General features: G+C 36.0%; 98 protein-coding genes, 2 pseudogenes, 1 CRISPR repeat array and 1 riboswitch. Of the genes and pseudogenes, 20 read left to right on the forward strand and 80 right to left on the reverse strand.

Annotated features, from left to right (window positions below; translation table 11 throughout):
• Window positions 1-72: 72 nt before the first annotated feature.
• From DOK81_RS05995 to DOK81_RS06020, 6 genes and pseudogenes are all read right to left on the reverse strand, one after another.
• Window positions 73-732, reverse strand: coding sequence for a Crp/Fnr family transcriptional regulator (locus DOK81_RS05995; protein WP_206909310.1), 660 nt, complete (start codon window positions 730-732; stop codon window positions 73-75).
• A 12-nt stretch (window positions 733-744) separates the two neighbouring features.
• Window positions 745-1,275, reverse strand: coding sequence for a ferritin-like domain-containing protein (locus tag DOK81_RS06000; protein ID WP_206909311.1), 531 nt, complete (start codon window positions 1,273-1,275; stop codon window positions 745-747).
• A gap of 1 nt (window position 1,276) precedes the next feature.
• Window positions 1,277-1,507, reverse strand: coding sequence for a heavy metal-associated domain-containing protein (locus tag DOK81_RS06005; RefSeq protein ID WP_206909312.1), 231 nt, complete (start codon window positions 1,505-1,507; stop codon window positions 1,277-1,279).
• A gap of 67 nt (window positions 1,508-1,574) precedes the next feature.
• Window positions 1,575-3,443 (reverse strand): heavy metal translocating P-type ATPase, encoded by a 1,869-nt coding sequence (locus DOK81_RS06010; RefSeq protein WP_206909313.1) that lies wholly within the window; start codon window positions 3,441-3,443, stop codon window positions 1,575-1,577.
• A 106-nt stretch (window positions 3,444-3,549) separates the two neighbouring features.
• Window positions 3,550-3,820 (reverse strand): annotated as a pseudogene (locus tag DOK81_RS06015) (PAS domain-containing protein); the annotation flags it as partial.
• A gap of 304 nt (window positions 3,821-4,124) precedes the next feature.
• Window positions 4,125-4,781 (reverse strand): HI_0552 family protein, encoded by a 657-nt coding sequence (locus DOK81_RS06020; RefSeq protein WP_206909314.1) that lies wholly within the window; start codon window positions 4,779-4,781, stop codon window positions 4,125-4,127.
• A gap of 144 nt (window positions 4,782-4,925) precedes the next feature.
• Here DOK81_RS06020 and DOK81_RS06025 point away from each other — a divergent pair, with 144 nt between their 5' ends.
• Together DOK81_RS06025 and DOK81_RS12290 are read left to right on the forward strand one after the other, a co-directional pair.
• A complete protein-coding gene (locus tag DOK81_RS06025; protein ID WP_206909316.1) occupies window positions 4,926-5,246 on the forward strand; it encodes a putative heavy metal-binding protein in 321 nt (106 codons plus the stop codon).
• 175 nt (window positions 5,247-5,421) lie between these two features.
• The gene (locus tag DOK81_RS12290) at window positions 5,422-5,733 is read left to right on the forward strand and encodes a hypothetical protein (protein WP_242589926.1); all 312 of its coding nucleotides are present in this window, start codon (window positions 5,422-5,424) and stop codon (window positions 5,731-5,733) included.
• 59 nt (window positions 5,734-5,792) lie between these two features.
• Here the strand turns inward: DOK81_RS12290 and DOK81_RS06035 are convergent, their stop codons facing one another.
• From DOK81_RS06035 to DOK81_RS06050, 4 genes are all read right to left on the reverse strand, one after another.
• Window positions 5,793-6,638 (reverse strand): LPXTG cell wall anchor domain-containing protein, encoded by an 846-nt coding sequence (locus DOK81_RS06035; protein WP_206909318.1) that lies wholly within the window; start codon window positions 6,636-6,638, stop codon window positions 5,793-5,795.
• A gap of 170 nt (window positions 6,639-6,808) precedes the next feature.
• Window positions 6,809-7,105, reverse strand: coding sequence for a rhodanese-like domain-containing protein (locus DOK81_RS06040; protein ID WP_206909320.1), 297 nt, complete (start codon window positions 7,103-7,105; stop codon window positions 6,809-6,811).
• Window positions 7,098-8,747: an FAD-dependent oxidoreductase gene (locus tag DOK81_RS06045; protein ID WP_206909322.1), complete on the reverse strand. Its 1,650-nt coding sequence runs from the start codon at window positions 8,745-8,747 to the stop codon at window positions 7,098-7,100. Before DOK81_RS06045 ends, DOK81_RS06040 begins: the two co-directional genes overlap by 8 nt.
• Before the next feature lies 1 nt (window position 8,748).
• Entirely contained in the window at window positions 8,749-9,063 is a 315-nt protein-coding gene (locus tag DOK81_RS06050; RefSeq protein WP_206909324.1) for a rhodanese-like domain-containing protein, read from the reverse strand.
• A gap of 204 nt (window positions 9,064-9,267) precedes the next feature.
• Between DOK81_RS06050 and DOK81_RS06055 the strand changes: the two genes are divergently transcribed.
• Window positions 9,268-9,504 carry a metal-sensitive transcriptional regulator gene (locus DOK81_RS06055; RefSeq protein WP_206909448.1) on the forward strand — a complete coding sequence of 79 codons (237 nt, stop codon included), beginning with the start codon at window positions 9,268-9,270 and terminating at the stop codon, window positions 9,502-9,504.
• Window positions 9,505-9,700: 196 nt separating this feature from the next.
• Here DOK81_RS06055 and DOK81_RS06060 read toward each other — a convergent pair whose 3' ends face one another.
• From DOK81_RS06060 to DOK81_RS06130, 15 genes are all read right to left on the reverse strand, one after another.
• Complete coding sequence (locus DOK81_RS06060; RefSeq protein WP_206909326.1) at window positions 9,701-10,264, reverse strand: CDP-alcohol phosphatidyltransferase family protein; 564 nt, start codon at window positions 10,262-10,264, stop codon at window positions 9,701-9,703.
• Between the two features lie 85 nt (window positions 10,265-10,349).
• Window positions 10,350-12,275: an endonuclease MutS2 gene (locus tag DOK81_RS06065; RefSeq protein ID WP_206909328.1), complete on the reverse strand. Its 1,926-nt coding sequence runs from the start codon at window positions 12,273-12,275 to the stop codon at window positions 10,350-10,352.
• 391 nt (window positions 12,276-12,666) lie between these two features.
• Complete coding sequence (locus tag DOK81_RS06070) at window positions 12,667-13,536, reverse strand: VOC family protein (protein WP_206909330.1); 870 nt, start codon at window positions 13,534-13,536, stop codon at window positions 12,667-12,669.
• Between the two features lie 148 nt (window positions 13,537-13,684).
• Entirely contained in the window at window positions 13,685-14,401 is a 717-nt protein-coding gene (locus DOK81_RS06075) for an MIP/aquaporin family protein (protein WP_206909332.1), read from the reverse strand.
• A complete protein-coding gene (gene glpO / locus DOK81_RS06080) occupies window positions 14,398-16,230 on the reverse strand; it encodes a type 1 glycerol-3-phosphate oxidase (RefSeq protein WP_206909333.1) in 1,833 nt (610 codons plus the stop codon). Before glpO ends, DOK81_RS06075 begins: the two co-directional genes overlap by 4 nt.
• Window positions 16,231-16,243: 13 nt before the next feature.
• A complete protein-coding gene (glpK, locus tag DOK81_RS06085) occupies window positions 16,244-17,740 on the reverse strand; it encodes a glycerol kinase GlpK (protein WP_206909334.1) in 1,497 nt (498 codons plus the stop codon).
• A gap of 148 nt (window positions 17,741-17,888) precedes the next feature.
• On the reverse strand, window positions 17,889-19,349 hold the full coding sequence (locus DOK81_RS06090) for a helix-turn-helix domain-containing protein (protein WP_206909335.1): 1,461 nt from the start codon (window positions 19,347-19,349) through the stop codon (window positions 17,889-17,891).
• Entirely contained in the window at window positions 19,339-20,637 is a 1,299-nt protein-coding gene (locus DOK81_RS06095) for an FAD-dependent oxidoreductase (RefSeq protein WP_206909336.1), read from the reverse strand. Before DOK81_RS06095 ends, DOK81_RS06090 begins: the two co-directional genes overlap by 11 nt.
• 508 nt (window positions 20,638-21,145) lie before the next feature.
• Complete coding sequence (locus tag DOK81_RS06100) at window positions 21,146-22,759, reverse strand: alpha-glucosidase (RefSeq protein ID WP_206909337.1); 1,614 nt, start codon at window positions 22,757-22,759, stop codon at window positions 21,146-21,148.
• Window positions 22,760-23,110: 351 nt separating this feature from the next.
• Window positions 23,111-23,671 (reverse strand): polymer-forming cytoskeletal protein, encoded by a 561-nt coding sequence (locus tag DOK81_RS06105; protein WP_206909338.1) that lies wholly within the window; start codon window positions 23,669-23,671, stop codon window positions 23,111-23,113.
• A 155-nt stretch (window positions 23,672-23,826) separates the two neighbouring features.
• Window positions 23,827-25,140 (reverse strand): NCS2 family permease, encoded by a 1,314-nt coding sequence (locus DOK81_RS06110; protein ID WP_067483128.1) that lies wholly within the window; start codon window positions 25,138-25,140, stop codon window positions 23,827-23,829.
• Between the two features lie 192 nt (window positions 25,141-25,332).
• A complete protein-coding gene (locus DOK81_RS06115; protein ID WP_206909340.1) occupies window positions 25,333-26,043 on the reverse strand; it encodes a phenylalanine--tRNA ligase beta subunit-related protein in 711 nt (236 codons plus the stop codon).
• 1 nt (window position 26,044) lies between these two features.
• Complete coding sequence (locus DOK81_RS06120; protein ID WP_206909341.1) at window positions 26,045-26,581, reverse strand: GNAT family N-acetyltransferase; 537 nt, start codon at window positions 26,579-26,581, stop codon at window positions 26,045-26,047.
• 18 nt (window positions 26,582-26,599) lie between these two features.
• The gene (locus tag DOK81_RS06125; protein WP_206909343.1) at window positions 26,600-27,052 is read right to left on the reverse strand and encodes a MarR family transcriptional regulator; all 453 of its coding nucleotides are present in this window, start codon (window positions 27,050-27,052) and stop codon (window positions 26,600-26,602) included.
• Window positions 27,053-27,188: 136 nt separating this feature from the next.
• Window positions 27,189-27,770, reverse strand: coding sequence for an NUDIX hydrolase N-terminal domain-containing protein (locus DOK81_RS06130; protein WP_206909450.1), 582 nt, complete (start codon window positions 27,768-27,770; stop codon window positions 27,189-27,191).
• 206 nt (window positions 27,771-27,976) lie between these two features.
• Between DOK81_RS06130 and DOK81_RS06135 the strand changes: the two genes are divergently transcribed.
• Both DOK81_RS06135 and DOK81_RS06140 read left to right on the forward strand, forming a co-directional pair.
• The gene (locus tag DOK81_RS06135) at window positions 27,977-28,684 is read left to right on the forward strand and encodes an AzlC family ABC transporter permease (RefSeq protein WP_206909345.1); all 708 of its coding nucleotides are present in this window, start codon (window positions 27,977-27,979) and stop codon (window positions 28,682-28,684) included.
• Window positions 28,671-29,000 (forward strand): AzlD domain-containing protein, encoded by a 330-nt coding sequence (locus tag DOK81_RS06140; protein ID WP_206909348.1) that lies wholly within the window; start codon window positions 28,671-28,673, stop codon window positions 28,998-29,000. Before DOK81_RS06135 ends, DOK81_RS06140 begins: the two co-directional genes overlap by 14 nt.
• A gap of 385 nt (window positions 29,001-29,385) precedes the next feature.
• Window positions 29,386-29,621: direct repeats of the CRISPR family, unit length 38 nt; unit sequence AAGTTTTGGAAGCATTCAAAACAGCATAGCTCTAAAAC.
• A 118-nt stretch (window positions 29,622-29,739) separates the two neighbouring features.
• On the opposite strand, the gene csn2 is transcribed toward DOK81_RS06140, so the two are convergent.
• The 6 genes from csn2 to DOK81_RS06170 form a co-directional block, all read right to left on the reverse strand.
• A complete protein-coding gene (csn2, locus tag DOK81_RS06145) occupies window positions 29,740-30,393 on the reverse strand; it encodes a type II-A CRISPR-associated protein Csn2 (RefSeq protein WP_206909350.1) in 654 nt (217 codons plus the stop codon).
• Window positions 30,377-30,724 (reverse strand): CRISPR-associated endonuclease Cas2, encoded by a 348-nt coding sequence (gene cas2, locus DOK81_RS06150; RefSeq protein ID WP_206909353.1) that lies wholly within the window; start codon window positions 30,722-30,724, stop codon window positions 30,377-30,379. The genes csn2 and cas2 overlap by 17 nt, the downstream gene beginning before the upstream one ends.
• Window positions 30,721-31,587: a type II CRISPR-associated endonuclease Cas1 gene (gene cas1 / locus DOK81_RS06155; protein ID WP_206909355.1), complete on the reverse strand. Its 867-nt coding sequence runs from the start codon at window positions 31,585-31,587 to the stop codon at window positions 30,721-30,723. The genes cas2 and cas1 overlap by 4 nt, the downstream gene beginning before the upstream one ends.
• Before the next feature lie 4 nt (window positions 31,588-31,591).
• Window positions 31,592-35,575, reverse strand: a complete 3,984-nt coding sequence (gene cas9 / locus DOK81_RS06160) for a type II CRISPR RNA-guided endonuclease Cas9 (RefSeq protein ID WP_206909357.1) — start codon at window positions 35,573-35,575, stop codon at window positions 31,592-31,594.
• Between the two features lie 555 nt (window positions 35,576-36,130).
• Window positions 36,131-36,502 carry a DUF1622 domain-containing protein gene (locus tag DOK81_RS06165; protein ID WP_206909360.1) on the reverse strand — a complete coding sequence of 124 codons (372 nt, stop codon included), beginning with the start codon at window positions 36,500-36,502 and terminating at the stop codon, window positions 36,131-36,133.
• Window positions 36,499-36,864, reverse strand: a complete 366-nt coding sequence (locus DOK81_RS06170) for a DUF1622 domain-containing protein (RefSeq protein WP_206909362.1) — start codon at window positions 36,862-36,864, stop codon at window positions 36,499-36,501. The genes DOK81_RS06165 and DOK81_RS06170 overlap by 4 nt, the downstream gene beginning before the upstream one ends.
• Window positions 36,865-37,097: 233 nt before the next feature.
• Here DOK81_RS06170 and DOK81_RS06175 point away from each other — a divergent pair, with 233 nt between their 5' ends.
• On the forward strand, window positions 37,098-37,226 hold the full coding sequence (locus DOK81_RS06175) for a methanol dehydrogenase (protein WP_206899385.1): 129 nt from the start codon (window positions 37,098-37,100) through the stop codon (window positions 37,224-37,226).
• Between the two features lie 50 nt (window positions 37,227-37,276).
• The gene (locus tag DOK81_RS06180; protein WP_206909364.1) at window positions 37,277-38,971 is read left to right on the forward strand and encodes an oleate hydratase; all 1,695 of its coding nucleotides are present in this window, start codon (window positions 37,277-37,279) and stop codon (window positions 38,969-38,971) included.
• 132 nt (window positions 38,972-39,103) lie between these two features.
• Here the strand turns inward: DOK81_RS06180 and DOK81_RS06185 are convergent, their stop codons facing one another.
• Window positions 39,104-39,403 (reverse strand): hypothetical protein, encoded by a 300-nt coding sequence (locus tag DOK81_RS06185; protein WP_206909366.1) that lies wholly within the window; start codon window positions 39,401-39,403, stop codon window positions 39,104-39,106.
• A gap of 305 nt (window positions 39,404-39,708) precedes the next feature.
• Between DOK81_RS06185 and DOK81_RS06190 the strand changes: the two genes are divergently transcribed.
• A complete protein-coding gene (locus DOK81_RS06190; protein WP_206909367.1) occupies window positions 39,709-40,311 on the forward strand; it encodes a sugar O-acetyltransferase in 603 nt (200 codons plus the stop codon).
• A gap of 65 nt (window positions 40,312-40,376) precedes the next feature.
• On the opposite strand, the gene DOK81_RS06195 is transcribed toward DOK81_RS06190, so the two are convergent.
• From DOK81_RS06195 to DOK81_RS06245, 11 genes are all read right to left on the reverse strand, one after another.
• Window positions 40,377-41,615, reverse strand: a complete 1,239-nt coding sequence (locus tag DOK81_RS06195; protein ID WP_206909369.1) for a class C sortase — start codon at window positions 41,613-41,615, stop codon at window positions 40,377-40,379.
• Window positions 41,616-41,700: 85 nt separating this feature from the next.
• Window positions 41,701-43,359, reverse strand: a complete 1,659-nt coding sequence (locus DOK81_RS06200) for a SpaH/EbpB family LPXTG-anchored major pilin (RefSeq protein ID WP_242589927.1) — start codon at window positions 43,357-43,359, stop codon at window positions 41,701-41,703.
• A 9-nt stretch (window positions 43,360-43,368) separates the two neighbouring features.
• Window positions 43,369-44,661 (reverse strand): pilin N-terminal domain-containing protein, encoded by a 1,293-nt coding sequence (locus tag DOK81_RS06205; protein WP_206909372.1) that lies wholly within the window; start codon window positions 44,659-44,661, stop codon window positions 43,369-43,371.
• Window positions 44,658-49,271: a SpaA isopeptide-forming pilin-related protein gene (locus tag DOK81_RS06210; RefSeq protein ID WP_206909453.1), complete on the reverse strand. Its 4,614-nt coding sequence runs from the start codon at window positions 49,269-49,271 to the stop codon at window positions 44,658-44,660. Before DOK81_RS06210 ends, DOK81_RS06205 begins: the two co-directional genes overlap by 4 nt.
• 410 nt (window positions 49,272-49,681) lie before the next feature.
• Entirely contained in the window at window positions 49,682-50,929 is a 1,248-nt protein-coding gene (locus DOK81_RS06215) for a PTS sugar transporter subunit IIC (protein ID WP_206909373.1), read from the reverse strand.
• 27 nt (window positions 50,930-50,956) lie between these two features.
• Window positions 50,957-51,274, reverse strand: coding sequence for a PTS lactose/cellobiose transporter subunit IIA (locus tag DOK81_RS06220; RefSeq protein ID WP_206899393.1), 318 nt, complete (start codon window positions 51,272-51,274; stop codon window positions 50,957-50,959).
• 32 nt (window positions 51,275-51,306) lie between these two features.
• The gene (locus DOK81_RS06225) at window positions 51,307-51,627 is read right to left on the reverse strand and encodes a PTS sugar transporter subunit IIB (protein ID WP_206899394.1); all 321 of its coding nucleotides are present in this window, start codon (window positions 51,625-51,627) and stop codon (window positions 51,307-51,309) included.
• Window positions 51,628-51,901: 274 nt separating this feature from the next.
• A complete protein-coding gene (locus DOK81_RS06230; RefSeq protein WP_206909375.1) occupies window positions 51,902-52,537 on the reverse strand; it encodes a DUF421 domain-containing protein in 636 nt (211 codons plus the stop codon).
• 11 nt (window positions 52,538-52,548) lie between these two features.
• Entirely contained in the window at window positions 52,549-52,995 is a 447-nt protein-coding gene (locus DOK81_RS06235) for a DUF3290 domain-containing protein (protein ID WP_206909377.1), read from the reverse strand.
• Between the two features lie 152 nt (window positions 52,996-53,147).
• Window positions 53,148-54,533: an FGGY family carbohydrate kinase gene (locus tag DOK81_RS06240; protein ID WP_242589928.1), complete on the reverse strand. Its 1,386-nt coding sequence runs from the start codon at window positions 54,531-54,533 to the stop codon at window positions 53,148-53,150.
• Between the two features lie 3 nt (window positions 54,534-54,536).
• Window positions 54,537-55,283 carry a hypothetical protein gene (locus tag DOK81_RS06245; RefSeq protein ID WP_206909379.1) on the reverse strand — a complete coding sequence of 249 codons (747 nt, stop codon included), beginning with the start codon at window positions 55,281-55,283 and terminating at the stop codon, window positions 54,537-54,539.
• Between the two features lie 104 nt (window positions 55,284-55,387).
• Here DOK81_RS06245 and DOK81_RS06250 point away from each other — a divergent pair, with 104 nt between their 5' ends.
• A complete protein-coding gene (locus tag DOK81_RS06250; protein WP_206909381.1) occupies window positions 55,388-55,744 on the forward strand; it encodes a hypothetical protein in 357 nt (118 codons plus the stop codon).
• Window positions 55,745-55,771: 27 nt separating this feature from the next.
• Here DOK81_RS06250 and DOK81_RS06255 read toward each other — a convergent pair whose 3' ends face one another.
• The 6 genes and pseudogenes from DOK81_RS06255 to DOK81_RS06280 form a co-directional block, all read right to left on the reverse strand.
• Window positions 55,772-56,551, reverse strand: coding sequence for a ChbG/HpnK family deacetylase (locus DOK81_RS06255; protein WP_206909382.1), 780 nt, complete (start codon window positions 56,549-56,551; stop codon window positions 55,772-55,774).
• A 21-nt stretch (window positions 56,552-56,572) separates the two neighbouring features.
• Entirely contained in the window at window positions 56,573-58,408 is a 1,836-nt protein-coding gene (locus DOK81_RS06260) for a glucose PTS transporter subunit IIA (protein ID WP_206909383.1), read from the reverse strand.
• A 112-nt stretch (window positions 58,409-58,520) separates the two neighbouring features.
• Entirely contained in the window at window positions 58,521-59,339 is an 819-nt protein-coding gene (locus tag DOK81_RS06265) for a PRD domain-containing protein (RefSeq protein ID WP_206909387.1), read from the reverse strand.
• 323 nt (window positions 59,340-59,662) lie between these two features.
• A complete protein-coding gene (gene ribH, locus DOK81_RS06270) occupies window positions 59,663-60,097 on the reverse strand; it encodes a 6,7-dimethyl-8-ribityllumazine synthase (RefSeq protein ID WP_206909458.1) in 435 nt (144 codons plus the stop codon).
• A 34-nt stretch (window positions 60,098-60,131) separates the two neighbouring features.
• A pseudogene (locus tag DOK81_RS06275) lies at window positions 60,132-60,299 on the reverse strand (riboflavin biosynthesis protein RibD); the annotation flags it as partial.
• A 119-nt stretch (window positions 60,300-60,418) separates the two neighbouring features.
• Window positions 60,419-60,554, reverse strand: a riboswitch (FMN riboswitch).
• A gap of 61 nt (window positions 60,555-60,615) precedes the next feature.
• Complete coding sequence (locus tag DOK81_RS06280) at window positions 60,616-61,635, reverse strand: PocR ligand-binding domain-containing protein (RefSeq protein ID WP_206909389.1); 1,020 nt, start codon at window positions 61,633-61,635, stop codon at window positions 60,616-60,618.
• A 171-nt stretch (window positions 61,636-61,806) separates the two neighbouring features.
• On the opposite strand from DOK81_RS06280, the gene DOK81_RS06285 reads away from it, so the two are divergent.
• The 4 genes from DOK81_RS06285 to dhaL are packed head-to-tail and all read left to right on the forward strand — an operon-like array spanning window position 61,807 to window position 64,985.
• Window positions 61,807-62,943: a glycerol dehydrogenase gene (locus DOK81_RS06285; protein ID WP_206909390.1), complete on the forward strand. Its 1,137-nt coding sequence runs from the start codon at window positions 61,807-61,809 to the stop codon at window positions 62,941-62,943.
• 16 nt (window positions 62,944-62,959) lie between these two features.
• Entirely contained in the window at window positions 62,960-63,358 is a 399-nt protein-coding gene (gene dhaM, locus DOK81_RS06290; protein WP_206909392.1) for a dihydroxyacetone kinase phosphoryl donor subunit DhaM, read from the forward strand.
• A gap of 1 nt (window position 63,359) precedes the next feature.
• Window positions 63,360-64,349, forward strand: coding sequence for a dihydroxyacetone kinase subunit DhaK (gene dhaK / locus DOK81_RS06295; protein ID WP_206909393.1), 990 nt, complete (start codon window positions 63,360-63,362; stop codon window positions 64,347-64,349).
• A 33-nt stretch (window positions 64,350-64,382) separates the two neighbouring features.
• Entirely contained in the window at window positions 64,383-64,985 is a 603-nt protein-coding gene (dhaL, locus tag DOK81_RS06300; RefSeq protein WP_206909394.1) for a dihydroxyacetone kinase subunit DhaL, read from the forward strand.
• Window positions 64,986-65,258: 273 nt separating this feature from the next.
• Here the strand turns inward: dhaL and nagE are convergent, their stop codons facing one another.
• The 5 genes from nagE to DOK81_RS06325 all read right to left on the reverse strand — a co-directional run bounded on the left by nagE (window position 65,259) and on the right by DOK81_RS06325 (window position 72,110).
• Window positions 65,259-67,226 (reverse strand): N-acetylglucosamine-specific PTS transporter subunit IIBC, encoded by a 1,968-nt coding sequence (gene nagE / locus DOK81_RS06305; protein ID WP_206909395.1) that lies wholly within the window; start codon window positions 67,224-67,226, stop codon window positions 65,259-65,261.
• A 19-nt stretch (window positions 67,227-67,245) separates the two neighbouring features.
• On the reverse strand, window positions 67,246-68,085 hold the full coding sequence (locus tag DOK81_RS06310; RefSeq protein ID WP_206909397.1) for a PRD domain-containing protein: 840 nt from the start codon (window positions 68,083-68,085) through the stop codon (window positions 67,246-67,248).
• A gap of 256 nt (window positions 68,086-68,341) precedes the next feature.
• A complete protein-coding gene (locus DOK81_RS06315) occupies window positions 68,342-69,667 on the reverse strand; it encodes a 6-phospho-alpha-glucosidase (RefSeq protein WP_206909400.1) in 1,326 nt (441 codons plus the stop codon).
• A gap of 21 nt (window positions 69,668-69,688) precedes the next feature.
• Complete coding sequence (locus DOK81_RS06320) at window positions 69,689-71,254, reverse strand: PTS transporter subunit EIIC (protein ID WP_206909402.1); 1,566 nt, start codon at window positions 71,252-71,254, stop codon at window positions 69,689-69,691.
• Window positions 71,255-71,300: 46 nt separating this feature from the next.
• Window positions 71,301-72,110, reverse strand: coding sequence for a carbohydrate deacetylase (locus DOK81_RS06325; protein WP_206909407.1), 810 nt, complete (start codon window positions 72,108-72,110; stop codon window positions 71,301-71,303).
• A 158-nt stretch (window positions 72,111-72,268) separates the two neighbouring features.
• Between DOK81_RS06325 and DOK81_RS06330 the strand changes: the two genes are divergently transcribed.
• Window positions 72,269-72,985, forward strand: a complete 717-nt coding sequence (locus tag DOK81_RS06330) for an SIS domain-containing protein (protein ID WP_206909409.1) — start codon at window positions 72,269-72,271, stop codon at window positions 72,983-72,985.
• A 225-nt stretch (window positions 72,986-73,210) separates the two neighbouring features.
• Here the strand turns inward: DOK81_RS06330 and DOK81_RS06335 are convergent, their stop codons facing one another.
• The 19 genes from DOK81_RS06335 to DOK81_RS06425 form a co-directional block, all read right to left on the reverse strand.
• Window positions 73,211-74,602: a glycoside hydrolase family 16 protein gene (locus DOK81_RS06335; protein ID WP_206909410.1), complete on the reverse strand. Its 1,392-nt coding sequence runs from the start codon at window positions 74,600-74,602 to the stop codon at window positions 73,211-73,213.
• A gap of 230 nt (window positions 74,603-74,832) precedes the next feature.
• Entirely contained in the window at window positions 74,833-75,507 is a 675-nt protein-coding gene (locus DOK81_RS06340) for a hypothetical protein (protein WP_206909411.1), read from the reverse strand.
• A gap of 19 nt (window positions 75,508-75,526) precedes the next feature.
• Window positions 75,527-76,195 carry a YidC/Oxa1 family membrane protein insertase gene (locus DOK81_RS06345; RefSeq protein WP_206909412.1) on the reverse strand — a complete coding sequence of 223 codons (669 nt, stop codon included), beginning with the start codon at window positions 76,193-76,195 and terminating at the stop codon, window positions 75,527-75,529.
• A gap of 1 nt (window position 76,196) precedes the next feature.
• Window positions 76,197-77,078 (reverse strand): ABC transporter ATP-binding protein, encoded by an 882-nt coding sequence (locus tag DOK81_RS06350; RefSeq protein WP_206909413.1) that lies wholly within the window; start codon window positions 77,076-77,078, stop codon window positions 76,197-76,199.
• Between the two features lie 2 nt (window positions 77,079-77,080).
• Window positions 77,081-77,752, reverse strand: a complete 672-nt coding sequence (locus DOK81_RS06355; protein ID WP_206909414.1) for a hypothetical protein — start codon at window positions 77,750-77,752, stop codon at window positions 77,081-77,083.
• 62 nt (window positions 77,753-77,814) lie between these two features.
• Window positions 77,815-78,021, reverse strand: a complete 207-nt coding sequence (locus DOK81_RS06360; RefSeq protein ID WP_206909415.1) for a hypothetical protein — start codon at window positions 78,019-78,021, stop codon at window positions 77,815-77,817.
• 38 nt (window positions 78,022-78,059) lie between these two features.
• Window positions 78,060-78,266 carry a hypothetical protein gene (locus DOK81_RS06365; RefSeq protein WP_206909416.1) on the reverse strand — a complete coding sequence of 69 codons (207 nt, stop codon included), beginning with the start codon at window positions 78,264-78,266 and terminating at the stop codon, window positions 78,060-78,062.
• Window positions 78,267-78,304: 38 nt separating this feature from the next.
• The gene (locus tag DOK81_RS06370) at window positions 78,305-78,511 is read right to left on the reverse strand and encodes a hypothetical protein (protein WP_206909417.1); all 207 of its coding nucleotides are present in this window, start codon (window positions 78,509-78,511) and stop codon (window positions 78,305-78,307) included.
• A 139-nt stretch (window positions 78,512-78,650) separates the two neighbouring features.
• The gene (locus DOK81_RS06375) at window positions 78,651-79,562 is read right to left on the reverse strand and encodes an Rgg/GadR/MutR family transcriptional regulator (RefSeq protein ID WP_206909418.1); all 912 of its coding nucleotides are present in this window, start codon (window positions 79,560-79,562) and stop codon (window positions 78,651-78,653) included.
• Between the two features lie 536 nt (window positions 79,563-80,098).
• Window positions 80,099-80,839 (reverse strand): tRNA pseudouridine(38-40) synthase TruA, encoded by a 741-nt coding sequence (gene truA / locus DOK81_RS06380; protein ID WP_206909419.1) that lies wholly within the window; start codon window positions 80,837-80,839, stop codon window positions 80,099-80,101.
• 753 nt (window positions 80,840-81,592) lie between these two features.
• Window positions 81,593-84,205, reverse strand: coding sequence for an alpha-mannosidase (locus DOK81_RS06385; RefSeq protein WP_206909421.1), 2,613 nt, complete (start codon window positions 84,203-84,205; stop codon window positions 81,593-81,595).
• Window positions 84,206-84,225: 20 nt separating this feature from the next.
• Entirely contained in the window at window positions 84,226-85,275 is a 1,050-nt protein-coding gene (locus DOK81_RS06390; protein ID WP_206909422.1) for a PTS fructose transporter subunit IIC, read from the reverse strand.
• Between the two features lie 22 nt (window positions 85,276-85,297).
• Window positions 85,298-85,612, reverse strand: coding sequence for a PTS fructose transporter subunit IIB (locus DOK81_RS06395; RefSeq protein WP_206909424.1), 315 nt, complete (start codon window positions 85,610-85,612; stop codon window positions 85,298-85,300).
• Between the two features lie 19 nt (window positions 85,613-85,631).
• Window positions 85,632-86,078 (reverse strand): fructose PTS transporter subunit IIA, encoded by a 447-nt coding sequence (locus DOK81_RS06400; protein ID WP_206909426.1) that lies wholly within the window; start codon window positions 86,076-86,078, stop codon window positions 85,632-85,634.
• Window positions 86,079-88,001: a BglG family transcription antiterminator gene (locus DOK81_RS06405; RefSeq protein WP_206909428.1), complete on the reverse strand. Its 1,923-nt coding sequence runs from the start codon at window positions 87,999-88,001 to the stop codon at window positions 86,079-86,081.
• A gap of 289 nt (window positions 88,002-88,290) precedes the next feature.
• The gene (gene msrA / locus DOK81_RS06410) at window positions 88,291-89,082 is read right to left on the reverse strand and encodes a peptide-methionine (S)-S-oxide reductase MsrA (RefSeq protein ID WP_206909430.1); all 792 of its coding nucleotides are present in this window, start codon (window positions 89,080-89,082) and stop codon (window positions 88,291-88,293) included.
• A gap of 106 nt (window positions 89,083-89,188) precedes the next feature.
• Window positions 89,189-89,824: a DUF998 domain-containing protein gene (locus tag DOK81_RS06415; RefSeq protein WP_206909431.1), complete on the reverse strand. Its 636-nt coding sequence runs from the start codon at window positions 89,822-89,824 to the stop codon at window positions 89,189-89,191.
• A 256-nt stretch (window positions 89,825-90,080) separates the two neighbouring features.
• Window positions 90,081-91,133, reverse strand: coding sequence for a PTS sugar transporter subunit IIC (locus DOK81_RS06420; protein ID WP_206909432.1), 1,053 nt, complete (start codon window positions 91,131-91,133; stop codon window positions 90,081-90,083).
• Between the two features lie 12 nt (window positions 91,134-91,145).
• Window positions 91,146-92,084: a 2-dehydropantoate 2-reductase gene (locus tag DOK81_RS06425; protein ID WP_206909433.1), complete on the reverse strand. Its 939-nt coding sequence runs from the start codon at window positions 92,082-92,084 to the stop codon at window positions 91,146-91,148.
• Between the two features lie 291 nt (window positions 92,085-92,375).
• Between DOK81_RS06425 and DOK81_RS06430 the strand changes: the two genes are divergently transcribed.
• Complete coding sequence (locus DOK81_RS06430) at window positions 92,376-95,369, forward strand: alkaline phosphatase family protein (protein WP_206909434.1); 2,994 nt, start codon at window positions 92,376-92,378, stop codon at window positions 95,367-95,369.
• Between the two features lie 482 nt (window positions 95,370-95,851).
• On the opposite strand, the gene DOK81_RS06435 is transcribed toward DOK81_RS06430, so the two are convergent.
• From DOK81_RS06435 to rlmH, 3 genes are all read right to left on the reverse strand, one after another.
• Window positions 95,852-96,478 (reverse strand): hypothetical protein, encoded by a 627-nt coding sequence (locus tag DOK81_RS06435; RefSeq protein ID WP_206909435.1) that lies wholly within the window; start codon window positions 96,476-96,478, stop codon window positions 95,852-95,854.
• A gap of 84 nt (window positions 96,479-96,562) precedes the next feature.
• Entirely contained in the window at window positions 96,563-97,069 is a 507-nt protein-coding gene (locus DOK81_RS06440; RefSeq protein WP_206909436.1) for a DUF1456 family protein, read from the reverse strand.
• An 85-nt stretch (window positions 97,070-97,154) separates the two neighbouring features.
• Window positions 97,155-97,634 carry a 23S rRNA (pseudouridine(1915)-N(3))-methyltransferase RlmH gene (rlmH, locus tag DOK81_RS06445; protein ID WP_206909437.1) on the reverse strand — a complete coding sequence of 160 codons (480 nt, stop codon included), beginning with the start codon at window positions 97,632-97,634 and terminating at the stop codon, window positions 97,155-97,157.
• 431 nt (window positions 97,635-98,065) lie between these two features.
• On the opposite strand from rlmH, the gene DOK81_RS06450 reads away from it, so the two are divergent.
• A complete protein-coding gene (locus DOK81_RS06450) occupies window positions 98,066-99,346 on the forward strand; it encodes a trypsin-like peptidase domain-containing protein (protein WP_206909439.1) in 1,281 nt (426 codons plus the stop codon).
• Window positions 99,347-99,417: 71 nt separating this feature from the next.
• Here the strand turns inward: DOK81_RS06450 and ytpR are convergent, their stop codons facing one another.
• The 4 genes from ytpR to pepA all read right to left on the reverse strand — a co-directional run bounded on the left by ytpR (window position 99,418) and on the right by pepA (window position 102,248).
• Complete coding sequence (gene ytpR / locus DOK81_RS06455) at window positions 99,418-100,023, reverse strand: YtpR family tRNA-binding protein (RefSeq protein ID WP_206909441.1); 606 nt, start codon at window positions 100,021-100,023, stop codon at window positions 99,418-99,420.
• A 193-nt stretch (window positions 100,024-100,216) separates the two neighbouring features.
• Window positions 100,217-100,678 (reverse strand): universal stress protein, encoded by a 462-nt coding sequence (locus DOK81_RS06460; RefSeq protein WP_206909442.1) that lies wholly within the window; start codon window positions 100,676-100,678, stop codon window positions 100,217-100,219.
• Window positions 100,679-100,699: 21 nt separating this feature from the next.
• A complete protein-coding gene (locus tag DOK81_RS06465; RefSeq protein ID WP_206909443.1) occupies window positions 100,700-101,020 on the reverse strand; it encodes a thioredoxin family protein in 321 nt (106 codons plus the stop codon).
• A gap of 148 nt (window positions 101,021-101,168) precedes the next feature.
• Window positions 101,169-102,248: a glutamyl aminopeptidase gene (pepA, locus tag DOK81_RS06470; RefSeq protein ID WP_206899439.1), complete on the reverse strand. Its 1,080-nt coding sequence runs from the start codon at window positions 102,246-102,248 to the stop codon at window positions 101,169-101,171.
• A gap of 195 nt (window positions 102,249-102,443) precedes the next feature.
• Between pepA and DOK81_RS06475 the strand changes: the two genes are divergently transcribed.
• The 4 genes from DOK81_RS06475 to DOK81_RS06490 all read left to right on the forward strand — a co-directional run bounded on the left by DOK81_RS06475 (window position 102,444) and on the right by DOK81_RS06490 (window position 106,882).
• On the forward strand, window positions 102,444-102,797 hold the full coding sequence (locus DOK81_RS06475) for a PepSY domain-containing protein (protein WP_206909444.1): 354 nt from the start codon (window positions 102,444-102,446) through the stop codon (window positions 102,795-102,797).
• 172 nt (window positions 102,798-102,969) lie between these two features.
• Window positions 102,970-103,917: a glycosyltransferase family 2 protein gene (locus DOK81_RS06480; protein WP_206909445.1), complete on the forward strand. Its 948-nt coding sequence runs from the start codon at window positions 102,970-102,972 to the stop codon at window positions 103,915-103,917.
• A 15-nt stretch (window positions 103,918-103,932) separates the two neighbouring features.
• Complete coding sequence (locus tag DOK81_RS06485) at window positions 103,933-105,708, forward strand: DUF6020 family protein (RefSeq protein WP_206909446.1); 1,776 nt, start codon at window positions 103,933-103,935, stop codon at window positions 105,706-105,708.
• On the forward strand, window positions 105,695-106,882 hold the full coding sequence (locus tag DOK81_RS06490) for a hypothetical protein (RefSeq protein WP_206909447.1): 1,188 nt from the start codon (window positions 105,695-105,697) through the stop codon (window positions 106,880-106,882). Before DOK81_RS06485 ends, DOK81_RS06490 begins: the two co-directional genes overlap by 14 nt.
• Window positions 106,883-107,081 lie beyond the last annotated feature (199 nt).

Consider the following 107,081-nt stretch of genomic DNA (forward strand, 5'->3'; position numbering starts at 1 on the left):
TTTGAAATAAATATAAGCTATCTTTTCGGCGCTGATTGCTTTGCGCCACAACCTCTTTTTTCAGCACCTATCTTATAGATCTTCTAATCCCTCTATATCCATCAATTCAACGTTTCGTCCCTTTCGTTGAATGAGTTGTTGTTTCTCCAACAACTTGAATTTCCTAGATAACGTTTCAGGCGTAGTTCCCAAAAAGGCAGCCAATTCTTTCATTTTCATTGGCAGTGTCAATTGCGGATTTTCTTCTACCTGAAACAGATCAAGCAAATACGTAGCTAAACGTTCTTCCACTTTTTCCATCATCAAAAATTGTGTTTGTTGCTCAATCTTCGCCATTTTGTCTGCATTAATTTCTAACAATTTCAAACTTAATGCTGGATAATGAAGTAATAGATTTGAAAAATCTCGTTGTCTTAACAAGCAAATTTCTGTGGGCTCCAATGCTTCAGCAAATAAGGAATCATTGGGAACACCAAACAATTGGCTCTCTCCCTCATAACTTCCTGGCAAAGCAACACGCAATAACTGCTCCTTGCCACTAGAAGAAAGCTGATACACTTTCAACTTTCCATGAGCAACAATCACTAATTGAGCATCATCAGCTGGCGAAAAGATTTGTTCACCTTTCTTAAACTTTCGATGGCTCACTAATTCATGGATTTTTTGCTGTTCTGCTTCTGCCAGATGATTGAACAATGGCACGACTGAGACACACAAATGTTGATGATCCACGTAACCCCCTCCTTATTCTTCCTCCATTAATCCTTCTTGAATATCTTTTCCTAAATAACTTTGCCAAGTATACAATTGGTGATTAAGCCAAGCATATAATTCTTTGAGATATTTTGCTAATCCATATTTACCTTCTTTTTCCGCCAAAACAATTCCACGAGTAACAAATAAATTTTGAGTAGCAAAATCAGTGACCATCTCAGTCAACATTTTTTCAGGAGAATCATATTTCAACTGCCCACTCTCCTTAATCATGGCATAATCGACAAATTCAGCAGTCGTTGTTGGAATGAGTTCTCCTTCATCTAATACCAACTGACTTAATTCGTCAAACAACTCATCTTCTTTGAAAATGATTGTCGGTAACTTGGTTTCTAAATAACCACGTTGATTTCCTTTAAGGTATGCTCTTGTTTGTTTAAGTTTTATACGATGAATAACTAAGTTAGATAAAATATGACTAATCATCGCTGCAGCGGTAGGCGTATGATGATCTTGTTCACTTTGGATTTTTTCTTGTTCATATTTTTGGATTGAGTTCATCTTATGCTAGCTCCTTTACTTTCATTCCTTCGACGTTATAACCTAATGCTTCGATCTTTTTGCTTAGGTCTTCTGGTTGAATATCCTTTTCATTTATTTCAACTTTTACTTTGCTGGCATTAAACAAAACTGTTACTTTTTCAACACCGGTTTGTTGACTAAGTCCTTGTTCGATTTTTTGCATGCAAGACGGACAAGTTAATGTCCCTAATTGGATAATTACTTTTTTCATGATAGATTCCTCCCTTTCACTACACTTTTAGTTTAATTCCTTTGTTTCTTTAAATAATTGATTTCTATCAAGTTTTTTCTTTTTTTTGACGATAAGATAATAAACGCATTCCATTGAAAACAACTAGTAAAATACTTAACTCATGAAATAACATCCCACTTGCCATATAGACATAGCCAAAAATCAGTCCAATCAGTAAAAGTAAAACTGTGCCTAACGCAATTCCAATATTTTCTTTCATATTCAAAACTGATTTTTTGGTTAAATCATACGCATAAATCAATTTTTTAAAATCAGATTGCATCAAAACGATATCAGACGTTTCCACCGCAACATCTGTCCCATTTCCCATTGCAATTCCAATGTCTGCAATTGCCAAAGAAGGACTGTCATTGATTCCATCGCCAACAAAAGCAACGACTTGACCCTTTTCTTGTAATTTTTTGATGTAGGTTGCTTTGTCTTCTGGTAATAAATTTCCATGTATTTCCGAGAGACCAATTTCTTTCCCTACACTTTCAGCAGTCAGTTGATTATCACCAGATAACATCACTAGTCGTTTGATTCCTTTTTCTTGCAGACTCTGTAAAGTTTCTTTGACTCCCTCACGAAGTTGATCTTTGATTCCAATCAGTAAGACGACTTTATTTTCTGTTGCTACAAATACTAAAGAATCCCCTTCTTCTTGTAGTCGTTGCTCATCCGATTCAGCTTCTGTCAAAGAGATGTCTTGATCGCTTAACAATTGGCGATTACCTATAAATAGCTTTTCTCCTGCTACTGTTGCAATAATTCCTTTTCCTTTGATCACAGTGGTATCTGTTACTTGGTATTGCTCCATATTTTCTACTTGTTTTTCCACATACTTTACAATTGCCTGCCCCAAAGGATGATCCGACTCTTGTTCGATTCTAGCTACGAGTGGTAGAATATTTGTCGCTGATTGACCATAAGACTTGATACTTGAAACACTTGGTTTTCCATTAGTTAACGTTCCTGTTTTATCGAAAACCATGGTATCTACTCGATTAAATGCCTGCATTACTTCGCTACCTTTGACCAGCACACCGTTTTTTGCACCGTTACCAATCCCAGCAACATTGGACACTGGAACACCAATGATTAACGCTCCTGGACATCCTAAAACTAAAATTGTGATTGCTAAACGAATATCCTTAGAAAACACCCCAATTAAAAGTGCAAGAATGAACACAAATGGTGTGTAATAAGTCGCAAACCGATCAATAAAGCGTTCAGTTGTCGATTTAGCGTCTTGCGCTTCTTCAACTAATTCAATGATTTTCCCAAAGGTTGTTTCTTCACCGACTCGCGTTGCCTGTACTTTCAATGTCCCATTTTCTAAAATCGTTCCAGCAAATACTTGATCCTTGGCTTTTTTCACTACTCGCTTTGCTTCACCGGTAACGCTCGATTCGTCAATTGAACCTTCGCCTTCTATGACTACGCCATCTACTGGAATTTGGGCGCCAGTTTTAACTAATAACAAGTCATCTTCCTCGACCTCATCAATCGGGATCTTTTTCAACGCGTCTCCAAAGAATTTCCAAGCTGTCGTTGGGGCTAATTGAACAAGACTTTGAATAGCCGATCGCGTTCTCTCTAATGTTTTTTGTTCAAGAAAATGACCGAATAAAAATAAGAAAGCAACAATTGCAGCCTCGTTGTACTCACCAATCGCAAACGCACCAAAAATCGCAATCGTCACTAACAGGTCAATACTGATAACTTTCACTTTAAGTGCTTGATATGCTTGAAGCCCAATTGGCAGAAGCCCAAAAACAGCAGAAATCGCCATACTTAAACGATACGCTTCTTGATACAAAAAAAACTTAGCAGCAAGCGCTAAAATAATAAAGCTACCACTCACTATCATCAATTGCTTCTTATGACTTAAAATCATTTTTTGACTCTTCATCCTAATTCCTCCTTTACTTTCCAATAACAGAATAATCAAAAAAGAGACAGGAAACATTGATAGCTATCAAGAAAGCAGAAAAGGTTGCAATGAGCATTTTCACTCATTACAACCCTATGTCATTGATGTTTAAGTCTAATAATCTAAGTGATTGAACTTCTGTCACATCTTGAGTAACTTCTAAACCACCGAGATAGTTATTTACTTCATTTTTTAACACAAAGTAGCGAATATAGATTTTTTTCGCGCATACCAATCTAAAATTCGACTTCGGAACAGATACCTGAACGAAAATCATCTAAGATTTGCTGAACAATGTGCAAGCTCTTTGGCGGATGACAATTTACCACTTCTCGTCCAATCACGGATGTCGTTCGCGAACCTGTTCTTTTCCTTCAGAGAAAAGCGTACGCGAGCGTCTCAGTCACTGGCTTTGAGTTGTCTTGTTTTTCTAGAAATACTGGTACATTATCCTTCTCATTCAGCAAACTTTCTGCAAATTACGTCTGTGGTTTCTTTTGTTTGTTGGATCGCTAGTTGACGAGCTAGTTCTCGCACTCACTTCCTTTTCCTAACACTTTTTGATTTGGTTTCCAAAGAAGTAGTTCTGGGATAAAGGCAAAACCGATAAGCTATCTGCTGTGGATTTTCCCAAGCTTTGCTAGAAAAGTAGAAACAAGTTTATTGTTTTAATGCAAAATACAGAGGAGCTAACTCGTTTAATGCTTTGGTTGTTTCCGCTACAAGATCTTCTACTGGACCATCTGTTTCAAAAAACAAGCGACCAATTTGAAACGAACGATCCCCCATTGCTTTTCTCAATGTTTCTTGACCTTTCGTATCCGCTAAATAAGTAGCCAAAGGTAAGTGATCAATCAACTCGTGTTCTACTTGAGGCCAAATGTAATACCTTTCGATCGCAACTTGCTTGCTCCATTCTGATAATGTAGCTAACAATTCATTGTATTCTTCTACCCCACCACTTCGCTCGTCACTTTTGTAATGTTGAAACATCAAATAAACTTGAAATTGTTTTTTATTTAATAACACAGCCAAACACGCATTTTCTTGCTGACGATCTTCACTGCGGTAAGCACTCCAAAAATGACTTCGTAAATTCCAACCATTCGTCCAACTCTCAACTTTTGGTTTTTTCATTCCATACTCTGCCGGCAATTCTTTTGCAACTTCCAACTGTAACGTTTTCCATTTTTGCCACTGTTTCTTATACTTCGCTTTGATTTCTTCGATTTCTTGTGCTGAATACTGTTCTTTTAACTGTTTGAATGTGTATATTTCTCGATCAAATAATTGAAAATCGGTTTGATTCAATTTCATGTGCGCACCTCTTTCTATCACCAGTTTCATTGTAAACAGCGCGAGTCAAAGTTGCAATTTTTACTTAGTTTATCCTCACCTTAGTTGAAAAAGAGCGCTTTATTAAAAAATTTGTTATACTTTTGCTATGAAAGGAGTGATCATATGATTACAACAACTACAAATAGTGTTGAAGGAACAACGGTCGAGGCTTATAAAGGGATCGTTTTTGGTGAAGTGATTACTGGTATCAATGTTTTTAAAGATATCGGTGCAGGATTACGGAACGTATTTGGTGGACGCTCAAAGAGTTACGAAGATGAGCTATTACAAGCTCGAGAAGAAGCTCTAGCTGAAATGGCACGTCGTGCAGAATCCCTTGGTGCTAACGCCATCATTGGTGTAAAAATGGACTATGAGGTTCTTGGTAGTGACAATGGTATGTTAATGGTTACTTGTAGCGGAACCGCTGTAATCACACGATAAACAGCTTTTCCACAGATTAGCAAAAAACAAAAGCATAGCTCCTCAAATAGATTACTATTTTTGAGAAAGCTATGCTTTTATTCCGTTTCTAAAAATGAATGAATGCGCTATAAAAAAACATCCATGATGATTTTAAAGTCAAGTTTTTTTACTAATGCACATGGTATACCAACAAATGACAGTAGAGTTTATGATGGTGGTTATCCAATTAAAAGTGAGGGGATGCGTATGTGCGTACTTCCAACATTCAGAGAGAAGAGAAGCCTTTTCGCCTGTTGGATCAGCTTTGGAGCGAATGATTGTTTTCGGCTCGTTAATCGCAACGATTATTTTTGGCATCCTAGCAGTAGTCAACCAAGACAAAAAAAATAACCGTCTACTTCCTCTAACTAGGACGATTATTTTTTCGTTAAATAAATCTGGCCACCGTCTTAAACGGTGCTGTTGGGGAGTTACTGATGCAACTCCTTTTTCTAAATTACTTTAGCCTATTTTCGTTTGAAACACTAGAATCAATTTCTTCCTGCTTAGTCTAACTAAACCTGTTTAGGCTCTTTTTTTCATTAAAAAAGCTGTGAGACTAATCAAACTGAATCCTAAGACAGCTAACCCAACTGATTGTTCGTCGTTTGTTTTTGGTAGTTCTTTTACCGTAGAGCTAGCTGCCAAAGGCTCCACACTTTGCTTCGTATCAGTGGCATAAACGTCTTGGTTCTCTATGTTAGAACCAGCTGAATGTAAAATCGACTTGATTCGCCCGATACTTGACTCAAGATCTGTTTTCTTTGCCTTTGCATCTTCAATTGCCGCTTGTGCATCTTGAATTTTTGCATCAATTTCAGCACTCGCTGCTTCAATATCTGATTGTGTATTAGTTAAAGTCGTGGATGCGTCTGTCCCCAATGAATGGATTTGTTCTTGAATCTCTTTTGCTTTTTGAATTTTTCCATCAATATCTTTTTGTGTCGCATCAGCAATTTCTTGTGCATGAGCTAAATTTTGTTCCAATTGTTCATGATTTTTTTGGGCGTTCTCTTTTAATTCAGTCAAATCTTGATGGATCGTTTCTTGATTTTCTTTCAGTTTGTTCTTGGCATCCTCTAAAGACTGTTCGATTTCTTTTCGTCGTTCTTCCAATTTTTGAAACCAATCAGGGTCGAACCGCTGTGTTGAAGATGTCGTCGTTTCGTTTGCATCAGAAGTAATCGTTGATTCTGTTGACTCAATTGGTTGTGGTACTGATTGTGACTCACTCGTTGCCACTGTTTCCTCGATACTTGTCGAGCTAGTTGTTTGTGTTATTCCCGTTGTTTCTGCCAAGACTGGTTGTGCTAAAAAAAACAATCCCGAAGCAGTAACGGTCACTGCTAGACTTGTAACAAATTTCTTCATGTCTGGATCCCGTCCTTATTCTTCAATATTCGTTTTAGTATAAAACAAATCAAGAAAAAGAAACATAAACACTCTATGGAATTTGTCTAATAAAACCAAGTCCCCAAAGCTACAAGCAGATTATTTCTTTAAATCATTTATTAAAATCACTCACAGTCACTCAGTTCCATCTAAACTAAACGGTCTGGCCAAGCGGAAGTTCCACCCATCACATTAATGACATCAAATCCTTCTGAAGCTAACCAATTACAAGCAGTTGCTGAACGTCCACCTGATTGACAGATAACATAATACGTCTTCTCTTTGGTCAATTGTGAGCTGATCGATTCTAGCTCACTTAGTGGAAACGATTCTGCATTTGGCACATGCCCCATTTGGTACTCTACCGATTCACGGACATCAATAATAGGTACACTTTTCTTTTTTGTTTCTTGATAAAATTCTGCAGGACCAATACTTCTATACATAACTAATCTCCTCTGGCAACACCATTTTATACAGTGCAAATGCACCATCTAAATTTTTCACACGAAACCCTGCTTGCTTCAAAATACGCTCTGCAAGATAACTACGCAACCCACTATGGCAACTCACAATGTATTCTTTGCTTTGATCCAACTCATCTAAACGCTCGCGCAAATCATTGAGCGGAATATTGATTGCTTCTTTAAATTTTCCGTTAGCTAGTTCATTCTCGTTGCGCACATCTAAAAGAATCTTTCCGTTTTCTAATGCCGTAGCAAGTTCATGCCACTGTATAGTCTCACTGACTCCTTCCACGATATTCATCGCCGCATATCCCAATAAATTCACTGGATCTTTTGCCGAACCAAACGGTGGCGCGTACGTCAATTCTAATTCAGGCAAATCAAAAACCGTCAGCTGTCCTTTGATTGCTGTTGCTAAAATATCTAGACGCTTATCAACTCCTGTAGCTCCCACACCCTGTGCGCCATAAATTTCACCAGTCATTGGATTAAAAATTAATTTTAACAATAACTCAGTTGCTCCCGGATAGTAAGAAGCGTGACTTTTTCCAAGCACATGTGTCACTTGCACTGGCAACCCAGCTGCTTTCGCACTTTTTTCACTTAAACCAGTTGAACCTGCAGCTAAATCAAACGTTCGAACAATTGCTGTTCCGATACTTCCTTGATTTGTTCTCGGTAACCCAGCAATAACATCAGCAACTTGTCTCCCTTGACGATTGGCTGGAGAAGCCAATGAAATCAATGCATCTTCACCAGTGATTTGTTGTTTGACTACAATTGCATCTCCCACAGCATAAATTGAAGAGTTACTTGTTTGATAGTTTTCATTCACAATGATCCCACCACGTAAGCCCAATTTTAATCCAGCTTTTTCAGCTAACGTACTTTCTGGTTGAACACCAACTGATAAAATCGTCAAATCAGAAGTCAACGTTTCACCATTTGCTAAACGAAGTTTTTTCCCTTTTTCTTCAAATCCCACGACTGATTGACTCGTCAAGACCGCTACACCTTGTTTGACTAGTTCTTGTTGAACATAGACTGCCATCTCTTCGTCAAGGGTCGGTAAGACGTGGGGGGCTTGCTCCACAATCGTGACTTGCAACCCGATCTTTTGTAAATTTTCTGCCATCTCTAATCCGATGAAGCCTGCGCCAACAACAACCGCATTTTTAGGTTTTGCTTCCAACGCGTGCATGATTCGGTCAATATCAGGTACATTTCTGATTGAAAAAACATTTTCTGCTGTCGAAATCCCCGAAATATTAGGAACAAATGGTTTTGCCCCTGGTGATAAAATCAGTACATCATATGCAACTATTTCTTTTCGCCCATTTGCTACCACTTCGATCTGTTTCTCTTCGGGAGAAATATTCACTACTTCATGGTTTGGTCGGACATCTAAGCGAAAACGAGCGGCCAAAGCTTCCGGTGTTTGAACTAATAATTTTTCTCGCTCATCAATTTCTCCTGAAACAAAATAGGGTAATCCACAGTTTGCAAATGAAACAAACGGGCCCTTTTCAAACACGATAATCTCCGCCTCTTCCATCAAGCGTCGTAATCTCGTAGCAGCAGACATCCCGCCAGCTACACCACCAATAATAATAATTTTCATTTTATTTCCCTCTCACTTTCGTTCCACGCCATTGATTCATGCCACCACGAACATTCACTGCAGGATAGCCTGCTTTTCTTAACTTCTTAACAGCTTGTTTACTCCGCATACCAGATTGACAAATCACATAAATGGTTTCTTCTTGATTCCCACGATAATGATTAATCCGGGCCAAAGGAAGATTCTTAGCTTGTCGAATATGCCCCCCTTGGTATTCAGAATTTGTTCGAACATCAACAATCTTAGGATTAGTTAGTAGTTTTTCAGCTAATTCTTGTGTAGTGATTGTCGGAATGACCTTAAAAAATGAAAACATTGCCTTCCCTCTTTTCTTTTTTATAAATATACCTCACGGGGTATATTTAACAGGAGGATTTCGAAACTGTCAAGAGAAATAGTTTTTTCACTTTGAAAAAAAGATTTTTATTTGCAAAAAATACCTACCTAAGGTATATTTCATTTATTATCATCAAAGGAGGACGTCATATTGGAAAAAGAAGCCAAAGAAACAAAAAAAATCATGAATCGTCTGAAACGGACTGAAGGACAAATCCGCGGTATTCAAAAAATGATTGAAAATGAACAAGAGTGCATTGACGTCATCACTCAGCTAACCGCAGTCCGTTCAAGTATCGATCGAGTAATGGGAATGATTGTTGCTGACAATCTTAAAAATTGTTTTGAAAAACCTGAAACCAATCCTGAAGAACAAGCAAAAAAATTAGAACAAGCAATCAATATGATTATCAAAAAATAAAGATTATTGAATCTTTTCCACAAAAAAAGGCTGTGACAATATATTGTCACAGCCTTTTTCCCCGAATAAACAGTGTTTCCAAAGCAACTTCTCCAAAATAAATTTTCTTTTCTTAAAAATATGAAAACTATTTTCGGAAAAGCACCTTGATTGTTTGAAACTTAACGCTTTGTGCCACAACTTTTTTTATAAACAGCTAATTAAGTTTAGTCGAACGCAACATTTTTCGATACTCTAATGCATATAGAATAAATGATAACATCAAACATAAGGCAATCACGCTGAAAATGACTCTTACCCAAGTTTCAGCCAATCGAGGAAAGACTAATAAAATCACCATACCTAAGTAAATCACTGCTGTTGCCAATTTTCCATACCATTTGGCTCCACTTAATTTCACCTTATGTTTCAGCCCAATTATCCCTGCAACTAGCATAAAGCCCTCTTTTATTACAAATAATCCTAACAATAGCCAGATCCATGGTCGATACCATGCCATTGATAAAATCAACACAAATTGTGTAAGTTTGTCAGATAAAGGATCTAGCAATTTTCCTAATTCGGTAACTTGGTTAAAACGACGCGCGATGTAGCCATCTAAAAAATCAGTTAATCCTGAGACAGCAATCACTATTCCCGCCAAATAAAAGGCACGTTGCCAAACAAAATAAAGATATATTGGCAACAAAACGATCCGAAAAAGCGAAAGCCCATTGGGAATTGTTTTGATTTCTTCTCGCCAATTTTGCGTAATTTTCATCTGTTAACAACTCCTTTCTCAAAACTCGTTCCATTTTATTTTAACTTAAGCCCCACGAAAACACTATCATAGCGGGTTATCTCCTTTAGTGAATATCGGGTTCTTTTTTCTTTTGATGTTGTCGTGTACGCATTTCTTTCAACAGCTCTTTATGCGCCTTTTTCGATCCTCTTTCTAAATCACGTTGTTTTTTTCTTGTTTTAAAGTCTACAAATAGACTATCTAGATCGTATCCTTCAGGGTACAATTCACTTGCACTTCGTCTGAACTGCACGCGTTGACGAAGGACTGCTATTTTTTCGTCGTTTAAGTAAATCACTACTCTTTCTGAACCATCATCTTCAAATACTAGTCCCTCTTTTTGATATTCTGTTAACCATACACGATCTCCTTTATCAAAACATCGTTTGACAAACTCAGTCGCGTTAGTTCCTACTTTTGAGCCTAGTTCTGCAAAATCTTTTTTCTCTGTTTGATACGTTTTTTGTTGGATATATTTTTGCGCTTGGTCAATCAGCGCGGAAGACATTTTCATTTTTTTCGCAATCCACAACGCTTGACTATCACCTGTTTCACCTACTTGTAACAAGTATTTTGGTTGTAAAGCGTCTCTATCAAACGCCATTGCTGCAGGGATAAAATCTTCATGTTCCTTAGCAAACTTCTTGATTTCACCATAATGAGTCGTTGCAACAAGCAAGGCGCCTTTCTCATACATCGTTTCCATGATTGCAACAGCCAACGCTGCGCCTTCATTAGGCTCTGTTCCACTGCCGATTTCATCAAGTAAAACTAACGTATTTCTGTTCACCTTTTTTAAAATTTCTGCAATATTTTGCATATGACCAGAGAACGTACTCAAAGCATTTTCTAAGTTTTGTTGATCGCCAATGTCTACAAATAATTCGTCAAAAATAGCGAGTTCTGTCCCTTCTTGTGCTGGGACTTGTAAACCGAACATCGCCATGAGTGTAAATAATCCTACTGTTTTCAATACAACTGTTTTCCCACCAGCGTTCGCACCTGTAATCACCAAGCCACGATAATCAATCCCTAAGTCAAAGTCTAACGGCACTGCATGTTCAGCTAAGAAAGGATGTTTCCCTTGCTTGATTGAAATTCTTTCTGATTTATTGATTCGTGGTGTGACACCTTGTAATTCACGGCTATACTTCGCACGAGCAAAAATGATATCTAACGCTGTAATCGTTTCAATAATCAAACTGATTGCTTGTTCTTCTTCTGCTAGCAATCCAGTTAATTCAGCTAACACTTGGTATTCTTCCGCAATTTCTTCTGCTTTTAGCAACTGGTATTGCTCATTTGACTTAGCAATAACTGCTGGTTCCATAAAAACGGTCGTCCCTTTATTTGATTGTTCAATAATCGTTCCTGAAAATTTATTTTTATAACTTGCCTTGATCGGAATCGTGTAATGCTCACCCTTTCGAACAATCATTGCCTCTTGGATCATTTCTTTATGATTTGGATGACGTAAAATTTTTAGTAAACGTTCTTGAATTTCTTTTTCTAAATTCTGTAGGTGTTTTCGTACTTTTCGTAAATTTCGTGAAGCGTCATCACTCACTTGTTGGTTCGTGATTTTTTGATAAATCATTTCTTCCACTGCCAACAAGTCTGGCAAATGATTGGTATACGCATGTAAAGTGGGTGTTTGATATTGATTTTTCTCAAAAAACTTCGTAATCATTCGACTACTTCTCAAAAAATCAGCATACTCAATCAAGTCTGCAGGGGTTAAAATCAATCCTTTTTTCACTTGCTCTGTTAAATGACCAATTCGACTAAGGCCCATAAATGGTACGTGTTGGTTACTTTCTAAAATTGTCCGTGCTTCTTTCGTCTCCACTTGCCAAACTTGAACAGTTTGCAAATTTGTTTGAACAGTTGTTTGTTCAATTCGCTCCTTGGTGTATTGTCCGATCGCACGTTTTTTTACTTCTTCTTTGATTTCATTAAATTGTAATTTTTCAATCATTTGATTATTCATATTCTCTCCTTTTCTACGAAGAGATACCCGTCCTAAAATAAATAAATCCCTAGAAAACTTTTATTGTAAAAAACAAACACTTACCTTAAGCCTTTTTCAAAGTACGATGAAATAACACAAACCACTATCGCTTGTTACGTCTTTTTCCGTACAAAAAAAGGACGCAACACAGCTTAAAAGTTGTGTCCCATCCTTAAAAAGTCAAAAAGTATGTTCTTCTGACAGGTATCACTCATAAGCACACCAAATAAACCTCTATTGGTTCATCGGTTATTCAACTTACTAATTAGATACCTACTACACTCACAAAAATTCCCCATTCATCTAGGTTTATTTATTTTCCACTTAACTATAGCAAGGAGACGATACTTTGTCAATTTTATCCCTCAATTTATGATTTTCTACCAGTGATTCTGACTTGGATTCCATTTGGATCAAAGAGAATCAATTGTCCTTCTTCATTTTTCTCATAGTCGATTGCTTTTGTTTTCCAATATTCTTCTAGACGAGTTAATTCAGCTAGCGGTACTTCAAACGTATAGTAATTCAAGCCCAGATCATTAGGCGCCATTGCTGGAATATTTGTGCCTAACCAAATATTGCTGCCAATATGGTGATGATAAGAACCAGCCGCAAAAAATTTTGCTTGGTTACCAAAATCATTTTTTAAACTCAAGCCTAGCACTTCTGTAAAAAATGTTTGTGTTTGATCTAAATCTCTGACTTTTAAATGAATATGACCTACAATCGATCCCTTAGGAAATCCATGCCAATGGCGACTAGCTGATTCTAGTACACCATCGCCATCTAATGCTTCGGTTACTCCGACGATTTCGCCATCTTCTTTGATTTGCCATTCGCGCATCGGCTTATCTCGATAAACTTCGATGCCATTTCCTTCTGGATCGGTTAAATACAAGGCTTCACTATACCCATGATCGCTAGCACCAGCAATCGGCGCTTTGACTTGTAAATAATGAAGCAAGGCATCTCCCAATGCTTCTCGCGTCGGTAATAAAAAGGCGACATGATATAGCCCAGTTTTTCTAGTAACTGGTAATGGATTTTCGATTTTGGTTAAAATCAGCAACACTTGATCTTCCACGCCTAAAAAACTTTGATTTTCTGTTGATTCCAGTAACGTCAACCCAATGACACGTTCATAAAAATCAGTCATTTTCACTAAGTTTGAAACAGTTAATGCGACTACTCCGATGTGTGCTGTAGCTGCTAATTGAAAATCTGGTATTAAAATCGCCATCGCTTTATCCTCATTTTCTATTTATTTGATTACATCCAGTATACAGCTTACTTTTTGTAAGTTGAAATAAAATGCTTGTTCACCAAAAAAAGTGCGAGATGAACTTTCACCCCACACTTAGAGATTCACGATTTAATTTATCTGATTATCAAACCATCAATGAAAAAACGCCAACCGCTACGATTGCACCTGCAACAGGTCCAAGAACCGGTACCCAAGAATATGCCCAATCCGAAGTTCCTTTGTTCCCAATTGGCAGCACCGCATGAGCAATACGCGGACCTAAGTCACGTGCTGGGTTAATGGCATATCCCGTTGGACCACCAAGTGATAGACCGATTGCTAAAATCAAGCCCCCAACAGCAAATACATTTGTTCCATCAGCAAATGCATTTTCGCCAAACGCTAATAGACCTAAAACTAAAACAAACGTACCAATCAATTCAGTGATAAAGTTTGCAGGATAATTTCTAATTGCTGGTCCAGTGGCGAACGTTCCTAAGATAGCTCCTTGATCTTTCGTTGCTTCCCAATGTGGTAAGTAAGATAGCCATACTAATACTGCACCAAGAAATGCACCTAGCATTTGGGCAATAATAAATGGGAAAACAAGGTTCCACCCAATTGCACCAGTCATCGCCATTGCAATACTAACTGCGGGGTTCAAGTGAGCAGGTCCCATAAATCCCGAAATGTAAACAGCCATCGTTACTGCCATCCCCCAACCTAAAGCAATGACGATCCAACCAGATGCTTGTGCTTTACTCTTATTCAAGTTAACCGCTGCACAGACACCATCACCAAGCAATACTAAAATCAACGTGCCAATAAACTCTCCCATGATTTGGGTCATTTCTGCGCTCATTTATTCTCCTCCTTTAATTCACGTAAATCTGACTCATCGACTAATTGATTGAAGTGACTTGTTTCTTGTTCCTTTTCTTCTTCAGACCAACCGAAATAAGCAGCCATTGCGTCAATCACAGGTTGTTTTAATTCATCTAGTTGATCTCGTTCAAATAACATATGGTTTGTTCGACGGATGAAGTAATCACCTGGTGTTAAGACCATTTCATTTTCTAGACCATAACGTAACCGAGCAGATTCTGCCAAACTCAAACCAGAATATGGTGCCATTTCTTTAGCTAATTCAAAGATTCGCTTAGCATTCGTCCCATAAAAATCAGCGATATAATGTGCATCTTCTTCAGACAAGCCAGCTTCCACACCGATTTTTGCTAATTCTTCGACCGTTTCTTCTAGTTTTGTTGGATCAAAATCGCCACCAGAAATAGCATACGTTTTTGAATCGATTTCTTTGAAGGTTAAGTCATATTTTTCTTGTAATAGTTGGCGAATCAAAGCCAATGCCCCTTCAGACATTTTGCGGTAATCGGTAATTTTCCCACCAGATAAAGTTACTAATCCATCTGGTTCGATTTCAAGAGAACTTCCTCGAGAAATGGCAGATGGTGCTAAATCTTTTTCACCACGACTATTTTCTAAATGATTCAAAACATCTTCTACTTCAATTCGAGAAACTTGATTTTCTTTAAATTGAGTTACTGCATCAATCACTTGATTAAAACTTTTATCTGAGATCGAACCATTGTCACCACCATTGTAATCTGAACCAGAATTTCCAATTAACAATGGACGTAACCCTGCCCAGCTTGACTCAATATCATCTAACGTAATATTTGCTTCTGGATAACGATGGTTGATAACATCTAAAAGATAGTCAACGTCTTCTTGCGTTACTTTTGGATCTGTGTATTCTCCTTGATAATCCGTATCTGTTGTTCCAAAATACGTCTTGTTTTCACGAGGAATAGCAAAAACCATACGTCCATCTTGCTTACCTGTGTCAAAATAGGTTGGTTGTGGAACTGGTAATTTCTTGCTATCGACTACTAGATGAATCCCTTTTGTCGGACGCATTTTCGGCACAACTGCCCGAGCGAAATTCATATTACGAACTTTGTCGACCCAAGGTCCACTTGTATTGATTACAACTTTTGCTTTGATTTCAACTACTTCGTCAGTTAATAAATCTCTTGCTTTAACGCCAACGATTTGATTTCCTTCATACAAGAAGCCAACCGCTTTCATTTTACTTACCAAGTAAGCACCATCTTCAGCTGCTTTTTTGATATTATCAATCACCAAACGTGAATCATTGTTACGAAAATCAAGGTAAACACCTGCACCTAGTAGTCCTTCTTTTTTTAAAAATGGTTCACGCTCTAAAACTTCATCTGGCGTCAATGTATAATTTTCATACTTTGTCCCAATCACGTTAGCCAAACGATCATATAAATCCATAGCAATTTTGACAGAAAACATATTGAAAGTCGTTGCACCTTCATCTTCATAAATAGGTAGTAGCATTGGATCTGGTTTAGGAATGTGTGGTGCAACCTGTTGAACCACTGCACGCTCAGTCACTGTGTCTGCTACAACTTCAACATCAAAATTTTTCAAATAACGAATGCCACCATGGACTAGCTTAGTTGAACGTGAAGAAGTGCCTTCAGCAAAATCTTGCATTTCAATCAAGCCAGTCTTCATACCAGCCGCAGCAGCTTGCACTGCTACCCCAGCACCAGTAATCCCACCACCAATGATGAGTAAATCTAATTCTTCTTTTTGCATTGCTTGAATACTTGCTTGTCGTGTTTTCTTTGAGAACATGGTTTTTCCTCCCTTATTCAAATACGCGTGTTGCTTCTACAGCTTTTTTCCAACCACTGTAAAGTTTCTCACGTCTTTGTTCTTCCATTTGAACCTCAAACATTTTCCCAGCTTCGTAAAATTCACGAATTTCATCCATATCTTTCCAATAACCTACTGCTAAACCTGCCAAGAAAGCTGCTCCTAAAGCAGTTGTTTCCAAGTTTTCAGCTCGTTGGATTGGTGTGTTCAAAATATCTGTTTGGAATTGCATTAAATACTCATTGTTGGCTGCTCCGCCATCTACTTTTAATACAGGAATTTGAATACCCGTATCTGCCTGCATGGTTTCAATGATGTCACGAACTTGGTAAGCAATTCCTTGTAACGTTGCTTTAATGATATCTTCTTTCGTCGTTCCCCGAGTAATCCCAAACATCGCTCCGCGTGCTGCTTGATCCCAATAAGGTGCGCCTAACCCTACAAACGCTGGAACAACATAAACTTCATCATCACTTGTTGAACGTTTTGCTGCTTCTTCTGAGTCACTTGCTTTTTGCATCATCTGTAACCCATCACGTAACCACTGAATCGAAGAACCTGCCACGAAAATACTTCCTTCCAAGGCATAGTACACTTTGCCGTTGATTCCATAACCGATCGTAGTTAATAAATTATTTTTTGATAATTGCGGTGTCTCACCTGTATTCATGACAATAAATGAACCTGTACCATACGTGTTTTTTACCATGCCGGGTTCAAATGCCATCTGACCAAATAATGCTGCTTGCTGGTCGCCTGCCATTCCTGAAATTGGTGCTTCACTACCATAAAAATGATAACCTTGTGTATAGCCATAAACTTCTGAATTAGACGTTGCTTTTGGCAACATTGCACGAGGAATGTTCAGCAAATCAAGAATTTCTTGATCCCATTCTAAATTATGAATATTGAACAACATCGTTCTACTAGCATTGGAATAATCTGTTACATGTGCTTGTCCATCTGTCAACTTCCAAACCAACCATGAATCAATTGTTCCAAAAAGTAATTCGCCTTTTTCTGCACGCTCTTGTGCGCCCTCCACATGATCTAAAATCCAGCGAATTTTAGTAGCTGAGAAATACGCGTCAATCACTAATCCTGTTTTTTCATGGAAGAATTTTTGATAGCCTTCTTCTTTCAATTGATTCGCAATATCCGCTGATTGACGAGATTGCCAAACGATTGCGTGGTAGATTGGTCGTCCCGTATCTTTTTCCCAAATAACTGTCGTTTCGCGTTGATTCGTAATACCAATCCCAGCGATTTGATTGGGTTTGATCCCCGATTCAATAAATGCTCCTGCAATAACTGATTGAACTGAGTTCCAAATTTCATTTGCATCGTGTTCGACCCAACCATCTTGAGGAAAATGTTGAGTGAACTCTTTTTGCGAACTGCCGATGTGTCTTCCCTTTTTGTCAAAGATGATCGCTCGTGAGCTCGTTGTCCCTTGATCAATGGCCATAATGTAAGTTGATTCTGTCATTGTTATCCCTCCATTTTTTGCAAACGCTTTCTTTAACTGAACTAATCATACAATGTAATTAAAAAAAGAAACTGCCAAAAATTGATTTTTTTGAATTATTTTTGACAGTTTTCTTTCAATTCCTTGATACGAATGACTTTCAAAGATGTTAATTTTTTTCTTTTTTGTAACGTTCAATCTGATTTTTCAATCGTGCAATATCATAACTAGAAGCAAATTCTGAAAGATAATAGCGATTTTCTTCTTTGTTAATTTGATTAAACGTTATGATAAGATCATATTTTTTTCCTTCTTGGTATGATTCTACTTGCACACCACTAATTCCCTTAAGTTCGCTCAATAAAAATTGCTGGAAAGCAATGCGATAAATCGGTAAAGTTGTTAAATCAATCCCGATAATCACTAATTTCGCAATATAAAAATCAATCATCATCAGAACACTAGCATATAAAATCATTAAGTTATCCAATGTTTGAACATCAAATTCTTTCGTAGGTAGCTGCTTGATAGCTGTTTCTTTTAGTTGTTCCAATAACTTGCTCAAAGAATGCCCAAGCATCTTTTTCTGTTGTTCAAGCAAGTGTTTACGATCGTAAATCGTTAATTTACCATAAAAGAAATATAATTCATTATTGATTTGTGAGAGTTGATACCCAACAGCTTTTTCTTCACTGATTTTTAGTCGCCTTGGACGATAATGCCATAACATCGTTTCTCGAATATATGTATCCAAAACTGCAGTTGGTAATTTTTTGCTTCGAGTCAACTCATACTGATAAAAAACTTCCTCTTCTAAAATTGAAAAAGAAACAAAAAAACTATAAAACATCAGCGTTTCGTACGCACTTAGATCCGCTGCTAAACGACTCAGATATAAAATCAAGATTGCATCGATTGTTTGATACAGCCGATCTTCTTGATATAGCTGTTTCTTTTCCCGCAAAGTTGAAAAAGTCGTTTTTTCGCTCACTAATCGCTTCTTCGTAATTCCCACCCAACAAGCTAATTGAGCAGTCGAAAATGTAGAAAAAGTTGTTTCTAACACATGCTCCAACCCTAAGATAATCGTCTTTTTATCTGGTGTATTTTGGAGGTAAAGTGGACGTTGTTCTTCAGGAATAAATCGAAATAATTCGTAATAAAAGTACCTTACTTGCAGTTCTTCTCCGTAAAGTTGACCATTTTTTATCTGGATTCCAAACTCTTTCAGTAATCGATTCAATTCTTTAATCTTCCGAAAAACAGACGATTCACTGATAGAAAAAGCCGTTGCTAATTGGACAATTGAAGCTTGTTGATGTTCCAATAGATATGTCAGTAATTTGTATTTCAAGCTATCTTGTAAAAGGTGCAATATGATTTGTTCCAAACTTACTGTTTCATCCAAAGACAAGATGACTTGATAATCAGTTCGAAAAACTTCTACTTTTTTTTGCATACTCAAGCCAATCAGTTCAATCTCTTCCAAGTAGGAATCAAAGGATGATTTAGACAACTCCACCTCATGACGCAATTCATTCAAGGAAGATTGTCCACCTCGTAAGACTAATTGACGTAAAATTGTTACTTGTAGTTGTTCTTTCTTTTCTAGTAATTCTTCAACTCTCATAAGAAGACTCACTCATCTCTAAAATCGTTTCTGGAGTTCGGTATTCTGGTTGGAAAAATAACTCATGCGCCCCCAATTGTTGTAACGTCCACTGCTGTTCGATCGCAATCGTCAATAGATCCAATAATCGAAAAACAGATGACTTACTTTGAAGTTGTGCACCAATCAATTGATCTGTTTCCTGATCAACCAATAACTGGAGGTAAATCTTTTCATTATTCGTAAGCGAAACACGATGTTCTTGATTGATTTTCCGAACTCTTCCTGCATAAAAAAAGCGTTCACTTTCGGTCAAACCTACGCTACCAATAAAATGTCCAAACCATTTATTACCAACTGGACGATAGGTACCACTATCTTTCGTCGGTTTCCCACTGATTGTTTGACTAACTACTTGTGCTGTTCGAATAGCATTATTCACTAGTGAAACATACATTTTTTCTTGTGTTGGACGAAAGGTTACTTGAATAGCATCTCCAATGGCATACACATTTTTTCGTGAGGTTTGCAGATAGTCGTCCACCCAAATCGTTCCATCATCATTCAGACTGATAGTCTCTGCCCATAAACTGTTATCTGGTCGTGTATGATTAGCTAATAAAACTAGATCATAATGAGCTTTGCGTTTTTCAGACTCTAAAATAGCACCATTTTTATCGGCTAAAACTTGGACTTGTTCATTCAAAAAAAGCTGTATGCCGCTTTTGGTCATTTCATTCACGATTGACTCTGTCATTTGTTCATCAAGATAACGAAACAAAATTTGATTGCGGCTTTCATAAAGATCAACTTTTTTTCCTAAAGCTGTTAAGTCTTCTGCTAGCTCCACACCTACTTGCCCTGCCCCTACAACTGCTACTTTATCCGCTTGTGCAAGTATTGCTTCCAACTCAGTAAAATCGTTTCCCCTCTTAACGGAATAAATGTACTGTGCTTTTGGCTCCTCCAATCGTCTAAAACTTTGCGCGGAACCCGTCGCAATAATCAATTGGTCAAAAGGTAATTTTTCCCCGTTGTCTAATATCACTTCGTTTCTCACTAACCCAATCGCTGCCTTTTGTGTCATTACATTGATTCGACTATTTTTTTCAAGTCTTTCTTTTGTTATCCAATGGCTTTGTTTTTTGTCAATGATTTGTTGCGTCAAGAGTAAATGAAAGCTGCTTGGGATAAAACCGATTTCATTTTGTTTTTCGATCAAATAAATTTCTGCTTGTGGACAAGCTTCGTTAAGTAATTGAGCTGCGTGGATTCCTGCGAATGAACCGCCAATGATCACAATTTTCATCTATGTTCTCCTTTTCTGATCTTCTTATTTGCAGAATAGCATTTCAGTCAAAATGTTTCAAAAATATCACTCTTCTTAACGATTTTTTCCTTAAAAAAAACAAAAAAACTCAGTAAAAGAGATTCTTCCTCCTCTCGGATGAAATTGTTCTCTTTCGCTAAGTTTTCTCGTGTGTGTTGGAATTGTGAATGAATTGGATTGAATTTATGTAAAGTTTCTGATCAAGAATGATTACTTAAGCAAAAACTTCCAATGATTTGAACAACGTCAGTTGCAATTGTTAACTAATTTTCTTTTCACGAAAAACTGATACAAGCATACTAATTTTCGTTATTTAAAGTTACAAAACAGTTGAATCCTTTTGCTGTAAAAATCATGTGTGCATATCATATGATTTTTTGGATTATTTGTCAAAAATCTATACCTATTTTATCGTGCTGACTTGATAATAAAGTCAGGTAGCTTGTTTAGTGCATTTGCCTGACTTTTCTCAATTAGCTACTTCTTGTCAAACCTTCAACACAAATGCTTCATACGGACGCATCGTCACTTCTCCAACAGGTACCTCTGTCAATTCATAGTTTGTTAAAATAATTTCTGTACTCTGTGGAACTGAAACTGTCTGATTCTGTTCCGATAAATTACATGCGACCAACCATTTTTCGTCACCTAAACTACGCAAGTAAGCAAAAACTTCTGTTGGTGTGTGCACTAATTCATATTCCCCCCAAACAATAACATCATGTTCTTTTCGTAAAGCAATCAATTGCTGATAGGTATAAAAAATCGAATTCGCGTCTGCTAATGTTTGTTCTACGTTGATTGTTTGATAATTTGGATTCACGTGTAGCCACGGAGTTCCAGTCGTAAAACCGCCATTTGTACTTTCATCCCACTGCATCGGTGTTCGAGCATTATCTCGCCCCTTAGCATTGATTGATTCAATCAAGTCCTCTTTAGAAAAACCTAACGATAATCTTTCTTGGTACATATTGATAGTTTCAATATCCGTTGCTTGCTTGATATCAGTAATGGGATAGTTGGTCATTCCAATTTCTTCTCCCTGATAAATATAGGGCGTCCCCTTCATCAAGTGTAATAAAATTGCAAAAGCTTTGGCACTCTCTACTCGATACTGTTGATCATTTCCCCATCTTGAAACAATTCGTGGCAAATCATGGTTATTCCAAAATAAACTATTCCACCCTTCATTTCCTAAAGAAGTTTGCCATTTTGACAATACTTCCTTCAATTTGGTTAAATCTAATGGTGCTAAATCCCATTTTTCTTTTCCTTCTTGCTGATCTAAACCAACGTGCTCAAATTGGAAAACCATGGACAATTCATTTCGTTGTGGATTAGAATACAATTTCGCAATTTCTGGCGTTGCCCCCCAGGTTTCTCCAACTGTTAAAAGATCTTTGCCACCAAATGTTTCAGCATTCATCTCTTGTAAGTATTCATGGAGTTTTGGTCCGTTTCCTGTAATTTCTTGATCTGGAAGTTTGCCAATCAAGTCAATCACGTCCATCCGAAACCCGCCGACACCTTTCTCAATCCAAAAATTCATCATGTCATAGACTTCTTGACGAACTTTTTCATTTTCCCAATTTAAATCAGGTTGTTTTTTGCTAAATAAATGTAAGAAATATTGTCCTGAGTCTTCATCAAATTCCCAAGCAGAACCACTGAATGTGGAGCGTAAGTTATTAGGCACCTGACCAGCAACAGGATCACGCCAAATATAGTAATCACGATAAGGATTTTCTGGACTCTTTCGTGCTTCAACAAACCAAGCATGTTCATCTGAAGTGTGATTGACTACTAGATCCATAATGATTCGGATGTCTCTTTTCTTTCCTTCTGCAATCAACTCTTCCATATCTGTCATCGTACCAAACTCACTCATGATTTCTTCGTAATTGCTGATATCGTACCCATTATCATCATTAGGTGACTGATAGACTGGCGACAGCCAAATAGCGTCTATTCCTAAAAGTTCAAGATAATCTAAACGTGAAATAACTCCTTGTAAATCTCCAATTCCGTCCCCATTCGTATCTTGAAAACTTCTTGGATAAATTTGATAAACGACCGCACGTTGCCACCATTGTTCCTTCATATTCATTCCTCCTATACATTTGCTCAAGCAAAAAAGAAATCGCTTACGTTTTTATTCAACGAAATTAGCTTTTTCACTTTAGATCTGGTTGCTTGAATTGTAGCGTGACTAAATCAAATAGTAAATAGACCTTTTCTTGTCATTTTTCATAAAAAAAACAAAAAGCCTTTCATCACAATCACTAGAAAGAATATTCGTGATGAATGTTAACGATAACAATTTTTGAGGCAATTAAAATTTCTTTATAAGAAGACAAAAAAATCCAGAGGACTTCTCCTCTGGATTACACCTCATGCTTTTCTCTATCAAAACCACTTGATGAAGAACCTGATATTATTTAGAAATACTGCTTTATTCAGCGACTGTTACGTCACCAGTTACTGATGCGCCATCTTTATCTAAAACAGCAGAATCTTTATATTCTTGTTTTTCAAATGTGATGTTTCCGTCAACTTTCGCACCGTTTAAAACAAAACCATTTGCTTTTACTTCGATATTTCCTTTAACTGTTCCGTGAACGATGTTGAAGTTTTCTGATTCAACGATCAATGTTGGAACTGTTACTGTGTATTCATCTGTTACATTACGTTTATCATCTTGTGCGTACAAAGCAAATTTACGATAGATATCGTTACCTGCTTCACCTTTGTCATGGAATTCACCAGCAACTGTTACATCGTTATCAAATGTAACGTCTGCAGTTGTTGCAACGATCCAGTTACCATCAGCACCTAACGCTTTTTCTAAGTCGCTTGCTTTATCACTTACTGATGCACCTGAAACTACTTCTGTTGTTGAAGCAGTGCTTGAAGATGCTGCTGTTCCTTTATCTGAATCTGAGCCACAAGCTGTTAAAAACATTCCTGCTGCTGCCAAAGTTACGACTGTTGTTGCTAATTTTGTGTGTTTCATGATGTTACCTCCAATTATTGTGAGTTAGTTTTCCTCATCACAATTTTACTAATAAAACGCCTACAAATCAATAAATTGTCTCTTTTCTTCTGTTTTAATTAAAAAAAAACCTATCTGTAAGTTAGTTCACTTACAAATAGGTAACGGTTTATTTGTTAATTCACATTTAAAATCCACATAAAGCCAATAAAAACAAAGAATAATAAATACATGATAGGCGAAACTTCTTTTCCACGTTTAGCAGCAATCATTGTGATTGGATAGAAAATAAATCCTAACGCAATCCCATCAGAAATACTGTAAGTTAACGGCATGCCAATCAAAATCAAGAAAGAAGGAATCGCAATTTCCATTTTTCCCCATTCAATTTGGCGAAGTGACTGAGCCATCAATACACCAACAATAATCAATGCAGGTGCTGTCACTTGTGGCGTCACGATTGCTAATAAAGGCGAGAAGAACAAGCCTAATAAGAAAAATCCACCCGTTGTAATAGCTGTCAAACCAGAGCGGCCACCAACCGCGATCCCTGCAGAAGATTCTACATAAGCGCCAACTGGCGAAGTTCCTAACAATGAACCAGCCAACATCGCTGTTGAATCAGCTGCTAATGCTTTACCAACTCGAGGCATTTTATTTTCTCGCATGAATCCTGCTTGATTGGCTAAACCAACTAAAGTTCCAGCCGTATCAAAGAACGTAACTAATAAGAAAGTTAAAACAACGACCCACATTTGTAAAGAATTAATATCCCCAATGTGTTTCAAAGCAACCAAAAATGTTGGTTTCAAACTTGGTGCAGCTGAAATAATTTGTGTTGGCATTTGGATCAAGCCAGTAACTAAACCAAGTAATGTAGTCCCAATCATCCCAATAAAAATTCCACCTGGCACACGACGAACCAATAGAATAGCTGTCACGACCAAACCAAAAATAGTTAACCAAGTAGATCCAACGTTCAAGGGGCCTAAACCAACCAATGTCGATTCATTTGCTACAATAATTCCGCCTTCACTCAAACCTAAGAAAGCAATAAATAGACCAATACCACCAGAAATTGCATACTTTAAATCTGCTGGAATCGCATCAATAATCATCTCACGCAATTTAAAAATCGTAATGATAATAAAAATCAATGAAGCGACAAATACTCCTGCTAGTGCTGTTTCCCAAGGAATACCCATTCCCAAACAAACGGAATACGCAAAAAATGCGTTAATTCCTAACGCTGGCGCAGTTGCTATTGGATAACGTGCTAAAACTCCCATCAAAATACAACCTAATGCACTCGCTAAGGCTGTTGCTGTAAAGACCGCTCCTTCATCCATACCAGAAGCACCCAATACAGTTGGATTAACAAATAAAATATACGCCATTGAAATAAACGTAGTAAAACCAGCTAATACCTCACGTTTGACCGTAGTATTTAGCTTTTCTAGCTCGAAGTAGGAAAGTATTTTTTCCTTCATCTGACATCCTCCTAAAAATCCGAACATTAAAAAATAAGTCCGTAAAAAAATGATTAAACACTAAAACAACGTGTTTAATCATATAATAATTAGCAACATAAGTAAACTAAAATTTAGAATAATCAGTAAAACACGAACATTTTCCAAACTCATATTCCATTTAACACTAGCACGCTAACATTAGTATTTTTATCAAATAATTGTTTCAGGGGTTTTGGCTGTTAACGTACTTCTTTTTCCACTTACATCGAATGTCTTCTCCGTTAATTCTTTCAAAGCTTCCATTGCCTGCGCACCCCGGGCTGCCTGTTCTTCATTGATTGATTCGATCACCAAGATCGCCTTGGTTGTTTCTTCCGTCAACATCGTCCGCTGTGCTTCACGCCAATTCAAGCAACGACAAATTGCTCCTTCTTCATCAAAATAAATTAGTTCTTCTGGTAAAGCCGGCGCATCTTCTTGCGCACCTAAAGGTAAAAATTTTTCGCCACCAATTGCTTTTCCCAACTGTAAATCACCTTTTATTTTTTCTAGATCTTCCCCCCCACACGGCACGCCATATTCCAAAGAAATACTGTTGTAACAGTCCACCAATGGATTGATCGGTGAGAATTCACGCCCTTGACTGACTCGCTTTAATAAAGCTTCAATGGATGAACGCGCACCTTTTTTCGTTTTGAATTTCGTAAAAGCTTGTCGCCACTGTACAATCACTTCATTTTGACTAAATGGCTCCTCCGTTAGATAAACTTGTGCTTTTTTAGCCGCTTGACCCAGTAACTGAGTAGCTTTCGCCTCATTGGACGGATCAACCTGATTATTGATTCCTTCGATAACTAATAATTCAATTGTTGCATTCGGAAAAATTTCCCAAAAGCTTTGATCAACTATCACCTTTTTCATTTCACTTTCCATCCTCTCTAATAAGTTCTTTGACAAAAATATAATCTGTTTGCGCATCATCACCCATATAAAAAATATGTTCACTAAAATGAGTAAATCCCCATTTACGATAAAAAGCTAACGCTGCTTTGTTGTGTTCCCAAACACCTAGCCAAATTTTTCTTTTTTTCTTCTCCTTCGCTTTCGCAACAGCTAGTTCCATCAAACGATTTCCTAAACCCATACGTTTAAACTGTTTTCGTACATAAATACGTTCAATTTCTAAAAAATCTGCTGACATTTCTTCTGACTGTTGCTCATCAATATTGATTTTTAGATAAGCTGCCGGTACATCAGATACCATTAATAAATAAAATTCCGAACCAGTCGTCATTAGTTCTCGACGCAACTTGCCGATTTCATAAGCTTCTTCCAAATAAATCGTCATATTTACATCTGTATTAAATTCTCCAAATGTATCTTCATATGTTTCAATACTGATTGCTTGCAGTTGTTGTGCATCATCTTCTGTTAGTTTTTTTAGAGTTATTTCTGCCATATAAAGTATAATTTCCTCTCAATAAATTCGTTTATTTCCTTTTTTTACAAAATTCCAATCATCACTCACGTTTGCACTCACTTTTTCTAATAAAATTTTCAATTGCTGTGCTTCTTCTTCTGTAATCCCCTGTAGAGCAACTTGATTTGAATACTCATTTTCTCGAATGATTAATGGATAAACAGTTTTTCCTTTACTTGTTGGATAAAGATGTCTTATTTTTTTGTTTTCTTGATCTTGTTCTTTCTCGATCAGCCCATTTTTTTCCAACTTTTTAATGGCACGAGCAGTTGTAGTTCGATCCACCTTGATCATTTCTGCTAATTTTTCCTGGATGATTCCGGGATTTTCACAAATACGAACAAGGTAAAGATACTGACCACGTGTCAAATCAACTTCTTTGAATTCAATGTTACTGATGGAATCTAAAGCTCGAGCAATCACACCAATATCCCGAAGAATCTCTACCAATCAAATTCCTCTTTTCATTTATTTATTTTCTAGTTTACTCTTTTTTGTTGCAAATGCAACAATTTATTTTAATTAAATAAAAGCCAAATCAATCAGCACCTCTGCCAGTCAATTTGACTCAATCGTTTGAATCACTTTACTCAAAATAAGTATTCTTTTGTTTATGCAAATATTCCAGTTGTTCTCTCGTCGTTCGTTTTACCGATAGTTTAGGTAAGTTGTCTAACGCAAAAAAATCCATGTTTGAAGTTTCGTTATTTTCAACAAAGGAGCCTTCAATAATTGAGCAACTAAAAATCAGTTTATAATATTGATAGACTTGTGGAATATCTTTTCTCAAATTCGTATCAAAGATACCCAATAACTCATCTACTTGAACAATTAATCCTGTTTCTTCTAACACTTCTTTTTGAATGTTTTCTTTGGGCGACAGACCTACTTCAGCGTAACCACCAGGAAGTGCCCATTCTTTTGTTTTTTTGTCTTCAACTAGCAGTACCTTATCCTCTTGCTTGATATACGCGCGTACATCAACTTTAGGTGTCGGGTATCCCTCATTTTGTTCTGTTAATTGAAATAGTTCAGCAACAGATTCCCGCCCAACCCTACTCAGTAGTTCCAAAGAAAGTTTCTTTAATTCTTGATACCGTTCTTTGTCAAATTCATCTTTTCCATAATACAAACCTGCTTCAGCAATTGCTAACAGCCTGCGATACATCTCTAAATCACTCACACTTCTTTTCTCCTTCCCAAAAATTCAATCATCTATTTTTAGTTTAACGCAATCGTTTACACTTAACTAAATGTTTCACTTTTCTTGACAAAAATTTAGAGAAAATTTCCGCGTATTTATTTTGACACAGTAGTAGAATCACAATAAGTTTTCTGCTATGCTTAGTGGCACATCAAGAAAGGAGAATAAAGATGAACGGACAATTAGATTATAAAACTGCCATCAAAGATACTTTGCCTACTGTTTTTGGCTATATCGGAATTGGTATTGCATTCGGGGTCGTTGGACATGCTGCTGGTCTTCATTTATTCGTTATTTTCATGCTCTCAGCTTTTGTTTATGCAGGCTCTGCACAATTCATCACTGTCAGTATGTTAACTGTTTCAAGCCCTGTATTATCAATTATTTTATCTACTTTCCTAGTCAACTCACGCATGATCCTCATGAGTACAACTTTAGCAAATTATTTAAAAGAAAACTCATTAGCACAAAATGTAATGCTAGGAACACTGCTAACAGATGAAAGTTTTGCGTTAGGGATGAACAAGTTGAATTTTAGTAAAGGAAAGTTATCATTTGAGTGGCTCAACACAGCAAATATTATTTCTTATTTGACATGGATCGGCGCAACAATGATTGGTGCTCTGATGGGTAATTTTATTAATGACCCCAAACAATTTGGACTTGATTTTGCAATTGTTGCAATGTTTATTGGCCTACTTTATCTTCAGGTAATCGCAGATCGAACATTACCTCTTTCTCTACAATTTTCCGTTATTTTATTTACGTTAATAGCAATCGTTCTCGGATTGATTTTTATACCAAGTAACTTATTAATTATTGTAGTAACACTTTTAGGCTGTGGATTTGGGGTGATGATGAAACATGTATACTACTAGTTATCTCTTTTTTACTATTTTAGGTTGCGGCTTAGCAACTTGGTTATCAAGGGTCTTACCTTTTTTGTTCATTAAGCGAATGAACTTTTCTCAACCCGTAGCAGAATTTTTAAGTTTCGTTCCAATCGTTATCATGTCTGCGCTATGGTTCAATAGTTTATTCGTTCAAAACTTGGGACATCTTCCAAGCATCGACTGGGAAAACTTATTTGCTTCCTTGCCAACTGTTCTCAGTGCAATCATTTCTAAAAACTTATTAGTAATCGTCATCGTGGGAATGATTTCTTTGGCGGCTCTACGGTTTTTCATTTTATGATAAGCAAAAAATCCTACAGACACAGAAAAAATACTGTGTTTGTAGGATTTTGTCTTTATTTTTATAAAACTGTGTCGAACATGATTATCATAAATCTCAAGTAACCATACTTTAAATCCATAACAATTACTTCTCTGATTATATCAAGAATTCGCTAGAGTCATCGTACAGAAAATTCAGATAGCCTTTACTTGACATCAACTATCTTTTGTCGGTGAACAGTGTGTATGCGGTAGTGAGGATCATCGTATCGAACTCACGAAGGATTCCCATTTGTCTTAGAAAGCTTGGTAGACCTTTTCAGCATGAAAGAAATATTACTGAGAGCAACACACCTGCTATCAATACTAACTCAAACATATTTTCAATCTACAACAGGAAAAATAATCTTTGTATCTATTCAAAACAGCATAGCTCTAAAACAGGAACCTTAGTAAAAAAAGTTGGTATATAGTTTTGGAAGCATTCAAAACAGCATAGCTCTAAAACCATATAGCAGTAACAGGTAAAACAGGGAAAGTTTTGGAAGCATTCAAAACAGCATAGCTCTAAAACGTTCAAATTGAGTTACAACATACAACAGACGTTTTGGAAGCATTCAAAACAGCATAGCTCTAAAACCTCGGATAAATATTTTTGAGGTTCCGTAATCGCACTATTCGCCCATAGCAAGGCTTCAGCATGAATGCTTCATTAGTTCGATTTACTTGTCAAAGAACGAAAAGATAAGTGATATCTGTTATTTTGTTGTCAAAAAATAATCTTGATCTAGAATTTGCTGAGTAACACCCTCAACTGGTCTAGGTTCCAAAAATAATACATCCACATTGTATAAAGAAATATGGTCAATTAATATTTGTAATTCTGCCTTTGTTAAATAAGAACAAGCATTCACAAATACTAATAATTTCTTTTTCACTAGATAACGATATACTTGGATTACTTCAATCATTTTTTCTAAAATAGTATCACTTTTTGTTTCGATCCGTATTCCTAAACACTTAAATATCTCCATGAGGGTCAACTCATCTTCTTCAAGATCTAGCGCATGTTCTAACAACTCATGCTGCATCACTTTGGCAATTTCCATCGACAGGTGATCAATTTTCGTTTTGATTTCTGGCTTTTCATTTAACTGATTTTCTAAATCAGCGTAAATAAATTTCAATGTTGCAGGTGAGTTCACTTCATACCCCAAAATATCTGTGATCAAAATCAGTTCAGATTCTTTGAGGTTTTTTTGATTTTTATCAAACAATTTTAGATCACTCGTCTCATCATAATGATAGAACTGTTCAACAGTATGTGCATAAGTCTTTACATCTTCAATCACTAAAATTGTTGATAAATTTAATTTTAATGATTCATCAAGTAGCTTAAAGTTCAAATTCATCATGTGCTTCTCCTAGATAAACGACCCTTGCATCTGAATTTCCGATGCAAGTATCCTGTTCTCCTGTCAAATAGAGCATTCGCGCAAATTGTTTTTCCGTAATTGTCAAAATTGTTACTAATCCTTTTTTAGGATTATGTTGCTTCAATCGATTAATCATAGCTGTATTAGCAGTGTTATTCAGCAAAATTTTACTATAAACAGAAAATTGGTGCATAATAAACCCTTCACTAAGTAAAAACTTTCGGAATCTCCGATAAATTTTTCTCTCTTCGGCAGTTTCTGTCGGCATGTCGAACATCAAAATCATTCTCATATAACGATAGCTCATATCCTAAAATTAGGCGCCCTTTCTATCTCGTTATTTAGTGATTTCACTACTTTTTTCGTATAATCACTAACGATATTGGTCAAAAACATTTTTTTGTTATGGTAAGGGTAATTATTCGTAAACAAATCAAATAGTGCTCGTTTGATTACTTGAAATTCCCGATGCTGATTCTCATAAACGATGTGATCAACTAGTGGTCGAAATGGTTCCATAAAATCACTTGCTAAGTTAAAATCATTGAACTGATTTGCATGTTTTAACCCAAATTGCGTCATGCAACCTGTTTGAACAACTTCCCTTGCAAACATACTCAATAATAACGTGTAGCCATAATTCAAACCGGCGTTGATTGAATTATCCGCCTCACGTGTAAACTCCTTACCAAACAAAGCATTGAAATAAATTCTTGCAGCATGACCTTCGCGATTACTAGGATCAAAAATTTCTAATTCATTTTGCAGATTAAGAAGTGAGGCTGCTTTTTCTTGAAGGTCAAAGCCAGCTAGTAACTGACTTTGATTCAAGATTTTTTGTGAAATGATTTCAGTCCAAATTTCCGCTTTTCTATTTTCTTTCCATTCCAATTGCCGAGCTAATTGCAAACTACTATCATGACGTGCATAGAAAGATAACAATTTACCAATAGGCAAACGCTTATCATCACAAAAAAGAATCAGAATATTTTCATCAATCAAGCGTTTGATCAGCATGGTAGTTAACGTAATATCTGTTGTTTCCAGTAGGAGAACATCAATTTCAGACAGGTGGATCAATTCTTGGCGATCATATGTCCGAAAAACTAAATGATTGTTTTTGTAAGTCAATTTAGAATGCGTATTTACTACTACTGTCCGCCATCCCATTGACTCAGACCAACCTTCTTTGAGTTTCGTATAACCCTGTAATTGATTGATTAATAAATGTTGCCTTATATAGTTCTGCTGTGTTTTTGTATCTACTTCGTTCGATTGTTTCTCCGAAGAACTTAAAGCTTGCTGGTGCACCTTGTTTGTTCAATTGAAGTAATTGAATAAATGATGATGCTAATTCTTTCATATTTGCATCACGATTCTTTTCATATAAATCACGGACTTTTTTCTGTCTGTCTTCCGCACCAACATAGCGATCGGTAAACTGTAAGATTACTTCTAATAATTCAGTAAATTTTGCGCGATGATTTTCTAAATAAAGCAAGCTTTTACCACCGGAATCATCCACATGTTTGGCATGGTACAATAGTTCAACTAAGTCATCTGGCAAGACCATTTGATTACCTTTTTGAGATTCATCTGCACTTGCTAATAAACGACGACGACCATCGGCAAATTGATACAAAGAATATTTTGGAAGCTTCAATTGAACTTCAGGATGGATAAAGCCTTTTTCTTCTAAAAAGCCGACTTCATTTTTTTCAAACGCTTGTCGTTCTAAAATTTTGATTCCCACTAATTGTTGAACAACTTTCGCCGCTTTTCCTTTTTCATGAGTAATAATAACAGAATATGCCACTGTTGGACTGTCGAACCCACCATAATTGACGGGTGCCCAGTTGTTTTTTCTAGCAATCAATTTTTTTGAAGGTCCTTTAGGTAAGATTGATTCTTTTGTAAATCTACCCGTTTGTATTTCAACTTTCTTTACGATATTCATTTGATGATAGTTCATCACTTTTTTGATCGTCTTGATGTCTCTTTGACGATTCCAAAGGACTTCGCCAGTTTCTTTGTTTTTTAACACCTCATCGCTTGTAAAAAAGTTCATGATATTTGAATAGAACTCTTTTTTGGCGGTCGCTTTGTTCAGTGCACGAATGGAAACTTTCGTGTACTCCCAATAGACAAATTCAGGTGCTAATTTAGGATAAACTTTCAATAGAGCTTGTGCAATGACCCCATTCAAGTAAGCATCTTGTGCATGATGGTAATCATTGAGTTCTCGAATTTTATATAACGAAAAATCTTTTCGAAACTGGCTTGCTAAAGAAGATTTTAACGTAATCACACGAACAGGTTTTTCGGATGATTGTTGATTGTTATATTTTTGGTGTAAAATCTGAGCAACATTTTTTGTGATCTGGCGTGTTTCAACTAATTGACGTTGAATAAAGTGTGCTTTGTCCTCTTCCGTCAAACCGCCATTGACTGCTTTCGTCAAATAACTGAATTTCTTTTTGCTGATCAGTCCGGAAGCCAAAAGTCTTTCCCAAGTAGGTCGCATTTCTTTCACTATATTTTCAGCAGGTACCGTGTTTGATTTGCCACGGTTCATACGAGATGTAGTCAATACACGGTTGTCGATGGAATCATCTTTTACGAAACTTTGGGGAATAATGTGATCAATATCATAGGAAGATAAGTTGTTGATGTCTAGCTCATCGCCGGTATACATATCACGCCCATTTTGGAGATAGTATAAGAACAAGCGATCATTTCTCAGTAAATTAGCGTCCTTGCTAATCGGTTCATCTTCCAAAATACTACTACCAAATTTTTTGATCGCTTCTTCTAAATATTTCATGCGTGCCCGCGAAGCACGGTTTCCTTGCGCGGTTGTTTGGTTTTCTCTCGCCATTTCTACCACAATATTTGTTGGTAATTCCCCCATGATCTCAATGATTTCTTCCACGATTTTCAAGCTTTGTAAAATTCCTTTTTTGATTGCGGGGCTACCTGCTAGTTCTTGGACACGTTCTTCTGTATTCTTGTCATTGTCAAAAGCTATTTTTTCGATTTCTTCTTTAAAGGATAGATTTTCATCGTTAATTAATTGCATAAAGTTACGGTTACGATTTCTTGGTAGATCATCATCATCAATCAAGTAATCGAGAATCGTTTTTTGTGTTTTTTGGTCAACAATACCATGAATCAGCTTGGCTGATAAACGTCCCCACCCTTTGTAATGTTTACGTTCCAATTGCTTTTGTTCTTCTTCAGTTAATAAGTCGGAAAACTGTTCTAATTGTTTACGACGCATTTTACGATCTTCAAAGACAGTCAAAATTTTTACGATTTGTTCAAAGTGTTGTTCGTATTCTGGTTGTTCAAATAACGCTGGTCGGATACCCAGTTTGACTAAATCATGATACGTTCCTAGACCTGCGTTAAAAGCTTTCTCGATTCCTTCCACTTTTGGATTTTCAATGCCATATTCATTTTTTAAAAAGGCCTCTAGTATTTCTTTTTTGACTTTTCGTTGTTGCTTAAATAGATCATTGACGATTTGCTGTTTTTCTTTACTCGAAAAATTCTGCACACGTCCGTTATCATCAATGTATTTTACCTTGGTCAATTCATTGTAAACAGTAAACTTTTCATATAATAAGCTATGTTTAGGCAAGACTTTTTCCATTGGCAAATAAGAGTCGTTATTGGTCATCCGTTCCACAAAGTCCGTTGCTGATTTTTCGATATCTACTTTTTCATTCAAATTCCATGGTGTAATTTTTCCAGATTCTTTTCGAGTTAGCCAGGAAAAGCCCCCTTCTCCTTGTGCTAATGGTCCTACATAATAAGGAATTCTAAATGTCATGAGCTGGCTAATTTTCGCTTCCTCTAAAAAGGGATAATATGGTTTTTGATTTTTGATAATTGCTTTTAATTCTTCTAGATGGAGCTGATAAGGAATCACACCGTTATCAAAAGTTCTTTGTTTACGTAAAAAATCCTCCTGCTCTATTTTTGCTAAGAAATCTTCCGCACCTGTCGTTTTCGTTAGCGTTTTTATCAAATATTTATAAAATGCTTCTTGGGTCGCACCGCCATCGATATACCCCGCATATCCAGCTACTTTTTTGTTTTTAAATAGATCATCATACTCGTCTGGTATGTTTTCACGAACAAATCGCTTCAATGCTTTTAGATCTTCTTTGTGATCTGTAAAACGCGCAACCATACTACTTGATAATTTTGCACGTGTGGAAGCTTCAGTTACTTTCAAAATATTGGTCAACGAAATCGCATCATAGACACTTTTTGCTGCATCAAACACACTGCGAAAATCTTCACCTATTTCAGCGAGTAAAGTTTCTAAATTTTCTTCATACTCTTCTTTTGAAAATTGGATTTTAGCATCTTCATCCAACGAAAATGTTTTTTTGACATTCCCTTGATTTCCAACAATCATTTTAATGAACTGCGCAAAGTCTCCTGTACTTTTTTCTTCAGGAAATAGACTTAAAATCAGTTCAGCTCGCTTCATACGAGAAATTTTTTGCTCGGCGATCCTATCTAAAGCGGTCAGTGAGTCCAGCTCTTTTTCAACGTTGAAGGTTTCATTGTAGACTTGGATAAACTGTTCAAACGTTCCAGAAACAGAAGAATTTTCTGTATTCAGTTCTCCTTCAATCAAAAAGTGTCCTCTGAACTTAATAATGTGCGCTAATGCAAGATAAACCAAACGTAAATCTGCTTTCTCAGAGGAATTAGCTAAATGCTCACGTAAATGATAAATCGTCGGAAACTGTTCATGGTAAGCTACTTCTTCAGCTATACTTCCAAAAATCGGATGACGTTCATTTTCTTTTTCATCTGTGATAGAAAAGCTTTCATCCAAACGAGCAAAAAAATTCGGATCGACTTGATTCATTTCTTCACCGAATATCGTACGTAAATATTGAATTCGTTGTCGGCGTCGAGCGATTCGTCTACGAGTCGTCCGTTTCAATCGTCGTCCTTCAGCGGTTTCACCCTGTTCAAATAAGCGAACACCCCAAAAGTTTTTTTTGACTGCTTTTTTTTGAGTATTACCTGAAATTTTCATTTTTCGTTTTACTAAATCATAATCTTCTGTCAGCACTGCCCATCCGACACTTGCTGTGCCGATGTCAAGACCAATCGTGTAATTTTTTCTCATCTTTATCCCTCCCAAATTTGCTTCTGTAACTTCTTTTGTAAAAATAAAAAGAATATTTCTGTTGTGTATTCTCGAATATGTGATAAAATGTACTTGTTGGTAGCATTCAAAACAACATAGCAAGTTAAAATAAGGCTTAGTCCGTAAACAAATTTTGGCACTGTATTCGGTGCTTTTTTTGTGCTCTTTTTTTAATTGAATGTTGTTTTTAGAACAAAAAAATGCTACTTAATCATTTCAAATTATACCACTACCCACTTCACAAGCAAGCCTTTTCAATTGATATACAAACAATTTTTTTCTTATTAAAATAAGAATAAAAACAAAAAATTTATTGAATTTAAAATAACTTTACATCAATCCATATCAAGTTATTTTTATCCAAATAAAAAAAGTGAGACAAAAACATTATCTGTTTTGCCTCACTTTTTTAGTTACACAGGTTCAAATAGTTTTTTTCAGACTGAAACTAAACATCAATTTATGCTTGTGAAAATAATTCAATCATCTTTATTTAGCTTATCTATTAGCTGGTTTTCCTTGCTTCCTTCCTATTCATCTTTCATTTTCAGAAGAATCAAAAGCACCCAACTCTTCATTCAAGAAATAAGAAATAATCGTGCGAATTCCTACTAATGCCGCCAATTGAAAAATATCTTTCAATGTTGGTTTGATGATCGACTCGATGATTCCAGCAGAAATAATGATTTCCAAGCTTAGTAGAATGTAGCCACCTAACATTTTTTTAATTTCCGTGTTCTTTTTGATTTTTTCCTGTTTAGTTAATTGTTTATCAAATGAAAAATAGAGGAAATCTTTTGCGGATAATACCGCTCCCCACAGTAACAATAAGATAGCCAAAAAATTAAATCCTAAAACGAGGTATTGTGCATAAGACAAGAATTGTTCATTCAACATATCCTTCATCCTTCACTCCCCCTTACTCGTTTTTGTTTATCCGAAATTTCTCTGTTCAAGAAATAAGAGATCACTGTTCGAATGATAACCATCACAGCCAACTTCAAAATATCTGACCAAGTTGGTCGAATAATTGATTCAACAATATCCGCCACAACTAGCACTTCCAAACTCAATAAAATATAGCTAGCCAGCAATTTTCTAACTTCTGCATTGCGCTGATTTCTTTGTACATAACTTTTTTTTATCGACTGAAACTGAAATAGCGTTTTAAGCACTAAAAATATTCCCACGATCAAAATTAAAATGGAAAAAATATTTAAAACAAAAATGGCCCATTCCAAATAGAAAATAAACGTTTCATCAAACATCACATATCACACCTCTTCCATTATCCATAACTTTATTGTAAAGAATGCAAGAGGTCTCGTCCAATCAGAACAAAAAAATTCGTTTGTCATGTTTACTTATATAAATTAGACAGACTACAAAACGTGTCAAAAAAATCTTTTTTTGACACGCGTATCATTTGGTAGTTTTAACTATTGGGTCTATCATTTAAAACATAAGAGAGATGTCACGAGAAATAAAGGAGGATTTTCTTATGAACAAGAAACTACTAAAATTAAGCATTGGTTTAGGTGTTCTAGCAATTAGTGCACTTATCGTTGGAAAGAAGACGGGTTTCTTTGAAGATGACAGTCATTTATATGACGAATATGAATCAATCTAGTCGTCCAATCATCAGAGTTGTCAAAGCCAAGTACTGGAGGAAGAATCGCAATGAAAAAAAGTAAAGCAATCATGATCGGGGCAGGCATTGCCAATATGGCTGCTGCTGTGTATTTAATTCAAGAAGGAAAATGGCAAGGAAATCAAATCACTTTTTACTCGTTAGATGACCACGGTGCAAATGATGGCGCACCAACAGACACCGTCACAGATGAATATTGGAATAAAAACCATCCGATGGAAAATACAAAAGGCTATATTGCTCGTGGTGGTCGAATGCTGAACTATCGAACCTATGTTGACTTGATGGATTTACTCAGTCGCATTCCATCTGCAACAGAACCAGGAATGACTGCAGCGGAAGACACACGCGACTTTGATGCCAAACATCGAACATACGACAAGGCACGTTTGTTAGAAGGTGGAAAAGGAATTATTGATGGTGGAAAACTAGGATTCAACAATAAAGACCGCTTACTCTTAACAAAACTAATTTCGATGCCTGATTCAGAAGAAGAAAAATTAGACAACGTAACAATAGCTGAATATTTCAAAGAATCTCCTCATTTCTTTGAAACAAATTTCTGGTTCATGTGGGAAACAACTTTTGCTTTCCGTACCCAAAGTTCTGCTCAAGAACTTCGTCGTTACATGCACCAAATGATTTATGAATTTACACAAATCGAACATTTAGTAGGTGTCAACCGTACACGCTACAATCAATATGAAAGCATCATGTTGCCATTGATCAATTATTTAAAAGACCAAGGTTGTCAGATCATCTTAAACCGTTTAGTCACTGACTGGGAATTCAAAGAAACACCTATGCAAGATGAAATCACTGTAACTGGTTTAGAAATGATCAATACAGAAACAAATGAAAAAGAACATATTATTGTTGACAGCGATACCGCTGTTATCTTTACCAATGGCTCAATCACTGACTCAGCAACTTTGGGCGATTACGAAACACCTGCTGCCGAAAATATGGACTACGGTGCCGCTTCAAGTTTGTGGAAAAAAGCAAGTGAACGTTTCTATAATTTGGGAAATCCCGACAAGTTTTTTGCTGATCGAGATACTAGCGAATGGGTCAGCTTTACTTTAACAACTAAAAATCATTTGTTGCTGAATGAAATTGCAAGAATTACCACTCAAGAACCCGGCAACGCGTTGAATTCATTTATTTCAACAACGCCAATCACCCCTTTAGGTCATAAAGATGTCAATATGTCGATCGTGGTTCATCATCAACCACATTTTACTTCACAAAAACCAAATGAAACGGTTATTTGGGGTTACTTCCTTTACCCACGTCGTCATGGCGAGTTTGTGAATAAACCTTATATTGAAATGACTGGCCGAGAAATGTTGCAAGAACTTATTGGTCAACTATCAAAAGTTGATCCTGGTCCAGTAAATATCAGAGAAAAAGAAGAAGACATTTTTGCTAGTGTTATTAATAACATTCCAGTATATATGCCTTATGCTTCTGCGTTGTTCAATAATCGGGCAAAAACAGATCGTCCAAAAGTTATTCCAAAACATTCAACAAACCTTGCCTTCACTGGCGAGTTTGTCGAACAACCTTATCAAATGATTTTTACAGAACAAAGTGCTGTTCGTTCTGGTGAAATTGCCGCATTCCATTTTGCTGGGATCCCAATGTCACGTCTTGTCAAAACACCGCGTTATGATAAAGACATCCCAACACTTGCAAGAGCAGCTAAGAAAATGTTTGAATAAACATTGTTGGCTTGTAATAACGAATCAATCAATGAGAGACTAGGAAACGTAACCTCCTAGCCTCTCGTTTTTTATGCACACACTCTTCATAGTTAAAGATATTTGATCAAGCTTTTTTTGATTCTTGGTAGACTAATAACCTACTTCATAAAATTGATGCGCATCCACTCTTTCTTGACCAAAGTTCAGACGAACCCCCGCATACTTTCGGCGTCTTCCTTCTTGCTCAAGGCCGTCTCCAATACCTTGACATCGTACTTTTCTTCCTACAGTTAAACCTAAAAATACAAGGAATACCAGGTTAAATAAACTTCTGCGTGAACGTATCCTGCACTTCTTCATCAAGATCTTCAAAAACAAGTAAAAAATGATGAAACGAATCTTGTTGAAACTCTCGGATTTTTTCTTGAACACATTGCTTGTTCCATTCATAGCCCAAATCCTAAGCATTAATTGTAACTAATGCTACAGTGTCTGTTACTAAACTTTTTCGTAGCATCTTACTCACCCATCTTTCTCATAAAAATAGCATGCATTGAGTGATTTAATTTTCGACTAATTACGTCGTTAAGTGTACCATCAATGAACACATTCTTTGAACTAATTCCTTTTGTAGTACAGACTTGCCTTGTCAGTAAGCAAAATAACGTGCCCTTCCATTTATAAACTCATTTGTCTTTGTCAATAGACTATGTTTAACTGAAAGCAAGACTAAAATAAACAAAGTGGGTGTCCTAATGGAAGCGAACTATCTTGATTTTATTCAATCTGGAAAAATGTACAATGATTTGGCTAATACACTGATACAAGCCCGCCAGGCAACAATGGCAAAAGTTTTGACTTACAACAACCTTTACGGAACAGATGAGTCTGCTAGAAAAGAGATTCTTTCCGAATTACTTGGTTCTGTTGGAGAATCTGTTTTTTTTGAACTGGGTTTTCGTTGTGAATTTGGCAAACATATTCATATTGGCGAACGTTTTTATAGCAATTTTGATTGTATCTTATTAGACGGCGCGGAAATTCGAATTGGTGATGACGTCTTATTTGGACCACGTGTTGGAATTTTTACAACCAATCACGCAATTGATCCAGAAGAACGAGTGGCTGGTGCTTGTTATGCAAAACCAGTTTCAATCGGTAACAAAGTGTGGCTAGGGGCAAATGTGACGGTAAATCAAGGAGTGACAATTGGCGAAAATACAATTATCGGCTCTGGTAGTGTCGTTACAAAGAACATTCCTGCAAACGTCATCGCTGTTGGAAACCCTTGTCATGTACTGCGAACAATTACTGAAGCAGATAAAACAGATTATTTTTCCACACTCATGACTCCCTAATTCTACTTTTGTTTCTGATTAATAACTAGATACGAAAAAAAGACTGAAAAAATTCAGTCTTTTTTTTATTGATAAGATTTCTTCGTTTTCTTCCATAAAACAAATTGCTTATTTTGTTTTTTAAGATGATAGTCATCAAAGCGATTCGCCTTTAACACAAAAGCTGATTTCTTATAATTGTTGATGCTAGCTTTTATAATCTGCTCTTTTGATTTCTCTTTGATGATTATCTTATAGCGTCCGCCTGGCAGTTGTTCAAATAAAATATGTCCTTGCGCATCACTGCTTTGTTGAAGGGGCAGCCCTTGCGCATCCATGATTATTTGTTGATCCCAATCAGTCAGATATACTTGTTGATCTTTTTGGGGTTGACCGTCCACACAAAGTGTAAATGCTAAAGAATAATGAAAATCTTTACTTTTTATCTGATTCCATTTTAACCAGCTCCAGTGAATAACGATAACTAAAAGAATCAAACAAATCAGTCCAAGTAAAATAAATCTGCTGAGATGATAAGTCGCTACTTGTTTTTCCGCCGATTGTGCTTTTTTTTCTTCGTAAGGGACTCGTTTGCTTGTAACTAGTAAACGGTGCGTATTTATACCATAAGGCGTACAAGTCACTAAAGTCACTAAATCTTCCTTTTCTTTTATGGCTAACGCATCTACATTAGTTGGCAAAACAATCGTGATTTGACTAACTTCATACGCAAGCTTTTTGCCAAGAGTTTCAATATAAAACTGATCGCCAATTTTTAATTTCTCTAAATCAGTAAATAATTTTTTTTTGGGCAAGCCGCTATGCCCCGTAATCACTGAGTGTGTACTTTTTCCACCAATTGGATAAGAGGTTCCTTGCAGTAAAGTCGCTCCTCTTTCCAAAAATAATTCATTCGTTTGATCAAAAATTGGCAAACTGACATTGATTTTAGGAATATGGATGGCGCCGATCAAGTGATCGTCTAAGTGTTGAATTTGTTTTCCCTCACTCTTTTGAGAACGTTTCGAGAAATAATCCCCTAATTTTTCAGAACCAATCAGCAAACCTTTTTCTCGTTGTTGTTGATTTGTTTTAGCCATGCTACTTAGCCGTTTTTTCCGTTCTTCCTCACCTTTTTGATGAACTTCTCGTTGGTAAGTTTGTAGCCTAACTTGGTCAACCACATTGTTCAATGAATCAGCCACAAAGGGATACAAAAAAATAAAGAAACCAATCAAGAACAACATCAAAGCACTGCCCTTTAAAAACAACCCCAGTGGCTCTTCTTGCACTTGATTTTGTTCTTTTTTTCTCAACTTCTTCACATCCCTCACCTCTTTCGCCAAATTCTAGCGAAACGTGGACAATGACAACTTTACCATCAGTTATCATCGTCCACCCTTCATATCCTTAAATTTCTGTTGGTTTCTTTAATTTACGATACCCACCATAAGCCGCTAGCATTAGGAATGAACCAATCAACAAGAATAGATAAATTCCGTTTCCACCTGTTGAAGGTAATGCACCTTTTTTCGTATTCGGAACTTCTACATCCTTTGGTTGCCCAATTGTTTCAAACCCACTGTAGCTTCCAAGTTCTACTGTAAACTCTGTGAATGCAGCATCCCCAGTTGGTAATGCGTAACCGTCAGCAGCTTTCACTTCTTTCATGTAATAAGTACCATACTCTAATCCTTGAACTTCAAATTTTCCAGTGTCTGCCAAAGATACAAATTTAGTGGCACCTGTTTGGTCATCGACCCATTCAACACGATCTGCATCGTTTTGATAATTACTTAGTTCCTTATTATCTTTATAGAAAACAGCATATTTTTCTTTCGTTGCATTCCATAATTCAAATTCTGCTCCAGCAAGTTTGGCTTTACTTGATGCGTCATATTTTTCAAATTGACGTCCACCTGTAACTACTTTTTCTGGAGGTTGCACATCTTCTGAGTAGTCATAGGCATCTCCACGACCAATCGCAATTTTCGCTGTATTCTCTTGTAGCTCATCAGGTGTGATCGTTGCTGTTAGTTTCATCGCATAGTGGACAGTTAATTGTCCACCACGTGCAGCAGCAAGTTTAGTCAATGTATCCACATTAGCTTTCCCATCTTTTTCCGTTAAAATCGTTAGTATAAATCCATTACCCACTTCTTCCAATGAATAATCGTTATCTATAGTTAGTTCTGTCGTGCCTGCTGTCACAACAAGTTGTTGGTTAAAATAAGTCAAGCCAGCAGTTGGTTTATCTTCAATAATAAAGTTATTGATTACTGGTGTGTCATCATCATTCACTGAATCAATAAAGTAAGGAATTGGTGCAGTAATCGTATAATTGATCAAATATCCTTTTTCTAAATCTGCATAACTAATTTCTGTGCCGTTGCTTAATGTGATTTGTCTTAATTCAGAAGGATCAATATTCATTGCCTTACTAGACTCTTGCGTTTCATTTTTTGGATATAAATGAATATCATCATTATACGTATCTAGCCATTCTCCAGGGGTAGCTGTATTCGGCATCATCACTGGCATCAGCACAACCATCGGTGCCGCCACTTTGGCAATATCAGCTGGCGAATATGTTTCTAAAAATAAATACGCTTTATCCCGTTTTTCATTAGTCGCTTCTGTCACTTTTAATTGATTAAAAACAGCTTCACCCTTATCATTCGTTGTGACAGTTCTTTCAGCTACTAGATTATAGTCTTGGAACCAAGTAGCTGTATACTCCTCTTGAATCAATTTGATTGCTTCTGGTGAAGTCATCCCATCGTCCACTTCAACTGTTGTTGGATTATCCTTTAACAAAGCATAATAGACGTCTGTTACATCAAATAAACTAAAGTCAACACCTGGAAGTGGCTCGCCACCAAAATTATCATTTACCAAACCATTATTAAGGGTATCAGATGGCATCGATGAAAAACTACGCTTATGTAGCGTGATTGCTACTTCTTCTGGTTTCGTTGCTACTGCTGCTGCATCTACAGTTGTACCAAATCCTTGAAAGAGCGGGGTAAGCATCCCCGCAATCGTTAGTACTTTCCAAATTTTTTTCATTTTTTCCTCCTATAAATCTTTTTTAGTTGTTTTTTTTCTTCTCAAGTAATACCAAACACCTAACAGAATCATTACACCAAACAAAAATGCACCTGTCTTAACTGCACCTGTTTGTGGAAACTTACTAAACGGCGGTTTATTCCCCATATTCGCTGGCTCTTCTGAATCTTTCGTAGTTGCTTGCCGCTCATTATAAATGCGTGGTGTTGCACTTTCTTCTGCTTCTTCAGGTACTTTTCCTGAAAGCAGTTCTAACATTTTTTGTCCAGCGACAGTTACAAAGGTCTCATTTCCTTCATCATCAACCCATGAAGCAGGAATCTTCACTTCAATTTGTTTACTCGCCTCATTGATTTCATACCCTTCCACACTCTGAACTTCTTCAAAATAATAAGTATTCGGTGCTAGAAGTAACCCATCTGTATCAACCAGTCCATTGTCTTTTGACTGATATTTACGAATGTTTTCGTCAGTCAATGGTTCATTATTCTTTGCTTTTTCCCACTTGCTGTTAAAACTTTTAGTAGAATCAGCTGTCAAATACAGCTTTTCTCCATTTTCAATTTTATACAGAACAAATTTTGCTCCTGCTATTGGAGTGCCTTCTTCATTTGTCCCTTTCGTTCTGCCATATTTAAAGAAATAAGGATCTCGTAAATACCCGATGTTTTTGGGATACAAGTGGATTTCTTGTAATTCATTTGTTGCATCCATTGGGTCCATAATTGGTAAAACAACTGCTAAGGGCGTAGTCAGTGTGTCTTTAGCCAAATTCGTTCCACTTCCAGTATCGGTATCTTGCTCAACAAACAAATACACCGCATCTTGGTTATTACTCTTTCGTGGAAGATGAATTCTGCCAATCCCCCCACCATATTTTCCATTCACTTCGCCTTCATTTTGCGTCTGGATCGTGCCAACTAATGGGATGCCTTCCTTTTCGACTAAGTTATTAATCTGTTGAAAACTATAATTCGCCATTGTTTGAACAAATTGTTTCGCTGTTTCCGCGTTTGTTTTGCCATAGTATTCGGTCAGGTCGTACACCTGAAATTTTGCTCCGTTCAATGGCGTTGTTTGTGTGATGACATCTACTTCAGTCGTGTTTTTATCAATTTCTTTGCCGTCATTTTCATACATTTCGAAGTTTTCCTGACTGTAATCTACATCACGAATGATGCGCTTATGCAAAATAATCTCAACTTCATCATTTGTTTGTGCCTGAGCGATCGTCAAAGGAATGCACAGAAAAGAAAGAGTCGCCAGTATCACACCAACTAGATTTACTATTTTGCGACTCATTTCAATCCCTTCTTTCTTTTGTTTTGATAATAGAAATAACTTCCACCGACTATTCCAGCCAAGCCAACTAAAATCGCTGAAATCAACATAAAGATCTGCCTACCACGACCACCTGTAGCCGGAAGTGGATTTTCCGTATCATTACCTACCTCAACGGACAACTCGATTCTCTCGTTACCAATCAACTCATACGTAAGTTCCTTTGTCTCAGCTGGAGAGCTTGCATCCATTGTTGGATAATAAGCAATTTCTGCTTTCAAACTTCCTTTTTCCTTTCCAGGAATGACTTTTGAATTTTCATCTAACTCAGCTTCTTCTCGGTAACTAATAGTTAACAAGAAATAGCCCGGCAATTTTCGGTACCCTTTAGGTGCACTTGTTTCAATAATTCGATAATTACCAGCTTCTAGATCTTTGGAGATAAAACTTGCTGGATCCTTTTCATCCACAGTCAAGCCTTCTTCAATCAACTCGAAGCCATTGTCTAGTTGCTTTTCAACACTAAAACTTGCACCTTCCAGTTTTTTCTTGGTTACACTGTCTAATTTTTCTAGCATTAAATCTATTGGTGCTAAATCATTTGTTAAAGTTAATTCTAAAATATCGTCAATCAGTTGGTAGCCAGTTGGGGATTGAGCTGACTCTTTATCAAGATTTATTCCATCAACAATAAAATTACCTTCTTCATTAACTTCAAATCGAAAAACTTTATCAGATAATTGATAACCATTTGGCGCAACGTTTTCTGTAACTGTGTATTCACCTGGCATCAATCTCAGTGGTATGTCATAGTCTAAATCAGCATATTTTTCAGTGTGATAACGATAAGCGTAGAAATAACCGATACCATCCGCCTGTCGTTCCGTGTTTGGCTCTAACGGATTCCCTGTATAAGCACGATAAGCAGGGAAAGACGTATCATTTTCTTTTGTAATCGTAAATCCTGCACCATTTAATAGTTGATTATTCTTATCTATTTTTTTTACGCGGACTTCTCGATATAAGAAAGTATTTTCAACCTCAAATTCGATCCACAGCGTATCATCAGTTTCATCAACGGTATAAGCTAAAAATGTCCAATCTGTTGCATTTATTTGTTTTAATCGGATTCGATCATTATTATGGACCTGTAATAACCAATCCTCTTCTTTTACCGGATCTTGATACCCCGCAGGATTTTCTGTCTCAACAATTCGATATTCTACATATTGATAACCATCGCCAGTATGGACAAAGCTACCGGATTTGGCTAAAGAATAAACTTTTTTTTGTCCATTTCCGTCTAAGACGTATTCACCAGTGTCATCAACTTCATAAAAAGTCAGTAGTCCTTTAGCAGATTCTTTATTTTCGCCAGAAATACCTTTTGCAATGGGCTTCCCTTGAAGTTCGCCTGAACCATTTGTTTCATAAAGAGAAAATTCAGCACCATCGATTGCTAATCGACTTTCTTTTGCTACCTTTTTCAAGTTTAGTTGAATAGGTTTATATTCATTTTTCATTTCTAATTGCACGTATAATTCTTCAAAATCTGTTTCTGTTTCATTTTTTTCCTGAACAATTGATAATTTATGATGACTACCCTCAAAGTACGAATTAGGATCATCATCCTCAGTATCATTGACCGTACTTACTCGTTCACCAGAAGTTCCTGCCACAGTTAATTCATAATGGCCTAATGTTTCACCAGGTTTTGCGATATACTTTTTAATTTGGAACTTCAAGGCTTCTTCTATTAACTCATATCTTTCAGGTCCGCCAATTTCTTTCACCCAATAAACATCACTCGTAGCGTCTTCACCATCACTTAGTACATCAATCTTCGTATTAAAGATAGCCTGCCCACTATCTGTCGTCACACTTTGCTCAATCAAGTTTGCTCCAGATGATTTCGGATCTGCATCATATAAACCAAACAAAACACCGGCTAATGGCTTGCCATCTTCTCCAGTTTTCTTAATTTGTAAATTACGATCAGGATGTTCAAAACGAATTGATGGTGCCGGGAAAAACATTTTCCCTGACTCGACATCGTTGTCATAATCCTCTTGATTTTGGATATAAGCTAAGTTATTGACGGTGTAAAACTTTCCATCTTGAGCGCCACCATCTAACTTCACTTGATACTTGATTCGTACCATTTCTCCTTCACCTAATGATATTGGTGAAAATTTATAGGCATGATTATCTCGTCCTTGATAGCTGGTTGGCATTGCCACAACATCAGCCGGTCTTTGCCCATGTTTCGCTTCATCCCATAATTCTGGTGCTTGGTAGCGAACGTTACCATCCGAGCTATTATCAAGATGGTAATAGTTGATTTCAGCCGATGTTCCGCCATTAAATAAGGATACATTAAAGCCTGTTTCATCATATAAAGTTGCTTGACGAATCGTTTTCGTAAATGTTGAAGAAATCGATTCTAGCGCTGTAACAATATCCCTTTTATTACTTGCATTATAGTAATATGGGCTACCATCATCTTTTGCATCAGCAATATTTTGTAATACATTCCGACCAATCGCATCTAATCGCTGACGGCTGCTAACAGAGCCATCAATTCCTAGACCAATCGTGAAAATATTTGGTGGATCGTCCATCTTATTTTTCAACCAGTGATGATAAGCCACTGTGTTAATTGCTGCCTCCTTTTCATCTGAATTCGAATTTCCAGCTGTGTTGTTATTAGCTGTACCATCACCAATCCAGTAAGACTTTGCGTCTCCATCTTTGACTTCCCCGCCATAATATCTAGTTTGTGTCGCACCATTAACTAAAGGTGGTAAAGGTTCATCAGCTGGTCGATCAAAATCACTTGGATACGTCAGTGGTCCGCTAAAACCTGCACCTGACGTATTTCCAGAATAGGTTTCAAAGTTTCTGAAAGGTTCAATATTATCTGTTGCTGTTGTGACAGTTGTATCGGCAACTGTCGTTAGATTTCCCCAATTCCCCCACCGATTTGTATTTCTAATCCTTGTTTGTGATTGGATAGGTCCATAGCTAAATGTTGGGATACCATCGCCAACGACAATCAAAATTTTCTCTGGTTCTCGTTCATTTCCGCCATTATTTGCATATAAAATCTCATACCCTTTTCGTAACCCTAATGAAAGTGGGGTTCCTCCCTCTGGATTTTGATAAAGAGCTGTGTTACTGGTTCGATTTGTGATTCTATTAATATCATTGGTCATTGCTAAAGTATTAGAAGCAATACCATTCTGATTTCCTCCATCAACAGGATATTCAGAGTAAAAATTGACCATCCCGATCCGTGCGTCCATTGTTGGATTGGACAGTAGATTCTGACTGAGTTCTTCAACAGCTTCTACTAAAGCATTATTTTTTGATTGGTTATTTGTTCCCGTCGTTTCACTCATACTTGCTGATTTGTCTAGTACAAAAACGACATCTACTGGTTGAACATCTCGATTTTCTCCACCAATCACATCAAGATAAACGTTGTATAGCGTGGTATTATCTTCAGAATGTATCTCATTATTATTAGCGCTTTCCTGCAAAACAGGTTCTACCCATTTTTTGATATAAGCACCACTATAGTCTAAATAACTATTTTCAAATGTTCGATCGTCTCCCCACAGTTGAACTGTCGGTGCGCGTGTATCTGTTTCGTCATTTCCTGCTGTTGAACCATTATCAGTTGCGTAGTCATAATTCCGCCAATTTGCGCCACCAGCATGGTAATCTTCATCTGAAATCGGTTCGTCACTGCCATCCTCGTATAGTTCGCCCTTATCTCCAGTATATGTAGCTGTTTCCTGTCTATCAGCTAACACCTTCGTATAATCATTCGTTGCAAAATAAGGATAACGATGTTGTGTATCTCCATCTTGTGGATAAATGTATTTGTAAGGATCATTTGTCGATGTGGGGCCAAGTCTCTCAAGGATACCCGCAAACAGCGGACTTTGATTTCTAACCAATGGTGTTCCTTGACTTTCTACTTCACTTGTTTCGTTGGATTGTTCTGCGGTGTTCGTTTTTTCAGCATCCTCATTTTGGGAGCTTTCATCTGTGGTATTTTGTGTTGCGTTGTTTTCTGTACTACTTACTTCTGTGTCAGTTTTTTTTAGTTCTTCTTTGTTGCTTTCTTCTTGCACTTTTTCATCTACGACAACTTGCAGGGGAAGTTCCCCGTCTGTGATTTTTGTCCCTTTTTCTGTTTCGAAAGTCAGTATCCCGCTCTTTGCTTCTGCCGAATAAATCTTTCCAATGTACCAAGTGGCACCAGAAATTTCCTCTGTCTTTAACTCCGTTCCTTCTGCATCATAAGAAGACAGACCTTTCCCACGAACATTTTTTACCGTACCGATCCCAGCAGCTGCAGTATCAATGGCTAATCTGATTCGTCCTTCATTGACACTAGCCTTTTTTTCAAATTGAATCGTCCACTCTAAGGAATTCTCTTTTTCAATGTAGCCTCCTTCCACCTTTGCATAATCTTCATCTAACAAAACTTCCAAGTTCACTTCTGCTTCTTCTTGCACTGTTTGGCTCTCTGTTGTCTGAGATTCAGCAAACACCTGTTGGACACTCGCAGCTGTTTCGATGTATGGTGCAAGAATCATCCCCACTGCAACCAAAGGCATCATCCACTTAGAAACAACTTTCACTATCGCTCACCCTTTCTCTCACTTATTAAAAGTTCATCAACTAACAATCAATTTAATCATACTCTAATATTTACAATTAGAGTATACTTTATTTTCTAATCAAAAACAAATACAAATTCACTATTTTTTAATTTAATTCTTTTAAATCAGTTTATATAGTGATTTCTAATAGATAGAAAAATTATCTTTTTATGAAATTAAAATGAAAGAATATTTTGAAAGTTTTTTATAACATGTATTATTTTCACAATATATATGTATTTACACACTAATTTATTTTTAAGAAACTAGTTTAATTGATTGGCGGACACAAAAAAGAGGTTGCGACTAATGTCACAACCTCACTGCTTTCAAGCTATTTCATTTTTGTGAAATAACACATTTTTTTATTGTGCTACTTTACGTTGTTCTTGCACTGTCGCAACTTTTACGAATGGCAAGTAAATCAAAACGGAAAGAATCAAGTTGACAGCAGCTAACACACCGCCTGCCATGCTCTTAGTTGCCAAAATCCCGCCGATAACCGGTGGAGTTACCCAAGGAGGCATAACTGTCGCTGCTGGAACGATTCCTGTAGATGTTGCAAAATAAGCAACACTAACTAAAACCATTGGTGTTAAAATAAACGGAATAAACATAATTGGATTCAATACGATTGGCAATCCAAACATCGTTGGTTCATTGATGTTAAAGATACCTGGCGCGATTGATAAGTTTGTTACGACCATATAAGGTTTGTTTTTACGGCCAACTAAATAAATAGCTAATAATAAACCTAATGTCGCACCTGTACCACCTAAGTTAACAAAACTATCAAAGAATGGTTTATTAACGATAAATGGTGCATCATGTCCTGCAGCAATCGCTTTCACATTTGCTTCGATTGCAGGTGCATTGATTGTTTGCATCAATGGGTCAACCATGTTTGCTCCATGTAAACCGAAGAACCATAAGAATGGTGTGATGAATGCTAATAATAATGCTGATGGATATGAGTTTGCAAGTCCCATAAATGGTTCTTGAACTAATGTGTAAAATGCGCCTACAATATCAGCTACACCAAATGCAGCAAAAATCGCAGCAATCAATGCAAAGAATGAAATAGTAATCATTGCAGGTAATAATGAAGCAAATGCTTTTGCAACTGCTGGTGGAACACCATCAGGCATTTTAATAATTAATTTTTCATTTCCACTTAATCGAACAAAAATTTCTGTTGAGACAATCCCAACAATAATTGCAATAAATAAACCAGTCGAGCTCATGCCCAATGCTCCGCCTAAAGCGAAGAATGATCCTAATGAAATGACACCGGCAGACACGCCGTCTTTTTTATAACTATTCGCTAGATGATAAGCTAACAAGAAAGCAATCAAAACCGAAAGGATTGCGAATGTTCCGTTCCACGCTGCGCCTCCGAAGCCTTTCCACGCTTCTCCACCAAAAATCGAATTCATTAATTCTTGGAATCCAGGAATTGGTAAATTATTAATCATAACTGCTAACGCACCTAAAATCATCAACGGCATACTTACCATAAATGAATCACGAATAGCAACTAAATGTCGTTGAGCACCAATTTTTGATGCTACAGGTATAAAGTGTTTCTCCATAAATGCAACAAATCTATCCATCTTTCCTACCTCTTTCTTTTACCCCTTTTACACGTCAATTCGACGATATAAATCAATAATTTCTTTTGCTAAATCAGTAAACGCGATTGATGTCATCAAGTGATCTTGACTATGAACAGTCAATAATGTAACGTCCACATGGTTTCCTTGTGCTTCTTGCGTAAGCATTTCTGTTTGTGAATGGTGTGCTTGCACTAAAGATTCTTCTGCATCTTTGATTTTTGCATCTGCTAATTCAAAGTCACCACTTTTTGCGGCAGCAATCGCTTCCATTGCATCGCTTTTTGCATTTCCGCCAAACATGATCAATCCCATGATTGCCTCAAGATTTTTTTGATCTTCCATTATTCTTCATCCCCTCTATTTTTATTCAAGTTTTATTGGTTAATTAAGTTTTCTGCTTGTTCTAAAACTTTTGGACCGTTCATCATGCCGTAATCTTGCATATTGATTACATCCAACGGAATCCCTTTTGGTGCAAGTTTTTCTTCAAATTGATTTTTCATAAATCGAACTTGTGGACCTAAAAGTAAAACGTCTACATTTTTTTCTTCTAGATGACGGTCAGCATCAGAAGCTGATACAGCAAAGATATCTGCTTCCACACCTTTTTCCTCAGCTGCTTTTTGCATTTTAGTTACTAATAGACTAGTACTCATTCCTGCTGAACAGACAAGCATAATTGTTTTCTTTTCCATTTCGAACACATCCTTTTTTCTTACTTACACTTTTATATAATGCAAGTACCGTGCCAAAAATAAAAGCGCTTTACATTACTACTCTATCAAGGGGTACAGATGTCATCCGTCAGTGCGCACACTAACAAATTAAAATACACAAGTTATTATTAGTGTGCAGTGTTTTCGGTTTCATACATGATTTCTGTGCAAAAAAAGAGTATGAAACAGTTTTCTTTCAATCAACTGTTTCACACTTCAAGTATTTTTTACTAACAAAGCTATTTAGTCTAGTTTATTTTTTGTAGCCGTAGAGATTTAATTTTCCAGATAAATACTCTCCAAGATAGATTTCGTTGATTTTTTGGAATCCATTTTGTTTAATTTGTTCTTCCAACCAAGCTTCATCTTTTTTTATCAATTCCAATACGTCTTCATTCGACTGGCCATCAACAATAATTGGATAACGAATATTTTCATCACCAAATTCAATCAGTGTCAATTGACCGTTTTGTTCCAAGACAGCACGCTTTACATTTTCTACTTCGTAAATACCATTTGCTCGAAGTTTAAACATCAATTCATTGGCTGAGATTCCATTTTTCAAACATTCATTGACATCAACGACCCCATTTTGAATCAAAGTAATGGGTCGACCATCCACTATTCGTTTCACATAGCGATTATGCTCTTTAGCAAATTTGAGAACTAATACTAACAACGTCCAAATAATCAATACCAATACAAATTGCAATACAGTAATTGAGTCATTATAGATTACGCCCCCAATAATACCACCTAAAACATAATTTTGGACCTGATCCATCGCTGAAGAAGGAGCTAAATTTCCTTTTCCCATCAAATTAATTTGAATAATCAAACAAATGATCCCTAGTGCAAATTTAATAATAATTGGTGTATAAAACTGCATATTTTTTCTCCTTATTCGTTGATAATTTTAATTTCTGGATTAGTAACATATGCTCGTTCTAGCGTATAGGATGCCTGATCTCCACTTAAATTGACTTTATAAAAATCATCTGCGATTTTCACAATGATCCCGTCGGCCAGTTGAGTGGAATTGACCAAGATTTCTTTTTTTGCTAAGTTTTTTTCTTTTGAAATTTGTTCTACTAAGTTAACCATTTGAGAAGACTGGGAGTGACGACTTTGATTCACTTGATAATCTGAATACTGCACACCAGAAACAAACAACAAAAATAAGAAAAAAATAATACTAAGATCCCGATACTTCGTTTGTATTCGATGCCTTAAATACAAACTAAAGACCACTACTAATAGAATCAACGAACCAAAAATAAAAAAGTATTTTACATAATCATTTAAATTCGTTTGTGCTTCCAAATATGAAATGCTGTAAAAAGTCATAAAGTCCTCCTTGCTCATCCCTTTTGAACTAAAAAATTTCCAGTTCCGTTCTCAAAAATGATTGTTGCTCTCCATCACCTAAGGAAACACGACCAAATTAGAAGAACCAGAAATGATTTCTACGTTTTTACACACTGAACAACTTACACAATTCAATCAAAATAGGTCTGAAATATTTGTTGTAATTCTGCTTGTTTTTCTTGATCAGCTGACCATTTTTGCAGATTCGATGGCGACTGTTTCGGGACTATCTGATTAATTAACCCATACAGACCATAGATTGGTTCATTTTCACCAGCTAACCAACAATCAGCGCCTAAAATGTCTGCTGTTAACTGACATAAAACAGTAGACTCAAAAAATCCACCACTGATTGCTAAAGTACGTGGTTCTTTTACCATTTCATGAAGTCGCTTAATGTTGAACAGCAAACCTTCAATGACCGCACGAATCATCTCTGCTTTGTGATGATGGATCGTTAATCCTTTAAATTCTGCTTTTTGATTGGCTTTCCATAATGGTGCTCGTTCTCCATTGACATACGGAAAAAAACGTAGGCCCTTAGCACCAATTGATGATTGCGCTAAGTAGTCAGGAATTTTTTCATAAAACTGCATTGGCTCATCTGCAAAGATTTGGCTTGCCCATTCAAGTACTTTACCACCATTATTTGATGGCGCTCCAATCACATAAACATTTTCAGTCAAATAGTAACAAAAGTTTTGACGTTGCCAATCAAAAATCGGTGTATCAGTTATTTCTCGAACAGCAGCACTTGTACCAATAGTCAAACTTGCTGACAATCCATTAGCTAGGTAGCCACCATAAGCCGCTAAGCAACCGTCACTTGCTCCTGCAAAAACTTGTACACCAGGTAAAAAGTTAAACTTATCAGCTAATTCTCTTTTGATCAAAAATGGCGTCGTTGGCGCCACTAACTGCCCTAATTGTTCCTGACTGATGCCAAGATAAGCTAAAATTTCTGTATCCCATTGCTGCATGGCTAAGTTCAATAAACCTGTAGCAGATGCTGTAGACAAATCAATAGCTGAAATTCCAGTGAAAAATTCCATGAGCAATTCTTTTAGACCCAACCATTTCGTTTTTTCTGGGTACATTCGCCTTTTTTGAAAATAAAGGATTTTAGCAAAAGGTGTCATTTCATGGATCGGTGTCCCTGTTTTTTGATAAAAACGTTCGGCATTACTCGTCTGTTTGAATACTGTTATTTCCTCCATACTTTGGGTGTCAGACCAAATAAACACCTGCTCAAATTGTCCATCGACCACAGGCATGCAACTGTGCATCGCCACGCTAAAACTGATTTTCGTGACTCTCTTTCTTAATGAAGTAGGTAGCGTCTGTAATTCATTTTGGATAAGTGCTAAAATTTCAGAAGCTTTCTGATAACGAACCCCCCCAGCCTCATTGTAAGTTTCCAATGGAACGCGATGATACAAAATAGTTTCCCCTTCAGCGATTGCGCCAAATTTGATTGCAGTGGTCCCAATGTCGACACCTAAAAATATATCCGTCATTTTTTAGTCTTCTTTCTTATTTCTATCTAAATTAGTTTCCTCAGCTTTTTCATTTACACGTGAAAGATTATTTAATCTTTTTTCTTGATGTTTTAAATGAATATATCCCCAACTAACGACGATTAATGCACCAAGCATATTTACGATACAATCCTTCATTGTATCGATCAGTGCCTCATGTCCACTTAAGACTTTACCTTCTCCTGTCATAAATTTTTGCATATTCGTTCCCAACAAATGATCTGCTAGAAATTCATATACTTCCCAAAATAGCCCAACCGTTGTTGCAAAACAAAAAGCAAACAAACTAATAAAAAATGGACTCAGCTGTAAGGTTATGCGCTGACTTCGATTTAGGTATGCGACAATAATAAACCCTAAGGCTCCTAACATCGCCGCACTAAAGCCATGTAAGATCATGTCCCAAAACGGTATTTTGTAATAAAAGTTTCGTACTTCTCCCAAATAAATGGCGCAAAATAAAAAGAGGAAGAAAAGGATCTCCATCGTATCAGGAATCTCAATATCAAACTTTTGTTCTACTTGTTTTGGTAAAAATATGATAATCATTCCTGCGACACATTGTAAAATCATCAACACATAATCACTTTTGACGTGTTCGTGCTCCGTTGTTGACGTTCCAGATGGTGTTTGAATCATCATGACTACCGCATATATAGTAGAAATCGCTAGTAAAATAAAAACTAAATAAAAAATTACCTTTTTCTTGTCTAACCACTTTTTCTTCATAACAAGCTCCTTTGCTCATCTAATTCTTCCAATGAGTCTTTTCCCTTATAAACATGATACAATAAGTGCATAGAAAATAGGAAATAACTAAGAGGTGGCGTCTAGTGAATAGTGAAAAATCATATACTCAGATCAAACAACTTATTGAACAAGAAACAAATCAAGCAGGTAAAAGTTTCACTGTTGGAAAGTTCACAGGCATTGGCTGGTTATTTCTCCAATATTCACCAGATGATCCAGTTTCACCGTTGATTGCAGTCAAGCAATACGCCAAAACTGTTAATATTTATGTACCTATCGCCGAAAATGAACCGCCTTTGGTTGAACAATATGCCCGCATCTTTGGCAAAAGCAATTTGGGTAAAACGTGTATTCGTATTTCCTCCTTAACACCCACACGTTTAGATGCGCTAAAAACATTAGTCCAAAAAATCAAAAAAGAAGCGGAACAAAGCGCGTAACTGCGCTTTGTTCCGCTTCTTCTTTTATTATTTTAAACTGGCGAAATCAACAACTTGATAGCCTTTTGTTTCAAACCATTTTTTTAACGCAGAAGAAGTCAAAGTTTCTAAGTCTTGACAACGCGGCAAGGTTAATGTGCTGTGGTCTAACACGTATTGATCTAGGAAACCAGGGTGAAGATGTAACTCAATGACTGTTTCTTCTGGCAACATTTCGTAACCAAACGCATCGTCTGTAAAGTCACTCAGCTTCGTTCCACGATTGAGGACTGACATTAACTTTCCGAAATCAGGAATTTCTGCCACTCGATAAGGTAATTCTTTTGGTGGTTGGTAGCCATAAAATAAATTAGCATGGATGCCATACTTTTCAGCTAATTCAAATAAAGCTTGACCAACTGCTTGGTCCCCAACGGAATGTGTTTCCATGTGTACTGGAAATTCACCAAGTAATTCTTTAAAACATAAAATTTGTGCTTCCATTTCTTGTTTGATTTCATGGTAGTCAAATGTCAATGTCCCACCATTTTTGTAATGACTAGAAGAGAGGAATATGCCGTTTGCATCCACTAAACTAGGAATTTTTTTCGCATCCGTCACTGGTTTCCCTAAAGTAAAATTGATATGCAGATTGATTTCCACTGTTGGATCAGTTGCTTGAATCAATAATGCTCCGGCTTTTGCTTCAGGCATATTCACCATTAACGAGGTACTTTTCACGATTCCTTCTCGCACACTTTTTGCAATGCCAAAATTAATAGCTTCTGACATCCCTAAGTCATCTGCATTTAAAATAAATTTTCTCATCATTCAGCCTTCCTTTTTCACTTACTTCGTTTGAATCAGATGATTTTTATCGGTTAATGAAATCTTGACTTCTGGATAATCAAGCATATTTGTCAAAACGACTGCTGTTGTCGTATCGTAGTCAGTCAGTTGACTGAAATCGACTTGTCCAATGACTTGTCCTGCAGTTACTCGATCACCTTGTTTGACTTGCCAAGAAAAACCTTTCCCATTTAATTCTACTGTATTCAAACCAATATGGATCAACAATTGCTTGCCATCATCAGCAGTAAATCCTATCGCATGTTTTGTTTGAGCAATTAGTTCCACGATGCCGTTAACAGGTGCATATACAGTGCCATCACTTGGTTTGATTGCAAATCCTTCTCCCATGCTTTTTGAAGAAAATACCGGATCATTGATTTCTGAAATTGGTAAATACTCTCCATTTAAAGGAGCTACTACTAAGTCCGCTTCACCTAAGCCAGTAGAGACAACTGGTTCTGCGGGAATGTTTTTCTTTTCTTCATTAGTTGTTTTCATTTGCTTACGCATCCACCAAGCAGTGGCAATTAGCGCTACGAAAAACGACACGCCATTCGCTAACAGTTGTGCACTAAAATTATTTCCTGGTCCTACAAACATTGAGAATGTAAAAATATTAGCTACTGGTGTAAATGAATAGGCTTTAGTTTCAAAAAATCCACTGATTGCTCCACCAAGTGCTGCAGAAATCGAACCAATGATGAAGGGCATTTTATACTTCAAGTTAATCCCATAGATAGCAGGCTCTGTGATTCCAAAAAATCCTGATAATGAGGCAGATGCAGCAATTTCTTTATCTTTTCCTTTTCTCAAAAACAACCAAGCACCCACTACAGCACCAAATTGACCAAATACACCATTTGATCCAATCGGTAAAATCGTATCTGCACCAGTGTTTTGAATATTGATTAAAGCAATCGGTAAGATTCCCCAATGTAAACCAACCATTACTAATAATTGGAATAAACCACCTAATAAAGCACCAGCTAAAATCGGACTAAACGCATACATGCTGAAGTATGCTGTCCCAATCAGATTTGCGATCCCATTTCCTAGCGGGCCAATCAAAGCAAACACCGCAATCCCAGTGATGATAATTGTAAAAAAAGGAACAAATACGGTATGAGTAACTTTAGGCAACACTTTTTTAACGCCACGTTCAATGTAACTTTGCGCCCAAATCGCTAGGATTGTTGGCACTACAGCACCACCATAAGTTTTAAAACTAATCGTTAATCCTAACAAAGAGGCACTATCTAAAATACTAGCATCAGTCAATGGATAGATCATTGCCGCTGCTATTGCCAACGCAATAAATTGATTTGTCTTAAATCGATTCGCTGCTGTTACTGCAATAAACAAGGGTAACAATGTAAAGATACCAGAGGCTAAGATACTCAATAATTGATATAATCCACTATCTACCGGTAAAATGTTGTACATAGAAAGTGGAATCAAAAACCCTTTTAAAATCCCCGCTGCTGCCAGCACTCCGATATAAGGAGTAAAAATAGCTGAAATTGTCGCAAATAATTCATCGTACCATTTTTGTTTCTCTTTTGGTTCATCTCCTTGTTCTTCTGCATCTTCTGGTAATAGTTTAACTAATTCATCAAAGACATCCACCACGTCACTACCAATCACTACTTGATGTTGCCCACCAGATTCCACGTATTGAATCACGCCGGGTACTTCTTTGATTTCTTCTTTCTCAACTTTTTGTCCATTATTTAAATAAAAACGCAGGCGTGTTGCGCAGTGTGTTAATGACGAAACATTTTCTTTTCCTCCCACTGCTTCTAAAATTGCTTGTGCTCTTTGTCGATCGTCCATTTCTTTTTCCTCCTTGAAAATTGTTCGTGAAAAACAAAAAACCAAAAAAACTAGCCCTCTTCAATCAAAAGAGAGTCGTTTTTTTGGTTATGCCTGGTCGAACCAGTTACACTCAAATTTCACTTATTTTTTTAATGTGGATCAGCAGATAAAGCAAATCTTCTTCGTCCAACGTCCAACCGTAAGACTCTTGTAAGTAATGCTCGATTTTCTTGACACACTGCGCTTCTTGTACATATTGTGCTCGCAGTGTTTGATACAATTCATTTTTTCGATACTCAGTTGTCTCATGATTAAGCTTTCGAGCAATAAAATATTTAAGATGTGTCACAAAACGCAAATAATAAAACGAATCTTCTGGGAACTCTTTATGGAAATGATACGTAATAATATTGTTCACATCACTGATAATTTTAATGTAAGGATCCACTTTTTCACGTTCACCAAGACTTGCTTGACTATTGATAAAATGTAAGGCATAGGCGTGTGCTTCTTGTCTCGGTATTTCTTTACCTGTTTCTTCAGCCAAGTAGTTCACCGCCCAATTACCCAATTCAAATTCTTTTGGGAAAAATTTTTCGATCTCAATTCGAAACGGTGCGCTCAAAGAAATTCCTTGATCCAAACGCTGCAACATATAGTTGGTGTGATCTGCAACATTTAAAAACAAAAGATCTGTCGTTGGTAACTGGAGTTCTTGCTCAGCTTTTTTGACAATTTGATGAGCGTAATTCATGACTTCTAACGGAAATTGAGCCAAATTGATTCCCTTTAGATTTGAGTCATTTAGTTGATACACTTTTTCGACTTCATCTTCTGCAATCGTTTTGGGAAATTTTCCAAAGCCAATTCCTACTTCTGCAACAATGACTTCTTTGCCATCTTTCATCGCTAATGCAAAATTGTTATTGATACTCTTGATGATCTCCAACTCGCCACCCCCAATCTAAGACAATAAAAAAGCCAACATTAATAAACTGCTTCCACAGTCTATTACATGCTGGTTGATGCCTGGTCGGACCAGTAACACGCCTTTTATGTGAACATCATAACGGTATCTACAACAAAAGTCAACAACAAATGTAACCGTTTTTTATTTTTTATTACAATCGTTATTAAAATCAGCCATTTATTAGCAAGAATCACAGAACTTAAAAAAAAATGAACCTTCTACCCGATTGTGTAATGGTAGAAAATGCAACTTCTAGTTTTTCTAATTTTTTAAGGAAGCAAATGGGCAAAGTACTACTGTACTCAGTTATTAGTGAGTTGTTGTGTGAAAGAAATCATTTCAAGCAATCCTTGAGCCACACTCGCACCATTGTTTCCAGCTTTCGTCTCTGAGCGTTCAATTGCTTGTTCAATCGTTTCTGTTGTTAGCACGCCAAACATGACTAGCGTTTCCGAGTCTAAACCAACTTGAGCCACACCTTTTGCTTTTGCCACTTCGTTACTAACCAATTCATAATGCGTCGTTGCTCCACGAATCACTGCACCAAGAGTCAGTACGTCATCATATTGTTTCATTGCCAAGATTTTCTTGGTCATAAACGGGATCTCAAATGCTCCAGGAATCCAATAAACATCAATATCCTCTTCGTTCACACCGTGACGGACTAAGCTATCGACTGCTCCACTTAATAGTTTTGATGTAATACATTCGTTAACCCGTACAATGACAATCCCAATTTTTTCGTATGTCCATAAAAGTTTCCTTTAAATAATCAATTGCTGCTTTTTCTGCATGTGCATTGCCATATGCTAAATGTGCGCCGACCGCTAGGACTTGATCGTCTTTCGCAATGACTGCACCGACTAAAGGGTTCGTAAATGTTTTTCCACGTCCTTTTTCTGCTGCTAGAATCGTTTGTTTCATCAATCGTTCATCCAATTGAAATCCTCCTTTCCAAACAAAAAAGTCTCGTGTAATTACACGAGACCAATAGTCAAAATAAACTCAAAGAAGCACGACAAAAATAGAGACACTTTTCCCGTCGTTTGTTTCGATAAGTTTTTCTTCTCCCATCCAGACTTTAACTGTCGGTTCTAGATTTTCACTAGATCAACCACAACTATTGCGAGTCACGGACTTTAAGTTAGCCTTGTCACCGTCGGTCGGGAATTACACCCTGCCCCGAAGAAACATATTCAATTAACGAAAAAAGAATGTCAACTGCTTTTTTCTTGCACTTGATTGGCAACTTGCTTCAAGTCATCGGAGAACGTTTGTGTCGCTTCCGGTAATTCAATGGTGTAATTCCCTTGATTTTTTTGAATGAACGAACAAAGTAACTAGCTTCAACATAACCTAATTGATCACTAATCTCACTGATTGTTAAATCTGTGGTCTTCAATAATTGTTCCGCCCAATAAATTTTTAATTTAGCATACATCTGACTGAAAGGTTCTCCAAATTCTTCTTTCAATTGCCGACTTAAATAGCTTGGACTCAAATTCGTCACAGTGGCTAACATATTTAAATCGACATGACTTCCTTTATTGGCAAAAATCAAATCAATTGCCGGTTGGAGCATTTTATTTTTGGCTAGATAACTATCTTTTTCTGCCGCTAGTTGGTTTTCCAATAAAGAGTGACGAATATCTGCTTGCACTGTTTTTAAATCAACTGATTGATCTGGTACTTCTGCTTTTTTGGAAATACGGAGTGTCTGCTTATACGCTTTAATCAAATAATCTTTTTTGATTGCTTCTGTTACGATGTATTCACTTAAACTTTCTAACATTGTCGCGTTTTTTTGTAAATCATCCAGCGCAAATTTCGGGTATTGTTCAAATAATTCGTGGTGCTCGTCTTTAAATGCTTCTAGTCTTTTTTGATTTTCTACTTGCAATACTTGTTCTAGCTTTTCTTGCCCATCTACAAGCAGAACTTCTCCGGCCATGATTGCACCAACATATTGATTATCAACCATGATTGGAATTGCCATATCAACAATATTAAAATGACAACGGTAAATAAACGGCTCTCCTGTTCGAACGGCTTCCAGGCCTCCTCTTGAATCACATTTTTCACAATACACAGCCAATTCAGGATGATTGCGTACAAACTGACAAAAGGGTTGGACTTGGCTATGTTTCGTAATTGGTCTACCTCGATAATCAACTAAAATAATAGCCAAATGAGTAGCAAGAGCTAGACTTTCTTGAACTTTTTCCCATTTATCTAGATCTAAAACTTGTTCGATATCAAATAAAGTTGTGCCCATTTCTTCACCTCTAGTTAGTAGTATAGGAGTATTTTGCTAAAATGACAAAATACTCCTATTTCGTAAAATAATTCAACACATTCTCAAAAGAAAACGACGTCAAAACTCAATGATTCTTTGATGATAACGCTTTATGCTATAATAGTAAACGATAACAAGGAGGAACTACTGATGAGAAAAGCACTAATTTTACCAACTAAATATGTACAAGGTGAAGATGAATTACTGAACTTAGGTTACTTCGTATCGACTTTTGGCTCTTCTGCATTACTGATTGCAAATCCAGCTGATGTGGCTCGTATTCGACCACAACTTGATGCTACCGCAGAAAAATTTGGCGTATCATTTATTGAAGGCGGTTTCAGTGGTGAAGTCACTCGAGCAGAAACAAAACGATTGCAAGAAGTAGCTAAAGAACAACACACTGACTGCATTATTGGTTTAGGTGGCGGAAAAGCGATTGATGCTTCAAAAGTGGTCGCTGAGGGTGAAAAACTAATTATTGTTCCAACGATTGCAGCGCAAGATGCACCAACCTCTCACTCGGCTGTTTTATACCATGAAGACGGTTCATTTGACGACTATGCTTATTTTAAACAAAGTCCAAGCGTTGTCTTAGTGGATACAAAAGTGGTCGCAAAAGCACCTACTCGTTTCTTAGTTGCTGGTATGGGTGATGCACTGTCCACTTATTTTGAAGCACGTGCAACACATCATTCTTATTCCCGCGTTAATGCAAGTTTGCCAATGGGCTCAAGAGAAGGATTAACTCCTCCTGCTAGTGGTACTTATGCTGCCTTAGCAATGGCAAAATTATGTTGGGAACACCTACAAGAAGACGGCTTGAACGCAAAAATTGCTTGCGATGCAAATTTAGTGACTGAATCATTGAGTAAAATTGTCGAAACAAATATTTTGTTATCTGGTTTAGGATTTGAAAGTGGCGGTTTAGCTGCAGCTCATGCCATTCATAACGGAATGACCGTTTTACCTGGTGCACATAGCTACCTTCATGGTGAAAAAGTAGCTTTTGCAACATTAACTCAGTTAGTTCTGGAAGATGCAAAAACAGAAGAAATGAATGCCGTCATGGATTTTATGGCTTCTGTTGGGTTACCATTGACGCTAGCTGATTTAGGTGTGGATCACATTACTTATGAAGAAGCACTTGAAGTAGCAAAAATCGCTTGTATTCCTGAAGAATCCATTCATTCAATGCCGTTCCCAATTGTTGTCGAAGATGTTGCAAATGCTCTAATCGTCGCTGATCGAATTGGACAAACCTACAAAGATAGAATGCGTAACTAAAAAGGAGTTTTTTAGAATGAAAAAAAGTATCTTACTCGTTTCTCATAGTCAAATGATTACAGATGGGCTCAAAGAAATGATTGAGCAAATGGGCAAAAGTGAGAATGTCGTACTCTTTTCTCTAGGTGGAACTTCTGATGGAGAATTAGGTAGCGATCCAACCAAAATTGTAGATGCAGTCAATGAAGCAACTGATAGCGATATCTTTTTTGTCTTCGCTGATCTTGGTAGCGCGGTCTTAAGTGCTGAGCTTGCTTATGATTTATTAGAACCAGAGCTACAAGAAAAATATGTTCTAGTAGACGCTCCTTTAGTTGAAGGAGCATTCGCAGCTGGAATCACAGCAAGTGTTTCTGATGATCCCGACCATATTGTCAATGAAGCAAAACAAGCAGCACAGAAAGGTTGGAACTAAAATGAAAAAAATCATTAATGAACCACAAAATATTATTGAAGAAATGCTTGAAGGAATGGTAAAAAGTTATTCGACACTTGTTCATCGAGTCGATGATTCCAGAGTCATTGCTAAGAATCAAACAGATAATGTGCAAGTCGGATTAGTTTCTGGTGGCGGAAGCGGGCATGAACCTGCACACGCTGGTTTTGTCGGTGATGGAATGTTAAGTGCAGCTGTTCTAGGTGATGTCTTCACTTCTCCTACACCAGATCAAATCGAACATGCTATCGAAGCAACCAATCAGGGAAAAGGTGTTTTATTAATCGTTAAAAATTATACTGGTGACATCTTGAACTTTGAAATGGCAAAAGATTTAGCCGAAATGAACGACATTCCAACAGAAATCGTTGTTGTTGACGACGATATTGCTGTAGAAGACAGCACTTATACTGCTGGAAAACGAGGTGTTGCCGGAACCGTCCTTGTTCATAAAATCTTAGGTGATGCCGCACGAAACGGTGCTTCTCTAGCAGAACTAAAAGAGTTAGGCGAAAAAGTTGTCCAATCAACCAAAACGATTGGTGTTGCTTTGTCGGCTGCAACTGTTCCTGAAGTTGGAAAACCTGGTTTTACTTTAGCGGAAGATGAAATCGAATTTGGCGTTGGTATCCATGGGGAACCAGGCTACCGTCGTGAAAAATTACAACCTTCAAAAAAATTAGCACAAGAATTAGTTGAAAAATTAGTTCAGGCTTATCCAGAAACACCTAAAAAAGTTGGTGTCTTAGTCAACGGTATGGGTGGCACCCCTTTAATGGAACAGTTTGTCTTTATCAATGATGTATTAACTTTACTTGCGGATAAAGAGATTGACGTTGATTTCCACAAAGTTGGAAACTATATGACCTCTATTGACATGCAAGGTCTTTCTCTAACACTGATTGATTTGACAACACCAGCTTGGGTGGAAGCTTTAACAAGTCCAGTTGCAACCATCTCATGGGGCTAACTTAAAAGAATGATTGACAAAAGGAGAATAACAATGGATTTGACAGTTGAAAAAGTACAAGCATGGTTGAATGATTTTTCTCAAGAAATCGAACAAAACAAACACATGCTTAGTGAATTAGATACACCAATTGGTGATGGCGATCACGGAAATAATATGGCTCGTGGCATGACAGCTTATCAAGAAGCATTTGTTGCACAACAACCAAAAACCATTACTGATACGTTTAAAATCTTAGCTATGTCTTTGATTTCAAAAGTAGGTGGAGCTTCCGGTCCATTATATGGTACGGCATTCATGAATTTTGCTAAAGCAACAAAAGAAGTTACTGCCATTACAAATGAAGAACAGTTAGGTGAACTTATACAAGAAGGGTTGAATGGGATCCAACTACGTGGAAAAGCCAATGTAGATGATAAAACAATGGTCGATGTTTGGGCTCCTGTAGCTGAAATACTCAAAAAAAATCAACTTCTAACTGCAGAAGAAATCACAGCTGCCAAAGAACATACAAAAGATTTACAAGCCAAAAAAGGACGCGCTTCTTACCTTGGTGAACGTTCGATTGGCCATATTGATCCGGGAGCTGCTTCCAGCGCCATTTTGTTCCAAACTTTATTACCTTATCTTAACTAGAAAGAAGCAACTGATTCCACGCGCAGGACGCGTGGTTTTTTTGTTTCAATCGCTTTAGCGATTGAAACCGACTAAAGTCATTAGAAAGAGGCAAAGACAATCAAATTGATTGCCTTTGCCTCTTAGTATATTCTTTGTATTTTTTATTGTTAGAATAAATAGTTTAACGCTACTACTATTGGATAATATGCCCACTTTTCATAAAAATATGGAAACATTTTTTAGAAAATCATTTCTTTTTGCTCGGAGCTGGTCGTTTGGTGCCAAAACTTATTACTTACTCGTGACTGTCCCAATAATTTCATTCACTTCACCCTCTTGACCAGTTGTTACTGAAAACGTATCGATGCTATCTGGATTTGTGAAGACAACGATCATGTCAGCTTCTTTACCGTTTGCCTTCAAACTTGCTAGATCGACTTTTGCAAGCATTTGTCCTCGCCCGACTTGTTGACCTTCTTTAACAAAGACAGTGAATGGTTCACCATTTAATTGAACGGTATCGATTCCCATATGAACTAATACTTCAATCCCAGAGTCAGTTACTAAACCAATTGCATGTTTAGTAGGAAAGACACTTGTAACTTTCCCAGCAACCGGTGCAAAAATTTCACCTGATTCAGGAATTACCGCAAAGCCGTCTCCCATCATTTTTTGTGAAAACACTTCATCACCGACTTCAGTGATTGGAATCACTTTCCCAGTAGCTACAGCATATACATCTTGTGTTTGTGGCCCTTCAGGTTTGCTGATCTCTTCCGTAACTACTACTGTTCCTGCTGATTGATTGACAGGACTTCCATGTAATTTACTCATTTCATCAGCAACAAATTGCACTTCTGTCCCAACAATAACTTGGATATTCTGATCATCAATTACTTTCACTCCTGGAACACCAGTTGCTTTAATTTTTGATTGATCAACTTGCTTTGTATCTTTCACTTGTAAACGAAGACGTGTTGTACAATTATCGATTGATGTTACATTGCTTGCACCACCAAGAGCAGCGTAAATATTATCTGCCAAAGCAGAAAACTTATCGTTACCAGTTGCTAAATCAGGTGTTTCTTCACCTGTACCTTCTTCACGTCCTGGTGTCATCAAGTTGAACTTTTTGATAACAAACATAAAAGTAACATAGTAAACAACAGCCATCACCAAGCCGAGTAGGATCAACATATATGGTTTATTCGCAATTGGTACACGTAAACTCAAGAAGAAATCAATAAAACCTGCACTAAAATTGAATCCTGCTGTCCAATGGAAAAGTGCTGCTACAAACATTGAAATACCTGTTAAAGCGGCATGAACGACATACAATGGCCAAGCAACAAACATAAATGAAAATTCTAATGGTTCGGTCACACCTGTAAAGAATGAAGCAAATGCAGCTGCTAACATCAATGATGCTGTTTGTTTTTTCTTCTCTGGACGAGCACATTGATAGATTGCTAACGCCCCTGCTGGTAAACCAAACATCATTACGGGGAAGAATCCAGCTTGATACATTCCAGTAATACCTTTTGTTCCTTCACTTGCCCAGAATTTACCAATATCATCAATTCCTGCAAGGTTGAACCAGAACACATTGTTCAACGCATGATGCAAGCCTGTTGGGATCAACAAACGGTTAAAGAAGCCATATAATCCAGCACCCACTGCGCCCATTCCAGAAATCAATTCACCAAATGAAACAAGGGTATTGTAAACTGGCGGCCAAATAAAAATCAATAATGCCGAAATCAAAGTCATCACACCAGCAGTTACAATTGGAACCGCGCGCTTTCCACTAAAGAAAGATAATGCCATTGGTAATTTTACTTTACTAAAACGATTGTACATTGCTGCTGCAACTAGCCCAGCTAAAATCCCAATAAAAACATTTTTATTATTGATTGCGCCAAACGCAACGTTTACTTGCTCAACATCAACCTTTGTGAACAATGCAACTGATGCACTACTTACTAAAGTCATCGGTGTCAAGAAAGCAACTAATCCTGCTAAAGCAGAAGAACCATCTTTATCTTTCGACATTCCTAATGCTAACCCGACTGCAAATAATAATCCTAAATTATCTAAAATTGTACTACCAGCTTTAATTAAAAAAGCCGCCAAAATGTTATTTCCACCCCAACCACTTGGGTCAATCCAATAACCAATCCCCATGAACAAAGCTGCTACAGGTAATGTTGCAACCGGCAACATCAATGAGCGACCCATTCTTTGCATATAAGCTTTCATTTTTTTCTCTCCCTAATTTTTAATCACAAACGGCACTACGTAAGCGTTCGATGTGGATTGCTAAATAACCCATTTCCTCACTCGTAATAGACATTTGATATTGTTTAAGTAATAAAACACGAATTTTTTTCGTCATTTCATAACTTGCTATATATTTTTTCTTGACCATTTTTAAAATATCTTCATCCAAAACAGCGTACTGTTGGTTCTTATAACGTTGTAATAATAATCTCAAATGATTTGCTAAACGCGTGTAGCTCAAAGACATCTCTTGTGTGTGCAAATCCACCTCAAGTTCTGCCTCGATCAAACGAATCACATCTGAAATAATCGTCACTTCTCGAATGCTTCGATGATTATTCAATTGATTTCTACGACTTGAATGGATATGAATGGCGATATACCCTGCTTGATCATAGGTGAAAGGCACATCTAATGTTTTCGTCAAATGTTCTACTGCCCATTGCGCAATTTGGAATTCTTCGTCATATAAAACTTCGATTTCTCGTAACAATTTGTTGCGAATTACGATGCCATTTTTCATATTTTCGGCGGCAAATGCGATATGATCTGTTAATGCAATCAAAATATGTTCATTCAACGGCTCCATCAAAACCGTTTCTGCATGTTGAATGATTTCTTCAGCTGCAAATAAATATTTTTCATCGATTTGATTCAATAAGTTTTGCAATCGAAGTTGTCCTTCTGGTTCCATGACAAAAAGGCGCTCGATATCCTTCATAAAAATAAGGTCATTTCTTTTTTTATCAAAGCTGATTCCTTTTCCAATTGCAACTTTTTCTTGTCCGTCATCGTCTACCAACACGGCATTCTGATTAAAGATTTTTTTAATTTTCATAATGAGTTCCTTTTCTGCAGAAATAGGTTTTTGATTTCTCAACTAATAATCACTTTCCAGAAATTTTTTGGCCTAAAAAATTTCTAGACAAAAGAAAAGCATGGAAAAATCACCTGGAAAATTCCTCTCCCACGTCATCTTTCCATGCCTAGTATGATCTAGTCACATGAAATCAATATTGTTAACAACTAAATTGTATAGACCAAACAGTGTTTTGTCAACCGCTTTCTTTATTTTTTGGTTGGCGACTGTTGAGTTAACTTAACTCTGGCCAGAATTCTTTGTTTGCTTTGTGAAGTTCATCTAAAACTTTTTTACCCACCGTATAGTTAGGAATTGTTTTGTTTAACATAACTGCTTCTAATGCGGTTTGATAAGAACCTGACAAAGCTGCATCGACTGTCATTTTTTCGTAAGCTTTCTGCATCTCCATCAGTCCTTTTTGGAAAGTTGGTATGTGTCCGATGGTAATTGTTTCTGCCCCCATGCTTCCAACATATGCCGGAACTTCGATCACTGCTTCTGGATCAAAATTTGCGATTGATCCCTGGTTTTTTTTATTGACTGTAAAGCGTTCGCGCGTGTTATGGATAATAGCATACGCAATATCCACAATATAATTTCCATGAACACCTGCGTGCAAGCTTGAATCTTTGGCGCTGCCATTAGCAATCACGCGACGACATTCTTCATAAATTCGTTTTTCACGACCTTGCATCACATAATCGCCACGAGTAAATGAGGGATCATCATGTGCAATCATTTCATCTGGTGTTAAATAATACTGCAAGTAACAATTTGGGAAATATTCCGGGAACCGTTTGAATAAGCTAATCATCTGGCGATAGGTATCAATCCAATACTGATCTTCTTTCGTTTCATCATTTGATTGTAATAGTGTATCAATTTTACCAGAAAGAACGTCTTCTCTTAAGATTGGTAAAAGGTCGGTTCCTTTCTCATCAATGATATTCGTCCACCATCCAAAGTGGTTCATTCCAAAATACTTAAATGTTAAGTCACGTAAATCTTTGTTGAAATACTTGGCTATCGCGCCTTCAATCGAAATCGGCATATCACAAATACACAATACATTTGCATCAGGAAATTCTCGATAGATCGCTTCAGAAAGAATAGCTTCTGGATTTGTGTAATTGAGAATCCAAGCTTTTGGACAAATTTCTTTTACCTTTCGAATAATTTCTAACACTGCTGGAATCACACGCATGGCAAATGAAAATCCACCTAGTCCACAAGTTTCTTGCCCAACGACACCATTGTTAAGACAAATTTTTTCATCAATTGCACGTTGCTTATTCAAGCCTGGTCTAATTTGCATAAATAAGAAATCAGCATTCACTAACGCTTCATCAATATTTGTTGTATAACTAACTATCACTTTTGAACCTAATTCCTGATAGTACATTTTCGTATATTGACCAAGTAGTGAAACTCTTTCTTCATCAATATCATATAAAACTAATTCGCTTAGATTCAATTCTTCCGCACGTTTTCGTAAAACCTCTAAAATTCCTGGTGATTGTGTTGAACCTCCACCAATCATTACAAATTTATTTCCCACTGTTGTTCTCCTCCATTTATTTTAATTATTAATTTCTTTTAGATGCGTCACATACGCTTCTACTTTTTCACGTTCTTCTTCAACACCCATCCCAATAATGATCTGGATATGCTTTCCTTTATCTACAATACCTGACGCCTTCACTTTTTGTTTCAGTAAATCGATGTCAACTTTTTGTTCATCTTTTACATCCACTCGTAGACGCGTATAGCAGTTAACGATACTTTCAATATTTTCCGCACCACCTAAACCAGCAACAATTATCTGTGTTTGTGGCTCAAATTCACTATCGAGACCTGTTGTAACAACTGTTTCATCAAGTCCTGCAAGCTGAGTTTCACTTTTCTCGCGTCCTAAAGTCGGAATATCTAAACGAATAATCAATTGCTTAAATACGATATATTCCAAGACTGCCGTTGCAAAAAACATAATAGGGATCAAATATTGATGCCCGAGACGACTTGGAAATGCAAAGCTGTTGATAATCATGTTGATACCTGTATCAAATTGAATATTGATGCCCACTAAATTAGTGAAGAATAAGCTTAGTCCGTAAACAACTGAATGTGCTAACCACAAAACAGGCGACAAGAATAAAAATAAAAATTCTAATGGTTCTGTCACACCCGCCAAAAATGCCGTTGTAACCATTGGAATCAAAATGGCCGCAACTTTTTTACGATTCTCGATTCTGGCTGTTTTCCAAATAGCAAAAGCAATCCCGATAGGCAACGAAATCGAACCAAAATTAGACAGATAACCAATAGAGGGATGCATTGACGTGATTTGACTAGCATTTCCCAATTCTGCCAACCAAATATTGTAAGCTCCTTCATACACTTGACCCGCAATTTCAGCGCTGCCCCCTAATGGTGTATAAAAAATCGGCATCCATAAGAAATGATGCAAGCCAAGTGGCAGCAATAAACGATTTAAGAAACCATAGAAGAAAAATCCGGCTGAGCCAGCAGTTGTCGTTGCCTTAACTAGGCTTTCAACGCCAAAATTGATTATTGGCCAAACATAAGTGATTCCCATTGCAAACAAAATCGTAACAAATACAATCAATAAGTAAGCAGATTTTGTCCCAGAATAAGGCGAAAGATACCGGTGCAATTTAACCTCACCAAATCGATTAACCATCCAACCAACCATAACTCCTAATGAGATTCCTAAAAAGACTCCCATGTCCGTAACTTGAATCCCGAAAACCATTCCTTGACCAGTCCCATAAAGACCTTGCTCACCTGCGATTGCTAAGCGATCGGTTATTGTTAACCATGAATTGTTTGCGTATAAAAAAATCAAGTAAGTAATAATTCCTAAAATGGCGGCATCCGTTTTGAACTTTGGCTTTGCCAAAGCTGCAGCAATTCCCACACAAAAAATCGCACTTAGCTGGCCAATCATACCTGAAGACAAAATATTAAATACAAAATTCCCGACATCTTTGGTAAAAGTTGGCATCATCTCAAGTTTTAAGATCGCACAGACAGACAAAATAATTCCTGTAACAGCCATGAACATCACTGGTTGGATAATTGCCTTAGAAAAGACACTAGCCGATTTCATAACTTTCTCTTTCATTCTATTTCTCCTTTTTTAATTTGGCTTTATGCAACTAAATTACGTGCTAATTGACAATCAAGTGATCTGTCGAGACCTCTTGATAATTACAAAGCGTGATCTCTTGCTCATCCAATAGATTTTTTAATTGTTCAGCACACAAAATAGCAACTTCTTTGGTTCGTTGAAGATGAAAACTTGAGCCAAAGTATAACGACTCATCAACAAATGCCGGGTGAACCATCAATTCAGTTACCGCATCATCCTCTACCTGCTCCAATACTGATTGGATTTCAACTAAACAAGCAGTCATATTTTCAGCAAACGGTTGCTTCAGATCACGAATCGCAGGATAATTCATCAAGTCGAGAAATCCACTGATATTTTTTTGATAAGGTAACTTGATTTGTTTTTCCAAATCAAATGCATTTCGAAAGCATAGCTGATATTTCTCAGCAATTTTTTTCGTAATCGCTAAATTTTCTGGGAATGTGTGCACATGATGATGGCTATCTAAATGAGTTAATTTCAACCCGTTTTCCAACAAGTACTCGATTTGACTTGACCATTCATGGAAAATCTCTTCCTCTTTCATAAGCGAACGATTTTTTTTATAATCTTCCAAATGATAAAATTGTCCTTCTTCATTTGTTAATGAGGTTGCAAGTGTCAATGGTTGGCCACAAGTCAACACTAGATGCCCACCTACGCCAAGTCCCTGATTCGCTTTTGCAAGCCGGATTGCTTCCTCTCTTCCTGGCATGTTCGCCATCAGAGTAGTCGAAGTTAGTGCTCCATCTTGATACGCTTTGATAATGCCTGCGTTGACAGCTGCAGAATAACCAAAATCATCTGCATTGATAATTACTTTTTTCATACTTATCCTTCTTTCATCAAAGAAAATAGATTCATACAATTGTATTTGCTTTCTTTATAGCCATAGTATAGTATCTTAATAAAGCGCATACAACGCTTATTTAACAGGTTGATTTCGTTTTCACACACTGAAAATATTTTCAAGAGAGGGACTATTCAATGACCAAAATTTATTATCTTAATCGTTTATTTCCAAACAATTCATTTCATTCGGACGATGAACGAATGATTGAAAAAATTGTCGAAGCAATCCATAGTAATGAAGACTTAGATATTCGCAACATTGCCAAGATCAATTACACCTCTCCTTCCTCAATCAGTCGTCTAGCTAAACGAGCAGGATTTAATAATTTCAAAGAACTTATTTTTTTTCTTTCCAATAAGTTTTCTGCCTCTTCAGTCAATCAAATCGAAGAACTTTCTTTTGTGACAACTAATCATGGGTGGGAAAAAATTGATTGTTACTTCAATGAAGCTTTTTCTGAGAGAAAGATTTATCTATTTGGCGAGGGATTTTGCCAGTTTCTCGTTGATTATACTTACCGAAAATTATTATTAAAAAAAATTTATGCAATCGACTTAGAGGGAGTGGAAATTAGCCTTGTTACTGACGAAACCCCACACACCTTGATTACTTTTTCTCAATCTGGTGAAAATCAAAATGGTTTGATCAAAATGAAAGAGTGTAAAAATTACGGTGGACACGTTATCACGATCACGGCTAACGAAAACAGTAGCTATGCTAAAAAAGGAGATCTCTCGTTTCTGGTCGAAAGTGGTACTGCTGACTCTGGACCAGAAAATCAACAACTTAATTATTTTTTCGGTAATGCTTTAAATTTGATTGAGTATCTGATTGCCCGTTATGCCAATTGATAACATTCTAAATTCTCTACTGTTTCTTGTTATTGGATCAACACATCGAATTTTACCAATCAATGATGCAAAAAAGGACGTTAATCTTGTACTGACCGCCAAAATGTTAGATTTTTAGTCTATCTTTTTGGAGTGGTACATCTCTTTACGTCCTTTTTCGTATATCCTTTTTATTTTGCCATTCTTTCAAATTTCATAACAAAAGCAGAATTTATTTTTGCATTTTTAGTCAATCATTTGCCATTGGCTTCTCCAAGCACCAGCATGAATAGGGCTACATTCAAGATAACCTAGATTATTTTCTATATGGATTACTTGCGTCGGTTTCCAACGATTCACGAACCGAGTGTAATTACCAACTGTTTCTTTTTTCCACTGTGCGCTGTAATACGTTTCTGGCACTACACCGTGTTCGACATATCCTTTTTGATGCTCATTGTGTAGCAACTCATTTGTCTTTGTATTTTTAATCAGAAAATACTCACCTTTAGGAATTATTTGCCATCTTTCAAGATTTTCATTTGTCGTTGACAGAATCACCTTGTCTGATTCAGTAGCTAAACTAAGAAATTCGCCTGTCTCACGATTTTTAATTCCTTGATTTGGTATATCATAGCCAGCATCTTTTTTATAAACCCGTACATAATCAATTGCCCATTCTTTAGGATAAACCTCATTGTGTTTTCCTGATCCTGCGTCTGTGTATATATTTAAAATCATCCCCATTGGATAATCGGGTGCTTGATTAATTGTCCTGAATAATTGACCATCAAAGTAAAATTTAAGTGAACCAGGTTCCCATTCCATACCATAAGTATGGAATTCATTCGTTAAGCTATCTATTCCAACTTCTCCTGGAACCACAGCTTCTGTACCGCCAATTGTTGCTGTTGTACTATCTGTCCACGATCTTGAAAAGAACGGGTCATTCCAACCATATGTGCATACTTGCCATAAGCCTTTCTGGCGATTGGCTTCTGTAACGTTCTTTGTTCCAACTGGTCGCTGAACATTTTCACTGTAATCAAAAAAAGTTTCAATGATATCAATTTCGCCTGTTTCTCTTGAATTTTCCCAATCATTCGTATCATTTTGCATACCAACTAACCACCATGCCTGATGGCCGCCACCACTACTATTTGATAATTTTGCTCGGATTTCAAAATAACCATATGTCGTTGCATACCCACCAGTTTTCTCATCCCCCAGCATTTCATTTTCAGGTGAGATAGGAGACATCAGTTTCTTACTGCCACTAAAATTATGAATCCAGTTTTTATTAAATGATTGAATTGCACTGGATTTGACACCTGTTGTTCCGTATCCATAATTATCCTTATCTAGTGTTGGCGCCCAAGCTTTTTGATCTGGTTGGATGGACTCAATCAATTTTCCTTCTTCAAAGCGATAATTCGCTTTAGCATCATTCGGATCATCTGCCCAATGTTCCAAATATTTGTCATTCCATTTTGATCGATCTAAAGTTGGTCCATTGAATTCATCGTGAAAATCTAGTGTATATCCGTTTTTTTCTGGAATTTGTTCTTCTGCTTCTACCACTTTTCCTAAACTCAATCCAACACTTGCCACAGCCAGTACACAAACTAACTTTCTCATAAAAGAAACCCCTTTCATTTTTTGTTCAACCAAAGTGTAGCACAGCTTTTTAATTGACTAGCTTGTGATTTGTTATCATGAATCTATTTTTATATTTTGAAAATAGTTGCAAGTTAAGAAGGAGCGTTTCATTCAACCCAAAATAAAAAATACGATGCCCATAAGCATCGTATTTTTTATTAAACATTTAGTCAAAAATTATAGAAGAACTACATTTTTTCGTTTTTCTACTATAGAATAGCTGAGTGTTCATCGGTATAAATAGTATCATCATTTGTACCAATAATTGGATCATGAATAATATCCCACATCGCACCAGCATATTTCAGTTGCGTAATTACTTGATATCCAGCAGGGGCATCCGCAATAGGTAATTGAGGATACTGTGCTAAAAGTTGACCATAATCAATTGTGATATGTGCATCTACACCACCTGAACCAATCCAAAATGAACTTGGTGCCTTAATAATCAATCGATCAGCATAGATTTCACAGTTCGCAGCAGTGATTTTTTCTTCAGCACCCATCCCTAAAATACCTGTAACTGAGATTTTCCCACTAATTCCTGAAACAAAACTTGGTACAGAAGCAGCATATTTAAATTCTTTAGGTAATTTGATTGTTAAAGCTGCCTCATCACCGTCAACGAAACCAAAATCTTCTGAATGATAATGTAAAGTCAAGCTACCAGTTCCGGGTACACCTTCAATATAAGGAGTCATCATTCCTTCTAGAGTACCTTTGGCAATACCAATGAGCGTTCTGGAATTTGTTGCTACGCGATCATGCGTACTTACTTGATTTTCAGTAGATGATACTGCATCTGCAAAAGAGTTAACACTTCCTAAATTAGTTGCTAACAGTGTCGCACCTACTAACATAGTTGTTAAAATTTTTTTGTCCATTCTATTCTCTCCTTAATGTTTATATTATTATTGGGTAAATATTTTTTATATAATATTTATAAGTACTACTAAAAGACGAATAAATATATTTCTCTAATAACATATTTTGTATTAAAAAATTAAAAATACTTGCATACCACCAATAAATGACGATTCCTACGTTGACTTTAAGTGAAAAGCGAAACATGATGATAGAGATAATCGTAGTTATAGCGATACTCAACCATTTTTCTTTTCTTGTACCTATTTTAGTTGCATTCAAGCACCCTACCACTAAAAGTATGACTAAATAAATCATTGGAGCTACTATAGTCGCGTCTGGTTTTGAAACATTAAACCACAAATAAGGATAGTCTTTCATTTTGTGCAGTGCATTTAAAAATGTTGCGATGATTACACCCTCAAAAACTATAGATGCAAAACTAAGCAAAGTACTTCCATTCCTCGAACAAGAATATACAACATTTAACTTCTCTAGATTCTCTAGTTTTGTACTTGTTGATTTCTGATATTGTGCTTGATTTTCTTTTATTATTTTTTTTAATAATTTATTTTTGTACCTGTAAACTCGGGTAGGTATCGTCAATGTTTTGACAAAAAAAGTGGTAATAAATATGGAAACAAGCGGTCCTAAATACTGATTAAGCCATTCTAAAATTGAGAATAAGATCAACATATCATCACTCACTCTAAACAACTAGATTTAAAATATCAGGATTGATTTTGATACTTTTGATTTCAACAGGTAATTCCGAGCTAAATTGCCGCACATATTTCAAAACATCTTTTTTGTAACAAGTAAACTCTATACGATTTTCAGATAAATCAAAATCAAATAAATCTACTTTGTTTTTAGCAAAGTATTCTCCCAATAATTCAATTTTTGTTTGTGGATAAGTTACCGTTACTTGAATAGGTTTCTTACTTTCTTCACTGGTTAGTAAGTTTTCTTCAGAAAAAACTATCTTTCCTTTATTGATCAACAATACTTTATCTGCCAATGACTCAATCAATTGCCAGTCATGGGTAGAAACAATCATACTCACTTTTTTTCGTTTTAATTCCTTAAATAGATTTACAAATTTAAACACTGTCTCTTCGTCTACTCCTGAAGTAGGCTCATCTAAAATTAAAAATTTAGGATCAAACAATAATGCTTGAGCTAAACTTAGTTTTTTTTTCATACCAAATGAGTAGTTTTTGATTAAGAGTCTATCCGGAACTTCCAAATTAACACGTCTAAATAAATCTGCTATTTCGTTTTTTCTTATTTTTTTCCCTTTGAGAGAAGCCATATATTTCATAAAATGTGGACCAGTAATTTGATTGTACAAAGCATCTGTATCAGGCATATAGCCAATAGAATCATATTTATTCTTTGGTATATCAATTTCGCCACTAGTAGCATTTGAAACTTGGGCTACTATTTCTAATAATGTAGACTTTCCCGAACCGTTTTTGCCATTGATCATGACGATTTCACCATCAGCTATTTCAAAATTTATATTTTTTAGTAAATGATGCTTTGAAATAGATTTATTTATATTTTTAATTGCTATTTTAGGGTTCAAGATTACACTTCCTTTTTGTTAAATATGATTACAACGAATAATAAAAGAATAAAAGAAAGAATATATGGAATCATAATATAGATGCCACCCTTTAATAGATAAAAATATGGAAATATATACTGGAAGTACTTGACTAACATATTAGATGACTCTGTCACGTAAAGACCTATTGTTGGGAATAGTATCCCTACAAAAAGTCCCATAAAATTGCTAAAATTTTCTTTCTTTATTAGTACAGACAATAGCATAACAATTGAAATAAAATAGGAAACCGCACTACACAGCATCCACAGTATATAAAAACTAAATGTGACCCCTAAAATGCTTAACATACTGATATTTATCAGCATGCACATTGTCCAAAAAAGGAAAATCCCTAAAAATTTACCTACAATAAATTCCTCGCGAGAAACTTTAGATAGTATAAATTTCAATGTTCCATCAGCTATTTCTTTATTTAACACACTGTGAGAAAATATAGAGATCAACAGATAACCTAAAATAAAGAAAATAATACGTAACCCTGCGTAAGCTTTTGGAATACCATCAATTGATAATTGACTAGTCAGCATATTCGATATATTATAATTAAAAAGGGCTATTAAGATTACTAATAGTATCATTTTTATATTAATTGCTAGATTTCTAAATTCCTCTTTTGCTACTGCAAACATATAATTTCTCCTTTATTTTATGAGCGTATGTTTGATCCAACAGAGCAGGGAAGAAGCTAAAATTAAGCTAACCCTAGCAAACTTGCAATTTCATTAAGTACAGAAATTGAACATGTTGTTAATAGTTCAATAACGGCTTCCAATCCTTTTTGCACTGCTTTTCCCATATCAGATCCTACTAATGTGTCGATTAGTGTTCGAAATGGTAATGGTAATGTATTCCAAGAACTCATCAAATAAAGACCAATTTTAGTAATAAATGCTGTCATTTTCTCATCTCCTATAATTTTGATTAGCTATACAGTAATTAAGCTAGTCCTAGTAAATTTGCAATTTGGTTAAGTACAGAAATTGAACATGTTGTTAATAGTTCAATAACGGCTTCCAATCCTTTTTGTACTGCTTTTCCCATGTCAGATCCTACTAATGTGTCGATTAGTGTTCGAAATGGTAATGGTAATGTATTCCAAGAACTTACCAAATAAGCACCAAGTTTAATAATAAATGCTGTCATTTTCTCATCTCCTATAATTTTGATTAGCTAGATAATAATTAAGCTAGTCCTAGTAAATTTGCAATTTCATTAAGTACAGAAATTGAACATGTTGTTAATAGTTCAATAACGGCTTCCAATCCTTTTTGCACTGCTTTTCCCATGTCAGATCCTACTAATGTGTCGATTAGTGTCCGAAATGGTAATGGCAATGTATTCCAAGAACTCATCAAATAAAGACCAATTTTCGTAATAAATGCTGTCATTTTCTCACCTCCTATGATTTCATTTCTTCCCTGCTCTGTTGAATCAAAGAATACTTTTTATTACTTTTTAAGAATAACCTTTTCTGTTAACATTTGTTTATTTTGTACAAAATAATGACACGCCTGATTTTAGTGAATACTATTCATCAAAAACCTTATGTTTTTTGATAGTACTGCTTTCTGTTAAAAGCATTCCAATCCTCTCTATGACCGATTTGGTCGTTAACTCCATATATTGTTCATCGAACATAGATAAAATCTCTATGTAATAAGTGATTTCAATTATGTTCGTCTTAGTCTTGTCTCTTCTACGTACATATATTTCTTTTAGAATCCTTTCTATAACTAACTCATAGAAATTTCTACCCGATCTACTATCTCGTTCAATTAATGCTAAACATTCTGGAATAATTTCAAACAACTTATGTTTCAAACAAACGATAACCAAGTTTATAATGTTTTTATTTGATGAATATCTGTAATTTTTATATTTTGTATATTGTTTTAATTTTTTTAAAACATAGTTCTTTTTATGGTTGATATATTCCTTAGGAAAAATAAATAAGATAGTGCAGAACATCTGAAGTTCAAATGCCCCCCAAGTTTCACACTTGTTTAAATAAGCCATTAATTCCACTATATACTTCTCATCTTTTTTTTCTAATTTAGAAAAATCACAATTTTTACTTAATAAATTTTTTGAATAAACGTACATGTACAAATAAAAAATATCTTGACTCTCTAAATACTTTTTTTCTAAAACTTTTATAAAAATTCTTAGTTTGTGTTTGTTTCCTTCGATATTTACTTGTTCAAAATAATTACTTACAGTTTGTTTATCATTTATTCTATTTGAGTTTGTTAGAAACAAGAATTCATTAATATCAACATTTAATCTATCCAAGTAAGAAACAATAACCTCAAATGAGGGTCTGGATATCCCTGCTTCAAAGTTTGCCAAAGTTGTTCTAGATGTTATCCCATCAGTCAACTGTTTTTGTGTGATTCCTCGTTCCAAACGCATAGTTTTCATTAATTCCCCATACTCCAAAAGAACACCTCGCAATCTTAATAAATCGCTAAATAAATCCATTTTAAATAAAAGAACACTTTAAGGTTATAAAAATATCAAAAAACACTTCAAAAAAAACATAATTATATATATATTATTGCATCTTATCCCTCCTCAAATAAAATTATATGTATATATTTCAAAAATAAAAAATATTTCATAAGATAGTATTTTTTTATCTTAAGTGTCATTTTTTCTATTTATAATAAATAAAAAGCTTACTAAATGCGCTTTCAAAGCGTTTTTTATTATTTTTTACGACCATACAATTTGATAATATCCAAAGATGAACTTTGATATAAAACTTTTATCATTTTCATTTCAAATGAAATCCATTTCTTTTATTGTTTGTTTTGAAATAATATTCAATAGTTAAAAAATAACTATTTATAAATAATAAAAAAACCGAAGTGACTAATCACTTCGGAAATATCAAGCGTTTGATGTACCCTCTCAGTTTCGACCAACTATTTAACCCCTGAAAATTTTAGTTAATTCTTTTATTAACAACTAGCTCAAATATAATACACTTCATCAAGAAACAGTCCTTGCGCCGGCACGGTTTCTCCCGCACTTTTTCGCACTTTTTGTTCAAAAATCTCCTCAATAGCATCCACTGGCATTTTTCCTGCACCAATCTCTAACAATGTTCCCATCATGATTCGAACCATTTTATATAAAAAACCATTGCCAACAAAAGTGAAATGAAGCATACCTCCGTCTTTTTCAATCGTAATTTTTTCAATTGTTCTTGTTGTAGATTTCTTACTCTTCTTCAAGGCAGAAAAACCAATAAAATCATGTGTACCTACTAATCGTTTACAAGCCTCGTTCATCTTATCCAAATCTAATTCTTGTGGAACATAAAAGCTATGATAACGTTCAAAAGCTGTTGGAATTGGGTTGTTCCAAACGTAATAGCTATACTGCTTCCCACTGGCATTGTAACGAGCATGGAATCTTTCAGGTACTTCTTCAACCTTCTTAACGACAATATCGCCAGGTAAAAAACGATTCAAAAATTCACACATTGTTACTCGGTCCATTGTGGATTCTGTCTTAAAATTAGCAACTTGTCCTCTGGCATGTGCACCAGCATCTGTACGCCCTGAACCAATAATCTCAATCGGTTCACCCGTCATTTGTTTTAATACGGCTTCAATTTTACCTTGGATCGTTTTATCTGAATCCCCAAGACGTTGCCAACCAAGATAACGACGCCCATCATACTCGATTGTTAGTTTGATATTTCTCATTTTCTTGCTCCTCTTATTATGAATGATGCGTTGTGAATAACGCAAAATCGTTTCTTAACTCATCGCTCATTATACCAAAGATCATTGCTGGTATTAAAAAAAACAACTGTTTTCTACTAATAACTTTCCTGCGCTAATAAAAAACAATCAGAACAGCAATCACCTTAGGAGCAATGGCTGCTAAAATCTGTGTCGATTATTCATATTCACTCATAATCAACAAAAACTCTGCTTTTTCTAATTGCTCGTCCAGTTATGTATTGATTACATTTATCAAAGAAAAAAGTTCGACCAATGAAAAATTGATTCGACTATATAATTTGATCAAAACTTTTAACGAAGAACTTGACCATTATTCTCAAATTTACTCAATGTCGCTTACATACATAATCCTTCAGAAAACACTTTTTGAGATAAATTCGCAGCCTTTCTAGCCGTAATAAATTTTTCAATGTTCCTCATTTTAGCTTCAATCAGACCTCACAACAAAATCATTTCTGTCTCGATTTTAACAAGTTTTCTTTGGGAACACTCCAATTGATTAAGATATCTGATACTTTTAACTGCTATTCATCCGATAAAGTATTCGCTTTTATCCATGTAAAAAAAAAAGAATAAAAACCATTTTTTGACGCTAATCCTTCTAGATAATTAGCTAAAAAAAGAACAAAAACAAAATAAAAAAAGGACTCGGTGAGAATGCTGACAGAGTCCTTTTTTGCCATTTGTTTTTGAATAATATTTAGTTATTTTCTAGTTACTTTCTTCTATAGTTATTAAAAGAGATAAATAGTCATAAGGTTGGATCGTTGTTAACTCTTGTTTTCTTTCAATTGCATTTACCACGTCACCCATTTTCAAAATTTCTTTTGGCAAAGTAACTTCTTTTGCTGTTGGGTTAGCGAAACGAACTACATAATGCCCTTCATTAAAGTAGGATGGGTAAATGGCTGACACGAGTAATTCTTCGGGAAATTCAATCAATGAAAACTCTCTTGGGATAGTTAACTCGTTTTGCAATGGCCAAATCTTATTGTCTATCCGATGAATAAAGACGTTTAAACTTTGCTTTTGATAGGAAATCGACTGATCTAAACGTGACTCGGTTAGTTTGGCTACTTTCCATTCATCAAACGCACCCTGACTGACTGTAAATCCAAAAGTAAAGTGATGTTCACCTATTTCCTGTGCTAATGGTGTTTGCATCATAATATGCCCTTCATTAGTCGTATCACCGGAAGCACGTCCTGGACGCCATCCAAGGTTGGGTTTTCCAAGTTCACCAGTTGTTGCCATCAATGTGATGTATAATTTTCGGCCGATTCGTTCATACTCTTTCAGACCATCTGCATAGACGGTTAAATAAGAATCCTCATTTACAACCGAGATACTTTTATCAAAAATTTCTAAATTCACGGGCTTTTCAACCATTCGTTCTTGCCAATCTACAGGAATAACAGCAGGTTTATTTTCGATAAAACCATTTTGAATTTGAGCAATCGATTTCTCTGAGTCATCTAGAACATTCACGGCCATTCGAATACGATGCGAGTAAATAGTATTTTTTATTGCAATAGTACCTTCCACAACATCGCCAGCACCAATGCTTAGCGTGATTTCGTAGTCCAATTCTATTTTCTCTGGATGTTCTGCTAATCGATCTTCCAAATTTTTCGGTAGCTTAGTCTTTCCAGTAATAATCAAAGTTTCTTTAGAAGAATCCAGTAACACTTCTGCTTTGTCAAAGTTCAAAGGTACTTCGTGATCTCCTTCAAGTGGTGAATAATCATACGTATCGCCAGCATTTCCTGAATCAACCAAACGAATAAAATCAGTGTATTCAACATCGCCGACTGTTAGGATCAGAGAGCCTTCGCTAAAAGTAATGGCTAATGCACCATTTTTGATTTCCGTCTTATTCGTTTTTATAGCTTTCTCTAGTTCAGCTTCACTCTCCTCGAATTCAACAATCGTATATCCTAATGCGGGAACTTCTACTTCTACTTTGACATCCAGCTCGTAGTAAGCTGGTTCGTCAAAATATTCATATCCAATAGCCGTCATCCGATAAGCATTTTGACGTTCAGGATAAAATAGTTCTTTTTCAACAATGGCATAAGAGCTTTCTTTGAATTGAATTTTTTTTGAAGGAGCAACAATATGAACCGTTTTTGGTCCTTGATACTTTGTCGTTGTCGTATTGAATACTAAAACTTGATTAGCATCTAAATCTAAAGCATCTGCGATTCGTTTGACGATTAAGTTTTCTATTCCATCTGCGATTTCATTAGCTTCCTTGATCCTATGGTTGATATCCTCCATGACATTATCAGAGACACATCCACCAATGCTATCATGCGCTTGATTTTCTAACACTTTTTTCCATAAACGACGCAGCACCCCTCTCCCAATACGAATCCCATTTTTTTCAGCAATCAGCATCAATGGTTCAATCCGTTTCAAGATCTTTTGTTCGAGTTTGAAATTAGCTAATTTCATCTGTGTTCGAACAGAACCAATCGAACGATGAACACGAGAGTAAACAGGTTGTCTCAATTCTCCTTCGTAATGTGGTAAGTTCTTTTTACTGCGAATGACTTCCACATAAGAAGGATAATCCGAAATTACATTGTCATACTTACTTGAACGATTAATTTCATTGATGATTTGATCAAAATTAAGTACCATTGACTTTTGATCCACACCAGATGGAACCAAGATATCTTCATTATTCCCATGCGTATGAAGCATTTCCACCGCAACATCCAACTTGTCTTTCACAAACTTCGGCACATCATGAATGGCATCAAGATTCATCATGCCAGTCATATATCCATACGGAAAGTTCATCGCATAAACAATTTTATCTCCTAAACCTTTCCAAATAAAATAGGGTGACGGTGTCATCGTTTCGAAATTCAATCCCCGCCAGCACATAAAATTATCAATTTCTACTTGCTGCAATAAGGTTGGTAAGTTTGCATTAAACCCAAATGTATCCGGTAAATAGCCCACCATCATTGGTTCACCATATTTATTGATGGTGTCGCTGATACCGATCATTAAATTACGCAAAATTGACTCTGCATCAACTAACAAAGCATCTGTTTGCGCGTACCAAGGACCGACAAAGAGCCGACCTTCTTTCATTAATCGTTGAATTGTTTCTAGTTTCTCAGGATTGACTTCAACATATTCATCAACGATAGACGTTTGACCATCCAAACAAAAATTCACGTTTGGGTTACGTTCTAATTCATCCAAAGCTTCAGTAAACACTTGATCGGATAATACGATAGCATCTTCTTTTGTAAAATACCACTCGCGATCCCAATGAGTATGTTGAATGACGTGTGCTTTTACCATTTACGATTGCCCTACTTTCTTTATTCGACTGATGTTTCTTGTGTCGTTTTTAGATTTTTCTTATATTTGATCGATTTCAAAGCATTTACCATTAACGCAGTAATCATTCCGCCAACTGCAATAGACACGAGGTACAATGGAATATTTGTGACAAATGGAATCGCCATGAAAGTTGAAAGCATCGTTTCTTGCGTAATTCCAAAGAAACCACTCAAACCACAGCCGATTGAAGTTCCAACCACAATACTAGGGATCACACGTAATGGATCTTTTACCGCAAAAGGAATCGTCCCTTCTGTGATACCAACTAACCCCATAATCATTGCCGTCTTGGCATTATCGCGTTCGGCTTCATCATATAATTTTTTATTCAATAAAGTTGCTAAAAACATGCCAAATGGCGGAATCGCAATAGCCAATAACATGGCCGTACTTGGTCCGAAACTTCCACTTGAAAATGATGCAACTCCAAAAGCATAGGCAATTTTATTGATTGGTCCCCCCATATCAAAGGCCATCATAGCACCTAAAATCGCGGACATTAGCGCTGCATTCACACCAGACATTCCTTCTAACCAAGCCGTCAAGCCTGCTGTCATTCCTTGAATTGGCGTTGCTAATACATACCATAAAACTACCCCTACTACTAAGGTCGTTACAAAAGGAATCAGCATGATTGATTTTAAACTAATTACTTGCATCGGAACTTTTACTTTTTTCAATGCATTTGCTAAGTACCCACAGGCTAAACCAGCAACCATTCCTCCAATAAAGCCCATTCCTAAATTTTGACACATCATACCTGTAATAAAAGCAGGTGCTAAACCAGGACGATCAGCTATGGAATACGCGATATAGGCCGAGATCATTGGCACAATAAATTGTAATCCTGTTTGACCAATCATTCGCAAGACACCCCAAAAAGTATCTGTTTGATCCCAAACACCAGTCCCGCCAAATATGACGGCAATTGAAGTTAACAAACCTGCAGCTACTACTAGTGGAATCATATAGGAAACTCCACTTTGGAAATGGTTTAATATTTCTTTCCCCTGTTTCTTGATATCCATTGATCCTACCTCCAACAAATTATTAGTTATTGATTCGTGCAATTGCTTTCTTGATTGTCTCTTCTCCATCCTTTACCACTTCAGAAGTGCTCACAGTAAGAATTTCTTTTCCGTCAAAGCGGCTGCGTTCTGCTACGTTCGTATCCACCGCAAAGATAACTACATCAGCATCAGCAATTTCTGCCTCAGACAATTTATTTTCCATTCCCATTGCACCTTGCGTCTCAACCTTGATTTCAATGCCATTTTTCTTAGCAAATTTTTCCAAGTTTGCTTTTGCCATATAAGTGTGTGCGATTCCTGCGATACATGCTGTTACTGCAACCATCTTTGTCATATTCCTTCTCCTCCAATTATTAAAAAGTCAATGCTTTGATTAACTCCTCTTTATTTTTTGATTCTTTAATCTCCTTCACAAAATCATCATCCATTAGTTTGCCAGATAACTCTGCAAGGACACGTAAATGCTCGTTTCCCTTATCCGCTTCTTTGATAGCTAATAAGAAAACAATGTTTACTGGTTGATCGTCTAAGGAACCCCAGTCAACTTCATTCTTTAGTTTGGCAACTGCAACTGTTGAATCAATTACCGCTTGACTTTTCCCATGCGGAATCGCTATGTTATGGCCAATTCCTGTTGTCATATGTTCTTCTCGTTCAAAAACATCTTTCTTAAATCGATTAACTTCAGAGACAAACCCATTAGCTGTCAGTAACGTTGCTAATTTATCTACTACTTCTTCTTTAGAGCCAGCCTCTAAGTCTAATACGACATTTCGTTCGTCGATTTTTTCACGTATCATCTATACCGCCTCTTTCAATATTTTTACTAATTCTTCAAAAGAGGAACTACCTCTTAGTGTTGTTAGGGCTTGTTGGTTCGAAACAATTTCATTAAATGTTTCATACAAGCTGTTTAATTCAGGTTTTACCTGTTCGTTTAACGCGAAGAAGAACACCGAATGGACAATGGTCCCGTTCCAGTCAATACCTTGCGGATTAACATAAATGCTAATAATAGGTTCATTGACATACGCTATCTCTGCATGAGGCATTGCAAAATCGTTGAGTGCAGTAGAAGACAACGTTTCTCGTCGAGTGGCGCTTTCTAAGATACCTACTTTTGCATAGCCTTTTTCTTGAAGAGTATAGGCAATTGTTTTAAGAACGTTTTCCTGAGTATCTTCGTTTTTCTTGCTAAAAAAACAAAACTTCTTATCAAGTAATGAGAAAAATGCACTATCTGGATCTAACGAAACTTTCAAGTATCGTTGAACTCTTTTGATATCTGTTTCAAGCATCAACGGACTTACGACTACTACCGGAAATTTAGCGTTCTTGATCGGAATCGTACTGATTACTAATTCGTCTGTGATATTTTCTTCCTGAAGTTCATTGATACTCAAGACTTTTTTGATTTTTATCGAATCTGCAAAATTTCTATTGATTCGCTGTTCCAATAATTTTGAAGTTCCATATCCACTGCTACAAACTAACAACACATCAGACTTATTAGGTCTATATCTGTCTAAAAAGGATTGAATATGAAGTGCTACATAAGCAATTTCGTCATCGTCAAACCTCACCAAAAATTGTTCTTCTATTTTTCCGAGCAACTCGACACTAAGAAAGAAGGCTTGTTTGAATGATGATTTGATTTTTTCTGTATACGGATTATGGATATTCACACCTAAACGTAACCGTTTAACAGCTGCATTGAGGTGAAGGACAAGGTTATTAATGAGTTCTGCGTCTGCACTAAACTCATTCAGCTCGTCAAGTACCAGTTGCTTAAGTTGCTCTCCCATATCAAGATTAGGTAAAGAAGACTCACTCAAATTATGATTCATGGCATTTTTTTCAATCGCCGAGATATGAATATCAATATATTCTTGTTCATATTGAGGAATACTAAAATGAAAGTCTTTTTCCAACATATCAATCAAATAGCTAGTGTTTACTAAAATTTCTTTTTCTGTTCCGCCTTCTTGTAATAAAAAATTATTAGAATCAATTCGTTCCAGTGCGATTGCTAGATGAATCGCTAGTGTTTGAAACTCGTAATCCGTAAATTGTAATTGGGTTTCTTCCATAAAACGATTGAGAATCATTGCTACTTTTTTCAAAATTTTCTTATCTAAAAAATTATTTGCTTCGCCTAAGAGATTAATATTCAAATCCAATAAATCTGATTTATTACTAGAAGCAGTAAAACCGCCCCAATAATAATTCAATACTTCTGACATTAATTTGCGCTTGCCCTTCTCACTCGCATTGATCTTCAATCCATTGCGGTCAGAAACCACTACCATTCCGTGTTTCATCACTCTCTTTTTTACTTCCTTAATCGTACTTTCCATCGTTGATCTACTAACATAAAGCTCATCTGCAAGATCTTGTATTTTCAAAGAACTATTTGTATTCAGTAACTTGGCAAATACATAAGTGATGCGATCTTCTGATGTATCCACTTTAGTAATCTCAAAATCTGGTAGTCGTTTTCTTAAATGTTCTTTGTCACCTACTAATGAAACACCTTTTTTTGGTTGGACAACAATTTGTAGATCTATATCCTTTTCAATTACAGCTTTTAAATTAAAAATAGCTTTACTAATTGTTTTTGTCGAAACTTGAAGTTGCTTAGCTAATTCTTGATAAGTAGTGTGATTATTTTCCAACAAAAAATTTAAAATTCTCATTTGACGATCGTCTAACTTGATACTCACATAAGCACCTCCTGAATACATTTTTATTTTATAACTATTGTTTGCGCTTTCATACGGAATTTAGTTCATCATTAATGTGGAACTCCATCAGGCATCTAGCAATTATCAAGGAGATTCTCTCCAAGAACACACAGAAAATCAATATTCTGTAAGTCAAATTGCCTTTTCTTTGTAAAAAAGATGAGTAAAAAAAACAGGAGTTGTGACAAAAACTTTGTCATACCTCCTGTTTCCAAACACATGGTGTTCTTTATTGATTGAAACTAACCATTTCTTTCATAATCTTCTTTTATTTGCATCGCTGAAAAAATAGATGAAGCTGATGCGAATGTTTAATCTTCTTATATCTTTGAGGTTGTTTCTGATAGAATTGTTGATGATGATTTTCAGCTGGCCAAAACGTTTTTGCTTGGCGAATCTCTGTGACGATAGGTTGGCTATATCGTTTAGATTGAATCAGTTGTTCTTTTGATTTTTCAGCCAATCGTCTTTGCTGTTCATTCACAACAAATAGAATTGAACGATATTGTTTTCCCCGATCTTGAAATTGGCCAAAGGCATCTGTAGGATCTGAGATTTGCCAATAAATTTCCAGTAATTCTTCATACTTTATTTGGCGTGTATCAAAGATGATTTCTACAGCTTCCACATGCCCAGTATAGCCACCACTGACTTGATCATAATTGGGTGCTTTGGTTTCGCCTCCTGTATAACCAGATAATACTGAGATCACACCCGGTTTTGTTTCAAAAGGTTCAACCATGCACCAGAAGCAGCCTCCGGCAAAAATCGCACGTTCCTGATACAAGGTTGAAGTTATCTTATGTTTACCGTAATCATAAGCGCTCGCGCTCGCCGACTCCCCTGTGATCCTTAAATAAAAATCCATCACATCCGGTGTCAAATTATCTCGCAATGCTAAAGGACGCAAGTTGACCTCCAGTTTTTCTATTGCCTGCTTCGTTGGCATCCTTACTATATTTTCTTTTGCTTCTTCAAATTGTATTCTTTCCCATTCTCTTGTGTTTGGATTCAAAATAAGATTATAAATATCTGCTTCCACCTGTGTTATATCCAACATACAATGCCCTTCTTTCAACTTTCCTTCTCGTTTACTTAAAAATAATTACTTGATATTTAGCACAAAGCATAACAATCTCTTATTTAGTCAAGCTTGCCTATGTTTTCTAACTTCGTAATTGAAAAAAGCTTAAACAAATCATCGGCAAATAGTTAAAGAAAAAACTCAAACGTTGAAAAAAGCCCAATTGTTTAAAAAATGTGAACTGACTAATTGACGGAATCCGTGCTAATCCGTAAAGACCTGCGATCAGCAAACTAATAACAGTTAAAACAAGATAAACATGGCTAAGTGTGGTTTGACCCCTTTGTCGATAGAGCAAAACAAGTAACAATGGGAAAAGTAAAAATCCTGCATAGCCTAGTCCAGAACCTGTGTTATGAACCCAAGTCGAAAAATTCCAAGAACTTTCATTCGTATTGATACTGAATAACCCAGTAAAAATACAATCACCTATCCCATATAGACCAACTGCTGCGACTGCAAGTATCGCAAGTGTTTTTGATGTTCCGACAAATAGTTGATACAACGCAGGCAATGACAGAACAAAAAAAAGTCCAGATACAACTGACCAAATCAAAAAAGCACTTCTGACTGGACTATTTACGTCACCAAACAAGCTTATCACGGTAGTCATTTGATTTAGCTTAGGATAAAAAAGACCAAGGATATAAGGGGTCAACAAATCACTAATCACACCTAATAATAAAAAATAAAAACCGTATTTTTGTAAAACAATCATTTTATCTCCTACTTTTTGTGATCATTCAATAATCTAATGATCAAATTTTTTTTATTTTAACACATAATCTTAGTATAGTTGTCTTTTGAACAATCAACAGACGTAAAGCAAGTTTCATCCCCAACTTAGAATTTGTCTTGAACGGAAGAATCAATTTGTCAAACTCCATCTCAATCAAAAAAACGTAAGGCAGATGTCAACAACATCTGACTTACGCATACATCTCCCTCAATCAAAAATTTATTAGCAATATCTACTAACCTAAAAATTTGAACACTTCTTCTCGGTCATACAGTTTAAATACTTTCTCACATAAAAATTGGGTAATCAGTGCCGCAAAAACAGGAATGACTAACCAACAAAGAACAACAAGAACAACATTTAACCCTGCATCTAAAGAAGCCAACGGACCAACGAGCCCGACTACACCAAATCCAGCAGAAGCAGGTGTACCTGAAATAGAAAAGAGTGCAACAGGAATAGCTGTGATCACTGCACTAACTAAACAAGGAATAAGAATTACTGGTTTTCTAAATAAGTTAGGCATCATCATTTTCATCGCGCCTAAAGCAATCGCAATTGTCACACCTGATTTGTTTACCTTCCAAGAATTCACTACTAAAACAAAAGTCGTTGCCGCTACACCCATCGCAGCTGCACCAGCAGAAACACCATCTAATTGGATTGCCATTCCGATTGCTACTGTTGAGATAGGCGAGATAATCAAAAAGGCAAAGGAACAACCAATCAGGATAGACATTAATAACGGTTGTAAAGTAGTGAAGTTATTAATTAATGCACCAATTGCAGAAGTAATCGCTGTTACATAAGGAAACAGATAAAAACCAAGTAACCCAGCACCTACACCTACAACAATTGGCGTTAACACAATCGAAACCGATCCGAAACTATTTCCAATTAGTAAAATCAGCCCGACAGCAATCGACGCTGTCAGCATCGTGTTAATAATATCACCTGTGCCAGCACCAACATAAACACCTGTTTCACCTAACTCAGGTGTGAATTTGACGACACCAGAACCTACAAAAGAAGCGCCAGCTACAACCATCATTCTCATTGGATCAAAGCCAAATTGTAAAGCAATCAAACCACCGATAATCAAAGGAGTTGCTAGTTGAAAAATAACTGCTAACTGTGCGATTGTTACCGCAAAAGGATACGCACTAAAATATTTTAAAATGGCACCTAATACTGCATTCGGAATCAATCCAATAATGATCCCCGTTGCTGTACCAGCAAGAACTTTATTCAGAAAAATTTTCGGTGATATTTTTTGTGAAGTTTCCATTCAATCTCTCCTTTACTTTACATTTAAACTATCTTCTTTTGCATGGACAAGTTCAGTTAAGAAATCACAATAAGGTGTTGCAATATCATATTTCTTACCTTTTCTAGAAATTGCCCCATTGATATAATCGATTTCTGTTAATCGATGATTCTTGATTAGGTCTTGATACATTGAAGGATAATGTAGCCCGATTGTTTCTGGATCAAAACAAGATTCACAATGTGCAATGACTTCTGGAATATCTAGTTCAATGTTTTCTACTGCTGCCACTTTGGCAAATTCATTAACAATCGTTTCCACCATCTTATGAGCAGTTGATGTTCTTCCTAGCTCAGCCATATTAACATCTAAGATCGTACATAGCCCATTCATGGTTCCATTCACACAGGCTTTACGATAAATAGAATAATGAATATTATCAGAAAAATGAGCATTTAGTCCTGATTGAGATAATTTATCCGCCAGTTTTCTCGCAGCTGCTTCTTTTCCAGCACCTAGATTTTGTAACTCTACTGAACCATTGCCAAATAACTTGACCTGACCTGGTCCTTCTAAACCTGCAGTCCACATTGTATTTCCAATATAAATATTTTCCATTGGTACAAACTTCTCAATAATATCTTCATGCCCGATACCATTTAACAAACATAAAACTTCTGTATCTTTTTTGATCAACGATTGGATATCTTGTAGCATCTTTTCTAGCTGCATCGCTTTGGTAAACAGAATAATCAAATCCACCTGATCTTCTTTTTCTACTTCAGATTGAAGAACAATTGGTAACTGTTCTATCACTTCTTCACCATTAAAATTGGCTTTTAAGCCATGCTCTTTGATTTGTTGGACATGGTCTGCCCAACCATCAATTAATAATACGTCATTTCCTCCTTGATGAAGCATTAAGCCAAAACGACTCCCCATTGCGCCAGCACCTGCAATTGCTATTTTCATTTACTCTTCCTCCTTTTTTCTTTCTATTATACTCATTTGAGAATGATTTCACAATCTTGTTTCGTTGTTTGAGTTTTGTTATACAAAATTAGTGGACACAACTGTATAAGCAAGACTACTTAAAAAATGTTGTTCACTATTTTATCAAGCTTCGATTTATATTCAATAATGTATTATTTATTCCCTACACGTTGTTTTTTTGTATATATTAAGTTACGCTATTGTCAATGGACAATTTTCTAGAAAACGTTTTCTAGCATTTTTTATCTAATTTTTGAGAGGTGTTTATTTTTGAAACAAATAAAAAAGAGAAATTATGGTTTCCTAACAATTTTCGTTGCATGTGCAATGATTATTTTACAGCGTATCTTGATGTCAGCAGTCACAGCTCCTACATATGCAGAAAATCCCGGACGGTTCTATATCTATACATTTTTACAGACATCAGTTGTAATTGGTACGAATTTGATCCCCCTTTATATGGGCTATCAGTATCAAAAAATCGCTCGCCTAAAAGGTTCACATTATTTAAGTCGTTTTGCGTTTATTTTCCTAGTAGCCGGACTAGTTTGTAATATCTTTTTTTATGTACAAGCTGGCAGTTTGAATATACGTGATTATTGGTTGATTCTAACTCCTATTAGTCAAAATTACTTTACATACGCTGTTTCTTGTATCTTACTTTTTTGTAGTATTCCTTATGTAGTTAACTTCTTAAATAAACTATCGAATGCAACTATTAAACGACTGCTATTGATTTTAACGATTGGGCTAGTTGGCTGTTCTACTTTATTTAATAAGGATCCATTTGCCTTGCAAGATGGACAGAACATTCTATGGATTTTTTATTTATTTTTGGTTGGTTACGGCGTGAAAGAATGGAACTGGAAAGAAAAGTTTCGTTACAAAATTCCTCAAGTATTCATCAGCTTACTTATTTTATTGTCCTTAGTTATTTTAATGACACAAATTTCACTTATACTTAGAGGAAATACAGATACTGCTTTGAGATTTTCAAAACCCTATTCGCTCTTTGCAATGTATTATACGTTAGCTACATTTTTATTTTTAGAAGGACTTTCCGATAAAATAAAGATAAAGGCAACTGGAGATTTACTTGGAGTTTCTTTGATTGTTACTCAAGTCATATGTAATTTCCCTATAGTTCCTTATCGTGTGTCTACATTTATGAAACGAGAATTTCCAAATTCGGGAAAAGCATGGTTAATAAATATCGGACAGTTTTTTGTTTCCTATTTATTGATAGTATCTGTCTTAGTCTTTCTTTTATTTTATCTGCAAAAAATAAAATTCCTTCGTCGTTTCACCGAACACTTTTCCTTTGATTCAATCGAACAGCTTATACAGAATTCGAAAAGAAGTTTGCGTTGGTTTGTTGCTAATAAAAGTTATTTTTTAGTTGCAGCATTTTTTTACTGCTTTACTTTTATACAGATATTTCTTCTAATACCAAAAGAGGGCTGGAAAGAAGCTATCAAAGTTGCATTAACTATATTCGTTCAGCGTCAAGCCCCAATGATTTTGACAGTGATTATTATTATGGGGTTTTTCTTCTTATTATTGTTAATTTCTAATCGGTTTTGGTACGCCATTACAACTACATTAATCATTAATTTACTACTTACTATTTCAACCGTGATAAAAATGCAAATGCGGGAAGAACCTGTCTTTCCTTCAGATTTAAAGATGCTAACAGGTCTCTCAGAATTATTATCAATGGTCAGTCCAATCTTATTAATCCTAGCTGGATTTATCCTTCTATTATTATTAGTATCTAGCATTATCGTTCAACGAAGACTACAAAAGCAGTACACTTTAAAAATCCATTGGAAACGTCGCTTTGCCAGTATTGCTGTATTACTAGTATGTTTTTCAGGCGTATTCTTCATTAATCACAAAAATTCGCCTTCTTTCTTGCTATTCAATTTGTTCAAAGTAGATAAAACTTTCTTTAATCAGCAAGGGGCAGTAAAATCGAATGGTCCAGTCATTCAGTTTCTAAACAACATTGATATTAAAATTATGGAAGAACCGAAAGACTACTCAAAAGAAAAAATCAATGAGCTAATGGCAACGTATGATAAAAAAGCTGATAAAATTAATCAAACAAGAAATGAATGGTTAGATAATCAGACAATTGTTCTTAATTTAAGCGAAAGTTTTAGTGATCCTGCGCGTGTACCCAATCTAACACTACCTACAGACCCAATTCCTTATATCAAAAACACCATAGCACAAGAAACAGGAGGATTAATGCTCTCTGTTGGATACGGTGGTGGAACAGCCAATATGGAATGGGAAGGATTAACTGGTCTAAGTATCAGCAATCTAGCTGCCTCGTTAGTTACGCCCTATACACAGTTGGTAGAAAGACAACAGGAAAGCCCAAATATTACAGATTTATTTGATGAAAGAATAGCTATCCATCCTTACACAGCTACTCTTTATCGAAGAAAACAAGTCTTCGATAAATTTGGCTTTGACAGATTTTACTACCTAGATAGTCCGAACAAGTTAACTTATACAGATAAAATAGAACAAAGTCCACGTATATCGGACGAATCAGCATACAAAGAAACATTAAAATCCTTGAAGAGCAATACAGAAACTTCACAATTCATACAGTTATCGACTATGCAAAACCACATGCCTTATGATGATTACTACAGTGAATTAAATTACACAGGTGAAGGGACTGCTGTAATCCCTAGCCGTAGAAAAGAACTACAAACTTATATGCAAGGTCTCCATTATACTGATACAGCAGTAAAAGAATTTATCCAAGAAATCGATAAAATTGAAAAACCAATTACCTTTGTCTTTTATGGGGATCATTTGCCTGCCATCTACAGCGGAAATGATTCAAAAAAATACGGGTTAGAGCAACATCAGACAGATTACTTCATATACAGCAATAAATATAGTCGGGAACAAGCAGCTAAATTGAACAAGAAAGTCGTCTCTCCTAATAATTTTGGAGCAATGGCTCTTGAACAAGCAAATCTCAAAGTTACACCTTACTATGCGTTGCTGACAGAAGTATCCGACCAGCTTCCTGCCTTAACGATTGATCCAACAGAAAGTCTGTCAAACCGTTTCAACGGAAAACAAGTCTTCATTTCTAATGATAGTCAAATCATCCAGGAAACAGATTTGACTAAAGAGCAAAAAAAAATTTTAGAAGACTATCGTTTGATCCAGTATGACCTTGTTGCTGGCAAACAGTACAGTGCAACATGGGCGCAACAAAAGATAAAAGATTAACTAAATAAATGAAGAGGAGGCTAACGATTCTTAGTAGCCTCCTCTTTCATTTGCTCTTTAATTATTTAATCGAAATTATCTGTTAAGTTAAGGCGCTGCGCTAATTTTACTAATTCGCCTTTACTCATGTAACTTTGTTGACTCTGCTTCCAATTAGTTATTCGGTATTTTCTTGAAATAAAGATAATTATCAGAACTCACCTTTTGTGTAATTACTCCAAAAGAACTATTTTTTACTACTGATAAATTCTCTGACAATCTTCTGTTCTTCGTGCAGCCACTTTGTTATATAGTTTATTACTTAGGCTCTCATCCATATAAGTTCAAAAAATTACCAATGATAATATATAACTGATCAATACAGACCGATGATATTGGTTAGTATTTATTAAACATTAAAAATATACTTATTTAAAAAGCTAGTTCCCAGATTTTCTTCCATTTTCACAGTTATAGCGAGCATTACCATGAAAAACTGCCTTTTATTGTCTATGAGAATAATAATTTAAAATTGGTACTTCTTGATTAATTAGTTCATCTCCTAATAATCTCTCCAGTTTCTTAGCTTTTCCTGACTCGACGGGAACTATCCAAGCCCAAACTAAATAATTTCGTAAAAGTTCATCATATTTTGCCAATCGTTCATTGCCATATTGAGCCCTTAAAATTATATTTTCAGTACCGGATAAACGATTTGTATTGAGTTGATAAAAAAGATCTCCACCTAAAAAAATACCATCAGAAGATGATTTACCCACGGTAACGACCATTCCATCTTCCCTATGTGTTACGTACAAATATTCATACGGCCTCACTTCACTTAATGAATCAATTATTTCTTGCCCTTTATCTCTAAAAGCCAGTTCTCTCTCACTCTTATTTAGCCAAAGCTTTTTCATGTCAAATGCAATCGGTTGTTTTATTTCCGTAAATTCACTTCTACTATTAATCCAATTTGCAATTAATTTCTTCACATGTTCTAGCGTAAAATTTGATTTATTAGCTACGTACTTTTTTTCTTGTATCAAGGACATTTTGCCACGAAGTTCAAAACTGAGCCTACATCGATCTTTTATTTCTTTGAAAAGTATCTCATCTTCGTTATTCATAGAACCCCTCTATCTCCTTAAATTTCACCTGCTATCAACACTAGCTCTCATCGAAACAACAAACTTTTCTCTGTCGTATGCCATTTATCCTTTACGATTATAAATTCCAAGCCCCTTGAGAAACTTACGCATATATTTATCTCCGCAAGGCTTAAAATTTCGTTGTCCTTCTTTTCTCAAAAATGCGCCGATTTCCCCTTTTGATGGGTAGATTTCTGCCTCAGAAAAAACATCTAAAATATCATCGGTGGTCATAGACAAGGCGATTTTTAGTTTTTTTAGTAACACATTGTTGATGTGTTTTATTTCCTTGCTCTTTTGTGGCGTGTCTGCTGTCGACCTATCGTTTTGCGGACCACGAGCTAAGAGAATCAGACCATTAAGGAATGCGTCAAAAATCTGATTATTAATGGCTTTTTCATACACATTGTTTTCCGCATTGTCTTTGTGCTTGTCTTGGACTTTTGTCAGTACCGCCCTCGCTTCTTCTTTAGTTAATGGTACACCGCCCAGCTCAAAAGCTTTCAGAAAATCTGCATCTTTCAAATCAATGGCATAACGTAGTCGCAATAATCTATCGTTGTTATTCATTTACTTCTCCTAAGTATTTAATATTTACTTCCTTACATACCTTAGCTTCTCTAAAATTTGATTCAATATTGATAATAAAAACGTATCATTTATGATAAGGCGCCCCCGTATTGATCCGAAACACACGATAAATTTGTTCCACTAAAATAAGGCGCATCAATTGATGTGGATAAGTCATTTTACCAAATGAGATTTGTGTATTGCTTCGTTTCATCACAGACTCGCTTAGCCCAAGTGATCCACCAATCACAAATGTCAGATGACTTTTCCCTTGGATACCTAATTGATCAATTTGTTTTGCAAATGCTTCACTCGTTGGATTTTTCCCATTAATTGCCAATGCAAAGACATAATCATGTTCTTTAATCTTTGAAAGAATACGCTCACCTTCCCTGTCTTTGACTTGTTGCATCTGTGCATCACTTAAATTTTCTGGCGCTTTTTCATCAGGCACTTCAATCAATTCCATTTTTGCATACGCCCCAAGACGTTTTACATATTCGTTGATTCCTTGAATTAGATACTTTTCCTTTAATTTCCCAACAGATATTATTTTAATATTCATCTTCTACCCCTTTATCCACACAAAATTACTGCTATTAACATTTCACTTTAGTTTATCATGCTTTTTTCTTTTTTTCTTCCGCACAAGTGGAAAAGTTTTGCACACATAGTTATGCACAACATCCACAGGTTTATCCACAGAAATCCCTGTTTTTTTCCTTGTTTTATCACTATTTTTGATACAAACATATGTTTCTCCCATTTTTATCCACTTTATCAACACCCTGTGCATAACTTTCATACTTAGTTTTCCTCAATAAAAACAAAAAGTTTTGCACAACTACTGTGGAAAACAACAACTAAATTTTTTCATCTGTAAACAAATATTTTTCCTAAAGTTTTTCATAAAAAGTTCACAGTCTAAAAGTAGACTAAATTTATCAAATGAGTCTATACTAATGATAGATAAAAAAGTGAACGGAGGAGGAACACATGGATAAAAAAGATGTGACACCTAAAATGAAAAAAAATAATCAGGGATTTTGGAGAAAGTTAGGACTTGGCCTCGTTGGTGGTGTCCTTGGCGGATTGATTACTGCAGGTATATTTTATGGTGCTATGGGCTCGTCTTTTACAACTTCTTCAACCAGCGCAAGCGGCAATCAAAATTCTGCTGGTGAAACAGTCGTTGAGAATGTCAAAGTTAATGTTGAATCTGATATTACTAGTGCTGTTGATAAAGTACAAGGCGCTGTCGTTTCAGTCATCAATTTGCAAAACCAAAATCAATCAAGCGAATTCGGTCAGCTCTTTGGACAACAGGAACAAAGCAGTTCTGATGAGAATTTAGAAGCTTATAGCGAAGGTAGTGGTGTCATTTATAAGAAAGATGGAAACTCTGCCTATATCGTTACAAACAATCACGTAGTCGATGGCCAACAAGGTTTAGAAGTTTTACTGAAAGACGGAAGTAAAGTAAAGGCTGAATTAGTGGGAACGGATGCTTATTCTGACTTAGCAGTACTAAAAATCAATGCTGATAAAGTCGATACAGTTGCTTCATTTGGTGACTCTGAATCCTTAAAAGTTGGTGAGCCTGCTATTGCGATCGGTTCGCCACTTGGCTCAGCTTATGCTAACTCAGTAACTTCAGGTATCGTTTCTTCTTTAAATCGTCAAGTAACTAGTACCAATGAATCAAACGAAACAGTCAATATCAATGCAATCCAAACCGATGCGGCAATCAATCCTGGGAATTCAGGTGGTCCATTAGTAAACATTGAAGGACAAGTAATCGGAATCAACTCAAGCAAGATTGCTAGTACATCAGAATCTTCATCTGATGTAAATGTGGAAGGCATGGGCTTTGCAATTCCAAGTAATGATGTAGTGAATGTAATCAATCAATTAGAAAAAGATGGAAAAGTAACCCGTCCTGCACTAGGAATCACAATGGTCGACTTGTCTGCTATCTCTACACAACAACAAGAACAAGTATTGAAGATTCCAACTTCAGTGACAAATGGTGTCATCGTAACTAATGTTCAAGCAGCTACTCCTGCTGAAAAAGCAGGATTGAAACAATACGACGTTATCACTAAAATTGATGATACTGAAGTTTCTTCTGGGGTAGAGTTACAAACTGCACTTTACAAGAAAAAAGTTGGTGACAGTGTCAAAGTAACTTACTACCGAGGATCTGAAGAAAAAACTGCTACGGTAGAATTGACAATCGATCAATCTTCATTGAAACAAAATAATTCAAATCAATAATAATGTGTAACAAAAAAGGTGGGACAAAACGAAACGACGTTTTGCCCCACCTTTTTCCATTCATTTAATTTCTATTTAGGAAATGCTTCACCAACAACTGCATCTTCTGGTAAGACTAAAATTCCTTTTTCTGTTGGCGCATCTGGCAAATGTAATTCGCGAGCCGAACAGATCATACCGTAGCTCTCTACGCCACGTAATGATCCAGGCCAAATCATCAAGCCATCAGGCATCATTGCGCCCGGTTTTGCCACAACCACTTTTTGTCCAGCTTCGATATTGGGCGCGCCACAAACGATTTGTAAAACATTTCCATTATCAACTTCTGTTTCTGTAATGGATAAATGATCAGAATCAGGATGTGGGACACATGTTTTAACATAGCCAACAACAATTTTAGGTTCATTATCCGCAATCAATGTCTCGGTAAAACCAGCTTCTTTAATCAAACGATTTAATTCCGCTAATTGTTCTTGGTTAATTGTTACTTGTCCATTTCCTTCAATAGCCAAATGATCAGAAATGTGGAAAAAGTTCCAAGCAACGATTTGACCAGAAGCATCTTTCACTTGAGCTACATTCCATTTCCGTTCAACTTTATTTTCAGTTCCTTTGTCGTCGGCTACAACTACCATTAAGGTATCTCCGACGTGTGCTTTGTTATAAGCAAAAATCATGTTCTTTCCTCCATTATCTCTTGCTGAGGTTTATCTTAACAAAAAAAACACACTTCTGCATGAGATTTTTTTCATTCGCGTCATGAAAAATGACCAAAAAAAGGGAGTGACAAAAGTCAACTTTTGAGTTTGCCACCCACTTTTTTCAACATAGTACTTTTCAACAATCATTGAGTAAAAGAAAGCGAAGATTCTATGCTTCCTCGTCTTTTTCTTCGGTCACAATCAATACATCACAAGGTGCTCGACGAATAACATGGCTAGCCACGCTACCGGTCATAAAACGTTCAACAGCATTTAAGCCAGATTGCCCAACCATGATAAGGTCAATCTGATATTTTTTTGGTAAATTAACAGCCATTGCTTCTTTAACTGACCCGTAAGCTATAATTCCTTCAATCTTTGTATAGTCGACTGATTTTCCATAGTCTTTACAACTTTGAATCATTTCTTTAGCGTTTTCCGTTCCTTGATCGATCAAATTTTGATCCATTGGTGCGTAACCCATAAAATTATAAAATTGTTGGTCAATCACGTTGGCCACATAAACTGTTCCGTTATTTCGACGAGCAACCTCTACTGCTTTTTTAAATGCAGCATTGGCTTGTTCGCTACCATCAATACCTACTAAAATATTTTTATACTCTTGATCCATTTCGACCCCTCCTAATAGATGTTAATCAACTGTGACACTTTTTAGGAAATCTTCAATCTCTTGCTTCGTTTTACGATTTTTATTCACTAATCGTCCTAACTCTTTACCATCTTCAATGACTACAAAACTAGGGATACCAAAAATACTCCAATTTGCAGCAATATCGATATATTTATCACGATCGACTTCAATAAAATGCCAATCAGAAAAATCTTGTTCAATTTCTGGTAGCTGTGGTTTGATAAAACGACAATCACCGCACCAATCGGCTGTAAAGAAAAATACGTTTTTTCCTTTTTCTACATAACTTGCTAATTCCTCTAGACTTTTTGGAATAATCATCCGTTTTCTTTCCTCCTACTATCATCTTTACTTAAATTATACACCTTTCTCACAAACTGACAAACGTTTGAAGATTTTTGTTTTGATAAAAAAAATCTGATAAAATAGAAAATTTCTATCTTATCAGATTTCTTATATTTAGCTTCAATTATTTTCCGTAAACAATCGTATTTACAGTTGATTTGTCTAAGCCTTTCAGTGTTTGAATCAGCATTTCTCTTGCTGCTTCAAAGTCGCTGATGCTAAACATTGTTTGGTGTGTGTGGATGTAACGTCCTACTACGCCAATAACTGTACTTGGGATTCCTTCGTTTTGAGTATGAGCAGCACCTGCGTCTGTTCCACCTTTTGAAACAAAGTATTGGTACGGGATATTGTTTGTTTCTGCAACATCTAACAGATATTCACGTAAACGAGGCAACATGATCAAACCAGGATCTTGGATACGCATCAGTGTACCTTCTCCTAAGTGTCCAAAGGTTCCTTTTTTCGTTACAGTATCATCTGCAGCAGAGCAGTCTACCGCAAAGAATAAATCAGGTTTAAATTTATTGACAGATGCTTTTGATCCACGCAAGCCAACTTCTTCTTGCACATTCGCCCCTGCAATCAAAGTGTGGCCTAATTTTTCATTTTGTAACGCTTCTAGTGCTTCTAAAACCATTGTACAACCATAACGATTGTCCCAAGATTTGCTGATAATATTTTTCCCATTTGCCGTTTTGATCGTTTCAGCAAAAGGTACGATCGTATCACCAGGTAAGACGCCATAGCTCATGGCTTCTTCACGTGATTCAAATCCTGCATCAAATAAAATATCTGTTACTTCGACTGATTTTTGACCGCTTGTTCCACGTAGTAAATGTGGTGGAACTGATGAAGAAATACAAGGATAATTTTTACCAGATGATGTTTTCAAAGTAAAACGTTGTGCCGAAACAACATAAGGATTCCAGCCACCTAAAGGAACTACTTTAAATAAACCATTATCTTGGATTTGAGTTAGCATAAATCCAACTTCATCCATGTGTGCTGCCACCATTACTCGTGGTGCATCTGCATCTTCATGGTTACGCAACCCAAAAATGCCACCAAGACCATCTAGTTGTAACTCATCCACTAATGGTTCCATGTGTCCTTCCATGTATGCACGAATATCTTGTTCAAATCCACTTGTTCCTTGTAATTCAGTTAGTTCTTTAATACGTTGAAATGTTTTTTCTTCCATAATATATCGTCTAAATTTCAGACTAAACTCCTCTCAGACTTTTATTTGATCCATTCAAAAAAAGTTTTCTCCGAATAAATCGACGTTTTCATTATAACTTATTTTGCGAAAGATTGGTTATTTATTTCTGAGAAAAACCGAGAGTATGGTAGAATAAACCCAGATACATGAAGTGAAAGAAGGAGGATTACCTGAATGTCCAAAGAAAAAGACTACAATTATTTTAAAGGCGGATTAGCGCTTGGTGTTGGCCTTGGTCTCTTAACTGGTGTTGCTTCCACAGTCTGGTATCATCACAAAAAATCATTGACCGCGGATCAAGTCCTTTCCAAGATTAAAAATGCCTTTTTAAAAGAAGGCTCAATTGAAGGTTCATGGATCTCTTTTGAAAAAGAACCAATTAGAAAATTTGCGATTCACTCAAATGGTTATCGCGGGGGAATTTCTCGAATGGAAGATGGCGAAATCGTCTACTATGAATTCTTAGCCGATGCTCATACTGGAACTGTGTTAGATATTTCCCGAGAAAAGTATGAATCCACTTTTTAAGACGAAAAACATCTCTCCCTTAGAAAAAATCTGCATTTTTTCTAAGGGACTTTTTCGTTAAAAAATAACTTTACTTTTAGCAAAAATGATTTTTATCTATCTGAACTTATCTAGCATTCTAAGCTAATATACGTTATTCTTAAACTAGTTTTTAAATTAAGGAGAGTGCAACATGGAACAACGTGAAAAAATTGCTGTATTGATTCCCTGCTACAATGAAGAAGCAACGATTTCAACAGTTATTGCTGATTTTAAACGGGAACTACCTGAGGCAGATATTTATGTTTATGACAATAATTCAACCGACAAAACCTATGATCTTGCCATTCAAGGTGGCGCTATCGTCAAAAAAGAACCACGACAAGGTAAAGGAAACGTGATTCGCCAAATGTTTTTTGATATTGATGCCGATTATTACTTGATGGTTGATGGCGATGATACGTACCCAGCTGAAGCTGTTCATGGCTTATTAGAAAAATTACGTTCTGGTGAAGCTGACATGGTAATCGGTGATCGTTTATCAAACGGTACGTATTTTGATGAAAACAAACGGCCCTTTCATGATCTTGGTAATAACCTAGTCAAAAACTCGATCGCAAAATTATATAAAACAGACATTAAAGATGTTATGACTGGTTATCGCGGTTTCAATCGAATTTTCGTCAAAAGCTTTCCGATTATGAGCTCTGGTTTTCAAATCGAAACTGAATTAACGATCCATGCTTTGGATAAAAAATTCAAACTAGTCGAAGTACCAATTGACTACCGTGACCGCCCAGAAGGTAGCGAGTCAAAATTAAATACTTTTTCAGATGGTTTTAAAGTAATTATGATGATTATCAAGATGTGTAAAGACTACAAACCATTACTTTTTTTTGGTATTTGGACAATCCTTTTCTTCGTATTAGGTTTACTTGTAGGTATTCCAGTTATACGTGAGTTTATGGTGACAGGATTCATCGAACGTATTCCTTCTGCTATTCTGAGCACTGGGTTAATGACAATGGCTATGCTTTCTTTGATTACTGGTTTGATCTTAGATACTGTCGTGTCGAATGCAAAAAAAGAATACGAGCTGAATTTATACCATGTCTACCATGAACAACAAAAAGAAAAGTAGTTTGAGGAGGTTCGTATGAATTTAACTATCGCCTATCCTTTTTCTAGGTTTCTATTACTATTGGCTACTTTTTTCCTTTCATTTTTAACAGCTTACGGCTTTGGTTCACTGAATCCAGTAGTTATTATATCTCTAGTAGGATTACTTCTAATCGCATTGATGCAAGAAGGAAAACATCTGTTATCATTTAAACAACCTAGACTTGCTTTTTTAAATGTGATTTTTTCAATGATTTTTGCACTGACTTTAATGACTAAAAATCGGATTCATTTTGAAAGGGTCTCTGGAAACTATCACGAAACAACAATTGATTCTTTCGGTATTTTTCAATTCACACTTTTTGTTGCAATGTTATTTTATTTCTTTTTGATTTTACAATATGCACAAATCTTATTACCTAAAATGAAAGTGAAACTGGAAAGATTTGAAACTCAGTATTTTTCGTTTGGTAGATACTTCATCTTCTTCACACTACTTCTATTAATTTGTTGGAGTCCTTATGCGCTAACTTTATATCCTGGTGTAGTTTTACCTGATTCATTAAGTTCAGTCGCACAAGCGATGGGAGATCAACCAATAAATAATCATCATCCAGTTCTATTTACATTGATCGTAAAATTTTTCGTTCATGATTTGCCTACTAAGAGCATCAATCATGGCGTTTTCCTTTTTTCAATTATACAATCAATTCTTTTAGCAACTACCATCAGTTATTCTCTCTGCTGGTTACTAAAAAAGAAAGTGAATAAATTTGTCATTCTTCTCGCAACTAGTTACTTTGCTTTAGCACCTGTTTTTCCAATCTATGCATTGAATATGCAAAAAGATATTTTGTTTTCTATTGCATGTCTATTATTCTCGTTAACATTATTTGATTTTATCGTTGAGAGTAAAGTGAATTTCACAAGAAAATTAGTTATTATTTTGTTTGCTTTACTAACCACTTATCTAAGAAATAATGGGTTGTATGTTGTGGTGGGGACAGGAATTATTGCTCTAGTTATTTCACTCAAGAACCGACAAATCAAAGCCATTTCCCAAGTGATTGCAGGTTATCTTTTACTCACAGTCTTAGTTATTCAACCACTCATGACTAGATATGCAGTTCCAACAGCTTCCGCTGAACGATTAGGCGTACCAATGCAACAGATCACCAGAGCAATCGTTATGGATGGAGATTTAGCTAAAGATGATTTAGCCTTAATGGATAAAATCCTACCTCTACAAGACTATGAAGCTTATACACCAAGTCTAGCTGACTCCATTAAATGGCATAAAAATTTTAACAATACTTTCTTAGACGAACATAATAAAGAATTCTTACTCTTATGGGGTAGAAATTTACCAAAAAACCTTTCTATTTACACTGACGCTTATATTCTAGAAACATTTGGTTTTTGGGTTCCTGGCGTAAAAAATAACTATGGTTTTCTTGATACTCGTGTCAACACCAATAATTATGGTATCACTCAAATTAATTTAATTGAGCGTTTTATGGGTATCTCAAGCACAACAAAATTGATTGACGCACGAAATTTTTTGGGTTCTGGCACCTTATTATGGTTACTTATTTTTAGTGTTTTTCTTTTACTATCTCAAAAAAAATATCGATTTTTATTACTTCTATCACCAGGAATACTTGTCTTTCTAACTATCATGATTGCCACTCCTGTTGCGTTTAGCTTACGCTATGTCTTTATTTTAGCATTGGGGCTACCTATTTATCTTTTGATACCATTTATCAAATTTGATTTTGAAAAAAAAGAAGGAGTCGATTATGAAACTAATTAAAAAAACTACGATTATTTTCTTTTTATTAATTTTTAGTTATTGTCTAACTTTAACTATCGCTTATAGCATTCCAGATCGTTTTCTTTCGTCTCATGTAACCAGTTCAGTCAAAATATTTGAAAAAGAAGGCAATTATCCTACAATCAATTCAGCGAATGAAAATGGTACAAAATTAGATAATTTTACAGACAAGTTGATGGTAAAGAAATCAATGAAAGATCATAAATTATCCCTTGTAGAAAATATTATGTCGATAAACGGCTATCCTCGGTATTGGCATGGTTATCAAGTATTTTTACGTCCATTGTTAGCAGCTATGTCTCTTGGCAGTATCCGAATGATTTATGCTTCTCTTTTATTTCTTTTGATTGGAATTGTCTCCTACTTTTTAATAAAAAGAACAGACATTTATTTGGGGATTGCTTTCTTATTGTCGTTAGCTGCAGCTAACGTGTCAGTTTTCTTTTTCAGTATGCAGTTTTCAAATATTTTGATTCTGACCTTATTCGCTTTATTATTACTTTTAGTAAAACCAAAACTATTTCAAGACAAAAGTAGCATTCTTCTTTATTTTTTTAGTATTGGTTCTCTAGCAAACTTTTTTGATTTACTAACAACACCTTTGATTTCTTGGGGAATTCCGATTGTTGTCCTTTTCTATCTAAATAGTAAAGATGTTAAAAAGCAGGATACTTCTTTAGGCAAAAAAATAGAAATATTCTTATCCACTGGTTTTTTCTGGTCAATCGGCTACGGCTTAACTTGGTTGAGTAAATGGATCATTTCTTCAGTTATTCTTAAACAAAATATCGTAAAGGATGCTTTCAATCAGATTCTTTTTCGAACAGAGGGAAATGAGAAATATCCTTTACATCGATTAGCAATGCTTAAGGACAACTTCACTTTAATGTATCCTAAAGTAATTATCTTATTGTTAGCAATAACCTGTTTTATTTTCCTATATCTTGCATATAAAAACCGAACAGAGCATTTACCGTTTCAATTTGTTTTAGTATTCTTACTTATTGCCATCACACCTTATATTTGGTATAACGTTTTAGCTAACCACTCACAAATCCATCATTGGTTTACTTATCGGACGCAAATCGTCACCACGTTTGCTATATTAGGTGGTTTTGCTTGCCTTATTCCACCTAAAAAAATAGTCAAATAAAAAGGTGAGACAGAAAAAATTCTGTCTCACCTTTTTATTTTAGTTGACTAATCACAACTTTTACTTCGCCAAACGATAAATGGCATCTGCATAAATTGCAGTTGCTCTGAACAAGTCATCAAGGCTCATAAATTCATTTGCCTGGTGCATTGTATCTGTATAGCCTGGGAACATTGCCCCATAAGCAACACCACGTTTT

The organism is Enterococcus sp. DIV0660C (genome assembly GCF_017316125.1).
Lineage (GTDB): Bacteria > Bacillota > Bacilli > Lactobacillales > Enterococcaceae > Enterococcus_B.

What these genes read in the sequence shown, in the direction of transcription:
- DOK81_RS06000 (WP_206909311.1), bottom strand. Translation starts at nt 1,275, where the DNA reads ATGAACTCAATCCAAAAATATGAACAAGAAAAAATCCAAAGTGAACAA.
- DOK81_RS06005 (WP_206909312.1), bottom strand. Translation starts at nt 1,507, where the DNA reads ATGAAAAAAGTAATTATCCAATTAGGGACATTAACTTGTCCGTCTTGC.
- DOK81_RS06010 (WP_206909313.1), bottom strand. Translation starts at nt 3,443, where the DNA reads ATGAAGAGTCAAAAAATGATTTTAAGTCATAAGAAGCAATTGATGATA.
- DOK81_RS06020 (WP_206909314.1), bottom strand. Translation starts at nt 4,781, where the DNA reads ATGAAATTGAATCAAACCGATTTTCAATTATTTGATCGAGAAATATAC.
- DOK81_RS06025 (WP_206909316.1), top strand. Translation starts at nt 4,926, where the DNA reads ATGATTACAACAACTACAAATAGTGTTGAAGGAACAACGGTCGAGGCT.
- DOK81_RS12290 (WP_242589926.1), top strand. Translation starts at nt 5,422, where the DNA reads ATGACAGTAGAGTTTATGATGGTGGTTATCCAATTAAAAGTGAGGGGA.
- DOK81_RS06035 (WP_206909318.1), bottom strand. Translation starts at nt 6,638, where the DNA reads ATGAAGAAATTTGTTACAAGTCTAGCAGTGACCGTTACTGCTTCGGGA.
- DOK81_RS06040 (WP_206909320.1), bottom strand. Translation starts at nt 7,105, where the DNA reads ATGTATAGAAGTATTGGTCCTGCAGAATTTTATCAAGAAACAAAAAAG.
- DOK81_RS06045 (WP_206909322.1), bottom strand. Translation starts at nt 8,747, where the DNA reads ATGAAAATTATTATTATTGGTGGTGTAGCTGGCGGGATGTCTGCTGCT.
- DOK81_RS06050 (WP_206909324.1), bottom strand. Translation starts at nt 9,063, where the DNA reads ATGTTTTCATTTTTTAAGGTCATTCCGACAATCACTACACAAGAATTA.
- DOK81_RS06055 (WP_206909448.1), top strand. Translation starts at nt 9,268, where the DNA reads ATGAATCGTCTGAAACGGACTGAAGGACAAATCCGCGGTATTCAAAAA.
- DOK81_RS06060 (WP_206909326.1), bottom strand. Translation starts at nt 10,264, where the DNA reads ATGAAAATTACGCAAAATTGGCGAGAAGAAATCAAAACAATTCCCAAT.
- DOK81_RS06065 (WP_206909328.1), bottom strand. Translation starts at nt 12,275, where the DNA reads ATGAATAATCAAATGATTGAAAAATTACAATTTAATGAAATCAAAGAA.
- DOK81_RS06070 (WP_206909330.1), bottom strand. Translation starts at nt 13,536, where the DNA reads ATGGCGATTTTAATACCAGATTTTCAATTAGCAGCTACAGCACACATC.
- DOK81_RS06075 (WP_206909332.1), bottom strand. Translation starts at nt 14,401, where the DNA reads ATGAGCGCAGAAATGACCCAAATCATGGGAGAGTTTATTGGCACGTTG.
- glpO (WP_206909333.1), bottom strand. Translation starts at nt 16,230, where the DNA reads ATGTTCTCAAAGAAAACACGACAAGCAAGTATTCAAGCAATGCAAAAA.
- glpK (WP_206909334.1), bottom strand. Translation starts at nt 17,740, where the DNA reads ATGACAGAATCAACTTACATTATGGCCATTGATCAAGGGACAACGAGC.
- DOK81_RS06090 (WP_206909335.1), bottom strand. Translation starts at nt 19,349, where the DNA reads ATGAGAGTTGAAGAATTACTAGAAAAGAAAGAACAACTACAAGTAACA.
- DOK81_RS06095 (WP_206909336.1), bottom strand. Translation starts at nt 20,637, where the DNA reads ATGAAAATTGTGATCATTGGCGGTTCATTCGCAGGAATCCACGCAGCT.
- DOK81_RS06100 (WP_206909337.1), bottom strand. Translation starts at nt 22,759, where the DNA reads ATGAAGGAACAATGGTGGCAACGTGCGGTCGTTTATCAAATTTATCCA.
- DOK81_RS06105 (WP_206909338.1), bottom strand. Translation starts at nt 23,671, where the DNA reads ATGAAACACACAAAATTAGCAACAACAGTCGTAACTTTGGCAGCAGCA.
- DOK81_RS06110 (WP_067483128.1), bottom strand. Translation starts at nt 25,140, where the DNA reads ATGAAGGAAAAAATACTTTCCTACTTCGAGCTAGAAAAGCTAAATACT.
- DOK81_RS06115 (WP_206909340.1), bottom strand. Translation starts at nt 26,043, where the DNA reads ATGAAAAAGGTGATAGTTGATCAAAGCTTTTGGGAAATTTTTCCGAAT.
- DOK81_RS06120 (WP_206909341.1), bottom strand. Translation starts at nt 26,581, where the DNA reads ATGGCAGAAATAACTCTAAAAAAACTAACAGAAGATGATGCACAACAA.
- DOK81_RS06130 (WP_206909450.1), bottom strand. Translation starts at nt 27,770, where the DNA reads ATGTATCGCAGGCTGTTAGCAATTGCTGAAGCAGGTTTGTATTATGGA.
- DOK81_RS06135 (WP_206909345.1), top strand. Translation starts at nt 27,977, where the DNA reads ATGAACGGACAATTAGATTATAAAACTGCCATCAAAGATACTTTGCCT.
- DOK81_RS06140 (WP_206909348.1), top strand. Translation starts at nt 28,671, where the DNA reads ATGTATACTACTAGTTATCTCTTTTTTACTATTTTAGGTTGCGGCTTA.
- csn2 (WP_206909350.1), bottom strand. Translation starts at nt 30,393, where the DNA reads ATGAATTTGAACTTTAAGCTACTTGATGAATCATTAAAATTAAATTTA.
- cas2 (WP_206909353.1), bottom strand. Translation starts at nt 30,724, where the DNA reads ATGAGCTATCGTTATATGAGAATGATTTTGATGTTCGACATGCCGACA.
- cas1 (WP_206909355.1), bottom strand. Translation starts at nt 31,587, where the DNA reads ATGGGATGGCGGACAGTAGTAGTAAATACGCATTCTAAATTGACTTAC.
- cas9 (WP_206909357.1), bottom strand. Translation starts at nt 35,575, where the DNA reads ATGAGAAAAAATTACACGATTGGTCTTGACATCGGCACAGCAAGTGTC.
- DOK81_RS06165 (WP_206909360.1), bottom strand. Translation starts at nt 36,502, where the DNA reads ATGAAGGATATGTTGAATGAACAATTCTTGTCTTATGCACAATACCTC.
- DOK81_RS06170 (WP_206909362.1), bottom strand. Translation starts at nt 36,864, where the DNA reads ATGTTTGATGAAACGTTTATTTTCTATTTGGAATGGGCCATTTTTGTT.
- DOK81_RS06175 (WP_206899385.1), top strand. Translation starts at nt 37,098, where the DNA reads ATGAACAAGAAACTACTAAAATTAAGCATTGGTTTAGGTGTTCTAGCA.
- DOK81_RS06180 (WP_206909364.1), top strand. Translation starts at nt 37,277, where the DNA reads ATGAAAAAAAGTAAAGCAATCATGATCGGGGCAGGCATTGCCAATATG.
- DOK81_RS06185 (WP_206909366.1), bottom strand. Translation starts at nt 39,403, where the DNA reads ATGAATGGAACAAGCAATGTGTTCAAGAAAAAATCCGAGAGTTTCAAC.
- DOK81_RS06190 (WP_206909367.1), top strand. Translation starts at nt 39,709, where the DNA reads ATGGAAGCGAACTATCTTGATTTTATTCAATCTGGAAAAATGTACAAT.
- DOK81_RS06200 (WP_242589927.1), bottom strand. Translation starts at nt 43,359, where the DNA reads ATGAAAAAAATTTGGAAAGTACTAACGATTGCGGGGATGCTTACCCCG.
- DOK81_RS06205 (WP_206909372.1), bottom strand. Translation starts at nt 44,661, where the DNA reads ATGAGTCGCAAAATAGTAAATCTAGTTGGTGTGATACTGGCGACTCTT.
- DOK81_RS06210 (WP_206909453.1), bottom strand. Translation starts at nt 49,271, where the DNA reads ATGCCTTTGGTTGCAGTGGGGATGATTCTTGCACCATACATCGAAACA.
- DOK81_RS06215 (WP_206909373.1), bottom strand. Translation starts at nt 50,929, where the DNA reads ATGGATAGATTTGTTGCATTTATGGAGAAACACTTTATACCTGTAGCA.
- DOK81_RS06220 (WP_206899393.1), bottom strand. Translation starts at nt 51,274, where the DNA reads ATGGAAGATCAAAAAAATCTTGAGGCAATCATGGGATTGATCATGTTT.
- DOK81_RS06225 (WP_206899394.1), bottom strand. Translation starts at nt 51,627, where the DNA reads ATGGAAAAGAAAACAATTATGCTTGTCTGTTCAGCAGGAATGAGTACT.
- DOK81_RS06230 (WP_206909375.1), bottom strand. Translation starts at nt 52,537, where the DNA reads ATGCAGTTTTATACACCAATTATTATTAAATTTGCACTAGGGATCATT.
- DOK81_RS06235 (WP_206909377.1), bottom strand. Translation starts at nt 52,995, where the DNA reads ATGACTTTTTACAGCATTTCATATTTGGAAGCACAAACGAATTTAAAT.
- DOK81_RS06240 (WP_242589928.1), bottom strand. Translation starts at nt 54,533, where the DNA reads ATGACGGATATATTTTTAGGTGTCGACATTGGGACCACTGCAATCAAA.
- DOK81_RS06245 (WP_206909379.1), bottom strand. Translation starts at nt 55,283, where the DNA reads ATGAAGAAAAAGTGGTTAGACAAGAAAAAGGTAATTTTTTATTTAGTT.
- DOK81_RS06255 (WP_206909382.1), bottom strand. Translation starts at nt 56,551, where the DNA reads ATGAGAAAATTTATTTTAAATGCAGATGACTTAGGGATGTCAGAAGCT.
- DOK81_RS06260 (WP_206909383.1), bottom strand. Translation starts at nt 58,408, where the DNA reads ATGGACGATCGACAAAGAGCACAAGCAATTTTAGAAGCAGTGGGAGGA.
- DOK81_RS06280 (WP_206909389.1), bottom strand. Translation starts at nt 61,635, where the DNA reads ATGGGCACAACTTTATTTGATATCGAACAAGTTTTAGATCTAGATAAA.
- DOK81_RS06285 (WP_206909390.1), top strand. Translation starts at nt 61,807, where the DNA reads ATGAGAAAAGCACTAATTTTACCAACTAAATATGTACAAGGTGAAGAT.
- dhaM (WP_206909392.1), top strand. Translation starts at nt 62,960, where the DNA reads ATGAAAAAAAGTATCTTACTCGTTTCTCATAGTCAAATGATTACAGAT.
- dhaK (WP_206909393.1), top strand. Translation starts at nt 63,360, where the DNA reads ATGAAAAAAATCATTAATGAACCACAAAATATTATTGAAGAAATGCTT.
- dhaL (WP_206909394.1), top strand. Translation starts at nt 64,383, where the DNA reads ATGGATTTGACAGTTGAAAAAGTACAAGCATGGTTGAATGATTTTTCT.
- nagE (WP_206909395.1), bottom strand. Translation starts at nt 67,226, where the DNA reads ATGAAAGCTTATATGCAAAGAATGGGTCGCTCATTGATGTTGCCGGTT.
- DOK81_RS06310 (WP_206909397.1), bottom strand. Translation starts at nt 68,085, where the DNA reads ATGAAAATTAAAAAAATCTTTAATCAGAATGCCGTGTTGGTAGACGAT.
- DOK81_RS06320 (WP_206909402.1), bottom strand. Translation starts at nt 71,254, where the DNA reads ATGAAAGAGAAAGTTATGAAATCGGCTAGTGTCTTTTCTAAGGCAATT.
- DOK81_RS06325 (WP_206909407.1), bottom strand. Translation starts at nt 72,110, where the DNA reads ATGAAAAAAGTAATTATCAATGCAGATGATTTTGGTTATTCTGCAGCT.
- DOK81_RS06330 (WP_206909409.1), top strand. Translation starts at nt 72,269, where the DNA reads ATGACCAAAATTTATTATCTTAATCGTTTATTTCCAAACAATTCATTT.
- DOK81_RS06335 (WP_206909410.1), bottom strand. Translation starts at nt 74,602, where the DNA reads ATGAGAAAGTTAGTTTGTGTACTGGCTGTGGCAAGTGTTGGATTGAGT.
- DOK81_RS06340 (WP_206909411.1), bottom strand. Translation starts at nt 75,507, where the DNA reads ATGGACAAAAAAATTTTAACAACTATGTTAGTAGGTGCGACACTGTTA.
- DOK81_RS06355 (WP_206909414.1), bottom strand. Translation starts at nt 77,752, where the DNA reads ATGTTTGCAGTAGCAAAAGAGGAATTTAGAAATCTAGCAATTAATATA.
- DOK81_RS06360 (WP_206909415.1), bottom strand. Translation starts at nt 78,021, where the DNA reads ATGACAGCATTTATTACTAAAATTGGTCTTTATTTGATGAGTTCTTGG.
- DOK81_RS06365 (WP_206909416.1), bottom strand. Translation starts at nt 78,266, where the DNA reads ATGACAGCATTTATTATTAAACTTGGTGCTTATTTGGTAAGTTCTTGG.
- DOK81_RS06370 (WP_206909417.1), bottom strand. Translation starts at nt 78,511, where the DNA reads ATGACAGCATTTATTACGAAAATTGGTCTTTATTTGATGAGTTCTTGG.
- truA (WP_206909419.1), bottom strand. Translation starts at nt 80,839, where the DNA reads ATGAGAAATATCAAACTAACAATCGAGTATGATGGGCGTCGTTATCTT.
- DOK81_RS06385 (WP_206909421.1), bottom strand. Translation starts at nt 84,205, where the DNA reads ATGGTAAAAGCACACGTCATTCAACATACTCATTGGGATCGCGAGTGG.
- DOK81_RS06390 (WP_206909422.1), bottom strand. Translation starts at nt 85,275, where the DNA reads ATGGATATCAAGAAACAGGGGAAAGAAATATTAAACCATTTCCAAAGT.
- DOK81_RS06395 (WP_206909424.1), bottom strand. Translation starts at nt 85,612, where the DNA reads ATGACAAAGATGGTTGCAGTAACAGCATGTATCGCAGGAATCGCACAC.
- DOK81_RS06400 (WP_206909426.1), bottom strand. Translation starts at nt 86,078, where the DNA reads ATGATACGTGAAAAAATCGACGAACGAAATGTCGTATTAGACTTAGAG.
- msrA (WP_206909430.1), bottom strand. Translation starts at nt 89,082, where the DNA reads ATGTTGGATATAACACAGGTGGAAGCAGATATTTATAATCTTATTTTG.
- DOK81_RS06415 (WP_206909431.1), bottom strand. Translation starts at nt 89,824, where the DNA reads ATGATTGTTTTACAAAAATACGGTTTTTATTTTTTATTATTAGGTGTG.
- DOK81_RS06420 (WP_206909432.1), bottom strand. Translation starts at nt 91,133, where the DNA reads ATGGAAACTTCACAAAAAATATCACCGAAAATTTTTCTGAATAAAGTT.
- DOK81_RS06425 (WP_206909433.1), bottom strand. Translation starts at nt 92,084, where the DNA reads ATGAAAATAGCAATTGCAGGTGCTGGCGCAATGGGGAGTCGTTTTGGC.
- DOK81_RS06435 (WP_206909435.1), bottom strand. Translation starts at nt 96,478, where the DNA reads ATGAATAACGAAGATGAGATACTTTTCAAAGAAATAAAAGATCGATGT.
- DOK81_RS06440 (WP_206909436.1), bottom strand. Translation starts at nt 97,069, where the DNA reads ATGAATAACAACGATAGATTATTGCGACTACGTTATGCCATTGATTTG.
- rlmH (WP_206909437.1), bottom strand. Translation starts at nt 97,634, where the DNA reads ATGAATATTAAAATAATATCTGTTGGGAAATTAAAGGAAAAGTATCTA.
- DOK81_RS06450 (WP_206909439.1), top strand. Translation starts at nt 98,066, where the DNA reads ATGGATAAAAAAGATGTGACACCTAAAATGAAAAAAAATAATCAGGGA.
- ytpR (WP_206909441.1), bottom strand. Translation starts at nt 100,023, where the DNA reads ATGATTTTTGCTTATAACAAAGCACACGTCGGAGATACCTTAATGGTA.
- DOK81_RS06460 (WP_206909442.1), bottom strand. Translation starts at nt 100,678, where the DNA reads ATGGATCAAGAGTATAAAAATATTTTAGTAGGTATTGATGGTAGCGAA.
- DOK81_RS06465 (WP_206909443.1), bottom strand. Translation starts at nt 101,020, where the DNA reads ATGATTATTCCAAAAAGTCTAGAGGAATTAGCAAGTTATGTAGAAAAA.
- pepA (WP_206899439.1), bottom strand. Translation starts at nt 102,248, where the DNA reads ATGGAAGAAAAAACATTTCAACGTATTAAAGAACTAACTGAATTACAA.
- DOK81_RS06475 (WP_206909444.1), top strand. Translation starts at nt 102,444, where the DNA reads ATGTCCAAAGAAAAAGACTACAATTATTTTAAAGGCGGATTAGCGCTT.
- DOK81_RS06480 (WP_206909445.1), top strand. Translation starts at nt 102,970, where the DNA reads ATGGAACAACGTGAAAAAATTGCTGTATTGATTCCCTGCTACAATGAA.
- DOK81_RS06485 (WP_206909446.1), top strand. Translation starts at nt 103,933, where the DNA reads ATGAATTTAACTATCGCCTATCCTTTTTCTAGGTTTCTATTACTATTG.
- DOK81_RS06490 (WP_206909447.1), top strand. Translation starts at nt 105,695, where the DNA reads ATGAAACTAATTAAAAAAACTACGATTATTTTCTTTTTATTAATTTTT.